This is a genomic window from Micromonospora sp. NPDC005298 (genome assembly GCF_040607375.1).
Lineage (GTDB): Bacteria > Actinomycetota > Actinomycetes > Mycobacteriales > Micromonosporaceae > Micromonospora.
This window is the reverse complement of record NZ_JBEXGP010000005.1, coordinates 1-115,343: the sequence shown is the minus strand read 5'-3', so window position 1 is coordinate 115,343 and position 115,343 is coordinate 1. Positions and strand designations below refer to the sequence as shown.

The window sequence follows — 115,343 nt, the reverse complement described above, 5'->3', positions numbered from 1 at the left end:
GAGAGCTGCACCACGTTCGGATCCTCGACCGGGGTCACTTCCGGCTCCGGCTCGGGCTCCGGTTCGGCCTCGATCTTGGCCCGCCGAATGGGTTTGTAGGTCGTCAGGTCGTCCCAGTCGTTGAAGCCCCGCCGGCCGACGTTGTTGTTGGCGTACGGGTTCTGCACCGTCTGGCCGTCGTCGTTGAACGAGTAGACGTACGCGCCCTTGCCGTGATCGCTCTTGTCCTTCCAGTACGCGAAGAGCTCGATGTGGCCGGAGCGCACCATCGCGTCGCCGGGCTGGAAGTCGTTGAGGCTGCCGAGGGTGCTCCACATGGCGTTGCTGCCCTGGAACTGGTCGGTCACGTAGCTCTGCGACAGGTGCCAGGCCATCGAGACGAGGCCGGAGCAGTCCCGCCGGTAGGTGTGGGCGCCGTCGACGTCACCGGCCCACGTGCCCGTCTGGGTGTACGTGATGTCGCGGTCCACCCAGTTCTGGGCTCGGTCGAGCATCTCGGTCCGGGTGATCGTCCCGTTCAACGCCGAGGCCTCGGCGGGTGAGATGGCGAGCAGGCTGCTCGCGCCGACGACCGCCAGGCTCAGCGCCGCGCCGGCGACCAGCCGGGTGGTGTACCGCAGGTTGCCACGTGCTGCGAAGACTCGCATAGCAGGTTTCCTCCAAAGGAATGATGGTTTTTCGGGCCAGTGAAGAGGCCCGATGGGCGGCCGGCATCGCCTCGGGGGCACTGATCGCCCCCGATCGCCGGTTAGAGTCGCTGCGAACGTGCAAGATCACGAGGGCTGCCGGCATCCGGCGGCTCTCTTGTCGACGTTCGATGAAGTTGTTGCTCGCGGCTCCTCTCGGAAGGGAAGTGGACTCGCCTGGCCGTACGGGCCACCGCCGGTCGTCGTGCACCGGATCGGTGATGGCAGAACTCTCGCCGCCGGACCCGGTAGCGAAGCTGAACGAATCCTTGACAGCCATGTCAGACCTGGTCGTGGCCGATGTGGACGACCCAACGGACGCGGGGGCGATGCCGTGGAACTTCGGATACTTGGCGAGCTACAGATCCAGGCGGCCGGCCGGCCGATCGAACTCGGCCCGCTGAAGCAGCGCCTGGTCCTGGCGGCACTGGCCGTGGACGTCGGTCGGTCCGTACCGGTCGAGACGCTCATCGACCGGGTGTGGGACGGTTCGCCCCCAGCGGAGGCCCGAGGGGTGCTCTACACCTACATCACCCGGATCCGCCGGTTGCTCGCGGCGGCCTCTCTCGACGAGGGCGTCACGGCCATCACACTGGTCCGACGGCCCGGTGGATACCAGTTGGAGGCCTCGGACGACCGCGTGGACCTGCGGCTGCTGCGCAGTCTCACCGACCAGGTCCACCATCTCGAACCCGACGACCCGCGACGGGCGCACCTGCTGCGTCAGGCGGTCGAGCTGTGGCGCGGCGACCCGCTCGACGGTCTGCCCGGCGACTGGGCGGCCCGGGTGCGGGAGCGGCTACGTCAACAGGCACTCGGCACCCTGCTGGAGTGGGCGGAGAGTGAACTGCGTCAGGGCCGCCCCGGGCCGGTGGCCGACAGACTCAGCCAGGCACTGGAACGCGACCCGCTCACCGAACCCCTCGTTCTGCACCTGATGCGCGCGCTGCACCTCGGTGGCCGACGCGCCGAGGCGCTGGACCAGTACGCCCGCACGCGCACGCTCCTCTCCGAGGAGCTGGGCGTCGACCCGGGCGCCGAACTGCAACAGCTGCACCAGCGCATCCTGCGTGACGAGATGGCGCGACGGCCGGTGGCAGCGTCCGCGCCACCCGCGCCGCCCGTCGTGGTGGCACCGGAGCACGTCGAACCGGTCGCGCCGGACGAGCCGACCGACGCACCGCCGGTCGGGCGTGCCGGTCCCGGTTGCCAGCTACCGCCCCCGCTTCCGGACCACACGGGATGCGAGGCGGAGATCGAGCGGGCGCTCAGCGTACTGGCGCAGCCGGAACGGGCGGTCGTCTCGCGGCCGCCGCTGATCCTGTCCGGGCCCGGTGGCGTCGGCAAGACCTCGCTGAGCGTGCGGCTGGCCCACCTGTTGCGGAACAGCTACCCGGACGGGCAGATCTTCGTGGGTCTCGACGGCCGGCGCAGCGACCCGGCCAGCGCCCTGAACCAGGTCCTGCGCGCCCTCGGCGTCCCGAACGTGCAGCAGCTGCGCAGCACCGAGGAGAAGCTGAGCCAGTACCGCTCGACCATCAGCGGGCGCCGCATCCTGATCGTGCTCGACGCGGCGACGAGCGCCGAGGAGATCCGCCCCCTCGTTCCCGGTGACTCCGGCAGCGCCCTGATCGCGACCAGCCGCGCCCGGCTGACCACGGTGCCCGGAGCACACCACGTCGAGCTCGCGATGTTCACCGCCGAGCAGTCACTGGCCCTGCTCGCGCAGATCCTCGCGGACGACCGGATCGTCCGCGAGCCGCAAGCGGCCGAGACGCTCGTCGGGCTGTGCGGCGGCCTGCCCCTCGCCCTGCGCATCATCGGCGCGCGCCTGACCGCGCGACCACACCAGCGGATCGCCCGGCTGGCCGACCGGCTGCGCAACGAGCGGAGCAGGCTCGACGAGATGACCGCCGACGGGCTGGCGGTCCGGCTCAGCGTGGCGGTCAGCTACGAGGGCCTGGATCCGGCCGCACGGCGGATCTTCCGTCTGCTCGGTTTCATGGGGTCGCCCAGCTTCGCGGAATGGCTGGGCGCGGCACTTCTGGACGAACCGGTGGACGTCACCGAGGAGCTGCTGGAGCTCCTGGTCGACGCCCGCCTGATCGAGGTCGTCACGGACCCGGTGCACCGCGTCCTGCGATACCAGATGCACGACCTGGTGCGGCTGTACGCGTACGAGCGCGCCGTCCAGGAGGACACCCCTGAGGAGCTGCACACCGCGGTGGCCCGGGTGTTGACCGCGGCGACCGAGCTCAGTGAACGCCTCGGCGAGCGACTTCCGCACGCGGTGCCACCGCTGTACCGGCAGCCGCCGATGCCGGTCAGCCTCCAGCCGTGTGTGCTGGCCGCCGACCACCTGCGTCCGGGGTGGCTCGACGCCGAGGGCGCCTGCCTGGTCGCGGCGGTGGAACGTGCGGCCGAGCTCGACATGGACGCGGCGGCCTGTGCGCTCGCCGACGCGCTGGTCTTCGCCTCGTTCGCGGTCCGCAACGACTTCCTGAGCTGGGACCGCACCCACGCGGCGGCGATCGGCGTCGCGCGTCGTACGGGCAACCGGGTGGCCCAGGCCGTCATCGAGTGCGGGATCGGGTTGCTCCGTTACAAGGAGGACCGGTTCGCCGACGCGGAGCGCTACTTCCCGGCCGCGGTGGCACTCTTCGACGAGGCCGGCCACCAGGCCGGGGCCGCCGCCGCGCGCAACGGGCTCGGCACGGTGCTGCGCGAGGTGGGACGGCACCACGAGGCGATCCCGCTGCTGGAGGCTGCCGCCGACACGCTGGCCCGGCTGGGCGACGAGAACGGTGCCGCGCACGCCCGGTACGGGCTGGGGCACTGCCACCGTGAGCTGGGTGACGACACGACGGCCAATGCGCGGCTCAGCGAGGCCGTCAGTGGGTACCGCACACTCGGGCACTGGCGTGGGGAGGCCATCGCCACCCGCGCGATCGGTCTGGTCCACCGGGCGCGCGGCGAACTGGACGAGGCCGAGATGTGGTGCTCGCGCGCGCACGCACAGATCATGGCCCATCAGGACGAGCACATGGCCTGCTACACGGCCCAGGCGCTGGCGAAGATCTGGCTCCGCCGGGGCGAGGTGGACCGGGCCCGCGAGCCGCTGAGCCGTTCCCTGGCCACCTGCCGGCGTCTGCACGACAGGCTGGGCACGGCGCTCGTCCAGCGCACCATCGGCGAACTGCATCTCGCCGCGGGCCAGCTCGACGACGCGGCTCGCGCGTTGGAGCTGGCGTACGACGGCTGGCAGGCACTCGGACACGACCTGGGCCGGGCGCGGACCCTGCGGGACCTCGGGCTGGTCCGCGCGGCGAGCGGCGATGTGCCGGCGGCCCACACCGCCTGGTCCGATGCCCTGGCGGTCTTCGACCGACTGGGCACCCGGGAGGCCGGTGAGGCGGCGGGCTGGCACGACGGTTGCGGCGCCGACTGTGGGTTCGACAGCGTCGGGGCCTCCCCGGGTGCCGCACGCGCCGTGTCGACGCTCTGAGGCGCGGCGACCTGCGGAATCAAGGTTTGGTTCAGCTTCGGCGGAGGAGCGGATCCTACCGTCGTCGGCAGGCCCGGGCAGCGGCTCGCGGCTCCACCGACGACGGAAGGACCCAGTCATGCGAACTCGAGGACATGGCGTGGCACTGGCGGTTGCGGTAGCCCTGACCTGCGCGGTGGCGGGGTGCTCCCACGCCGAGCGGCGGCCGGTCGCAGCGCCCACCGCCAGTTCGCCCGAGTCCATCGTGGACGCACCGCCGAGCGAGGCGACGTCGCCTCCGACCGACAGCCCGCAGGCCGGAAGTGCCACGCCGACGCCCCCGACGGGCGGCGGGTCCCGCACCACCGGCGGTGGGTCCCGCACCACCGGCGACGGCTCGTACCCGCCGGGCGCCGCGGCACCGGACCCGACGCCCAACACCGACCCCTCCTGTTCGCCCGGCACCCTGCTGGCCGCCAGCCGGACGGTGCTGGACGGCAGTACCGCCGGGCTGGACATCGCCCGGGTCGACGTGCTCACCTGCAAGAACTCCTACGCCCGGGTGATCGCCGTACCGGCCGGCTCGGGCGAGATCCTCCCAAAGCCTCAGATCTTCCTCCACCAGTCCGGCACGCGGTGGCAGCTCGCCGGCCGGGCCGGGGCGGGCACCGACTGCGGGGACAGCGACCTGGCGTCGGACATCAAGCAAGCCTGCGGTGCGCTGGGCCGTTGACGCCCGCGTGGTCCGGGCGCCCGCCGGCACGCTGGCCCGCGCCCGGACCACCCTGGGACTGGCACCCCCTACCCGTTCTGGTCAGGTGGCCTCGCGGTCGTCGGTCAGCCGGCGGCCGGCGGCGGCCGGCACCAGGTGCCGCACCTCCGGAGTGCCGTCGGCGCACTCCCGGGCCCGTTCCTCGGCCGCACGGTCCTCGCCGGTGAGCCGACCGCCGTGCTGGCGCAGATGCTCGTCCCAGGACGGCACCAGGTACACCTCGACGAACCGGTCGGTGGTCTCCGCCGGACGGAACAGGCCCCACCGCATCGCCCCGGTCCGCTGCCGGGCGGCGCGCACCGAATCCATGGCCGCCAGGAACGAGCGGGCGCGCTCCGGCCGGACGCTGTACCGCACCAGCACCAGCACGGGTCCGACCCCCGGATCAGGCTCGTACGCCAGGTGCAGTTGCGGCCAGTAGGCCGCCGGTTCCCGATTCACCGCGCGCAGGTCGGGCAGCGGCCAGATCCGGCTCGTCACGGTGCCGGTGAGCATCAACGCCGCCGCCGCGAGATAGGCGAGGACCAGGCCGCCCATGTCGGCCACCAGCCCCCACAGCAGCGCGCCGGCCGCCTGCCCGCCCGCGAAGCACACCTGGTAGACGGCCAGACCACGGGCGCGTACCCAGGCCGGCAGGAAGAGCTGCATCTCAGCGTTGACGTTGGCCAGCACCGTCACCCAGGCCATCCCGGCGGGCAGCAGGACGAGAAGCACGACCGGCACCACGCGTACGGTGGCGACCACGGCCAACGTCACGGTGAACACCGCCCCGGCGCCGAGCAGGAGCTGGTTGGCCGACAGTCGGGTGCGGATCACGGCCAGCAGCACGCCACCGGCGACAGCGCCCACCCCGAGGGCGGCCAGCAGCAGCCCGTACCCGCCGGAACCCAGCCCCAGCCGGCGGCTCGCCACCAACGGCAGCAACGCCCACAGCGCGCTGGCCGGGATCACGAAGACCAGCGCCCGACGCAGCAACCGGCGCACGATCGGCGAGTGCCGTACGTATCGGCTGCCGGCGCGCAGCGCGGCGGCGAACCGCTCGGGCACCTCGACCGCGCGGGCGTTGCCGGGCCGCCAGCGCCACAGCGCGTACGTGAAGACCGCGAACGCGACGGCGTTGAGCCCGAAGACCGGGGCGACACCGGTACGGGCGATCAGCACACCGGCGAGCGCCGGACCGAGCGCCCGGGCCACGTTCACGCTTATCGAACCGAGCGTGGACGCCGAGCGCAGCTGCTCCTGCGGCACCAGCTCCGGGATGACCGCCGCCCACGCCGGCAGGGTGAGCGCCTGCCCGACCCCGAACGCGAAGGTCAGCGTGAGCAGCAGAGCCGGCGGCATCCGATCGGTCAGGGTGAGCAGCGTCAGGGCGAGGGCCACCGCGACCAGGAACAGTTGCACGGCGATCAGCAGGTGCCGACGGTCGAAGCTGTCGGCCAGCACTCCGGCGGGCAGCGCCAGCAGCAGCACCGGCAGCAGGCTGGCGGTCTGCACCAGGGCGACGAGGGTGGAGGCGTTGGAGTGGTGGATCAGCAGCCACTGCGCGCCGACCGTCTGCATCCAGGTGCCGATGTTGGCGACGAGCAGCGCCAGCCACAGGTTGCGGTAGACCGCCGTCCGCAGCGGCGCCCACGCGGAGGCCGGACGGTCGGCGGGTCCGGCTCCGGCAGTCACCACCGTCCGTCCGCGCGCAGCACGCGCTCACCGGACACGTACAGGTCGTCGGGTTCGAGCAGCAGCAGCCGGACGACCTCGGGGGCGACCTGTTCCGGCAGGGCGTACACCTCGTCGAGGAAGTCGGCGCCGACGCGTTCCTGGAGCCGGGTCGGCATCGGCCCGGGATGCAGCTGCATCACCTTGACCCGGTTACTGTGCTGGGCCTCGGCCAGCGAGTCGACCAGGCTGCTGCCGTAGCTCTTGGTGGCCCGGTACACCGGGATGCCCGGCCGGGGCGCCGCCAGCGCCGTCGCCCCGACGTACACCACGTTCCCGTGGTCCTGCCGACGCAGGTGCTCCAGCGCCTCCCGGAGCAGGTACGTGACGCCCAGGACGTTGATCTCCACGGCCCGCCTGATGTGCTCCACCGGAAGGTCCGCGAGGCCGCCGCCCGCCCACATCGCCGCGCACACCGCCACCCCGTCGATCGCGCCGTAGCGTTCCACCACCCCGGCGAACCCGTCGCGGACCTGCTCGTACGACGACACGTCGCAGACCGCCCCGTCGCACCCGAGCTGGTCGGTCGTCGCGGCGACCTCGGCGGGCTCGTTGCCGAACACCACCACCCGGTGCTCGTCGACCAGCAGTCGGGCCACCGCGAGACCGAGTCCGCTGGTACCGCCGACCACCACGAAGGTTCTGGCACCCATGTCTCTCCCGCCGCCGCGAGCACAGCTCACGCGGGTCGCGTGATGGCGCGTCCTTCCCGTTTCCGGACGCCGCACACCCGTCCGGCGGGTAGTGCTGGGCATACCCCTGAAGTGGATCTGGACGGCTGGGACGCCCGTTCGCCCGCGATTAGCGTCTGTGGCATGACCCCGCAACGCCCTTCCCACCTGGCCCAGGCTCTGCGCCGCCGCGACTGGCTGGTCTCCGCCTGGCCCTGGCGGGCGCTGGCCTACCTGGTCAGCACCGTGCCGATCGCGGGCGTGCTCGCCGTCGGGCTGCTCGTCCTCGGCGCACCCCTGCTCGCCGCCGTCAACGCGCTGCGGCTGCACGGACGACCGCCGGAGATACCGCTGATGCTGTTCCTGGCGGTCGGCAGCCTCACCCTGCTGGCGCTCGCGCCGATCGTGAGTTTCCCGGTCGCCGCCGTGGAGCGGTGGCGGCTCGGACTCGTGGACGGCCGTCCACTGCCGGCGTCCCCGTGGCCGGGACTGGCCGCCCGGTACCGCACCGCCGCCGGCTGGCGGGAGGTGGCGTACCTGTTCTGGCTGGGCGGGGTGGCCCCGGTCGCGTACTGGGTGCTGTTGCTGCTGGTGCTGCTCGACCTCGGGATGGTCACCAGTCCCTGGCTGGTCAGCGACGCCGATCCGGTGGTGGTCTGGCAGCCGATCGAGACCACCGGGGAGGCCGTTCCGTACGCGGTCGTCGGTGTGCTGCTGCTCCCGGTGCTCTGCTACGCGGCCGGTCTGCTCGCCGCCGGCCAGGCCGCCGTGGCCCGGTGGGCGCTCGCCTGGCCCGTCGACGCGGCGGCGCTGCGCGAGGTCACCCGGTCCCGCACCCGGCTGGTCGGCGCGTACGAGGCCGAACGGCGCCGCATCGAGCGGGATCTGCACGACGGCGCGCAGCCCCGACTGACCAGCCTCACCCTGCAGCTGGGTCTGGCCCGGCTGGACGTACCGGAGGACTCCCCCGCCGCCCGGCCCCTCGCCGTGGCGCACGACCAGGCGCGGGGGCTGATGGTGATGCTGCGGCAGTTGGTGCACGGCATCCGACCGCAGAGCCTCACCGACCTCGGGCTGGCCGGGGCCGTGCGGGAGCTGGCCGACGCGGCCACCGTCACGGTCACCGTGCACGCCGACGTCGACGGCGAGCTGCCGGAGATCGTCGAGACCACCGCGTACTTCGTGGTGTCCGAGGCGCTGGGCAACGTGGCCCGGCACGCCGGGGCGACCCGCGCCGACGTCCGCCTCACCCGGGCCGGCGGCGACCTCGTGGTCGAGGTGTCCGACGACGGTCGCGGTGGCGCCGACCCGGCCCGGGGCACCGGCCTGACCGGCCTCGCCGACCGGGTCGCCGCGGTGGACGGGCGGCTGCTGCTGTCCAGCCCGCCCGGCGGGCCTACCCTGGTCCGGGTGGAGCTGCCATGTCGTCGGTGACCCGGGTGGTGCTCGCCGAGGACGAGGTGCTGCTGCGCGAGGGGCTGGTCGCGCTGCTGACCCGCTTCGACTTCGCGGTGTGCGCCGCCGTCGGCTCCGCGCCGGAACTGCTGGACGCCGCCCGGGACCACCGGCCGGACCTGGTGCTGACCGACATCCGGATGCCGCCCGGTCGTCGGGACGACGGGCTGCGCGCGGCCGTCGCGCTGCGCGCCGAACGGCCCGGACTCCCGGTCGTGGTGCTCAGCCAGTACGTGCAGACCGGGTACGCGGCCGCGTTGCTGGACAGCGGCGACGGCCAACGGGTGGGCTACCTGCTCAAGGACCGCGTCGCCGAGGTCGCCGAGTTCGTCGACACGCTGCGGCGGGTCAGCGCGGGCGGCACCGCCATCGACCCGGACGTGGTCCGACAACTCCTGCACCGCCCGCGTGATCCGCTCGCCGCCCTGTCCGCGCGGGAACGCGAGGTGCTGGCGCTGCTGGCCGAGGGCCGCTCGAACGCGTCGATCGCGGCCCGGCTGCACGTCACCGAGGCGGCGGTCGGCAAGCACGTCGGCAACATCCTGCTGAAGCTCGACCTGCCGCCCAGCGACGACACCAACCGGCGGGTGCTCGCGGTGCTCACCTACCTGCGCAGCGACCCGGCGGCCTGACCAGCGCCGGACCATCCGCGGAGCGTAGATTCGACAACCGGCACCGCAGCCACCTCGGGTGAGCGGGCCGGCGAGACGGGGGTGCGGCATGGCGGAGGCGTTGCGGGTTGGCCTGCTGGGGTACGGGCTGGCGGGCCGGGTGTTCCACGCACCGCTGATCGCCTCGACGCCCGGGCTGCGCCTCGACGCCATCGTGACCCGCGATCCGCAGCGGCGCGAGCAGGCCCGGCAGCACTTCCCGGACGCCCGCCTGGTCGACGACGCCGACGGGTTCTGGCGTACCCCGGACGCTCTGGACCTGGTCGTGGTCGCGACGCCGAACCGGCAGCACGTGCCGATGGCGCGGGCGGCGCTCGCCGCCGGCCTGCCGGTCGTCGTCGACAAGCCGCTGTCGCCGACGGCGGCCGAGGGTCGGGCGCTCGTCGACGAGGCGGCCGAGCGTGGCGTACCGCTGACGGTGTTCCAGAACCGGCGCTGGGACGGGGACTTCCTGACCGCCCGCCGGCTGGTCGAGCGGGGCGAGTTGGGGCGGGTGCTGCGCTTCGAGTCCCGGTTCGAACGTTTCCGGCCGGCGATCAAGCCGGGCTGGCGGGAGCTCGCCGGGCCCGAGGAGGCCGGTGGCGCCCTGTTCGACCTGGGCGCGCACCTCGTCGACCAGGCGGTGCAGCTGTTCGGCCGGGTGGACCGCGTGTACGCCGAGGTGGACCGACGCCGTGCCGGCGCCGAGGTCGACGACGACGCCTTCGTGGCGTTGACCCACGCCAGCGGGGTGCACTCGCACCTGTGGATGGGCGCGGTGACCGCGCAGCTCGGCCCCCGGCTGCGGGTGCTGGGCGACCGGGCCGGCTACACGACGTACGGCCTCGACGTCCAGGAGGCGGCGCTGCACGACGGCGGCCGACCGGACCAGCCGGGCTGGGGCGAGGTCCCACCGGAGCGGTACGGCATGTTCGGTGTGGACGGTGACCTGCGGCCGGTGCCGACCGAGGCGGGCGCGTACCAGAGCTTCTACGCGCAGGTGGCGGCGGCGCTGCGCGACGGCACCGCGATGCCGGTCGACCCACGCGACTCGGTCGCCACGGTCGAGCTGATCGAGCTGGCCCACCGGTCGGCGGCCGAGGGCATGGTGCTGCCGGTCCCGACCGCCTGAGCGGCGCCGGCCCGAAAAACCGGTGGAGTGGCGCCGCCGCGCGCCACTACCCTGCGGCCACCCACGTCGTCCAGGCAAAGGGCGGGCCGTTGTACACCCTGTGAGACATCCCGAGCGCTGATCTGTCGCGCGTCGCGCATCTGCGCCGCGCTCCTTCTTGCTGCGGACTTCTCACTGAAACCGGTGTACCTCTGTGCTCACAACCTGGGCCGTCGTGCCCACCTGCCTGCCGCTCGTACGCCGCCGTTGCCGCGCGTGTGCGTCCGAGCTCCTTCGGCCAAGCGGCAAATTCCGCGTCAACGCCAACCGCAAGCTCATCGACGTCTGGCTCCTCGCGCTCTGCACCGTCTGCGGGGAGACGGCGAAGCTCACGGTCCTGGAACGGGACACGGTGCGTTCCATCCGACCGGAGCTGCTCGACCGGCTGCACGACAACGATCCCGGGCTGACCGTTGAACTGCTTCAGGATCCGGATGTGCGGCGCCTCAACCGGTTCGACCTGGACTGGACCGACGCCTGGCGGCTCGACACGGACGGACCGGATCACCTGGACCACGACAGGATCGACGTCGAGGTCCACTTCGCCGCCCGGATCCCGGTGCGGCCGGTACGACTGATCGCCGACGGGTGTGGCCTGTCGCGCGGTGAGGTCGAGCGGCTGATCAACGAGGGGAAGATCGTGTCGATGGCCCGTCTGCTGGGGGGCACGCTCTCCGGCGACTTCACCTTCACGCTCAAACGCTGATCGGTTGTCACCCTGGGGCCTGTCCGGCACGATTCGCCGGGCAGGCCCCGTCCCGTCGCCGCCCGGACCTTGTCCCCGGCCCGTCGGTGCCGTCCGACCAGCCGTCGGAGGCGGGTCGCGCGATCCATCCCGGACAGGGCATAGTGGCCTGCGGCGTCATCGACCGGTGTTGCCTGTCCCTGGAGAGGGTGGTTGTTGGTGACGACACGCTCAGCTGTCCGATGGACCGTGGCCGCCGCCGTGATCGCGCTGACCGGGGGGCCGCTGGCGGTGTCGGCGACACCCGCGACGGCCGCCCCGGAGACCGTCCGCATCCTCAGCGTGTCGGCGGAGAACGTGAAACCCGACGAGAAGGTACGCGTGCGGTTCAGCGTCACCAACACGGGACGCCGGGCCGAAAAGGCGATCGTGGTGGTCGGCGGCGGCCTGCGATGCACCTCCGGATGCCGGGTGGAGCCGAAGCTGGGGCCTGGCGAGAGCCGGAGCTTCGACGCGACGGTCGTCGCGCCCGGGGCTCGCCCGGGTGAGACCACCGGTCTCAACATCTCGATCGGCCTCCGGCTCGCCGGTGAGAACAGCTATGCCTACAAGATGGTCTACGTCCACGGCCCGGGTACGTCGTCGTCCGGCGCGCCGGCGGCCGGGGTGAGCGGGGTGTCCGGCCGGGTCCGCGACGCCGGCGGAAAGGCGATCGGTGGGGTGGCCCTGACCATCCAGGACAGCGCCGGGCACGAGTACCGGACGACCAGCGGCCGCAGCGGCGAGTTCTCGATCGCGGCGAGCGCCGGCAGGACGATCGCCGCGGGCACCATCACGGTCCGCGCGGCCAAGGGCGGCTACCGCAGCGCCAGCACGACCGTACGGGGCACCTCCGGTGGCGTCGCGACCGTACGGCTGACCCTCTCCGCGGTGGTGGCACCCACCAGGGCGTCGTCGTCGCCCGTCGCGGAGGCGAACGCTCCCGCCGCGGCGGTCGACGTCACGTCCGAGGCCGCGCCGCCCACCCTCAAGGCGGTCAGCGACGAGGGGAACGGTTCGGTGCTGCCCTTCCTCGTGGGCGGCCTGCTGGTCGCGGCGGGTCTGGGCACGCTCGGGCTGGTGGTGATGCGGCGCAGGAACGCACCGGAGGTTGACGCCCCCGCGGCGACCCACCTGCTGGCGCCGGCCGGTGGGGGCATGACCGACGCTCCGACGGTGGTGCTGCGCACCGGGCCGGTGGGTGGCGGGTTCCCGGGCTCGTACGGCGACCACGACCGGCGGGACAGGCCCTAGTCGGTCTCCTGCCCGAAGGGGGCGTCGTCCGGCACCCGGGCGTCGTCGTCGGTCAGCGCGTCGTCCGGCGCGTGGGCGAGGTTCGCGAGTCGACGCTCGGCTTCCCGGATCTCCTCGGCGAGCCTCGGGTTCTCCTCGTCGGGACCCTGCGACATGGGGGACCTCCATCGGGCTGGCCACCCTCGTGTACCCGGCCTGACGGCGGGGACACGGAACGCATCGCGGGAGGTGTCTCGGCGACCTGTGGGCACCGGTGGGTGGGAGCCGTGCACCGGGCCGGTCGGCAAGCGCGTCGGGTTGGAGCCCAGGAGCGTTGCCGGCCCGGCCCGGTGCCGGATCAGCGCTGCTTCAGCTCACGCCAGGATGGGTGGGTGCCGCGCCAGGCGTCGGCGAGAATGGCCGCCGAGGCCCTGCTGGGGCACTGCTGCACCCGCTCACGGCCCGACGCCCCACCGATCTGGGCGCGAACCTCCCAACCCTGCCCATCAGTACGGATGTACACGTCCCGGCGCCCGCGCGGGGTCGTGTCTCCGTTCCACCAATGCTCCTCGACCTTCATTCGCCGACCGTATAGCAATTTCCGCGCCGAGGGTACGGCCCAGGAAGGCGCAGACTAGGGCAAGAGCCGCATTCCTGGCGTATTTCGGCCCAAGCGTTGACAGTTCGAAACCACAACGGCGGATCTCCCCCGCCTGAGTTGCAGATCAGGGGCTTGTCACCCTCGTGGTCGACGCGCCACGGACCGTCAGGGCCGGGTGGTCAGGAGGTAGTCGTCGGCTTCGGGGCTCCACCGCAGGTCGAGTACGCCGGCGGTGGCGGCGGCCTTGCAGAACTGCAGGAAGCTGCGGTAGCCGAGCTTCTTCTCGCTGAAGTCGGGGCGCGCCCGCCGCACCTGGTTCTTCAGACCGGACAGGGCCACCGGGTTGCCGCCGCTGCCCAGGTCCGCCACGACGCCCCGGAGCAGACCGAACGCCACCTCCCGGTCGCCGTGCTCGGGCAGCGATACCTCCGGGTCGCCCTTCGCGGGCCCCTCGGCCAACTCGATCACGTTGCGCTCGGCGAGGTGGCGCAGCAGCTCGCCGAAGGTGCGGAAGCCGTAGTCGGACTCGCTGAACGTCGGGTCCTTGCGTAGCAGCGTGCGCTTGAGCCGGGAGGCGGTGACCTCGCCGTTGGCGCTGCCCTGCAACCCGGCCACCGTCTGGGCGACCTGCACGGCGAGGGCGTCCACGTCGCGGCCGGGCTCCTCGCCCGCGGGACGGCGGTCCACCTCCGGCTCCGGCTCGTGCTGCCGCTCCGGCTCGGACGGGCGCTGGTCCGGGCCGGCCTGCCGGCCGGTGGGGCGGGCGCGCCGACCCCTGGGCGGCGGGATGTCCACGCCCTCCAGCCGGTCGTAGTAGAGGAACTCGTCGCACGCCGGAGGCAGCAGCGCCGACGTCGACCCCTCGACCCCGACGCCGATGACCCGCTTGTTCAGTTCGCGCAGCTTGTGCACCAGCGGGGTGAAGTCACTGTCACCGCTACAGATGACGAAGGTGGAGATGTAGTCACGCTCGAACGCCAACTCGATGGCGTCCACGGCCATCTTGATGTCCGCCGCGTTCTTGCGTGACGCGCCCATCCGCTGTGGAATCTCGATCAGCTCGACGTGTGACCGGGTGAGCATCCGGCGGTCCTCGTCGAAGTAGGACCAGTCGGCGTACGCCCGGCGCACCACGACCCGCCCCCGCTCGGCCAGCGCGTCGGCGATCGGCCGGAAGTCGAAGTCCGCGCCGCCACGGTTGTCGCGCGCCCCCAGCGCGAGGTTCTCGTAGTCGAGGAACAGGGCGATCCGGTCTTCTTGATCCACGCGGCCCAGCGTACGCCCGGCGCGGGTCGTCCGGGCGCAGGTGGAGCGCGACACCTCAACTCACTGATCGTCCACTTCTTGCGATCCTACGGTCGCCTCCTTTCGGTGTTCGATTGTTGTCTTGCAGTGCACTGTCCGGTGCTGCATCATGCAGATCAATGTCGGGCGTCGGGGGCGCCGGGCGGACCTCCACCACCATTCACCCAGGAGGGTCACCGATGTTTCGCAGCCTCATGCCGGCCCGGAGACGACCGGGCCGGCCGTCCGCTGCCGTGGTCGCGGTCGCGACCGGCCTCGCCACGCTGGTCGCCACGCCCGCCGTCGCCGTCGCCGGGCCGTCCGCGTCCACCGGCGCGCGGCCCGTGGTCACCCGCGCCGCCCTCGACCCGGCGCTGGTCGCCGGGCGCGGCGCCGACGTCCACTTCGTCGAACAGGAGGCGGAGAACGCCCACACCGACGGCGAGGTCATCGGTCCGGACCGGTCCGCCTACACCCTGCCCGCGGAAGCGTCCGGCCGGCGGGCCGTCCGGCTCACCCCCGGCGAGTACGTGGAGTTCGTCCTGCCCAGCGCGGCGAACGGGATCACCGTGCGGTACAGCATCCCGGACGCGCCGCGGGGAGGCGGCATCACCGCGCCGCTGACGGTCGCGGTCAACGGCAGGCACGTACGCACCATGACGCTCACCTCCCAGTACTCGTGGCTCTACAACCAGTACCCGTTCACCAACGACCCGCAGGCCGGGCTGCTGCACCCGGACTGGTGGATCACCGAGTGTCAGTGCGTGCCGTCGGCCACCACGCCGTACCCGAGCATCAGCACACCGTTCCGACCCACCCACTTCTACGACGAACAGCGCCTGCTGCTCGGGCGCACCTACCGGGCCGGTGACCGGATCCGGCTCACCGCGCCGGCCGGCAGCGCCGCCGCGTGGACGGTCATCGACCTGCTCGACTCGGAGCTGGTCGCGCCGCCGCGCGTCCGGCTGCTCGCGGCGAACGTGCTGGCCTTCGGCGCCGACCCCACCGGCCGGCGGAACTCCGCCGACGCCCTGGACCGGGCCATCTCGTTCGCCCGGCGCAACCACCTGAAGGTGTACATCCCGCCGGGCACCTACCAGGTCGACCGGCACATCATCGTCGACGACGTGACCATCGAGGGCGCCGGAAACTGGTACACCGTCATCAGGGGCCGCGAGGTCGCCCTGCCCACACCCGCCCCGGACGGCTCCGTGCACACCGGTGTCGGGTTCTACGGCCGCGACGCCGCCGACGGCGGCAGCCGCAACGTCCACCTGTCCGGCTTCGCCATCGAGGGCGACGTGCGGGAACGCGTCGACACCGACCAGGTCAACGCGATCGGCGGGGCGATGAGCGACTCCACGATCGACGGGCTGCACCTGCGCCACACCAAGGCGGGCCTGTGGTTCGACGGCCCGATGCGCAACGTCCGCGTCACCAACAACATCATCGTCGACCAGATCGCCGACGCGCTCAACTTCCACACCGGCGTCACCGACTCGCTCGTCGCGCACAACTTCGTCCGCAACACCGGCGACGACGGCCTCGCGATGTGGTCGGAGAAGACGGCCAACGCGCGCAACACGTTCGACCACAACACCGTGCAGTCGCCGACCCTGGCCAACGGCATCGCCATCTACGGCGGCACGGACACCACCGTCTCGCACAACCTCGTCGCCGACCCGGTACGCGAGGGCAGCGGCCTGCACGCCGGTTCCCGCTTCGGCGCCGAGCCGTTCACCGGGTACCTGCGCTTCACCGGCAACACCACGGCCCGCGCCGGCACGTACGAGCTGAACTGGAACATCGGACTGGGCGCGATCTGGGTCTTCGCCCTGGACCGCAGCATCGACGCGGCGATCGAGGTGACCGGCGACGCGTACCTCGACAACACCTACAACGCGATCATGCTGGTCAGCGACTGGCCGGTGAAGGACCTGTACTCGATCAACGACGTGCGCTTCCGTGACGTCCGGGTCGACGGCACCGGCACCTCGGTGCTCAGTGCCCGGTCGGCCGGGTCGGCCTCGTTCGCCAACGTGGACGCCCGCAACGTGGGAGCCGTCGGCGTCAACAACTGCGGGTCGTTCCACTTCACCCCGGCCGGCTCGGAGTTCACGCTGACCGACCTCGGCGGCAACGACGGCGGCTGGCTCGCGCCGTGGCTGCTGCCGAACACCATCACCTGCGACGACCGTCCCCCGGTGTCGCCGCCCCCGCCGCCGGCGCGGTGGTGACCACGGTGGGCGGCCCGCACAGCCGGGCCACCCACCGTGTGGTCAGCTCATCCGGACGTACGCCAGCGGAACGCTCGTCGGCTGGCCGTCCCAGCTGCCGAGCAGGGTCGGCCCGGTGGCGTCGGCGGCACCGGGGTGGCGGACGACGACCAGTTCGACGGAGTCGGTGACGATCACCGTGCTGTCGCCGTCGACCACCCGCCGTACGGCGCCGACCGGTGCCGCGTCGGCGGCCCCGGCCCCGCTCACCGCGACCGTCATCGTTGGTGAGCGCCCCTCACGCCGTCCGTCCACCTCGAAGAACTGCTCGGCCTGACCGGCACCGGTGAGGATGGCGTGGGCCAGCGCGGCCGCGTACACCGGGTCGGCGCAGCCGTCGTACACCCAGCGGGTGCCGAGCGCCGAGTGCTCGGTGGTGCCGACCAGCCACTCGTCGGCGCCGTCGAGCGGCGCGTCGCGGTACGTGAGCGGGACGTGGTGGACCGGACCGTCGGCTACGCCCACCAGCATCGTCTCGATGCCGACCGCGCCGGCCGGGTCGTCGAAGCGGTAGGCACCGGGGCTCACCACGTCCGCGCCGGCCGACCCCTGGTACCAGGGTCGGCCGGGCAGCCAGGTCGCCAGCAGGTCGAGCTTCGTGGGGCGCAGTGTCGCGCGATGCAGCAGTGCCATTCCGGCAGCCTAGGTCACAGGCCCGCGCAGGGTTTCCCGTCGATCGTGCAGCTCTCCGGTTCCCGCGCCTTGGGTCGGCTGTCGCGGACGTCGAAACGGAACGTCTGTGACCCACCGGCCGACACGGCGGGTCCGGTGAAGGTGACCGTCCGCCCGTCCTGCCGCCAGGTGGCGTCGTCGACGTCGTCCACCGTGGTGCCCTCGGCGAGGGTGACCACCACGGCCCAGTTCGTCGGCGCGCCGCCCGGGTTGTCCACCACGATCTCGCCCGTGTAGCCGAACAGCCGGCTGGAGTCGGTCGCGTAGCGGGCCGCCACGACGACCCGCGGCGGGGGTGACGGGGTCGCCGACGGCGTGCGCGACGGCTTCGCCGACGGGGTGCGGCTCGGACGCGCGGTCGCCGACGACGCGGTCCGCGACGGCCGCGACGAGGGCGTCGCCGAGGGCGCGGCGGTGGGCTCGGCGACCGTCACGCTCGCCGACGGTGTGCCCGTCGGCGCCGGCGCGGCGGCGGGATCCGACCCGGTCGGCAGCGCGATCCACGCCGCCGTACCGGCCACCAGGACGGCCCCGGCGGCCACGGCCACCAGCGTGCGACGCCGACGGCGGGTACGGGCCGCTCCGCCGTCCACGGCGATCAGTGGCAGCTCCGTGGTCATCCCGACCTCGCCCCGGCGCAGGTCGACCTGCTGGAAGGCGAGCCAGTCGAGAATGGCCGGCAGGCGTACGGTGAGCGCCTGCCGGAGTTGCTGCTCACGCGGCTCGTGCTGCTCGGCCGACCAGGCGCCGTGCGTGGTGACCTCCCGCACGGCGAGTCGCGAGCCCTCCCTGGTGGCGGTGACGGCACAGGTCAGCTCGGTGAGCCGGCCGGCCTCGTCGCAGCGCAACGCGAGCAGTTCCGGAGCGATCCGCTCGATCACCTCGACCTCGGTATCGGTGTCGAAGCCCGGCAGGCCGGCCGTGTGCAGCAGCAGCCGGTCCGGCACACCCTGCACCGTCTCGGCCTCGACGAACCACCGGCCGAGCAGCTCCAGATCCGTCAGGGCGAGCCAGACCCGGTCGGGCGGGTGGGACAGGTCGACCTGCGCGCCGATCTCGATCACGGCGAGACTCTAACGGGTTTGCCACCCGACGCCGTCCACCCGCCCGGCCCGACGGTCGATCCGCTGGTCAGCCCCAGTTCATCGACCGCTCGGCCGCCACCGCCAGGGCCGCCCGGGCGTCGTCGCTCAACTCGGCGAGCAGGTCCGCCGCCGGCACGTCCCGGGCCAGCGGGTGCGCCTGACCGGCCCACAGGTTGGCGACCGACGCGTCCCCGTCCCGCCGGGCGGCGGCGAGCAGCGGCCGGGTCAGGTGCAGCACCTGCGGGTAGCCGGCCGGCGCCGCCGCGTCGTGCCGCCGCAGGAAGTCGTTGACCACGCCCCGGGCGCGCTTGCCGGTGAACGCCCGGGTCAACGCGGTCGGCGCCGCGCCGGCCACCGCCGCCCGGTGCAGGGGCGAGCTGCCCGCCTCCGGGCAGCGCAGGAACGCCGTACCGAGCTGGGCGGCGGCGGCCCCGGCGGCCAGCACGGCGGCGATCCCGGGACCGTCGGCGATGCCACCGGCGGCCACCAGCGGCCGGGCAGAACGGGCGGCGGCCAGCCGCAGCAGCGGCAGCAGCGCGTAGTCGTCGTCGTCCGGTGCCCCACCGCGGTGCCCGCCCGCCTCGGTGCCCTGCACGACGACCGCGTCCACGCCCACCTCGACGGCGGCGGTGACCGCGTCCGGCCGGGTGACGGTGGCCCACACCTCGGTACCCCGCTCGCGCAGGGCGGCCACCGCCGCCCGGTCCGGCAGGCCGAACACGAAGGACACCACCGGCACCGGGTCCGCGAGCAGCGCCGCCAGCTTCTCGGGGTACGCGTCGTCGCCGCCCACCGGCTCGCCCAACCGCACGCCGCGCTCCTCGGCCTGCGGCGTGAGCCGCTCGGCGTACGCCTCGATGCCGGCCTCGTCGACCGGGCCGGAGCCGGGCAGGAAGACGTTGACCCCGAACGGACGGTCGGTGTGGGCGCGGACCTGCGCGACGTCGGCGACCAGCCGTCCGGGGTCGATCATCCCGGCGGCCAGGAAACCCAGGCCACCGGCGGCGGACACGGCCCCGACGAGCGCCGGGGTGGACGGCCCGCCGGCCATCGGGGCGGCGACGATCGGGTGACGCAACGTGGACAGGACGGACATCAGCCCATCCTGCCGCACGGGACCGGTACCCGTGGACGAGCCGTGGGTCAGCGCCTGTCGGTGTGCCGCCGCCACAGCACCCCGCCGATCGCGAGGAGGCCCAGGAGCGTTCCGGCCCCGGCCACGAGGGGCCAGATCCGGCCACCGCCACCGGTCTCTCCGGCGGCCCGGACGGCCCCCGTGGGCGCGGGCGGGCTGGCCGTGGTGGTGGACTCCGCCGGTGGCGGGGCGGCGGCGGTGGACGAGGACGGGACCGGGTACCGCAGGATCGTCGGGCGGGTGCCCGCCGGCTGGTCGGCGGACTCGGACACGGTGAGCAGCGAGCGGCCGTCCCGGCTGTAGGTGATCGACTCGCCCTGGGGCTCGTCCGGCAGCGGGACGGCCCTCGCGGTGCCGGTGGTCAGGGCGGCGACGACGTCACCGGCGGGCACGTCGTACTCGAAGGCGTCGGCGTAGGTGCGCAGCACCACGCGGCGCCCGTCCGGGGAGTTCGCCGCGCCGGTGACCACGCCCCGCCCGAGGAACGAGTACGGGTTGCTCGTGGAGCTGGACGGCAGGACCACCTGCCCGACCGAGGCCAGCGGCGTCGTCGCGCCCGGTCGGAGCGCGGTGGTCGGCGCGTACAGGACGGCGGTGCCGCTGCCGCCCTTGGTGATGATCAACGGACGTCCGGTGGCGTCGAGCAGCAGCGCCTCGGCGTCGTGCGGGCGGTCCGGGTAGCTCATCCGCAGCAGCACCGGCTCGTCCGCACCCGGCGCGAGCCGCCACAGGGCGACCGTCTCCCGCGTGCGGTCGTTGTCACCGGTGTCGGCCACCCAGATGGTGCCGTCCGCGCCGATCGCCAGGTCCTCGGTGTCGCGGGGGCGCGACGGGTAGCTGACCGTCCGCGTCACCGCGCAGCGGCGGTCCAGGTGGAAGATCCGGCGGCGGGCCTCGTCGTCGGCGCCGTCGTTGACCACCACGTACCCGTCGTCGGTGGCGACCATCCCGGAGATCTCGTTGAGCCGGTCGTCCCGCACCTGACACACGGTCGCCGGAGACGCCGCCCCGGCCACACCGGGCGTCAGCGCCACCGCCGGCACGACGCCGACGACCAGCGCGCCGAGCACCGCCCCCGCGCGGACACGCCACCCCCGGGTCACCCGCCCGCGTACGCGCATCGCCCGCCTCCTCGTCGCGGCCACGTCCCCGGCCGTCCCGCCCATCCTGGCGGATGCCGCCCACCGCCGGTGGGCATCTCGGGTACGCGTCGTCGACGCCGAGCCGCCCCGCGCCGGTCCCGGCCGGGTGTGGCGGGGACCGGCGCGGGGCGTTCGTCACCGGACGGACCAGCGTTGGGCGCCGGTGCCGTTGCAGGTCCAGAGCTGCACCGTCGTGCCGTTGGCGGTGCCGCCGGAGGTCACGTTGACGCACTTGCCTGCGGAGGTGAGCACGATGCTCCCGTCGGTGCGGAAGGTGAAGCGCTGCGCGGCGCCGCCGTTGCACGTCCAGATCTGCACGCGGGTGCCGTCGGCGCTCGCCCCGCCGTTCACATCGAGGCACCTGTCGCCGTAGACCCGCAGTTCGCCGGCGGCGGTGCGGGTCCACCGCTGGTTGGTGTTGCCGTGGCAGTCCCAGATGATGGTGGGAGCGCCGGCGGTGGTGCTGGCGCCGGACACGTCCAGGCAACGCCCGGAGGCGGTGTTGACCAGGCCGACCGGGGTGCCGACCGGTGGGCCGCCGGCCGGGGTCAGGCTGCCGGGCACCGTCCGCAGCGCGTCGTACCAGCGGGCGGCCATCTTGTCGTACCCGCCGGCGTTGGGGTGGACGCCGTCGGCGAGGTCGGCGGTGGTGAGCGCGGCGTGCATGTCGACCAGGTGGACCCGGCTGCCCTTCTGCGCCACGATGCCGGGTATCGCGGCGTTGTACGCCCGTACCCGCGCCTCCCGGGTCGCGTCGGACTCCGGGGTGATGGTGGCGACGAAGAGTTCGACCTCCGGGGCCGTCGACCTGATCTTGTCGATGAGACCGGAGAGCCGGGCCGGCGCGTTGGCCAGGTCGTAGTTCTGGTTCACGTCGTTGGTGCCGATGTGCAGCAGCACCGTACGCGGGTCGGTGGCCCGCAGCCAGGTGACGATGTTGGCGTCGAGCTGGTCGATGCGCCAGCCGGAGTGGCCCTCGTGGTCGTGGTCGCCGAGGCTGGCGGGGCCGTTGAACCCGGAGCCGACGAAGTCGACGGTGTAGCCGCCGCCGGCCAGCCGCTGCCACAGGTTGATCCGGTATCCGCCGGGCACGTTGTACCCGTCGGTGATCGAGTCACCCAGCGGCATCACGCGTACGCCGCCGTTCGACTCGGCCTGCGCGGGTGCGACCTGGGCCAGCGCCAGGACGGCGCCGAGGACGAGCCCGAAGCCGCCGGCGGCGGCCCGTCGTGCGTTCCATCGCATGGTGTTCCCTCTCGTCGCGGGTCGTCCGGGGTTCACCGCGGCGTGCCGCCCGCCGACAACGACCGCCACATCGGACAGTCCATCGATGCTTCCTGATAGGTCGGGCGACCCGACACCCGCAGCGGCGGGCGCGCGAGCCGAACGCCGCCCTGGCTGCGCCGAACGGTCGCGTGACCACCCGTCGGGACGCCGCGGGGTTACGTGTCGACCCGACCCCCGGTACGGTCCGAGGTGACCGCGGTCACGCGGATCGGGGACCGGCGCTCCCGCCGGCCCGGCTGTCCGACGCCGGCCGACCGCCGGCACGTCGGAAGGGGCGCGGGGTGCGGATCAGAGCGGGACTGTGTGTGGCGGCGCTCGTCGCGGCGGGGTCGGCGGTCGCCACACCGGCGGTCGCCGCGCCTACGGTCGCATCGCCTGCGGGAAGCGCCACAGTGGTGCCGATCCAGGTCACCGGCGACCCGGCGACGCGGTTCAACCTGGTGCTGCTGGGCGACGGCTACACCGAGGCCGACCTGCCCACCTTCCGGGCGCACGTGGACCGGCACCTCAGCACCCTGTGGACGATCGAGCCGTTCAAGTCCTACCGCAGCTACGTCAACGTCTACGCCGTCGAGATCGTCTCGCCGGAGTCCGGGGTGGACTGCGACCCCGGCCTGTCCGCGCCACGACGCGACACCGCGCTGAACATGGGCTTCTGGGGTGGATGCAACCCGGCGAGCGTGCAACGCCTGCTCACGGTCGACGGCACGGCCGCGAACACGTACGCCGACCTGGCCGTCGGCACCAACCCGGGCAACCGGCAGCTCATCGCCCTGGCCAACAGCGACACGTACGGCGGTGCGGGCGGCAGCAACGCGACCGCCTCCGGCGGAAACGCGCTCTCCGCGCTGATCAGCCCGCACGAGTTGGGGCATTCGCTCGGCGGGCTGCAGGACGAGTACGACTACTACGCCCGTGGGGTGCCCGGCGACGCGTACGACGGCCCGGAACCGGACTCGGCGCACCACACGGTGCTCACCGAGCGGCAGATGCGCGACACCCGGGCCAAGTGGTGGCGCTGGCTGGGCGAACCGAGCGAGTCGGGCGGCAGGATCGGCCGCTTCGAGGGCGGCCTGTACCTCCAGCGCGGCGTGTGGCGGCCGAGCCGGCACTCGATGATGAAGTCGCTGGGCTTCTACTTCGACCAGGTCGCCCGCGAGCAGATGACCGAGCGGATCGCGGACCGGGTCGACCTCGTGCAGGGCGGGACGCCCACCGACCAGCCGGTCGGCGCGGACCGTCTGCTCTGGGTGGACACCCTGCACCCGGTGAGCCACGCCCTGACGGTCAGCTGGTCGGTGGACGGTAGGGCGGTGCCGCGTACCGGCAACGCCCGTCACCTGGACCTGCGGACGCTGCGACTGCCTCCCGGCCGGCACGCGGTCACCGCCACGGTGACCGACCCGACGGAGTTCGTCCGCGACCCGGCGATCCGCCGCTCCCCCGCGCTGACCCGGATCCGCACCTGGACGGTGGACACCGGCGTGGACACCCCGCCGGTGGCACCGCCGTTGGCGATCACCGGGTCCACCGCGACGGACCGGCCGGTCGGCGCGCACGACGTGGTGTACGTGCGGACCAGCCAACCCACCGACCGGGCGCCGGGCGTGCGCTGGTCGCTCGACGGACGACCGGTGGCCGACACCGGCAGCGACCGCGATCTCGACCTGGGCACGCTGCGCCTGTCCCGGGGCACCCACCGGCTGACCGCCCGGGTCAGCGATCCGACGAGCCGGGAGGCGACGACCCGCACCTGGACGGTCGACGCGACCCGGCCCGACGTCGCGTACGCCCTCTCCGAGCCGCTGCTCACCGTGACCCGGCCGGGCCGGCCCACCGAGTACGTCTACAACGGCCCGTTCACCATGGGTCTGACCGGCACGGACGACCGCGCCGGGGTGGTGACCTCGGAGTTCCGTCTCGACGGCGACGGCTGGCACACCTACTACGGCTGGCCCACGGACGCCCGGTCGCCGTTCCTGTTCACCGCCACCGGCACCGACGTGGACGGCCTGGTCTACGGCAACCTCGGCTCGGGCGGGCTGTCGGTGTCGCCGTTCGCCGAGCGGTCCCCGGGGTACGGGCGGCACACCGTCGAGTACCGGGGCGTCGACGCGGTCGGCAACGTCGGGTCGCCCCGCGCGTTCGTGGCCACGCTGATCCCGCCACCACCGGCCTGCACCCGTGTGGTCGCCGGGCGGTACACCGGCCCGCTGGTGGCCGACGCCGGTGTCACCTGCCTGCGCGCGGCCACCGTGAGCGGCCCGGTCACTGTCGCACCGGGCGCCTCCCTGGTCGCCGAGGGGTCCACGATCAGCGGGGGCCTCGCGTCGTCGGGCGCGGCCGCCGTCGAACTGCTCGACACCGAGGTACGCGGCGCGGTGACGTTGACCGGCACGACCGGCCACGTCACGGTGGTGGGTACGCGGGTGGCCGGCCGGCTGGCGCTGACGGGTACCGCGTCCGCACCGATCGTCGCCGGCGGGCAGGTGGGCGCGCTCGCCTGCGCGGGCGGTCCCGCACCCGTCGATCTCGGCGCCCCCACGACGGTACGGGGTACGACCGCCCGGTCCTGCCGTGGCGGCGCGACCCGGGCGGGCTGACGTCCGGCCCGACCGGGAGCGTCGCGGATCCTGACCGGGAGGAGGTCTGAGCGCGGCGATGCCGGGTAGGCAGCGGCCCGGCGGCACGTCGACGACCGCCGCGAGGAGGCTCCGATGAGCACGTACCGTGACGACCAGGACGCTCCGATCCCTCCCCCGGAGGCGGACGCCGTCGAGCAGCGGCAGGACGCGTTCGACGTGGGGCCGCCGGACCGGGTGTCGGGCGACGTCGACCCGGAGGCGTCCGAGGCCGACCTCGCCGAGCAGGGCGCCCTGCCGGCGGGCACGCTCGAGCGGGAGACGTCGTTGCCGGCCGACGCGAACCCGGCGGACGCCCTCGAACAGCGCCAGGAGATCCCGGCCCGCGACGAGGGCCGCCGGACCTGACCCACGCCCGGGGCTGACCGGGGTCATCCGACACATCCGGCTCAGGGGGCGACGACCTGCCAGAGCAGGAAGGCGTTGAGCGCGACCACCAGCACGGCCACCAGTGACGCGGCGGCGGTGGTGAGGGGGTGGTTGACCAGGTTTCCCATCAGGTCGCGGCGGCGGGTGAAGGCGACCACCGGGATCAGCGCGAACGGGATGCCGAAGCTGAGGATGACCTGGGACAGCACCAGCGCCCGGGTCGGGTCGAGGCCGATGGCCAGGACGGCGAGCGCGGGCAGCAGGGTGATGAGGCGGCGCAGCAGCAGGGGAATCCGCCGCCGCAGGAAGCCCTCCATGATCACCTCGCCGGCGTACGTGCCGACGCTCGTGGACGCCAGGCCGGAGACCAGCAGGGCGATGGCGAAGCCGAGCGCCGCGGCGGTGCCGATGGTCTGGCCGAGGCCGGCGTGCACCCCCTCCAGGCTGTCCGCGCCGGCCGGCCCCCCGCCCCGGAAGCTGGCCGCGGCGATCAGCAGCATGGCGAGGTTGACCGCCCCGGCGGCCGTCAGCGCGAGAAGCACGTCGGTGCGCTGGCCCCGGAAGAGCGTGCGACGTTCGGTGTCGTCGGCGGCGGGGATGCGGTCGCGGGTCAGCGCGGAGTGCACGTAGATGACGTGCGGCATGACGGTGGCACCGAGGATGCCCGCGGCCAGCAGCACGCTGTCGGTGCCCTGGAGCCGGGGCACCAGTCCGGCGACGGCGGAGCCCGGGTCGGAGCCGGATGCGAGCAGGTTGGCGGCGAACGCCAGCACGATCACGCCGAGCAGCACGGCGATGCCGATCTCGAACGCGCGAAAGCCCCGTGAGCGCAGGGCCAGCACGGCGAAGGCGGCGACGCCGATGATGATCCCGCCGGGCAGCAGGGGGATGCCGAAGAGCAGGTAGAGCGCGACCGCACCGCCGATCACCTCGGCCAGGTCGGTGGCCATGGCGACCAGTTCGGCCTGCACCCACATCATCCGGTTCACCGGTCGTGGCAGGCGCTCGCGGCACAACTCGGGCAGGCTGCGCCCGGTGGCGAGGCCGAGCTTGGCGGTGAGCGTCTGCACCAGCATGGCCATCAGGTTGGCCACCACCACGACCCAGACCAGCAGGTAGCCGTAGCGGGCGCCGGCGGCCGAGTTGGTCGCGAAGTTGCCGGGGTCGACGTACGCGACGGCGGCGACGAACGCGGGGCCGAGCAGGATCAGTCGTCCGCGTATCCGGCCCCGGGCGCGGGCCGTCTGCAGCGGTGTCGCCGTCGATGCCGCGAGCTGCCTGGTGACCATCGCCCACCTTTCCGTCGCGCGGATCGCCTGCCGTCCCCTTCCCGGTCCGCTGGCCCGTGTGTGCCAACTCGTGGCCCGCCGGTGCCACGGCGGGATGCCGAAGTGCTTGACAGGCGCGGTGCGCCCGATGAAGCTGTCTATTAGTCCTACTGTCGTAGGACAACAGGAAGGATCATCACGAGTGATCGAGTTCGTGCTGGACAGCCGGTCGAAGGTGAACACCTACATGCAGCTCGTGCAGCAGGTGAAACAGGCGCTGCGGGTCGGCCTGCTCTCGCCGGGCGACCAGCTGCCGAAGGTCCGGGACGTCGCCCAGTCACTGGCGATCAACCCGAACACGGTGCTGAAGGCGTACCGGGAGTTGGAGATCGAGGGTCTGGTCGGCGGCCGACCCGGGGTGGGCACGTTCGTCCAACGCACCCTGGCCGGCGCCTCCCTGCCCAACCAGGCCGAGCTGCGCGACGACCTGGTCGCCTGGCTGCACCGCGCGCAGGCCGCCGGCCTCACGGCCGAGGACGTCATCGCCCTGGTGGAGACCACACTTCGCGCCACCCTCGCCGACGACACCCCGCAGAAGGAACCCGCATGAGCGGAACGAGAGGACAGAGGATGGACATGGTCTTGGAGGCCGACCGGCTCGGCAAGCGGTACGGCAGCACCTGGGCGCTGCGGGACTGCTCACTGCACCTGCCGGCCGGCCGGATCGCCGCGCTGGTCGGGCCGAACGGCGCGGGCAAGAGCACACTGCTGCACCTCGCCGTCGGGCTGCTCAAGCCCGACGCGGGCGCGGTGCGGGTCTTCGGCCGATCCCCGTACGGCGACACCGACGGCCTGGCCGACATCGGGTTCGTCGCCCAGGACACCCCGCTGTACCGGGACTTCACCGCCGCCGAGCTGGTCTTCGCCGGTGGCAGGCTGAACAGGCGGTGGGACGCCGCGTTGGCCCGCACCCGTCTGGCACAGCTCGGCATCCCACCGGACCGACCGGTCGGCAAGCTCTCCGGCGGGCAGCGGGCCCAGGTGGCGCTCGCCCTGGCGCTGGCCAAGCGGCCCCGGCTGCTGCTGCTCGACGAGCCGGTCGCCAGCCTCGACCCGCTCGCCCGGCGGGAGTTCCTCCAGTCGCTGATGGGCAGCGTGGCGGACTCCGGGACCACCGTCCTGCTCTCCTCGCACCTGCTGGCCGACCTGGAACGGGTCTGCGACTACCTGATCGTGCTCAACGCCGCCCAGGTGCAGCTCGCCGGCGCGGTCGACGAGCTGGTGGAGGCCCACCGGCAGCTCGTCGGTCCCCGGCACGACGGCGGCGTTGTCGGGGGCGTCGCCGCCGTGGTCCGGGCCAGCCACACCGACCGGCAGTCCACGCTGCTGGTCCGCACCGACGGTCCGGTCACCGATCCGGCCTGGACGGTCCGCGACGTCAGCCTCGAGGACGTCGTCCTTGCCTACCTGGCCGACGGCGCCACCCAGACCAGCCACAGCGAGTGGGGGGTGGCGGCATGATCTGGCTGACCTGGCGGCAACACCGCAAGCAGGTGTTCTACACCCTGCTGGCGTTCGCGGCGCTGGCCGCTCTGATGGTGCCGATCGGCCTGTCGATGCGGAACACCTTCGCCGACCTCGGGCTGGCGGACTGCGCACGCCAGCTCGCCGACACCAACGTGGCGGAGGCGACCCGCCAGACCTGCGACGCCGGCTTCCGCCGCTTCAGCAACCGGTACGGCAGCCTCAACCTGGTGGCCGTGCTGCTGCTCACCCTGCCGGTCCTGGTCGGCCTGTTCTGGGGTGCCCCGCTGGTCGCCCGCGAGGTGGAACACGGTACGCACCGGTTCGTCTGGACCCAGGGCGTGGGCCGCACCCGCTGGGCGCTCGTGAAGTTCGTGTTGGTGGGCGGAGCCGTCCTCGTCCTCGCGGCCGGCTACGGGTTGGGCATGTCGTGGTGGGTCGAGCCGCTCACACGGGCCGCGCACGAGGGCCGCCTCGGCGTGATCGTCTTCGACCTGCAGGGAGTCGTCCCGATCGGGTACACCCTCTTCGCCGTGGCGCTCGGCGTCTTCGCCGGCACGGTGTGGAAGCGGATGCTGCCCGCCATGGGCATCACCCTGGCCGGGTACATCGGCGTACGGGCGGCGGTGGAGACCCTGGTCCGGCCGCACTACAGGCCCGCCCGCACCCTGACCTTCCCGATCGAGGGGGCCACGGAGGCCGGCATGGCCCGTGGCGACTGGATCCTCAGCCAGGGCATCCGCAACCCCGACGGGAAGATGATGGCCGAGGACACCCGCATCATGTGCCCGCCGGGCGCCGGAGAGGCGAAGGGTCGGGCGTGCGGCGCCGAGCTGGGTCTCGAGCCGGGCGCGTACAACTGGCAGCTGTACCAGCCGGCGGACCGGTTCTGGCTGTTCCAGGGCATCGAGACGGGCATCTTCGTGGCCCTGGCCCTGCTGCTGCTCTACCTCGCGGTGCGCCGGGTCCGCCGGATCGCCTGATCGAGCGACGGGTGCTCGTCGGGGCGCGGGGGCCCCGGCGATCACCCGTCAGCGCGGCCCCTCGACGGTCAGCGAGAGCCAGGGCTCGGCGAAGTCGGATTCCGGCCCGTCGCCAACGCGACTCAAGGTGCTCATCCCATCACAGCTGGTGCTCCGATGTGGACATCGTGCCCGGGTCGGCCGGGCCGCGGCGATGGGAGCGTACGAGTGAAGTCCAGAATCCTCAGTCGGGTCGGCGCATCGGCCGTGGCGCTCGCCTGCGCCGTGCTGGGGGCGGTGGCCGTGCCGTCCGCCCCGGCGACGGCCAGCCCGATCCGCAACGCCACTGCCTGGTCGGTGCTGCTGTGCAAGTTCAGCGACAAACCGGCGGAGCCCCAACCGCCGTCGCACTTCGCCAACTTCCTCACCGCGGCCGGGGTCGGCACCGGCGGGGTGGCGGACTACCTGGCCGACCAGTCCGGCGGACGGGTGTCGCTGGCCGGGTCGGTGGTGCGCGGCTGGTACACGATGCCGTACACGCTTGCCCAGTTCGCGTCGATCGACAGGTGGACCCGGATCCAGCGCTGCGTGGACACGGCGGCGACCGCCGGCTACGCGGTGCCCGCCGGCAACCGGATCGCGGTCATGCTCAACGACTGGGTGGATTCAGGCGCGGCAGGCGGCCGGGTGCTGCTCGACCCGGGCGCCTGGAACGTCGGCTTCGCCGCGCACGAGATGCTGCACGGCTACAACCTGGGCCACTCGTTCTCGAACGACACCACGTACCAGAACGCGCCGTGGTCCCAACCGGGCGAGTACGACGACCCGTGGGACGAGATGAGCGCCATGCACATCCACGCCTTCGGCACCGCGAACTACGGCACCAGCGCCGTCGGCCTCAACGGGCCGCACCGCGACGAGCTGGGCTGGCTGCCCAAGAACCGGGTGTTCACCATGGCCGCCGACGGGGTCGGCTCCCGCACCCTCACCCTGGCCCCGCTTGAGGTGCCCGCCGCCAGCGGCCCGCAACTGGTCCGGATCCCGTTCGACCCGGCCGACCTGTTCCACTACTACACCGTCGAGTTCCGCCGTAAGACCGGCTGGAGCGCCGGCATCCCCGCCGACACGGTGCTGCTGCACGAGGTCCGCGACGGCACGCCCACCCTGTTGCGCACCGGTCCCGGCGGCGGGCCGGCGCAGTCGCTCAACGCCAACGGCGTGCAGATCGGCGTGAACTGGCTCTCCGGCAACGCCGCCTCGGTGACCGTGACGTCCGACGTGGTCAACCGCTGCCTCCAGGGCTACGTCTGGCGGGAGGCCCGCGCCGGCGACCTGGTCTGCGTCACCGGCGCCACCCGTAGCCAGGTGTGGGCGGACAACGCCGCCGCGCCGAGCCGCTGGGTGAACGGCCCGTACGGTCCGCACACCTGCGTCGCCGGGTACGTGTGGCGTGAGGCGTACGCCGGGGACGACGTCTGCGTCACCGGGGCGCAGCGCACCCAGGCCGCCGCCGACAACGCCGCGGCCGCGTCCCGGCGCAACCCGGCCCGGCTCGTCGCGGGCCCGAACACCTGCGTCAGCGGGTACGTCTGGCGCGACGCCGACCAGTCCGACTACGTCTGCGTCACCGGTGCGACCCGCTCTCAGGTGCTCGCGGACAACGCGGCCGCGGCCAGCCGCTGGGTCAGCGGACCGTACGGCCCGCACACCTGCGTCGCCGGGTACGTGTGGCGCGACGCGTTCATCGGCGACGACGTCTGCGTCACCGGGACCCAGCGCAGCCAGGCCGCCGCCGACAACGCAGCCGGCCCGGGGCGGGTGCTGCGTCCCGCCGGGTGACCGACCGCGCCCCCGGTGGCCCGGCCACCGGGGGCGCGTACGCCTGGACACTCAGCCGGCCAGCCGCCGGTACCTGGCGACCGAGAGCGGCAGGAACACGGCGACAAGCACGATCGGCCAGGCCACGGCCAACCACGGGTAGTGCTGCGCCGCCCACGAGTCGCCTCCCCAGCCGGGGTTGCCGAACAGTTCGCGGGTGGCGCCGACGGTCGCCGACAGCGGGTTCCACGCGGCCACCGCGCCGAGCCAGGCCGGCATCGTGGCCGGTGCGACGAACGCGTTGGAGAGGAAGCCGAGCGGGAACTCCAGGGTCTGCACGGCGACCACGGCCGTCTGACCCCTGGTGACCAGGCCGAGGAAGATGCCGACCCAGACCAGGGCGAACCGCAGCAGCAGGATCAGCCCCACCGCGCCCAGCGTGGCGCCGGCGCCGCCGTGCGCCCGCCAACCGACCGCGAGGCCGGCGGCCAGCAGCACCGCGAGGGTGACAAGGGCGAACAGCATGTCGGTCACCGCCCGGGCGACGAGCGGCGCGAGTGGTGAGACGGGCATCGAGCGGAGCCGGTCGGTGATCCCGCGCTCCAGGTCCTCGGCGACGGCGATGGTGGTAATGCTGATGCCGAACACCATTGTCATCACGAACATGCCGGGCATCAGGAACTCCCGGTAGCTGCCTCCCCCGGGCACCTGCAACGCCCCGCCGAACAGGTAGGCGAAGATCAGCACGATCAGGATGTTGAAGCCGAGCGAGGCGACAAGCGGGCCGGGCTCACGTCGCCATCGCGCGAGGCCGCGCCAGACGAGGGTGCCGCTGTCGGTCAGCGCGGCGGGCCGGCCGGGCGTCAGGTCCACGGTCGAGGGCGGGGCCGTGGTGCTCACGCGGCCACCTCCCGCGCGGTCCGGTGCCCGGTGAGGTGCAGGAACACGTCGTCCAGGGTGGGGCGACGAAGGGCCACGTCGGCCACGGTGACCTGCGCGGCGTCGAGCGCCCGCAGCACCTCGACGAGCGCGCCGGCGCGGTGTCCGACGCCGACGCTGAGCGCACGCCGGTCGGCGTCGACCGTCGGCTCGTCGTCGACGACCCGGCGTACCTGGGCGACGGCGGTGCCGAGATCGGCGGGGTCCGCGACGACGAGGTCGATCCGATCACCGCCCAGCCGGGTCTTGAGGTCGTCCGGTGTGCCTTCGGCGATCACGCGACCGGCCTCGACCACCGAGATCCGGTCGGCGAGCTGGTCCGCCTCGTCCAGGTGCTGGGTGGTGAGCAGCACTGTGGTGCCCGCGCGGACCAGCTCACGGATCGAGACCCACACCTCGTTGCGACCGCGCGGGTCCAGCCCGGTGGTGGGTTCGTCGAGGAAGAGCACGGCGGGGGCCAGGATCATGCCGGACGCCAGGTCCAGCCGCCGCCGCATCCCGCCGGAGTACGTGCGGACCGGCCGTTCGCCGACGTCGTCGAGGCCGAAGCGTTCCAGCAGCTCGACCGCCCGTTGCCGGGCCCGGCGCCGTCCCAGGTGGGACAGCAGGCCGAAGAGCACCAGGTTCTGCCGGCCACTGAGCGCCTCGTCGAGCGCGGGGTGCTGCCCCACCAGGCCGATCCGGTAGCGCACCTGCTCGGGTTGGCGAGTCACGTCGAACCCGGCCACCTCGGCGCGGCCCCCGTCCAGCCGCAGCAGGGTGGACAGGATCCGTACCGACGTGGTCTTGCCCGCACCGTTCGGGCCGAGCAGGCCGCACACCGTCCCCGCCCTCACCCGCAGGTCGAAGCCGTCCAGGGCGAACCGGTCCCGATACCGCTTCCGCAGCCCTTCCGCGACTATCGCCGTACCGCTCGCTGTCACGTCGAACTCCCTCCACCGTCGTCGTGGTCGCGCCTACCGTACAACATACGGTAGGCGATACGGGAGACGTGCCGGGCCGCTTGGGCAAGGTGACGACGTCGTGTGGACGGCCGGCGGAGGGGCGCACGGAACCAGGGCCCGGCAGGCCGGGCAGGCGGCATGAGCGTGGTGCGGAAACTCCGAGCCCTGACACGGGCCGGACCTCTAGGCCGGGTCGTCGGATCCCCACTGGCCGGCGACGCCGACGTTGAGCGGATCGGCCAGCAGCTTGTCGAAGGCCAGCTCGGCGGCGCCGATCAGAACGGCGTCGCGGCCGAGCGCGGCCGCGCGCAGGCGCAGGTGCTCCCGGGAACCCGGCAGCGGCATGGAGTCCAGCCGGCGGCGCACGGTGTCCACCCCGGCGGTGAAGATGTCGCGCAGCGAGCCACCGAACACCACCGCGTCCGGGTTGACCACGTTGACCAGGTTCGCCACGCCGAAGCCGAGCCAGTCGGCGACCTGCTCGACCGCCGCGAGCGCGGTCGGGTCGCCGTCCGCCGCCGCGCGCAGCACCTCGGCCACCGCCGCACGGTCACGGGGATCGCGGCCGGCGTGTCGCAGCAGCGCGGTCTCACCGATCTCGGTCTCCCAGCAGCCCCGTGAGCCGCAGCCGCACGGCAGGCCGTTCGGGTTGACGACCATGTGGCCGACCTTGCCGCTGTGCCCCCGGTGGCCGACCACGAGCCGGCCCCCGACGATGATGCCGGCGCTGATCCCGACGTCGCCGTGCAGGTAGATGAGGTCGTCGACACCGGCTGCCACGCCGCGTACGTGCTCGGCCAGGCCGGCGATGTCGGCCAGGTCTCCGGCCACGAAGCCGGCGCAGGTGGTCAGCTCGGCCTCGAGCGCCGCGCCGAGGGTCGCCTCGACGCTGGCGACCCGGAGTCCGCCGTCCGGGTTGCGGGTCGTGTCGGTCACCGCGACCGCGCCGCCCACCAGCAGCGCGTCGGGGGCCACCGCCCGTTCCATGTCGCGGACCAGGTCGGCGAGCGGCCCGACGGCGTCGACCGCCGACATGTCGTCGGGGCGGGCGACCTCCCGCAGGTCGAGGATGCGCCCGCCGAGACCGACCCGGGCGGCACGCAACCGGTCCGCGTCGATGCTCAGCGCGTGCGCGTACACCCGGTCGGAGCGGGGGCTGACCACCAGCGAGGGGCGGCCGGCGCGACGGGCGGTGGTGGTGGTCTCCTCGGTGACCAGGCCACTGGCGACCAGGTCGGCGGCGAGGGCGCCGATGGTACTGCGGTTGAGGCCGAGCCGGCTGGTCAGCTCGGCCCGGGACGTCGGGCCGTGCAGGTGCACGTAGCGCAGCACGGCGCCGAGGTTCTGCCGCCGGATCTCCTCCTGGCTGGCACCGGGAACCGAGGGCAGCGGGGATTCGGGGTTACGGCCGACGCCGGCTGGCCTGGACCGGATGGGTGCGCCCACGGTCAGACCTCCTTCCGCGTCGGAGCCGGGTGGTGCGGGGCGCCCGGACGACGATGGGTCCCGGAAGAGGAGATCCGGGACCCATCGTCGTTGCTGCCTACCGCGTGGTGACTACTTGGTGAGCGGCGCGAGCTTCGGGTCGTTCGCGTACGCCTCGGCCACGTTCGCCTTGGTGACGGCGACCGGCGGGAGCAGGAACGTGTCGACGACCTTGCTGCCGTTGTTGTAGGACTCGGTGTCGTTCACCTGCGGCTTGTCGCCGGCCTGGAGAGCCTTGACCATGTTGATGGTCTCCTTCACCAGGTTGCGGGTGTCCTTGTTGATCGTCATGTACTGCTCACCGGCGACGATCGACTTGACCGACTCGACCTCGGAGTCCTGGCCGGTGACGACCGGGATCGGCTTGCCGGCACCCTTGACCGAGGTCAGGATGGCGCGGGCCAGCGTGTCGTTCGGGGAGAGGACGCCGTCCAGCTCCTTGTTGCCGTAGGTCGAGGTCAGCAGCTGGTCCATGCGGGCCTGCGCACCCTCGGCCTTCCAGCCCTGGATGGCGGTCTGCTTGACCTCGGTCTGCTTGGAGGCGACGACCACGTTGCCCTTGTCGATCTCCGGCTTGAGCACGTCCATCGCGCCGTTGAAGAAGACACCGGCGTTGTTGTCGTCAGGCGAGCCGGAGAACAGCTCGATGTTGTACGGGCCGTTCGGCTTCTTGGCCTTCATGCCCTCAAGCAGGGCCTGGCCCTGGAGCTGGCCGACCTTGAAGTTGTCGAACGCGACGTAGTAGTCGAGGTCCGGCGTGTTGGTGATGAGCCGGTCGTAGGCGATGACCTTCACGCCGGCCGCGTGGGCCGCCGCGACCTGGGTCGACAGCTGCGCGGCGTCGGTCGCGCCGATGACGATGACCTTGGCACCCTTGGTGGTCATGGCGGTGATCTGGGCCTGCTGGTCCGCAACAGTGGTCGACGCACCGGCGTACTGCACGTCAGCCTGGAAACCGGCCTCCTTCAGACCGTTGCTGAAGAGGTCACCGGCGAGGACCCAGTTCTCCGAGGTCTTGGCCGGGAGGGCCACGCCGATCAGCGAGTTCGCCGCGAAGCCCTTGGCGGCCTCGCCGCCGGAGTCGCTGTCGCCGTCACGGCCGGAGCCGCAGCCGGCGAGGGCCAGCATGGCGGCGGCGCTGATGGCCACCACCGACGTGCCGAAAGATTTACGCATGTGAGGACTTGCCTTTCTGGATGGTGAGGCGGGTGGAGAAGTCGGTGGCCGTCAGCCGGACACCGCTGCCTTGGCGGGCTCGCGCTCCGCGTCCGGCGGTGAGGCGGGTGGGGCGGAGTCGTCGCGGCGGAACGGCCGCATCAGGCTCCCGATGATGGAGAAGCGCCCCTGGCTCTTGTTGTAGACGTCGATCGCGACGGCCAGCAGCAGGACCAGACCCTTGATGATCTGGACGCGGTCGGTGCCGACGCCCATCAGCTGGAGGCCGTTGTTGAGCACGGCCATGACGAGACCACCGACGATCGAGCCGCTGATGGTGCCGATACCACCGGAGACAGCTGCGCCACCAATGAAGACCGCCGCGATGGCGTCCAGCTCCCAGCCGTTGCCGTCCTGCGGTCCGGAGGCCGCCGAACGGGCCACGAAGATCATGCCGGCCAGCGCGGCCAGGACGGACATGTTCATCATGACGAAGAAGTTGACCCGCTTGAGCTTCACACCGGACAGCTCGGCCGCCCGGGAGTTGCCACCCACCGCGTAGATGTGCCGGCCACCGGCCGTGTTGCGGGTGTAGAACGAGTACGCGATCACCAGGACCAGCAGGATGATGCCGCTGATCGGGAAGCTGGTGCCGACGCGACCGCTGGCAAAGCGCAGCGAGGCGAAGGCGATAGCCCCGACCATGATGGCCATCCGCAGGATCGAGATCCACATGGGCGCCGGGTCGGCGTCCATCGCCCGCCGGGTCTTGCGGGCCTGGAGCTCGCGCCAGACCACCGCCACCGCCGCGGCCAGACCGAGCAGCAGGGTCGCGTTGTTGTAGCCGGTGTTCGGACCGAACTCGGGCAGGAACCCGGAGCCGATCTCCCGGAAGCCCTCGGGCACCGGGATCGTGTTGGCGTTACCGATGAACTGGTTGCCACCGCGGAACAGCAGCATGCCGGCCAGGGTGACGATGAACGCCGGAACCCCGATGTAGGCCACCCAGAAGCCCTGCCAGGCACCGATGATCGCACCGATGGCGAGGCCGAACAGGATGGCGACGGGCCAGGGCAGCGACCAGTCGGCCATCGACTTGGCGACCAGGATGCCCGCGAAGGCGGCGACCGAGCCGACCGAGAGGTCGATGTGCCCGGCCACGATCACCATGAGCATGCCGATGGCCAGAATCAGAATGTACGAGTTCTGCTGGAACAGCGCGATCAGGTTGTCCGACCGCAGGGTCAGGCCGTCGGTCAGGATCTGGAACAGGACGACGATCGCCACCAGGGTGAAGATCATTCCGAACTGTCGAGCGTTGGAGGTGGTGCCTCCGAACAGGTTCTTCTGAAGGTCCTTCAATCGGCTCATCGTGTGGCCATCTTCTTCGTCGAGGTCATCTGCTTCATGAGGTTTTCCGGCGTGGCGTCCGCCCGGGCGATCTCGCCCGTGATGGCACCTTCGAACACGGTGTAGATGCGGTCGCACAGCCCGATCAGCTCAGGCAGCTCCGAGGAGATGACGATGACGCCCTTCCCCTGGTCGGCGAGCCGCTGGATGATGCCGTAGATCTCGTACTTGGCACCGACGTCGATGCCGCGTGTGGGCTCGTCGAGGATCAGCAGGTCCGGGTCGGTGAACATCCACTTCGCCAGGACGACCTTCTGCTGGTTGCCGCCGGAGAGCTTGGAGACGCTCTCGTCGACCGTCGGGGCCTTGGTCCGCAACTCCTTGCGGTACGACTCGGCCGCCTGGTACTCCTCGACCTCGCTCAGGACACCGTGGTGCGAGATCTTGGACAGCTTGGCGGCCACCGTCGAGGCCTTGATGTCGTCGAGCAGGTTGAGGCCGATCGCCTTGCGGTCCTCGCTGACGTACGCGAGCCCGTTGTCGATGGCGTCCGCCACCGACTTCAGGACGATCTCCTTGCCGTCCTTGATGATCGTGCCCGACTCGTACACCCCGTAGGAGCGGCCGAAGACGCTCATCGCGAGCTCGGTACGGCCCGCGCCCATGAGACCGGCGAAGCCGACGATCTCGCCGCGGCGCACCACGAAGCTCTCGTTCTTGCAGACCTGTCGCTCGGCGGAGATCGGGTGCCTGACGTTCCAGTCGCGGACCTCGAAGAAGACCTCGCCGATCTTCGGGGTGTGGTCCGGGAACCGGCTGCTCAGCTCGCGGCCGACCATGCCCCGCACGATCCGGTCCTCGTCGACCCCGTCCGCCTCGACGTCGAGCGTCTCCACGGTCCGGCCGTCGCGCAGGATGGTGATCTGGTCGGCGATCGCCTCGATCTCGTTGAGCTTGTGCGAGATCATGATCGAGGTGATGCCGCGCGAGCGGAACCCACGCAGCAGGTCCAGCAGGTGCTTGGAGTCCGCCTCGTTCAGCGCAGCCGTCGGCTCGTCCAGGATGAGCAGCTTCACGTCCTTGGCGAACGCCTTGGCGATCTCCACGAGCTGCTGCTTGCCGACGCCGATGTCCTTGATCAGGGTGTCCGGGTCCTCCTGGAGGCCGACCCGGGCCATCAGGTCCAGCGCCATCCGGTTGGCGGCCTTCCAGTCGATCGCGCCGTGCTTGCGCGGCTCGTTGCCGAGGAAGATGTTCTCGGCGATCGACATGCCCGGGATGAGCGCGAGCTCCTGGTGGATGATCACGATTCCGGCTTTCTCACTGGCCCGGATGTCGGAGAATCTGCTCTCCGACCCCTGGTAGATGATCTGGCCGTCGTAGCTTCCGTACGGGTAGACCCCGCTGAGGACCTTCATCAGCGTGGACTTGCCCGCACCGTTCTCGCCGCAGATGGCATGGATCTCGCCGGCGCGAACCACCAGGTTGACGTCGGAGAGGGCCTTGACTCCGGGGAACTCCTTGGTGATGGAGCGCATCTCAAGGAGGATGGGCACGTCGCTCATCGCTCGTACCACCTCGCCAACGTCATCGGTTACCTCCGGAAGGTTGAACCTTCACTTGGTTTTGTTGTTGACGGCAACGTATTGCGGCCAGAGGGTCATCCGCAAGGCGAGGGCCTGTTGAAAATGTAACAATCCGGCAATATTGACGTAACGCTGTCTTCGCCCGTCACAGCCGCCCCCGCAGCCACTCCCGGCACCATCCCGTGCCGGTGGCAACGTTGTCAAATGGTAGCGGCGCGGCAGTCGACCCCACCCGACCTTGACAAGCCCCACCACCAGCGGTGATCAGCGCTGACCGGAGGAGCGGCGACGCACCCGCCCGCCGGGGACCATCGAAGGATCTTGATCGGGCCCCGACTCCGACGCCCCCCGGGGGACCCCACGGCGACGCTCGACCAACGGTGTGACCCACGCCTCTCCGGAGGAGTCGGATCGACGGCCGTCACCTCGACACGGCCACCACCAGGAGAGCGATCCGTACCCTAACGACCGTTAAGGCCGATTCGGGGCCGTCGGCCACGATCCGCTCGGTCACCTCGGGCGCAGCACCGCTTTGATCACGCCGTTCTCGCGACGGTCGAAGCTGCGATAGAAATCGGGAGCGTCGTCGAGGGTGCCGTGGTGCGTGACGATCATGCTGGGCCGCGCCCGGCCCGCGACGACCAGGTCCCGCAGCAGGACGGTGTAGCGGCGGTCGTGGGTGCGACCGAACCGGACCGCCACCCCCTTGCCGAACAGCGCTCCCCACGGCGCGACCAGGTTCTCGTGGCCGTCCGCGCCAGGGCCGGGGTGTGGGTCCCGGTCCGGGTACACACCCGCGACCGCGATCGCGCCGGCGGCATTGACCAGCCGGGCCGCGTCGGCGATGACCTGGTTCGGACGCTCCCGCTCCGGGTGCTCCCGGTCGCGGGCCTGGAACCCGACCGCGTCGATGACCTTGTCCACCCCGCCCAGCTTCTCCTCGCCGAGCGGAAGCCCCGCCCGGGCACGGTCGGCGCGGATCTGCTCGACCGGGTCGCCCCGGCGGAAGTCGATCGGCACCGCGCCCATCTCGCCGGCCTTGTCGAGCCGCGCGTCGACGCCGTCGACGCAGTAGACGACCCGGGCACCCCGCAGCAGCGCCGAGTACGCCCCCAGCAGGCCGATGGTGCCGGCGCCGAACACCGCCACCGTGTCGCCGGGCTCGACCACGGCGAGTGACGCGGCGGCGTGCCATCCGGTGACGAACGCGTCGGCGAGCAGGACGAAGTCGTCCTCGTACGCGTCCCCCGGCTCCCCGGGCACGGGCACGCAGTTGGCGTCGGCCCACGGCACGCGCAGCAGCTCGGCCTGCGCACCCCGGTACGGCCCCATGCCGGCGTAGCCGTACGCCGCGCCCGGCCCCTCGGCCCGCGCCCGCAGGCAGGCCGCCGAGAGCCCACGCGCGCACATCACGCACGTCCCGCAGAACAGGTGCGTGGGGATCACCACGCGGGTGCCCGGCCGGACGGTCTGCACCGCGTTGCCGACCTCCTGCACCACGCCCAACGGTTCGTGACCCAGGACCAACCCGGGTTCGGCTCCGGTACGCCCGTCGTACATGTGCAGGTCGGTGCCGCAGAGCGCGGTCGAGGTGATCCGCACGAGCGCGTCGGTCTGCTCCTCCAGGGTCGCGTCGGCCACCTCTCGCACGGCGACCGTCCGGACGTCCGCGTAGACGACGGCTCTCATCCGACCCCCCTGTTGGCACGGAACGGCGGGTCTTCCCCGGACCGAGCCGTTCATGCCCGCACGCAGGCCGGACCGTCGTGCCGACCGGTCGGTCAGCGGGTCAGGCGGTCCCGCAGGACCGGGACGCCGTCGCCGGACAACTCGGCGAGGACGACGCGCCGGCCGGTGAGCGCGAGCATCACCGCCTCGGCCTCGCCCCGCACCACCCTCCCCGCACCGGACGCCCAGCCGATGTCGGTCGCCTCGAACCGCAACCCGGTGGTGAGCCCCCGGGACACGAAGAAGCCCAGCGCGCGACGGTCCACCAGGAAGTCCAGAGAGGTCCGGAGCCGGTCCGGTCGTAACTCGTGCGGCAGACCGAGCGGGCGACGGATGTCCTGGCCGTGCACCTGGAGATCGGTGAGCTGACCGAAGTATCCGACGCGGGGCACCCGGTACGGCGTCTCGGCGTTCGCCCGCAGCAGCGCCGCGATCTGGTCGGCGGGGCGGCGGGCGACCATCTCGGCCAGCCGGGCGTTGGCCTCGTGCAGGTTGAGCCGGCTGCGCAGGAGGATCGGCAGGAACCAGCGGCGGCGAGCCGCGAACGGGGCGACCAGGTGAGCGGCCACCTGCCGGACGGTCCATGCTCCGCACAGGCTGGGCGTGTCCAGCTGCGCGGGGGTGAGCGTGTCGACCAGATCGGCGGCGCGCCGTCGTTCGTCGCTGATCATCGCCATCAGCTCGGTCGCTGTCGGAACCGGCACACCACCGGATGACGCGGTCATCGGCACCTCCCCGTGGGCCCACACCATGACAGGTGGACCCCGGCCAGTATGCCGCGAACGGCCGTCCCGGACCTCCCCCGCGAGAGTGACCGCGGCGCGCGGATCCCCGTCGGTCCACACCGGACGGGTGATCGTCGCCCGGCGATATCCGAGGGGACCACCGACGGACCGGCAGCCGTGACGTACGACGGGGCCGCACCGCGACCGCGCTCGCCAGGTACGGCGCCACCCGGGCGGCGTCCTTGGGGACGAGCGGCGCGGGTGCGGGTCGGCGATCAGCTGGCCTGGGCCACCGGCGCCGGGTGGTGCCCGGTCTTCTCCATGAACGGGAACCGGGCGGTGAGCTCGGGGATCGTCAGCCCCGCCTGCCACGCCGAGGCGACCTGGGCGACCTGCGCGAGGTCCATGACGTCCCCGCGCGCGACGATCTCCCCAGAGACCCGCAGGTCGATCATGAAGTATCGGGCCTGGGATCCCAGCTTCACGCAGACCACGCCCTGGTCGGAGTGCAGCTCCGCGCAGGTGAACCGGCTCCGCCCCTGCTCGGGAGCGGTGACCCGGCCGAGATCGAGGCCGTGTCGGGCGGCGGTGTCGACGAGCGCGGGGGCGAGACCACCCCGCTCGACCAGGTCCGGGTAGAGGCGCACACCCAGTGCCGCCGACGCGTCGCTCATGACTGACTCCCACTTCCTTGTGACAGAGACCAGCAGCGCGCAGGTTACGGGGAGGTTTCCTGCGAACCTCGTCATCCTGTCCCGGGTGGACGCTTCACGGCAATAGGAAGGGTCGATTCGACCGCTATCGAGGGGAGCGATCAGGCGGTAACGGACGGTCGTCGTATTGGAAACACTCTTGACAGAAAGACACCATATCGACATGCTTCGCTTCAGAGAGCGCTCTCCACCTCTCCGGCGCGCAGCCCCCGCCACCCCTCCTTCGCTGAGGAGCCCCCGTGTTCACAACCCGCCCCGCACCCCGTCTCCGACCCCTCCTCCTCGCGGCGGTCGCCCTCGTCACCACCGCCGCCGCCCTCGCCGTCCCGGCGCGGTCCGACCGCGCCGAGGCCGCCATCGGCGCGATCACCTGGCAGGACGAGTTCAACGCCGCCGCCGGCGCCCCCGTCGACCAGAACAAGTGGCGCTTCGACATCGGCGGCGGCGGCTGGGGGAACAACGAACGGCAGTACTACACCAACAGCACCAGCAACGCCGTCCACGACGGCCAGGGCAATCTCGTCATCACCGCCCGCCGGGAGAACCCCGGCAACTACCAGTGCCACTACGGGCGCTGCGAGTACACCTCGGCCCGCCTGCTGACGGCGGCGACCTTCACCCAGACGTACGGCCGCTTCGAGGCCCGCATCAAGATCCCGCGCGGCCAGGGCATCTGGCCGGCGTTCTGGATGCTCGGCACCGGCGGCGGATGGCCCGACGCGGGCGAGATCGACGTCATGGAGAACATCGGCCGGGAGCCGAACACCGTCTACGGCACCGTGCACGGGCCCGGCTACTCCGGCAGCGGAGGCATCACCGGCAGCCGCACGATCGGCGCCCCGCTCGCCGACGGCTTCCACGACTACCGGGTGGACTGGGAGCCGAACGCGATCACCTGGTACCTGGACGGGGTGCAGTACCACCGGGTCGACCCCGCCCGCCTCGGCGGCAACCGGTGGGTGTTCGACCACCCGTTCTTCATGATCCTCAATGTGGCGGTCGGCGGTAACTGGCCCGGCTACCCGGACGGCTCCACCCAGTTCCCGCAGCAGATGCTCGTCGACTACGTCCGGGTGTCCAGCTACACCTCCGGCGGAGGCGAGCCCACCCCCGGCACCAGCCGGATCAGGGGAGCGCAGAGCGGACGGTGCATCGACATCCCCGGCGCGAACCCGGTGGATGGCGCCAAGTTGCAGATCTGGGACTGCAACACCACGGCGGCCCAGGCGTGGACCTTCGCCTCCGACGGGACCGTCCGCGCGATGGGCAAGTGCATGGACCCGGCCTGGGCCGGCACCGCCAACGGCACCGAGGTCAACCTCGTCAGCTGCAACGGCAACCCGGCCCAGCGCTTCACCCTCAACGGGGCGGGCGACCTGGTCAACCTCAACGCCAACAAGTGCGTGGACGTGCGGGAGGCCAACCCGAACAACGGGGGCAAGCTGCACCTGTGGGACTGCCTCGGCGCGGCCAACCAGAAGTGGTCTCGCATCTGACGCTGCCAGTCACCAGCGGTGGGCCGTCCGAGTCGGACGGCCCACCGCCAGGTACCGCGCCGATCGGGATTCCGCCGACGCCCCGGGCCGTCATGCCGCGACCGCTATGTTCGGATCAACCAGATCCGTCCGTTTCGGGAGTGAGTCCATGTCGCACCATCTCGACACCCCCCTCGCCGCCCAGGGCGGCCAGCTCTACATCGACGACCTGTACGTCTTCAACGGCGACCGCGCCACGGTGTTCGTGATGGACGTCAACAGCTCGGTGACCAAGGCCGACATCAAGCGCGGCTTCCACGCCGAGGCGCGCTACGAGTTCAAGATCCATTTCAACGGCGCGGAGATGGAGGAACTGTCCTACCGGTTCGCCTTCGGGGAGCCGGACGGCGAGGGCAGGCAGACCCTCCAGTTGTACGAGCTCACCGGAGCCGACGCCCGCGACGACGCCGCGATGGGCACCCCCATCGCCGAGGGGCGGACCGGCGAGGTGTCGACCGGCGGAAACGTCCGGATCTGGGCCGGGCGGATCACCGACCCGTTCTTCGTCGACCTCGACGGACTCGCCACGGTCAACGGCGCGGTCAAGAACGGCTCGCGGGTGGACCACTCGGCCTGGCGGGCCGACCAGGCCACCAACAGCTTCGCCGGCACCACCGTCGAGTCCATCGTCCTGGAGGTGTCCCACGACGAGCCGCTGCTGCGCGACGGCACCGAGATCGGCGTGTGGTGCCGCACCCTGCTGGCCACCGACGCCGGCGGATGGCGCCAGATCAACCGTGCCGGACACCCGATGATGTGGCCGATCTTCTGGCCCGACGACACCGACTTCTCGCACCCCGCCAACGTCCGACACCCGGGCAGGGACCTCTCCGAGGGCGGCGAGGAGATCGCCACCGCGGTCGCGGGGGTCGTCGCGGCGAACGGCACCGCGCCGGATCCCCAGGCGTACGGCTGGAGCGTCGCCCGGCAGCTCTACCCGGACGTGTTGTCGTACAGGGTCGGCACGGCCGCGAACTTCGGCTTCGCGATCCGCAACGGCCGCACCATGGCCGACAACGCGCCCGAGGTGATGTTCTCCCTGGTGCTCAACACCGCCACCACGTCGGGCCTCACCTCGGACGCCACCAAGGGCGCCCGCGCCGCCGCGTTCCCGTACGTGGTCCCGGCCTGACCCGACAGGCCTCCGGGTCTCCCACGGCCCCCGGGTGACGTATGCGTGATTTGCCCCTTAATGCCGGTTTCGCGTAGTTAGGCTCATCACGCTTCCCCAAGGCTGATCCAGAACAAGGAGACTTGATGCGCAGGAAAATTCTGGCGGGTCTGGCCGGCGTCGCCGCGGTCGTCGCGCTCGCCGGTCCGGCCGCCGCGGACACGACGGGCGACACGATCGTGACCCTCACCGTCGACGCCGCCGGCGGGCTCTCGATCACCGTTCCGGCGACGGCGAACATCGGGCACGGCGTGGAGGGTTCGACAGTCACCGGCCAGCTCGGGCCGGTCACCGTGCTGGACCAGCGCGGGTCGCTGACACCGAACTGGACCGCCACGGTCATCTCCACCGACTTCGTCACCGGCGGCGGCACCTCCGGAGAGACGATCCCGAACATCAACGTCCTCTACTGGTCCGGACCGGCGACGGCCACCGCCGGTGGCGGCACCTTCACGCCGGGCCAGGCGTCAGCGGCCCAGCAGGTGATCATCAACGTGCCCCGCACCGCGATGACCCACACCGGCGGGACGGGCAACAACTTCGCCACCTGGAACCCCACGCTCGTGGTGAACGTGCCGGTCGGCACCGTCCAGGGCGTCTACACGGGGACGGTGACACATTCGGTGTTCTGAGCCGCTCGGCCGGCTGGTGCTGCTGGCCTCGGTCGCCCTCGTGGCGCTCGGGGTCCCGGCGGCGCCAGCCGTTGCCGTGCGGGAACACCGACAGGACCCGGCCGACGACGCCGCGATCAGCATCCGCATGCTCGACATCCCCGCCAGTCGGGTGCAGGACCCCCGGGCGCAGGTCTACATCGTGGACCACCTGAAGCCCGGGACGACGATCGACCGCCGGGTCGAGGTGCAGAACACCTCCGGCGAGTCGCAGCGGATCGAGTTGTACTCGGGGGCCGCGTCGGTCGAGAACAACGCCTTCACCGTTCCGGACGGACGCACGGGCAACGAACTCAGTGGTTGGATCCGGCTCAAGACCACCAGGATCGACCTGGCCCCGGGCGAGCGGCAGCCGGTCGGCGTCGAGATCGCCGTGCCGGAGAAGGCATCCAGGGGTGAGCGGTACGCGGCCATCTGGGCGCAGGTCACCAGCGCGAAGGAACGCACCGGCAACGTCACCCAGGTCCACCGGGTGGGCATCCGGGTCTACCTGGACGTCGGCCCCGGCGGCGAACCACCGACCGACTTCCGCATCGACGGGCTGGCCGCCGAGCCCGGAGTCGGTGCGTTTCCCGTGGTCACCGCGACGGTCACCAACACCGGCCAGCGCGCGCTGGACATGACCGGCACCGTGTCGCTGCGCAAGGCGGCGGTCCAGGCCGGACCGTTCAAGGTGACGAACGGCGTGACGATCCTGCCCGGCCGGACCGGCCAGGTCCGGATCGAGGTCAACCAGGCCCTGCCCGAGGGGACCTGGGACGTGCAGGCGAGGCTCGCCAGCGGCACCGTGGAGCGCACCGCCACCGGGCGGATCGCCCTGCCCGTCGCGGCGCCGATGGCGGTCTCGACGTCCACGGGACCGGGGTGGCTGGTGTACGCGGTCGGGGGTCTCGCCCTGCTGGTGCTGGTCGCCCTCGGTGGCTGGCAGCTCGTACGGCGACAGCGGACCCGGTTGGCCTGACCGTCTACCCTCGACGACTGCCCGGCCGTCCCCCACGCGGAGACGGCCGGGCAGCGTCGTGTGCGGGGCTAGATGACCGAGTGCGTCACGACCGCCTCGTACTCACCGACCACCAACCCGGCCGGGAGCGTCACCCACACCGTCGGGTTCCAGGTGGCGGAGTTCGGGTCACCGGTGCGGCCGGACCACCCGGCGGCGGTACGCGGGGTGTCCAGCACGGCGCCGGGCTGCGGGAGGAAGGTTCCGACGCCGGTGGTGGCGAGGGCCGCCCCGGAGGCGTAGGTGATGCTGCTGTTGGGAATGGTCTCGCCACCCGAACCGGAGCCCGTGGTGAGGTTCGTGGCCGAGACGACGCTGACCCACTGCCCGGAGAACGGCCCCCGGTCGTCGGTCACGGTCACCGGGCCGAGCCGGCCCGAGACGCCGGTCGTACCCGAGGTGACGGTGCCGAGTGGGGCGAGCGCCGGGACACTGATGGAGAGCCCGCCGAGCGGGCTGACGACCAGCTCGACTCCCCTGGTCGCGGCCTGGTCGAACGAGTCGGTCACCCGGACGGTGAACGGGAATGTGCCGGACACGGTGGGCGTGCCGGAGAGCAGGCCACTGACCGGGTCGAGGGTCAGTCCGGCGGGCAGGTTCCCGGCGCTGACCGACCAGGCGAACGGAGCCGTGCCACCGGTCACCGTGAGCTGGTACCGGTACGGGTCGTACGCCCGCCCGGGTGGGGGTGGCGCGAAGGTCAGCGTCGGTGGCGGGTTGACCGGCACCGATGCGGAGGGCGCCGACGGTGGGCCGGTTCCGCCGGCGTTGCTCGCGGCCACCCGGAAGGTGTACGTGGCGCCGCCGGTCAACCCGGTGACGATCCGGGTGGTGGCGGTCCCGGTGAAGACCTGGGGAGTCTGCGCCACGCCGTCGAGGTACGGCGTCACGGTGTAACCGGTGATCGCCGAGCCGCCGTTGGCCGGGGCCGTCCAGCTCAGCGTCGCGGCATTCGTCCCCGCGGTGGCCGAGGTGATCGTCGGCGCCCCGGGCAGGGAGTACGGGACCACGGCCGCCGAGGCCGGGCTGGCCGTGCCGGTGCCGTACGCGTTCACCGCCGCCACCCGGAAGGTGTACGTCGAGCCCACGGTCAGCCCGGTCACCGTGCGGCTGGTGGTGGAGGCGTCGACGGAGACGGTCGGTTGGCTGACCCCGTCCCGGATCGGGGTGATCACGTATCCGGTGATCGGACTGCCGTTGCTCGCCGGCGCGGTCCAGCTCACGGTGGCGCTTGCGACGCCCGCGACGGCGGTGGGCGCGGCCGGTGTGCCCGGCGTGGACGCGTAGACGTAGCTGGCCGAACCCGCGACGCCTCGGGTGACGACGCTGACCGTGACCGTCGCCGGGCTGGAGCGGGCGGGCAGCACGGAGATGCCGAGCGTGCCGTCGGAGTTCGTGGTGAAGCAGCCGGCTGCCGGGCCGGAGGGGCACGGCAGCAGCAGCACCGCGGTGCCGGCCTGCTGTTCGGCGACCGTACCGATGGTGATCGCGGTCGCTCCGGTGAGGTTGCTGCCGCCGACGGTGACCGCGATACCTCCGGCGATCGAGCTCTCCGCCGGGGTGACGGTGACGCCGGCGGGCGCGGCGGCGGGCGCGACGGGCGTGGTGACTGTGGAGTAGCCCGGGTTCGCGTCGATCGACGACGAGGTCGCGACGGTGGCCGTCTGGACGAGTGCCGGAGTCACACCGGTCCCGGTCACGGTGGCGACGACGGTGATCGGCGGCAGTGCGGTTCCGCCGGGGAACGGGCCGTTGGCGTTGGTGCAGGTGATGCTCTGGCCGACCGGCGCGGCGCAGACCCAGCCGGAGCCGAAGGCTCCCCGTGGCACGACACCGGCCGGCGCGGTCTGGGTGACCGAGATCGGCGCGGTCTCGGCGGCGCCGGGGTCGACGCCGGCGGTGACGGAGTAGGTGACGGGATCGCCGGGCTGGGGGTTGGCGCCGACCGCGCTGGTCTGTGCCACGTTCAGGTCGGGAACCTGGTTGAAGGTGACCGCCCGCACGTTGTCGATCTCGTGGAAGTCGGTGACCGAACCGGTGGAGCCGACCCAGCCGAAGGCGAGCTGTCGAGGAAAGCCGCTGGCGTTCAACCAGGACGGCGACGGGTACAGGCTCGGCGACACGACCGGCAGGGCGCCCTCCAGGGTCCGCGCCGACCCGCCGACCGGGGTGAACCTGAGCCGGTACTGGCCGGCGGGCGTGGTGATGCCGGTGTCGGTGGTGAACGGCGACGAGGTGGTGTTGACGACGACCTCGACCGGCACCACGGAGGCGGCCCGGGTGCCGGCGCGCAGCGCCAGGGCGGGGGCGGTGGTACTCGCGGCGGTGCTGTTGATCGCGCAGTAGCCGACCCCGTTGCGGCCCGGCCCCCGGATGACGACCTGGCCGGGGACCCGCCCGTTGGTGGTGGAGATGTACGGGGGGTTGGTGCACCCGGTGCCCTGGTAGAGGCTGTTGCTGAAGTTGCCGAAGACGTCGAGTCCGACGCCCAGGTAGCCGTTGGACAGACCCACCGAGCCGCCGTTGAACGCCGCCGAGTAGCCCAGCGATCCACCGGGCTGACCGATGACCGACGGGGACCGGGGGTTGGCCGGGTCGACGGCGGCCAGCGCGAAGGCCAGTCCGTCGGCGCCCGGGTTACCGCCGCCGTACTGGTAGGTGTTGAAGCTGACGTGCAGGCCCTGCGAGGTCGGCACGCTCACGGCGCCGAACACCCCGCCCTCGCGGGTGGCGGCGGCCGGGGTGAGGCGCAGTCTGCCCGAGCCCTGCGGGTCGGTGGAGGTGGGGCAGCTCAGCAACGGGCCGGTGGTCGAGTTGCCCGCCGCGCTGAGGCAGGCGGAGTTGCCGCTGATCGAGGGGGGCACGCCCGGCACCGCCACGGCGCCGACGCCGTTCGCGGTGTTGTCGTGGAACGGCTGGTCGAACAGGACGGACCCGGCCGCCGAGGCGGGTGACGACGCGAGTGCCAGCGTGGACGCGGTCACGGCGATCACCAGAGCCCCGGCGCTGGTCGGACGACGTCGGCCCCGAAACAACATGTCCACTCCCAGCTTTCACTCCAGCCCGACCAACACCATATCCCCCCAAAACGCCCATATTTCTCGTAAGGGGATAAAGCTCGTCGGCTGCCCGCACAGAAACGGACCGACCTCCCGGGTCACGCCGGAGAGGTCGGTCCGTGGGTGGCGGGAGCGATCAGCCCGCGATGTCCCGGGGGTCGCGGCTGCGCGGGTAGGTGTTCTTCTCCCCGATCGTGCCGTCCTGCTTCTTGATCACGTGCTCGACGCCCCGGTCGGCCGCCATCTCGCGGCCCTCGGCCTGCGCGTCGGCCTTCGCGTCGTGCGTGCTGCTGGCCCGCTCGTTGCCCTCCGGCTTGTTCTTCCACTGACCGTCCTCGTGGTACGTGTCGACGTCACCCTTGGCCATGGCCGGCTCCTCCCTACGTCCGAAACTGTCCCCCGGATCAGTGCCCCGAGGCGTGCCGGGCAAACCGCGGTCCTCAGGAGACGGCTGGGCAGTTGCTGCTCGTCCGCCTGACCGTGTACTCGCGATCGTCGGTGGTGATGCCCGACGCGGTTCCGTCGAAGTGCGTCTCGACCTTGTCCCAGCCGCGTCGCTGCTCGTAGTGCAGGTGCGGGGCGCCGGAGTTGCCGGTGCTGCCGAGCCGCCCGATCTGCTCACCCTGGGCGACCTTCTGGCCGACCTCGACCAGCGGCGGTTCGAGCATGTGCAGGTACTGCGTCTCCCACTTGCCACCGTGGTCGATCTTCACCCAGTAGCCGCCGCCGCGACCGCGCGGACCCTGCGGGTTCTCCGGCGTACGCCCGCCCAGCGATCCGTTGATGCCGGCCACGGTGACCGTGCCGGCGTGGGACGCGAGCACCGGGCGGCCCCACGCCTCGCCCTCGGTTGGGAACAGGTCGACGTCGTAGTCGTCGTGGCCGGGATAGGTGCCGAGCTGCCACGTCTCGCCGCAGGAGACCGGCATCTGAAAGAGCGGGCGCGGACCGGGCGGTCGCAGCATCGGCACGACGACCACCGCGACACCGATGACGGCCGCCACGGCGACGAGCGCCAGGAGGACGCGCACGGCCCGACGTCGGGGGCGGCGGTGGGTGCGGGTCCTGCTGGGGTGGCCGGTCGTCACCGGCCCGAGCATGGCAGACGCCCGCAACGCCCGGACCACGGGTCGGAGGCCCACCCCTCGGTGACATTGCAGTCGCATCGTGAAAGGGCTACGGTTCATGCAATGCAGTCGTATTGCATCGAGAGGGGCTCCCCATGCACGTGATCGCGCTGTCCGAGGCGACCGCCGAGCTGGTCGACCTGGTCGGCGGCAAGGCGGCCGGGCTGGGCGAGCTGATCCGGCGCGGTGAGCGCGTCCCCGACGGCTTCTGCGTCACCACCGGGGCCCACCGGCTCGGCGTCGTGCCCGAGGCGGAGGTCATCGCCGCGTACCAGGGGCTCGGCGCCGGCCCGGTGGCCGTACGCTCCAGCGCCACCGCCGAGGACCTGCCCGACGCCAGCTTCGCCGGACAGCAGGACACCGTCCTGAACGTCACCGGCGGCACGGAGGTGATCGACGCGATCCGCAGGTGCTGGGAGTCGCTGCACACCGACCGCGCCACCGCCTACCGCGACGCCCGCCGGACCGACGGTCAGGAGGCGTGGATGGCTGTCGTCGTGCAACGCATGGTGACGCCCACGGTGGCCGGGGTGCTGTTCACCGCCAACCCGCTGACCGGGCGCCGCGACGAGATGGCCGTCGACGCCGCGCCGGGCCTGGGCACCACAGTGGTGGACGGCGCGACGGCCGTGGACCACTACGTCCTGGACGGTGTCGACCGGGACGACACCGGTTGCCTGACGGCCGCGCACCTGGCCGACCTGCGCGCCACGGGCGAACGGCTCCAGGGCCACTTCGGCTGCCCCCAGGACGTGGAGTGGGCGATCGACGCGGACGACGTGCTGTGGCTGCTGCAGTCACGGCCGATCACCACCCTGTTCCCCCCGCCGCCGGCCACCGACAAGCCCCTCCCCCGCGTCTACCTGGAGTTCGGGCACGTCCAGGGCATGCTGCGACCGGTCACCCCGATGGGCATGGCGACCCTGCGGGCGCAGATCACCGCGATGCTCGCCGCGCTCGGCGTCCGGGTCGAGATCGTCGACATCGGCGGCCGCCTCTACGGCGACCTGACGGACCTGGCGCGGGACAGGTCGTCCCGCCAGCGACTGGTGAAGCTCCTGGCCGTCGACTTCGGCCCCCGGGCGCAGGCCGTGATGCGGCACGTGCTGGCGGATCCGCGATTCGCCCCGGTCGACGGCCGCACCGGCCGCGGCGCGGCGCAGGGCGCGGCGTCGCTGCGGACCGCCGGCCGCGCGGTGGTGGGGATCCTGCGGGCTCTGACCCGCCCCGAGACGGCACGGATCCGGATGTCCCAGGCGGTCGAGCAGATCCGGGTACGCTCGGCCGCCCCCGCCGACCTGCGGACCACCGCCGACCGGCTGCGCCACGTGCGGGAGGCGCAGGACGTCGACGACGGCGCCGACGCCATCATGTGGCCGATCGTCGCGGGAATGCTCGCCGCCGCGCTGCCGGCCGCCCTGCTCAAGGGGGTCGCCGGCCAGGACGAGATCCACGCCGTGCTGGGCGGCATGCCGCACAACGTGACGATCGAGATGGACCTGGCGCTGTGGCGGCTCGCCCAGGGCGCGGGTGACCACCGTCGACTCCTGCTCGACACCCCGCCGGACGAGCTGGCCGCACGTCACCTGAGCGGAACGTTGCCCGACATCGGCATGACCGCCTTCCTCGACCAGTACGGCCACCGGGGCGTCGCCGAGGTCGACCTCGGCGTGCCCCGCTGGGCCGAAGATCCCACACCGGTCTTCGCGGCACTCGCCAACTACCTGCGCGTCACCGATCCCCGGCAGGGCCCCGACCAGCGCTTCCACCGCGCCGCCGAGGCGGCGGAGACGGCGCTTGACGACCTGGTCGCCCGCGCCCGCCGTCGACGACCGGTGCGGGGCAGGCTCGCCGGGTTCCTGCTGCGCCGGGCCCGGTCACTTGCCGGCCTACGCGAGACCGGCAAGTTCGCCGGGCTGTACGCGCTGCGGGAGACCCGCCGGCAACTGCTGCTCATCGGGGCCGATCTGAGCGCCCTCGGGCTGCTGGAGCGCCCCGACGACATCATGTTCCTGACGCTCGACGAGGTGCACTCCGCCGTACACCAGGGTGTGGATCCGCGCGGTGTGGTCGCCGCGCGGCGGGCCGTGCACCGTCGGGAGCTGCGTCGCCGGTCGGTGCCGGTGGCGCTGCTGTCCGACGGCACCGACGTTGAGACGGTCCTGCCGGCGGCGCCCGGCGGCGACGGGACGCTCGTCGGCGTGGGCGCGTCCGCCGGCCGGGTGACCGGGCCCGCCCGGGTCGTCCACGACCCGGCCAGCGCCCACGTCGAACCCGGCGACGTCCTGGTCGCCGCGACCACGGACCCCGGCTGGACCCCGCTGTTCCTCACCGCCTCCGCGCTGGTCACCGACACCGGCGCGGTCATGGCGCAGGGCCCCACCGTGGCCCGGGAGTACGGCATCCCCGCCGTCATCTGCGTGCCCGACGCCACCCGGACGATCACCACCGGACAGCTCGTCACGGTCGACGGGGGCGCCGGCACCGTCACCGTCCACTGACCGCCACCGTGGGACGCCCGCTCCGCCGGGCGGCGAGGGCCGGACCGCCCACTGTGAAACGATCGAGGTCATGCCCAAGAAGGTCGATCACCAGGAGCGACGCACCCTCATCGCGGACGCGCTGATGCGGGTCGCCGCGGAGCAGGGCCTGGAGGCGGTGAGCCTGCGCCACGTGGCCACCGCGGCCGGCGTGTCGGCCGGGATGGTCCAGCACTACTTCCGGACCAAGGACGAGATGATGACGTTCGCGTTGAGTGTGGTCCGCGAACGCGGCCAGATCCGGGTCACCGAGGCGGTGGCGCAGCTGGGCGAGAACCCCGCCCCTCGGCTGCTGCTGCGCACGATGATCGCCGCGCTGCTGCCGCTCGACGACCGGACCCGTGACGACGGCCGGGTGGCGCTGGCGTTCCTCGCCTACACGGCGGTGCGACCGTCGGCCGCGCCCGGCCTGCGCGCGGACACCGCACAGCTGACCAACTTCATCGCCAGCGTCCTGCCCACGAGGGACGCCGCCGCGGCGTCCGGGCTGCTGGCGCTCATGGAGGGGCTGGGCGTCTACCTGCTGGGCGGGCAGTACACCGCCGAGCAGGCGCTGGACGCCCTCGACGCCCAACTGGACCTGCTGTTCGGCGCGCCGGCGACCGCCTGAACGACGGCCGCCGGGCGCCGATCCGCGCCGTCAGCAGCGCGGCACGTTCGGGATGTACCCGTCGTGGCCGGTGAGCAGGTACGCGTCCGAGACGTAGCGGTTGGTGCCGATCCGGTTCCAGACCGAGGTGGTGCCGTACGGGCCGGTGACCGTGCTGCCGACCGCCTGGCAGTAGATGGAGACGGTGGCGCCGTCGGCGACCGAGCCGACGACCGGATAGCTGGAGCCCGGACCGGAGCGGACGTTCAGGGTGCTCGCGCTGGTGTTCACCGTGCCCGAGCCGATGCCGGTGATCCCGTTCACCAGTTGCAGGTAGTAGGTCCAGTTCCAGTTCGGGCCCGGGTCGGTGTGGGTGGCGCCGGGCACCTCGAGGTGGCCGATGATGTGCGCCCGGTCCCGGGGTATGCCGTACTTCGCGGCGAGGTTGCGGGTCAGCGTCGCGGACGCCCGGTACATCGCGTCGGTGAACCAGGCCGGGTTGTCGACGTACCCCTCGTGTTCGATGCCGATCGACTGGGTGTTGTACGTCCAGTTGCCGGCGTGCCAGGCGATGTCCTTCTCCCGGACCGACTGGGTGACCGCGCCGTCCGAGGAGCGGACGGTGTAGTGCGCGCTGGCCTGGGCTGCCGGGTTCTGGAACCAGCTGACGGTCCCGGCGTACGAGCCCTGCGCGAAGTGGATGACGACACGGTTCACGGGGTGGCTGCCCGGCCGGCTGGCCACCGTGTAGTTGCTCGTGCTGGCCGGCGCCCACGCGGCCGGCCCGTAGTCGGTGCTGAGGGTGCCGACCCCGCCGGGCACGGCGGCCCGTTCCAGGGCGCCCCGACGCAGCGCGACCGGCCGACCGGCCACCGCCTCGCCGCGCGGCGCGACGAACCCGACGCGCAGCAGGTCGTAGACGGTGTCCGCGTAGAGCCGCGCGACCGACGGGTCACCGGCGCCGCCGTACCTGGCGACCGCCCCGTACCAGCCGTTCACGTCGTCGCGGGCCGCCGCGGTGAGGCTGGCCTGGTCAGCGTACGAGCGCAGCACCGCCGCCGCGCCGAGGACGTTCGCGGCGGCCTCGGTGCGCAGCACGGCCCGGCCAAGGCCGGTGAGCGTGGCCGCCTCGTCCAGGGTGCGGTCGGCGGTCAGGTTCATGGGCCCGTACCCGCCGGCCGCGCCCGCCGTGCCACCGTGCGTGTCCAGCCGCGACTCGGCGTATCCGAGGGCGGCGAGCAGGTCGCGGGGTACGTCGTAGCGCGCGGCGGCGGTGTCGAACGCGGCGGACAGCGGGGCGGCGTGCGCCGGCGTGCCACCGGGGTCGGCGACCGCCGGTGAGGCGACCGCGACGGTCAGGGCGGTGGTCAGGGTGAGCAGGAGCCGGCCTCGGTGGGGGGATCGAACGGACATCAGCACTCCTCGGGGTGACTGGGGTGGGCGGCCGGTGGGGCCGCCCACCTCGGCGGTCGAGCTCGTCAGCACCAGCCGTTGAGCGGTCCGTTCACACCTGTCGACAGGTAGGCGTCGGACACCCAACTGCCGTCGCTCAGCCGATTCCAGAGCGCGGTGGTGCCGTACCGCCCGGTGTGGGAGGTGCCGTTGGCGGAGCAGGAGATGGTGACGGTGGCGCCGTCGGCCACCGAGCCGAGCGAGCCGTAGCCGGTCCCCGGACCGGCCCGGCGGGTGAGCACACCGCCGCCGTTCGCGTCGACCACGCCCTGGTTGAAGCCGAGCGGGCCGTAGTTGTAGAGGCCGCCGCCGACACCGGCGAAGGCGGACCCGTGCCGGGCGCCGCCCTGGTACGCGGCGGCGCCGCTGGTCAACACCCACTTGCCGATGTCGTGGCCGGCGATCGGCACGTACGCGCTGTTCTGCCGCAGCCCGAAGTGGACGTGCCGCCCGTAGGCCGCTCCACCGCAGGTCACGTCGGTGCCGGTGTTGCCCAGCACGGCGCCCTGGCCGACGCCGGCGCCGTTGACGGAGATGCTGTTCCACAGGTGGTAGTAGTCGGTCGAGTAGCCCCGGTCGTGGATGACCCGGATCCAGCCCTGACACATCGTGTACGCCGTGCCGGCCCGGGCGGCGCGGACCACCTGGTCGCCGCCGGCCAGGTCGACCGAGCTGTACGGCGACTCCGTTCCGCCCCAGCCGTGCGGGCCGCTGGTGAGCGTCCAGGTCTGGCCGACGCCGAACGGCAGGGCCATTCCGGTCCGGTAGTCGCCGCCCGCGTACATCGGGGTCGGCGTGGTGGTGAGCACGCTCCTCTCCTGACCCGTCACGAGGGGCGACTCGGCGGCAAGTTCACCGAAGGCGGCCTCGCCGTCGAAGGCGATCCGCCAGCCGGCGGCCTCGGACCGGGCGATGAAGATCGAGCCGGTCGGGTGGGCGTCCGCCTGCCGGGGCGCGAGGGCGACGGCGGTGCCGAACGCCCACCGCCCGCTGGTGCGGCTGACGGTGACCCGGGTCTCCGGTCGCGCGGCGGTCGTGGACAGTTCGGCGCCGAGCAGTTTGGCGGTCACCGCGGCGGTGAGCGTGGAGGTGACGGGTGCCGCCGAGGCGGCACCGGGTGTCGCCCCGATCAGACTGGTGAGCATCAACAGGGCGGCGGCGGTGCCGCCGGCCAGTCGTCGGCTGTGTCTCATCGTGCCCTCACTTTCGGTGCGGCGGGTTCAGGCCGGGGCGACGGAGAGCCGACGGCCGCTGGCGGGCGGGGTGCCGGCCAGGCTGAGCAGGGTGTGACCGGTGACGTCGTCGACGACGGCGACCCGCACCAGGTCGGGTTCCCGGTCGGCAAGCGGCACGGCGAACACCGCCGTGACAGGTCGACCCTGGTAGCGCGCGGCGTGCCCGACGAAGCGCCAGTCGCCCTCGTCCCAGTGCTCGCGCACATCGGAGCACAGCAGCGGCGCCACCCGTCGATAGGCGTCGCTGAGTTGGAGTTGGTGCACGGACGCGAGCAGCGGTACGCCGGAGCCGCCGCGCAGCGGGTGGGTCAGGTCGGCACGCAGCCGTCGCAGCGGCAGCAGCCAGTGCCGGTCCAGCTCCGGTGAGAGCGCCACCACCGCCGCCAGTTCGACGAGCAGGACGGCGGCGCCGGGCGCCGGCCGGCCGGCCAGGGTGGGCAGCCAACCGTCGGTGGCCGCCACGGCCAGCGCACCTGCGGCGAGCAGCAACCCGGCGCGGGCCGTGCCACGGCCGGAGACCGGGGTCGCCCGTGCGCTCAGGCAGCCGCAGGAGGAGTCCGGGGCGGCCCGACGGGCCCAGCCGAGGTAGGCCAGGAAGCCGGCGGCCAGTACGGTGGCGGCCACCGCTTCCACCCGCAGGACGGGCGGCAGCAGGAGCAGCGCGCCGAGGGTGACCTCGACGCCGCCCAGCAGTCGGTACGCGGGCAGTGCCCGGCGCTGCCCGACGAGCCGTGCCAGCGCCGACCGGTTGGCGGCCTGGGCGGCGTGCGGGCTGAGGAGTTTGACGCGGGCCGACCAGATCAGCACCACGCCCACGACCAGCGGCTGTAGTGCCGCGATCAGGTTGATCATCGATTCCTCCCCTGGGTCTTCCACGGTGACCGGCGGTCGTCGGCGTGGCGCTCGGGGTGCCGGCCCGGACCCGGTGGACCGGCCGGACTCCCCCGCCCCCGGGCCGACTAGGCGGCGGCGTAGACGGTGGCGATGTCGATCTCGTTGGTGTCCGGGTGCCAGGCGCCGAGCACCTGGACGTGCCGGCCGACCCGCAGCAGCGACAGGTCGCTGACCGCCGGGGTGCCGTTGTAGACGGCGGCGGACCGGTCCGGCACCACGTGCGCGACGATCCGCCGGCCCTGGTGGTCGAGGTGCAGCACGTTGCGGCCGACAGCGGCGATGTGCCCGTGCAGGTTGACGATGTTGACCCAGACGGAGTCCGCGGCGAGCGTGCCGTCGGGCAGTCGGACGCCACGGGCGTAGAGCCCGTCGCCGACCGCCACCTTGTCGAACGTGGTGGGGTGCAGCTTCCAGATGCTCGTGCCGTCGGTGATCCGGAGCGAGTGCAGCACGGTGTCCGAGCCGGTGACAAGCAGCATGTTGCCGGAGATCTTGCTGATCCGGCCCTCGGCGAAGTTCGGGTCCGGCGCACCCGGTTCGATGGTCGCGGGCTCGGCGGCGAAGGCGGCCTCCGGGGCGAGCGAGCCGAGGCCGGTGGCGCCGACGACGCCGCCGAGCGCCGCGGTGGCGAGCAGTCTCCGGCGGTCCAGGGTCTGGTTCATGGTGGCGTCCTCCGTTCAGACGGTGTCGACCAGGCAGGGGCGCAGCCCGGCGGAGAGGCTGGCGATCGCGCTGTACGCGGCGGGGGTGAGGTCGATGATCCGGTTGCTGCCGCAGGCGGAGCCGCAGCAGGTGCGCTCGCCGCAGAACAGGTCGGTCTGGGGGCCGCAGTCGGCGATCGTGGTGCCGACCCGGGCGCCGTTGCACAGGTTCGTGGTGTAGTGCCGAAAGCCGCAGCCGCGCCGGGCCATGCCGCTGACGCCGCAGCGGTCCGGGCGGGTGATGGCCAGGCAGGCGTCGGAGGTGTTCGGCCAGGCGTGCTGGTAGTTGCCCGAGCTGCAGGTGCCGCAGGCACCGCCCCCCGCGGTGCCGCAGGGACCCCAGGCGCTGCCGCAGCAGAACCACGACACCTCGCCTTGCAGAGCCGCCATGGATGCCTCCTTCCGGTGACATTAGAAAGACGGGTGTAAATATTGACGGTGATTGTTGTGTAGTAAACCATCGAAGTCAATGCACGGATCGAAAGTTTTCTACTCTCCGTTATTGCGGTGCCGGGCCTCTCGGGGCGGGCGCCGGGCGGGCGAGGATGAGCCGCGTGGCCGAACCGGCGGGCCGGCCACCACACCGGAAGAACGCGACGGGCCGCGCCCCGAACGCGAGCCCCGGCCCGTACCCCGACCCCGGTCAGCCGTGGTCGACAGCCTCGGGAACGTCGATGGACGGCGATGGGTGCGGCGCGGAATCCGGCAGGACGGGATGCTGTCCGCACCAAGGCGGTCAGGTGTCCGGACCGTCAGGTGAGCGGCGACGGCGACTCCGCGCCCGGGATCAGAAGTGTGGGCGTGCCGGACCCGTCCGCCGGGACGCTCCACACGTCCGGCCGGCCGTCATCGCCGCGCAGCGTGTAGGCGAGCGTGGTGCCGTCCAGCCAGGCCGCCTGGTCGTCGACGCTCGTCGTCTCGGCCGTCGCGGTCACCCGCATGCTCGCCAGGTCGAGGACCGACAACCGCCAGCCCTTCGCCGGGTCGGCGTCGATCGCCTCCTTGAAGGCCAGCCGGGTGCCGTCGGGTGACAGCGACGGGCACTCGACGTTCTCCCGCACCGTCTCGACGGTCCGGGCGGCGAGGTCGCCCCGGACGAGGTACCGCCGGCCCCGCGTCGACAGGGTCGCGTAGAAGCGGTTGTCGTCGGGGGTGAACGTGACGCCCCAGTAGTTGACGTCCGCGCTGCGGTGCACCCTGCCGTCCCGCGTGATCGTGAACCCCTCGAGCGTCGGCACGACCGCACCGGTCACGGTGTCGAGGATGCCGGTACGGGTGGAGAAGCCGCTCGCGGTGTAGGAGTCGCCGCCGACGAACGTCGTCCAGGAGACCATCCGTCCAGACGCCGAGACGCGGGCACGGTTCGGCAGGCCCGGCACGCTGACCGCGCGCGTCTGACGCAGCGCGGCGTCGAGGACGACCACCTGGTACGACCAGGCGGTCTCGGGCCGTAGACAGACGCCGGTGCCGGCGGCGGCGTACACCCGCAGACACTCCAGTCCGGACACGGTGCGCGGCCCGTCCGGGTCCGCGGCGGCGACCGAGGAGACGTACCGGTCGGTGACGGCGAGCAGGCGCGGACCCGGCGTCAGGGTGACGGCCCGCTCGCCGGCGCCCGGCGGCGGGGTCCGGTCCGGTTCCGCGGCCGTGGCGGCGTAACCGGCCGCCACGGCGCCCAGCAGCACCGCCGAGGCGGTCACCACGGCGATCTTGGCGCGGGTCGACATCGTGGTCATCGGGACACCCTCCGGGCAACGGAACGGGACGGGGAGGCGAGCAGGAGCAGCGTGCCGACGAGGACGACGCCGACCGCGAGGGCCGCGACCCGCGTCGCGTCCCGCGGCCCCCACGCCTGCCAGGCCAGACCGAACAGGATCGAGGAGACGAGGTACGCCAGCGCCTGCCCGGTCTGCACGAGGGCGATCCCGGTGGTCCGCAGCCGGGCCGGCAGCACCGGTCCGGCGAGCGCGATGAGCACCCCGTCGGTGGCCGCGTAGAACGTGCCGTACAGCGCCAGCGTCAGCGCGACGACCGGCCAGCCGTGCACGGGCCCGGACAGCAGCAGGTACGTCCCGCCGAGGGCCAGGTATCCGCCCACCACCACCGGCAGCCGGCCGATCCGGTCGGCCAGCACGCCGAGCGGCGCGGCGAGCAGCAGGTACGCCAGGCTGGTGCCGACCGCGAGCAGCGGGAACCAGCGCAGGGAGAGGTCTTCGCGCCGTTGCAGCAGCAGGTAGACGAAGCCGTCACCGATGGTGGACAGGCCGAGCAGCGCCGCCGCCAGCACGAGCCGGCGGGCCGGCCGGCTGCGCAGCAGTCCGAACGCCTCGCCGACGGAGACCCGGGGGTCGTCCGGCCCGTCGGTCGGCCGCTCCCGGACGAACAGCACGAGCACCACGACGGCCAGGGCGGCGACGCAGAAGCTGGTGACGAAGACCGCGTCGTACGACTGCCCGACGGCCAGCAGGACCGCGAACGCGGCGAGCGGGCCGAGGAACGCGCCGACGCTGTCCATGGCCCGGTGCACCCCGAACGCCCGCCCGAGCGCCTCGGGCGGGGTGGACAGCGTGATCAGCGCGTCCCGGGGGGCGCTGCGGATCCCCTTGCCGAGCCGGTCGACGGCGATGACGGCACCGATCGCCGGCACCGACCGGCCGGCGAGCAGCAGGCCGAGCTTGGCGACCGCGGAGAGCGCGTAGCCGGCGCCGGCGACCAGCTTGCGCCGCCGGAACCGGTCGGCGACGAACCCACCGACGACCCGCAGCAGTGCCGTGGCGCCGGTGTGGACGCCGTCGAGCACACCGAACGCGACAGGGCTCAGGTGCAGTCCCAGCACCAGGTAGAGCGGCAGGACGGCGGCGACCATCTCGGCGGAGACGTCGGTGATCAGGCTGACCGTGCCCAGCGCCACGACGGTGCCGCTGACCGGAGCGAACCGTCTGCGTCGTGGCCCGGGCGGGTCGGTGACAGGTCGGGAGACGGTCGAGAGGTACACGCGCATCTCCTCGGATCGGCGGGCTGACGGTCAGCCATCGTGCGGAACCGGTCCGACCCGCCACAAGGGACGGTGCGTGACGGCCCGGCGTGGGGTGGGTGAACGGACCGCGAACATCGAGGTGTTCGCCTGGCCGGATGCGCTGTTCACCCGCCCGTGACCCGCCGGCCCATCGACCTTCCTACATTCCTTGCGCTTCACACCCGTAGCGAAGGAGTCCTGGATGGACATGCGATTTCCCCGCCCGTCGGTGACCGTGGGGGTGGTCGCGGTGCTGCTCGCCTCGACGGCCGCCGCCGTGGCGACCGGAGCGGGCGCGGCCTCGGCGGCGAGCGCGACATTCGCGCCGGTCGCCGACACCTACGTGCAGAGCGACACGGCGGCCACCAACTACGGCACCTCCCCGCAGATCGTGGCGGACAACTCGCCGGTGCGGCGCTCGTTCCTGCGCTTCACCGTCAGCGGGGTCAGCGGCACGGTGACAAGCGCGAAGCTGCGGCTGCGCACGATCAGCGGCAACGACGGCAGCGACGCCGGTGGCACGTTCCGGCGGATGTCCAACACGACCTGGTCGGAGACCGGCACCACCTGGAGCAACCAGCCGGCCATCGACGGCGCGACACTCGGCTCGCTCGGTGCGGTCAGCGGCGACACCTGGTACGAGGTCGACGTCACCGCCGCGGTCACCGGCAACGGCACGTACAGCTTCGGTGCGACCTCGACCAGCGGCGACGGCGCCTACTACGACACCCGGGAAAGCGGAGCGGACGCGCCGCAACTCGTGGTCACCACCGGGACCACCACACCGCCGTCCGGCGACCCGGTCTTCGTGGGCGCCGGCGACATCGCCAACTCCGGCTCCGGTGACACCGCGACCGCCGCGCTGCTCGACACCATCCCCGGCACCGTCTTCACCACCGGCGACAACGTGTACGACAACGGCACCGCGTCGCAGTTCGCCAGCTACTACGAGCCCACCTGGGGCCGGCACAGGGCCCGCACCCGACCGTCGCCGGGCAACCACGACTACAACACCTCGGGCGCGACCGGCTACTACACCTACTTCGGTACGGCCGCCGGCCCGAGCGGTCGCGGCTACTACTCCTTCGACCTCGGCAACTGGCACATCGTGTCGTTGAACTCCAACATCAGCATGTCCGCCGGGTCGGCGCAGGAGCAGTGGCTGCGCGCCGACCTGGCCGCCAGCGGTAAGCCGTGCACGCTCGCGTACTGGCACCACCCGCTGTTCACGTCCAGCTCCAACCACGCGCCGTCGACGTCGACACGCCCGCTGTACCAGGCGCTCTACGACTACAACGCCGACGTCGTGGTGTGGGGCCACAACCACGTGTACGAGCGGTTCGCCCCGATGAACCCGGCCGGTGCCGCCGACGCCAGCCGGGGCATGCGCAGCTTCGTCGCCGGGATGGGCGGTGCGAGCCACTACGCCTTCGGCACCATCCAGCCCAACAGCGAGGCACGCAACAGCTCGGCGTACGGGGTCCTGAAGTTCACCCTGCACTCCGGCAGCTACGACTGGCAGTTCGTGCCGGTCGCCGGCCAGACGTACAACGACAGCGGCACCGCCGCCTGCCACTGACCGTCTGATGCGACGCGTGCCCCCTGCCCGTACGGCGGGCAGGGGGCACGGACGTCCGGTCGTGATGTCAGCGGGCCGAGCCGGCGCGGCGCTTGTTGTAGACGTCGAAGGCCACGGCGACGAGCAGCACGAGCCCCTTGACCACCGACTGGGTCGACTGGTCGATGCCCATCAACTGCATGCCGTTGCTCATTACCGCCATGATCAGACCACCGACCATCGCGCCGACCACGGTGCCCACGCCGCCGGTGACCGCCGCGCCGCCGATGAACGCCGCGGCGATCGCGTCCAGCTCGAACATGTTGCCGGCCGCCGGCTGTGCGCCGTTCGACCGCGACGAGTAGATGACACCGGCCACCGCCGCCAGGAAGCCCATGTTGACGAACATCCAGAAGTTGACGGTGCGCACCTTCACGCCCGACAGCGCCGCCGCGGAGAGGTTGCCGCCGATCGCGTAGACCTGACGGCCGAAGACGGTGCGCCGGGTGAGCAGGCCGTAGACCAGGACCAGCACCGCCAGGATGATCAGCACGATCGGCAGGCCACGGGCGTGCGCCAACTGCCAGGCGAAGTACATGATGACCGCGCCGACCGCGACGACCCGGGCGACGAACAGCGGGAACGACTCGACGGGCTGCTGGTAGCGGATGCGGGCGACCCGGGTGCGGAACCCGCTCACCGCGTAGCCGGCCACCGCGACGGCGCCGATCAGCAACGTGAAGGCGTCGAAGCCGTTGCCGCCGAGCAGCCCGTTGAGGAAGCCCGCCGCGACGCGCTGGTACTCGGCCGGGAACGGCGACAGCGAGATGTTGTCGAGCACCCGCAGGGTGAGACCCCGGAACAGCAGCATTCCGGCGAGGGTCACGATGAACGCCGGGATACCGGCGTACGCCACCCAGAAACCGTGCCACGCGCCGACCGCCACGCCGACGGCCAGGGCGGCCAGCACGCCGATCCACCACGGGTGCCCCTGCTGGATCACCAGGACGGCGGAGATCGCTCCGGTCAGCGCGACCACCGACCCCACCGACAGGTCGATGTGCCCACCGATGATCAGGATGACCATCCCGATCGCCAGCACCAGGATGTACGAGTACTGAAGGACGATGTTCGTGATGTTGCCGGGGCTCAGTGACACCCCGTCGGTCAGGATCGCGAAGAGCCCCACGATGACGACCAGGGCGACGTAGATCCCGCTCTGCCGCAGGTTGTTCAACACCAGCGCCCGCAGGTCGCTGGTCCCCGTGTGCAGGGCGGCGGCGGGCGTGCTGTCCGAGGGCGTCGGGCGCTCCGCCGGAGGGGTCTTGATGCTGGTCATCCGACGAGCTCCTTGTCCTTGGTCATCAGCTCCATGAGGCTCTCCTGGGTCGCCTCGCCCACCGGCACCTCACCGGTGATCCGGCCGCCGGCGAGGGTGTAGATCCGGTCGCACATCCCGAGCAGCTCCGGCAGCTCCGAGGAGATGACGATCACCGCCTTACCGGCGGCCACCAGCCGATTGATGATCGTGTAGATCTCGTACTTCGCGCCGACGTCGATCCCACGGGTGGGTTCGTCCAGGATCAGCACGTCCGGGTCGGTGAACAGCCACTTCGACAGCACGACCTTCTGCTGGTTGCCGCCGGAGAGCTTGCCGACCACCGCCATCACGCTCGTGGTCCTGATGTTCATCTCCCGCCGGCTCGTCTCGGCGACCTTGATCTCCTCGTTGCCGTTCACCCAGCCCAGCCGGGAGAGCCGGTCCAGAGCGGCGGCCGAGACGTTGCGGCGGACGTCGTCGATCAGGTTGAGGCCGTACCGCTTGCGGTCCTCGGTGACGTACGCGATGCCGTTGTCGATCGCCTCGGCGACGGTACGGGCCTGCACCTCGCGCCCGCGTACGAACAGCCGGCCGCTGATGTCCCGCCCGTACGACCGGCCGAACACGCTCATCGCCAACTCGGTGCGCCCGGCCCCCATGAGACCGGCGATGCCGACGACCTCGCCGGCGCGGACGGACAGGCCGACGCCCTCGACGACCTTGCGGTCCTGCACCGGGTGACGCACCGTCCAGTCCTCGATGCGCAGGATCTCCTCACCGGGGGACGACTCCCGGTCGGGGTAGAAGCTGTCCAGGTCGCGTCCGACCATGCCGCGGATGATCCGCTGCTGGGTCACCTCGCCGGCCTTCATGTCGAGGGTCTCCACCGTGCGCCCGTCCCGGATGACCGTGGTCGAGTCGGCGATGGCGGTGATCTCGTTGAGCTTGTGCGAGATCATGATGCAGGTGATGCCCCGGTCGCGCAGTTGCCGCAGCAGGTCGAGCAGGTGGGCGGAGTCGATGTCGTTGAGGGCGGCGGTCGGCTCGTCGAGGATGAGCAGGCGCACCTTCTTCGACAGCGCCTTGGCGATCTCCACGAGTTGCTGCTTGCCCACACCGAGCTGGATGACCGGGGTCACCGGATTCTCGTGCAGCCCGACGGACTCCAGCAGCTGTGCCGCCTCGGCGTTGGCCCGGTTCCAGTCGATGAGCCCACCGCGACCGCGCCGCTCGTTGCCGAGGAAGATGTTCTCCGCGATCGACAGGTACGGCACCAGGGCCAGCTCCTGGTGGATGATGACGATGCCGTCGGCCTCGCTGTCGCGGATGCCGCGGAACTGCACCGGCTTGCCGTCGAACAGGATCTCGCCGTCGTAGGAGCCGGTCGGGTGGACGCCGGAGAGCACCTTCATCAGGGTGGACTTGCCGGCGCCGTTCTCACCGCAGATGGCGTGGATCTCCCCCCGGCGTACCGAGAGGGTGACGTCCTCGAGCGCGGTCACGCCGGGGAAGGTCTTCGTGATGCGGCGCATCTCGAGGATGGTGTCGTCCATGGTCACTGTCCTCTGTCAGGTCGGACGTGGTACGCCACGGCGTCGGGCCCGGCGTGACCGCCGAGCCCGACGGGTGGCTTACTTCTTGGCCTGACCGGCGGCGACCTCTTCCGCCGTCCAGTAGCCGGAGTCGATCAGCGTAGCCTTGATGTCGTCCTTGTAGACGGTCGCGATCGGCAGCAGGTACGACGGGACGACCTTGACGCCGTTGTCGTACGTCTTCGTGTCGTTGGCCTGCGGCTGCTTCTTCTGCAGGAACGCCTCGGCGGCGTTCACGGCCTGCTCGGCGAGCAGACGGGTGTCCTTGAAGACCGTGGAGTTCTGCACGCCGTCGTTGATCAGCTTGATCGAGGCGATCTCCGCGTCCTGGCCGGTGACCACCGGGATCTTCTTGCTGGCGCTGCCGTAGCCGGCGTTCTGCAGGGCGGTGATGATGCCCCGGGAGATGCCGTCGTACGGCGACAGCACACCGTCGACCTTGGCGCCGTCGTTGTAGCTGGAGGTGAGCAGGTCCTCCATGCGCTTCTGCGCGGCCTCCTGCTGCCACCGCAGGATGGCGACCTGCTCGATCTTGGTCTGACCCGACTTGACCTTCAGCGTGCCGGCGTCGATGAACGGCTTCAGCGTGTCCATCGCGCCGCCGAAGAAGTACTGCGTGTTGTTGTCGTCGAGCGAACCGGCGAACAGCTCGACGTTGAACGGACCCTTGGCCGTGCCCTTCGAGCCGTCCTTGTTCTGCAGGCCGAGACCGACGAGCAGGGAGGTGGCCTGGGCGACGCCGACCTTGTAGTTGTCGAAGCTGACGTAGAAGTCGACGTTCTTGCTGCCGCGGATCAGCCGGTCGTAGGAGATGACCGGAATCTTCGCGTCGGCGGCGGCCTGCAGCTGGCTGTTGAGCGCCGTGCCGTCGATCGCGGCGATGACCAGGACGTCGGCGCCCTGGGTGATCATCTGGTCGACCTGCTGCGACTGGGTGGGGATGTCGTCTCCGGCGTACTGGAGTTCGACCTTGTAGCCCTTGGCCTCAAGCTTCTGCTTCACGGCGTTGCCGTCGGCGATCCACCGCTCGGAGGTCTGGGTCGGCATCGAGACGCCGATGGTCAGGTCTCCGGGCTTGTCCGCGCTCTTGTCGTCACCACTGCCGGCGCCCTCGCCACTGCATGCCGCCAGGCTCAGCGCCAGCACCGCGCCGCCGAGAGCAACCAGGAATCTCCTGCCCACGGACCTCTCCTCTCAGGACTCCCCCGCCGAGTGCCGGGGCCAACTGTCACCTTTCGGGTAGTGTTAGCGCTCACATAGGGGACGTCAACACCTGATCCGAAATACCGGTGTCACGGTCTCGTAACGGAGGCGTCCGCGCAAGTGCGATCGCGGCGCCGACCGGCGGGAAACGCGGCCGGCGCCGGTGCGGGACCCCGGACGGACCGGTGCCCGCGGACGACGTGTCGTCCGCGGGCACCCCGCACCGTCGGCGGTCAGGTGGGTCGTGGCGGCCCGGTCGGCCGGCGGACCCGACCGGCTACCGCCGCGTCCACCGCTGGTTCGCCGCCGCGGTGCAGGTCCAGAGGATCACCGTGGTGCCGTTGGCGGTGCCGTTGTTGTTGACGTCCAGGCAGAGCCCCGACTGCGCGCCGCTGATCGTCCCGTTGGTGTTGATGGTCCACCGCTGGTTGGCCCCACCGTTGCAGTCCCAGATCTGCACCCGGGCGCCCGCCGTGGCGTTCAGCGGCGCGTCCAGGCACTTGCCGAGGGACTGCAGCGTCTGCCCGTTGACTGTCCAACTCTGGTTCGCGGCGCCGTTGCAGTCCCAGATCACCGGCTGGGTGCCGTTCGCCGTGTTGCTGTTCGGTACGTCCAGGCAGCGACCGGAGGCGGCGCTGGCGAGGGCGCTCGACGTGGTCGGCGGCGGGGTCGTGGTGCCGCCACCGCTGACCCGGTACACCACAGTCCCGTGCGCGGGGACGCTGGCGCTGATGGTCCCGCCGCTGGAACTGGTGCCGCCCGTCCACGCGTCGACGAGGGTGAACGACGTGCCGGACTTGCCGACGGCGGCGGCCGTGGTCGAGATCGTCGTCGTCGAGGCGCCCTGGTTGAACAGGGCGACGGCGACGTCACCGTTGGCGAGCCGCTTGGCCAGCACCCGACGCGTGCCGTCGAACGACACCTGCGTCCCCTGCAACCCGAGCGAGTCCTGGTTGATCGCGATCAGGTTGGCGTTCTTGAGGATGGCCTGCGTCGCGGAGTCCATGTTCCGCACGTCGTTGCCGGCGATCAACGGCGACGCCATGATCGCCCACATCGCGAAGTGGCTGCGCATCTCCGTGTCGTTCATGCCGCCACGGCCGATCTCCATCATGTCCGGGTCGTTGAACCCGCCCGGGCGCGCGTAAGACGCCAGCGGAACGGTCACGTCGATGATGTTCTGGATGCCCATCGGGTAGCCGTTGGTCTGCCCGGTGTTCCACGCGTTGGTGATGTCCTCGGTGGTCCGCCACATGTTGGCCACGTCGCCCCAGTTGCGCTGCGGGCCGGTCTTGGCGTGGATGCTGTTGGAGTTGATGCTGTAGACGATCGGCCGGCCGGTGGCGGCCAGCGCGTCACGCATCTTGGCGAAGGTGGTCACCTGGTCGTTGATGCTGCCCTCCGGCGAGCACCAGTCGTACTTGAGGAAGTCCACGCCCCAGGCGGCGAACTGGCGGGCGTCCTGCGCCTCGTGGCCGCGGCTTCCGGTGGCGCCGGGATAGGAGTTGAAGTACTGGGCGCAGGTCTTGTCGACAGGCACCTGGTAGAGGCCGAACTTCAGGCCCCGGGCGTGCAGGTAGTCGCCGAGCGCCTTCATCCCGCTGGGGAACCGGCCCGGGTCGCCCTGGAGGTTGCCGGCGGAGTCCCGGTTGGGGTTGAACCAGCAGTCGTCGACGACGACGTACTGGTAGCCCGCGTCCCGCATTCCGCTGTTGACGATCGCGTCCGCCGACTGGCGGATGAGCGCCTCGTTGATGTTGCAGCCGAACGAGTTCCAGGAGTTCCAACCCATCGGAGGTGTGCGGGCCACCCCGTTGTCCAACGCCTGCGCCGCCGGGGCGCCCAGGCCGACGAGGGCGCCGGCCAGCAGCACTCCCGCCGCCGCTACGCTTGCCCACCGACGACCTCGGGTGATGCGGTTCATCGAGCCTCCTTGCCGGTGGCGCCCGCCTCGCGACCGCGATCACTGACCCGTGGACTGATAGCCGGACACCAATGTTGTTAACGCTAACAGTGACGGCCATCATGTTACGGCGCGATTTCAGGACGTTCAATACCTGCCGCACACCGAATCGTCATACGTCGATCGGCTTGACCGGGCCCCCATCGACCGACGCCATAGCGGCACGACGGCGGGCAACAGGTGCGCGCACCGCCCGCGAACGGTCAGCGACGGGGCGGCGCGACACTGTCGCGGGCGACCAGGGTCGGTGCGATGGTCTGGCGCAACGCCCCGCCGGTGCCCGACTCGATCTGGGTCAGCAGCAGGTGCAGACTCGCCCGCGCCACCGCGTCGAAGTCCGGTCGGACGGTGGTCAGCGGAGGAATGAAGTACGCGGCCTCCGGCACGTCGTCGAAGCCGACGACGCTGATGTCGTCCGGCACCCGCCTGCCGAACTCGTGCAACGCCCGCAGCACGCCCAGTGCGAGATGGTCGTTGGCGGTGAAGACCGCGGTGACCTCCGGCATCCGCGCGAGCATCTGCCCGCAGCGGTAACCTGACGCCGCGGACCAGTCCCCCGGCATCAGCGGCGGCGGGTCCGTACCGGCGGCCAGCAGCGCCTGCCGCCATCCGTCGATGCGCCCGACGCTGTCGAACCAGTCCGACGGCCCGGAGACGTGCCAGACGGTGCGGTGCCCCGCGTCGAGCAGATGTTGCGTCGCCGCCCGGGCGCCCGCCACCTGGTCGACGGTCACCAGCGGCACCGGCCGGCTCGGATCGCCGTCGACGGTCACCAGCGGGACGTCCTTGGGCAGGCGCTCCAGCGCCTCACCGGCCGACTCGACGGGCGCGATGACGACGATGCCGGCGACCCGGTGCGACAGGTGCCGCTCGACGGCCGCCGAGATGGACCTGTGGTCCAGGTTGCGGACACTTCCCACGCTGACCGCGAAGCCCTCCGCCGCGGCGGTCTGCTCCAACGCGGCAAGCAGTGACGCCGGACCATAGAGCGTCGTGTTCTGGGCGACCACACCGATGACCTGCGACCGGCCGGTCACCAGCGCGCGTGCCGCGCCGTTCGGGCGGTAACCGAGCTCGGCGATCGCCGCGCGCACCCGCAGCCGGGTCTGCTCGCGGACGTTGGGGTGCCCGTTGAGCACCCGCGACACCGTCTGATGGGAGACACCGGCGAGACGAGCAACGTCCGTCATCGCGGGACCGTGGACGGCCATTTAACTCCCCCCGCTACATCTCCGGTCCGCAGCCCGTCGACGTCGACTGGAGCAGCCCGGCCCGATCCCCTCGCTCAGCCACCACGCCGGTGCTGAATCCCAGGTGACCAGCGCTGGATCGCCGACAGTCTACGCCAGCGAAGGCCTCCGACACGGTTCGGCCTTGCGGTGCGGATCGAAGGTCCGAGCTGGCCGAGCGCCGCACTTCCCCGTCTCCCACACGGCCTCCGTCGTCGCGCGCCGGACGGAGAACCGTCGCCGGCCCGCTCCACACCCCCGCAGAGGGCGTGGAGCAGGCCGGCGACGGTCTGACGCGGTGCCGTGGACCGCACCCGGTGGACGGACGCAGGGCCGACCGTCCACCGGCCGTCCGATCAGCGTGTGACTGGTGTCACGGTGTCGTCAGGTCGAATCGGCGCACCGTGACCGCCCCACCGAGCGACTGGGTGGCGTGGTTGAAGATGGCGAACCGGTAGCCCATGAAGAACTGCCAGTTGTTCGCCAGGGTCAATGCGTTGCCGAACGACGTGAAGTTGACCCCGTCGGTGCTGTACGAGAAACGGGCCTGCCGGCCGGAGCCGGGTCTGATGTCGGCGTTGGCCCGCAACCAGATCCGGCCACCGGAGACGGCGGTGCTCGCCACCTCGCTACCGGTGCTCGTGGTGTTCCAACTGCCGTCCATCGTCAGGCCGTTCTGCATGACCAGCCGGGTGGACCCGTTGTCCCGCCGGACCCCGATCCAGGCCGACGAGTTGCGCAGCACCGCCAGGCCGGTGCGGTCACCGTCGCGCATGGTGGAGTAGTCCAACTCGATGGTGGCGGTCGAGGTGGGGCCCTGGATGCGGTGGGTCAACGTGTTGCGCGCCTTGTACAGGTCGCCGGTGACGGTGGCGGTCTGCAGGTTGAGCCCGTTGTTGACCGACCACTTGCTGTTGTCGGGGTTGTGGTTCCACTCCCACTGCGGGCCGAGCGTGGTGCCGGCGAACGTGTCGCTGCCGGTGAGTGGCTTCACCGCGCGCGGTGGCGCGGGCAGGTTCGGCTTCGGGTACGAGGTGCCCCACGTGCCGTTGACCGTCTGGAGGACGGGCCAACCGTCGCCGGTCCAGGTGATCGGTGCCATGGCCGGCATCCGACCACCGGGGTACGCGTCGACGAAGGACATGTAGTACCAGTCGCCGTTCTGCGTCTGCACCAGCCCGCCCTGGTGCGGCACACCGCCGCCGGAGATCGGGCCGGGCAGGTTGAGCAGCACCTGACGCTGCTCGTACGGGCCGAAGGGACCGTTCGTCGACTTCAGCACGTACTGGCCGTTGGCCGGGCGGGTGAGCCAGATGTAGTAGGCGCCGTTGCGCTTGTAGAACCGGGCACCCTCCAGCGTCCCGATGCTCGACGGCGTCTGGTACACCTGCTGGGCGCGGACCTGCGACTTCCCGTCGGCGGACAGCTGCGCCACGCTGATGGTGCTGTTGCCGTACGCCACGTACATGGTGTCGTTGTCGTCGATCAGCATCCCGGCGTCGTAGTAGCAGTTGGGGATGGTGGTGTGCTTGCTCCACGTGCCGTCGACGGCGGACGCGGTGTAGATGTGGGTCTGCGCGAAGTCGATGCACCCGGCCCAGTAGTACGTCTTGTTGCTCGGCCGGTAGTTCAGCGTCGACGCCCAGATCCCGTCGACGTACGCGTTGCCATCGCTCATGTCGTACTTCGACCCGAAGTCCAGTCGGGGTACGGAGTGCCCGGCGAACTCCCAGTTCACCAGGTCGTACGAGCGCAGCACCGGGGCGCCCGGCGAGTAGTGCATGGTCGACGCCGACATGTAGTAGGCGTTGTCCACCCGGATGATGTCGACGTCGGCGAAGTCCTGCCAGATGACCGGGTTCGTGTAGGTGCCGCCCGTGGGCGGCGGGTTGCCGCCGCCGACCGGGACGAGCTGCCACTGCTGGTTGCTGCCGCCCCAGTCGTCGTACTGCACGATGTTGCCGCCGTCGGCGGTCGAGGCGCCCTGCACCTCCATCGCCTTGTTGCTGTTCCGGTTGATCAACCGGATGTAGCCGCTGTCCGAGTCGGCCAGCCGGAACTGCTGGTTGGTCCCGTTGCCGTCCGCCCACTGCACGATCGAGGCGCCGTTCGCGGTGGAGAAGTTGTAGACGTCGAGCACCTTGCCCGAGTGCCGCGACTTGAGCCGGTAGTAGCCACCACCGGAGTCGACGAACTGCCACTGCTGCCAGGCGCCGTCGTTGCGCGCCCACTGGGTGATCCGCGCGCCGTCGTTGGTTGCCTGGTTGTACACGTCCAGGGCCTTGCCGCTGTTGCGGTTGACCAGCACGTACCACGCGTTGGTGTCCACCGTCGCCGCCGACGCGGCGGTCGGCGCGACGGCCGCGACCGCGCCACCGACCAGCACCGCCACCGCGGCGGCCACGAGCCGCGACATCCACCCGCGCCGGTGTGGCGCACCCCGGGGAACCCGACCGATGGAAAGCATGATCCTCCTCTGCTGACGCGAACCGAGCGGTCTGGGTCGGCGTCCGCGGCACCGGGCGGGGCACCGAGCTGACCGCGACCCGATCATGTGATCGCTAACACGGCTCGCCCGACGGCTGCGGCATCCTCCTGCCGGAACCGGGAGGCGAGGACCCATGCCGGCCCGGCCAACCGAAAGACATCGACCATCTTGGCTATAGACTGTGAGCGATAACATGCTTGTAGTCAAGGCGTAACACCCGCGACCCGCCGGCCTGCCAGGTGTGCGAACGGGTGTGGCCCGCCCCGGCCCGCAGGCAGGGACGGGCCACCCGTCAGAGAAGGCGCTCGGAGCGCGTCGGTCAGAAGCCGCGTGCCAGCCGGTAGTAGGCCTGGTTCCAGCGGATCTCGTCGGCGAAGCGGCGGGGCTGCGTGTCGGCGTCGATGACCACCAGCTCGGTACGGCTCATCTCGGCCAGGTCGTGCAGCTCCTCCACCCCCACCGCCTGCGACAGCACGGTGTGGTGCGGCGCGCCAGCGGTGATCCACGACTCCGCCGACACCGGCAGGTCCGGTCGCGGACGCCAGACGGCGCGGGCCACCGGCAGCCGGCGCAGGGGCTGCGGCGGAGTGACCACGTCGATCTCGTTGGCGACGAGCCGGAAGCGCTCCCCCATGTCGGCCAGGCCGAGCACCACGGCCGGACCGGGCGCGGCGTCGAAGACCAACCGGACCGGGTCCTCCCGCCCGCCGATGCTCAGCGGGTGGATCTCCACGTTCGGCACGCCGGACGCGATGGTCGGGCAGACCTCCAGCATGTGGGCGCCGAGCACCAGCTCCTCGCCGGGGGTCAGGTCGTAGGTGTAGTCCTCCATGAACGACGTACCGCCGTCCACCCCCACCGACATCGCCTTGATGGTGTGCACCAGCACCGAGGTCTTCCAGTCGCCCTCACCACCGAAGCCGTAGCCGTCGGCCATCAACCGCTGCACCGCGATCCCGGGCAGCTGACGCAGACCACCCAGGTCCTCGAAGTTCGTCGTGAACGCCCGGAACCCGCCCTCGTCCAGGAAGGCGCGCATGCCCAGCTCCAGGCGGGCCGCGTAGCGCAGGGAGTCGTGCTGCGCGCCCCCGGCGACCAGACTAGCCACCACGCGGTAGGTGTCCTCGTACTCCTTGACGAGGTCGTCGACCTGCGCGTCGGTGACCTCACCGACGACCTTGACCAGGTCGTTGACGCCGTACGTGTTGACCGACACCCCGAAGCGCAGCTCCGCCTCGACCTTGTCGCCCTCGGTCACCGCGACGTCGCGCATGTTGTCGCCGAACCGGGCCAGCCGCAGCGACCGCATCGCCGACCAGCCGAGCGCCGCGCGGGCCCACGCCCCGACCCGGGCGCTCACCCGCGGGTCGCTGACGTGCCCGGCCACCGTCTTGCGGGCCACACCGAGCCGGGTCTGGATGTACCCGAACTCGCGGTCGCCGTGCGCCGCCTGGTTCAGGTTCATGAAGTCCATGTCGATGTCGTTCCACGGCAGCAGGACGTTGGCCTGGGTGTGCAGGTGCAGCAGCGGCGTCTGCAACGCGTCCAGACCGGCGATCCACATCTTCGCCGGAGAGAAGGTGTGCATCCACGCGATGACCCCGATGGCGCCCTGCGCGGCGGCGTCCCGGCAGACCTGGAGGATCTCACCGCTGTTGGTCAGGACGGGCTTCCAGACCACCCGGGCGGGAATCTGCGGCGAGTCGTCGAGCGCGGCCGCGATCTGCCGGGACTGCTCGGCGACCTGCCGGAGCGTCTCCTCGCCGTACATGCCTTGGCTGCCGGTGAGGAACCAGATCTCGGGTGCGGTGTGTGGTGCCATGGAGTTGCCTTCCGCGAGAGGGGCGGTCACTTGTAACGGATTCCGATGAGGCGCTGGAGGAGGATGAACGCGAAGAGCAGACCGCCGATCACGATCTTGGTCCACCAGGAGTTGAGACTCCCGTCGAAGGTGATGAGGGTCTGGATCACGCCCAGGACCAGGACGCCGAGCACCGTGCCGAAGACGTAACCCGCGCCGCCGGTGAGGACCGTGCCACCGATGACGACGGCGGCGATGACGTCCAGCTCCATGCCGACGGCGATCAGTGGCGCGCCGGAGAGGGTGTAGAACGACAGCAGGATCCCGCCGATCGCCGAGCACAGACCGCTGATGGTGTAGACCGCGATCCGGGTCCGCCCCACCGGCAGACCCATCAGCAGGGCCGACTGGGGGTTGCCGCCGATGGCGTACACGTTGCGACCCAGCCGGGTGTAGGCGAGCGTGTACGCGGCCACGGCGACCACCACGAAGGCGATCAGCACGCTGATCGAGACGAAGTTCCCCCGCGGGTCGCCGATCCGCTCCTGCGACATCCTGGTCCAGAACCCGTCGGTGATCGGGATGGACGAACCGGAGATGAACGTGCACATGCCCCGGGCGAAGAACATCCCGGCGAGCGTGACGATGAACGGCTGGATCTCGAAGAAGTGGATGGCGCAGCCCATCAGCAGACCGAGCGTCGGGCCGATGAGCAGGGCGATGACGAGCACCAGCGCCGCCGGCAGTCCCTCCTGGAGCAGCCACGCCGAGACCATCGCCGTCATGGCGACGACGGACCCGACCGACAGGTCGATGCCGCCGGTGAGGATCACGAAGGTCATCCCGATCGCGACGACGAGCAGGAAGCCGTTGTCGATGAAGACGTTGAAGATGACCTGGACGTTCGAGAACGCCGTGTACTGGGACACGCCGATGCCGTACATGACCAGCAGGAGGGCGAGCGTGGCCAGGACCGGAATCTGCCGCCTGGGCAGCCGGAACCGGGCACGGCCGGCGGTGAGCGATCCAGTGGTCATGCCGGCACCTGCTCCTTCGGCTTGTCGGCGATGGTGGGCGGCGGCGCAGCGGTGCGCCGACGCCTGGCGAACCGGGCCCGGAATGCCGGCGCCTGGATGAGGCAGACCGCGATGACGACGACCGCCTTGAACAGCAGCGAGGTCTGCGGCGAGATGTCCATGGCGTACACCGTGGTGGTCAGGGTCTGGATGATCAGCGCGCCGAGGATCGTGCCGCTGAGGAAGAACCGGCCACCGGCCAGGGACGTACCGCCGATGACGACCGCGAGGATGGCGTCCAGCTCCACCCAGAGGCCGGCCGCGTTGCCGTCGGCGCTGGAGACGTTGGCCGTCATCATGAAACCCGCGATCGCGGCGCACGCCGCGCTGATCACGTACGCGAGGAAGATGACCCGGCCGGACTTGATGCCGGCGAGCCGGCTGGCCACGGCGTTGCCACCCACCGACTCGATGATCATGCCGAGCGCGGTACGACGCGTGAACGCGGCGACGAGCAGGGCCGCGGCGAGCGCGATGAAGATGGCCAGCGGCAGGGTCAGCGCGTGGCCCAGGCCGATCGCCCGGTACGGCTCGGAGTTGATGGTGATGATCTGACCCTCGGTGATCAGCTGGGCGAGGCCCCGGCCGGCCACCATCAGGATCAACGTCGCGATGATCGGCTGGATACCGATCACGGCCACCAGCACCCCGTTCCAGGCGCCGAGCACCAGCGAGACGCCGAACGCCAACGCCAGGGCGGTCAGCACCACGGCGAAGCTGTTCTGGTCGGGCTGCTTGCTGATGTACATGCAGGCGATCGCGCCGCTGATCGCGCAGAGCGAGCCGACCGACAGGTCGATGCCGCCGGTCGAGATGACCAGGGTCATGCCCAGCGCGACCAGGATCAGGGGTGCGCTCAGCCGCAGGATGTCGATCGGAGTGCCGTACAGGTGCCCGTCCTTGAGCTCGATGGACAGGAACCCGGGCCGGTAGATCGTGTTCGCGGCGAGCATCACGACCAGCACGGCGGCGGGCCAGAACAGCCGGTGACCGATCATCGCCCGGTAACGGCTCGTGGTGTCGTTCATCGGTCTGCCTCCTCCCGGTGGGAACCACTGGCGATGGTCTGCATGATGCGGTCGGCGTCCAGGTCCTCGTCGTTGGCGAGCTGCGCGACCATCTGCCGGTCGCGCATGACCGCCACCTTGTGGCTGAGGCGCAGCACCTCCTCCAGCTCGGCGGAGATGAACAGCACCGCCATCCCGCCGTCGGACAACTGCGTCACGAGCCGCTGGATCTCGGTCTTCGCGCCGATGTCGATGCCCCGGGTCGGCTCGTCCAGGATCAGCAGCCGCGGCTCGGTGATCAGCCACCGGGCCAGGAGCACCTTCTGCTGGTTGCCGCCGGAGAGGTTGCGGACCGGCACCTCCGGGTCCGCCGGACGGATGTTGAGGGCCTTGACGTACTTGTCGACAAGCTCGTCCTGGCGGCGACGCGGGACGGGCCGTACCCAGCCACGGGCCGCCTGCATGGCGAGGATCATGTTCTCGCGGACCGACAGGTCGGCCACGATGCCCTCCGCGCGGCGGTTCTCGGAACAGAAACCGACGCCGTGGTCGATGGCCTGGGCGGGCGTACGCAGGCTACTGGACGTGCCGTCCACGGTGACCTGACCGCCGTCGGCCCGGTCGGCGCCGAACAACAACCGTGCGACCTCGGTACGCCCCGAGCCCAGCAGGCCGGCCAGGCCCACCACCTCGCCGGCGTGGATGGTCAGGCTGAACGGCTCCACCGCGCCAGCCCGGCCGAAGTCCGACACCGCCACCAGGGGGGTGCCCTCCTCCAGCGCGGCCAGGTCCCGCCGGGAGTGCTCCTCGATGCCCTCCAGGACGTCGAGTTCCTTGCCGATCATCTTCTCGACCAGGGAGAGCTGCGGCAGCTCGGCGGTCGGGAACTCGCCGACCAGCCCGCCGTTGCGCAGCACGGTGATGCGGTCCGCGATCTCGTAGACCTGGTCCAGGAAGTGCGTCACGAACAGGATGGCGATGCCCTCGTCCCGCAGCTGCCGCATGATGCGGAACAGCTGGGCCACCTCACCGGCGTCCAGGCTGGAGGTCGGCTCGTCCAGGATCAGCACCCGGGCCTGGATGTCGATGGCGCGGGCGATGGCGACCATCTGCTGGATCGCGAGGGAGTACGAGCCGAGCGGCGCGCTGACGTCCAGGTCGAGGTCGAGGCGGGCCAGGAGGGCTCGGGCGCGGCGTCGGACCTCCCCCCAGCGCACGGCGCCGAGGAACCGGGGTTCGCGGCCGATGAAGATGTTCTCCGCCACCGAGAGGTTGGTGCAGAGGTTGACCTCCTGGAAGACCGTGCTCACCCCGGCGGCGGTGGCCTGCATCGGCCCGCTGAACGACACCGGCTCGCCGTCGAGGGTGACCGTGCCCGCGTCGGTGTCGTAGACGCCGGTCAGCACCTTGATGAGGGTCGACTTGCCGGCGCCGTTCTCGCCCATCAGGGCGTGCACCTCGCCGGGGAAGAGCCGGAAGTTGACGTCGTGGAGTGCGCGCACCCCGGGGAAGGACTTGCTGATCCCGGTCATCGTCAGGACCGGACGGCTATCCGTCATCCCATCAGACCTCTTCTGGGTTGTCGACGCGGAAGGCCGCTGCGCTCCCGTGCGCCCGCCCGGTCGTCCCTGCGGATCGTCCGGGCGGGCGGGGTACGGGATGGTCGCGGGCCATGCCCGGTCCGTTGCGAAAGGGGGGACACGGCGGGGCCGCCACGCGAGCGCGGCGACCCCGACGTCGATCAGTACTTGCGGTTGGGCAGTGCTTCCTTCGCCTGCTCCTGGGTGAAGGTGGTCTCCTCGGTCTCGATCCGAGGCGGCACCTCCTCGCCGGCGTGGACCTTCTTGGCCAGGTCCATCAGCTGTGGGCCGAGCAGCGGGCTGCACTCCGCGATGAAGTTGAACTTCCCGTCGGCGAGCGCCTGCATGCCGTCCTTGACAGCGTCGACAGTGATGATGGTGATGTCCTTGCCGGGCACCTTGCCGGCGGCGGTGATCGCCTCGAGAGCACCCAGGCCCATGTCGTCGTTGTGCGCGAACAGCACGTCGATCTTCGGGTTGGCCTTGAGGAACTGCTCCATGACCTGCTTGCCACCCGCCCGGGTGAAGTCACCCGGCTGGGAAGCGATGATCTTCAGGTTCGGGTTGGCGGCGATCGCCTCGCCGAAGCCCTTCTTGCGGTCGTTCGCCGGCGCGGCGCCGGTGTTGCCCTGGAGCTCCACGATGTTCACCGGGCCGGAGGCGGTCTTCTTCTGCTCGACCAGCCACTCACCGGCGAGCCGGCCCTCCTTGACGAAGTCCGAGCCGAGGAACGTCTTGTACAGGCTCTTGTCGGCCGAGTCGACCGAGCGGTCGGTCAGGATGACCGGGATGCCGGCGTCCTTGGCCTCCTTGAGTACGGTGTCCCAGCCGGACTCGACCACCGGCGAGAAGGCGATCACGTCCACCTTCTGCTGGATGTAGTTGCGGATCGCCTTGATCTGGTTTTCCTGCTTCTGCTGCGCGTCGTCGAACTTCAGTTCGACGCCGGCGGCGGCCGCGGACTCCTTGATCGAGGTGGTGTTCGCCGTCCGCCACCCGCTCTCAGCACCGACCTGGGAGAAGCCCATCGTGATCTTGCCGTCGTCCTTGGACCCGCCGCCGCCGGTGTCGCTGTTGCCGCAGGCCGCCACGCCGCCGACGAGCAGCACGCTGGCGAGGACCGCGATGGCGCGCTGCGTTCGCAACTTTCTCATCAGTTCTCCTTGGCTGGGTGTGGTGGGTGACCGCGCCCACCGCCGAGGTGCGCGAGCGGCGTACGCGGGTGGTGCGTGCTGGTGCGTCGTGGTGCAGACCGACGGGGTCCCGGATGACCGATGGACGGTCAGGAACCCGCCGGTGCGACTGGTTGTTGGCCGTAGACGTTCTGGTAGCGGTCGTAGAGGGCGTCGATGTCGGCCTGCGCCATCGGCACCGGTCGACCGAGCGTGCGGGCGAGGTGCGCGGTACGGGCCACGTCCTCGCACATGACCGCCGCCTTGACCGCCGCGCGGGCGTCCCGGCCGATGGTGAAGACACCGTGGTTGCGCATCAGCACCGCGGGTGAGCGGTGCCCGGCGAGCGTGGCGACGATGCCCTTGCCGATGTCGTCGCCGCCGATCAACGCGAACGGGCCGATCGGGATCTCCCCGCCGAACTCGTCGGCCTGCGCGGTGAGGTGGCACGGGATCGACTCGCCGCACGCCGCCCAGGCGGTGGCGTACGAGCTGTGCGTGTGCACGACCCCGCCGACCTCCGGCATGGCGCGGTAGACGTAGGCGTGTGCGGCGGTGTCGCTGGACGGGGCGAAGTCCCCCTCGACGAGGACACCGTCGAGGTCGCACACCACCATCGTGTCCGCGGTGAGGTCGTCGTAGCTCACCCCGCTCGGCTTGATCACCATGAGGTCGTGGCCGGGGACCCGCGCGGACACGTTCCCGGACGTCCAGGCGACCAGGTCGTACCGGGTCAACTCGGCGTGCAGGCGGGCGACGGTCTCGCGCAGCGCGACGATCTGTCGGTTCGCCTCGGCGTTCATGCGACCACCTCCAGCGTGGTCTCGTGCGCGGCGGCGGTCTCGACCGCCGCGTTCCGGATCGCCCGCAGGCGGAGCATAACGTCGTCGCCACCGCGTCCAAAGTGGTCGTGCAGCGCCCGGTACTCGGCGTAGAGGGCGTCGTAGGCGCGGGCCCGGTCCGGGTCCGGCCGGTAGACGGCCTCGTGCACCCGGCCCATCGCCTGCGAGGCCTCGTGGATCGAGGGGTACTCGCCGGCGGCGACGGCGGCGTGGATCGCCGACCCGAGAGCCGGCCCCTGCGCGGAGGCGATGATGTTCAGCGGCCGCCTGGTCACGTCGGCGTAGATCTGCATCAGCAGCGCGTTGTTGGTCAGACCTCCGGCGATCACCAGGTCGTTCACGGCGACCCCGGCCTCGACGAACGCCTCGATGATCATCCGGGTGCCGAAGGCGGTGGACTCCAGCAGTGCCCGGTAGACGTCCTGCGGCCTGGTGGCCAGGGTCATGCCGACGATCATCCCGCTGAGGTCGTGGTTGACCAGGAGGGACCGGTTCCCGTTCCACCAGTCCAGTGCGATCAGACCGTGCGCGCCGACCTGCTGACTCGCGGCCAGCTCGGTGAGGCGTTCGTGCGAGTCGACGCCGGCCGGGGCCGCGTGCTCGACGAACCAGCCGAAGATGTCACCGACGCCGCTCTGGCCGGCCTCGTAACCCCAGGCGCCGGGGCTGATGCCGCCGTCGACGACGCCGCACATCCCAGCCACCTCCGCGACCTGGGCGCCATTGACCACGTGACAGGTGGACGTACCCATGATGGCGACGAGCCGGCCGGGCTCCACTGCCTGCGCGGAGGCCGCCGTGACGTGCGCGTCGACGTTGCCGACGGCCACCGCGATCCCCTGCGGCAGGCCGGTCCACGCGGCGGCCTCGTCGGTGAGCGCGCCGGCGCGCTCACCGAGGGGCAGCAGCGGACCGTCCAACTTGGTCACGAAGTCGCCGAAGTCCGGGTTGAGCGCGGTCAGGAAAGCCTCGGAGGGGTAGCTTCCGTCCTGGCGGATGCCCTTGTAACCGGCCGTGCAGACGTTGCGGGTCTCGACGCCGCAGAGCTGCCAGACGATCCAGTCGGCCGCCTCGACGAAGCGCTCGGCGCGGCGGTAGACCTCCGGGTCCTCCTCCAGCATCTGGAGACCCTTGGCGAACTGCCACTCGGCGGAGATCTTGCCGCCGTACCGGCCGATCCACGGCTCCGCCCGCTCGTGGGCGAGCGCGTTGATGCGGTCGGCGTGCGGCTGTGCGGCGTGGTGCTTCCACAGCTTCACCCAGGCGTGTGGCCGGTCGCGCAGCTCGGCGGTCTCGCACAGTGGAGTGCCGTCCGCGAGGGTCGGCAGCACCGTGCAGGCGGTGAAGTCGATGCCGATGCCGACCACGGCCGCGGGGTCCACCCCCGCCGCGGACACCGCCGCCGGAACGGCGTACCGCAGCACGTCGCGGTAGTCCTCGGGGTTCTGCAGGGCCCAGTCCGGGGGGAGTTGCCGACCTCCCGGAAGCGCCGCGCTGATGACTCCGTCGCCGTACTCGTGCACCGCGGTCCCCAGTTCGGCACCATCACCGACGCGAACCACCAGAGCTCGTCCGGACAGGGTGCCGAAGTCGACACCGACGACGTAGCGGTCGTCAGCTCCGTCCACACGGATCATGTTCACCTCCACCGTTAACGGGGATAGTGTTAACGCTCACATCCAGACTCGTCAAGACATCTGACCGCAACAGCTACGTAACGGAACGCCGACGCCGGTCCGACTCGGGCGGGTCGATATCGAACGGCGCAAACCGCGCTATCCGGCCTCCGGGCGTGGCACGCCGTGACGGCGGCGGGTGACGGACGATCGGCGACGGCCCCGGCCCCGTCGACGTGCCGGTCGACCGGCCCGGGGGCCACGCGACGACCGTCCCGCCGCGACCGCCGACCCTCGATCGTCATGTCAGCGATAACATCATCGGACCACTCCGCTCGCCGGGCCGGATCGACGGAACATCGCCCGGCGGCCACCGGGCTCGGGAGCGAGCGCCGCAGACCGCCGGATCCGCGCGGCACCGTCGGATGCTCGAGTGGTGTTATCGATAACATTCGACGTTTCGCGCGACGCCACGCCGGGGACCCCGCGCGACAGGGACACTGACAAGCGACGGCCCGGCCTCCCCGGCCGGGCCGTCGACGGTTCGCGGTCGCCGCGCGTCGGTCGCCTGTCGGATCAGGCGGCCCGACTGCGGTTGTACAGGGCCTTGGCCCAGAGGAAGCAGAGCACGGTGATGACGGCGCACCAGGCGACCGCCAGGATCGCGTCGGCGCCGATCCCGGTGCCGAAGAGCAGGCCCCGGAGGGTCTCCATGACGGGCGTGAACGGCTGGTAGTCGGCGAACCACCGCACCGCCGTCGGCATCGAGTCGGTGGGTACGAACCCGCTGCCGAGGAACGGCAGGAGCACCAGCGGCATCGGCAGGTTGCTCGCCGTCTCGACGCTCTCGCTCACCAGGCCGAGGGCGACCGACAGCCAGGTGACCGCCACGGTGATCATGGTGAGGACGCCGAACACGGCGAGCCACTCGAGCGCGGTGGCGGTGGGTCGGAACCCGACGAGCAGCGCCACGGCGGTGACGGCCGCGATGCTGAGCATCGTCTGGATCACGCTGCCCAGCACGTGACCGGTGAGGACCGACGGCCGGAAGATCGCCATCGTACGGAAGCGGGCGATGATCCCCTCGGTCATGTCCATGGCCACCGAGATCGCGGTGCCCTGCGCCGCGCTGGCCACGGTGATGAGCAGGATGCCGGGCGTGACGTAGTTGGCGTAGTCACCGCGGTCACCGGCGGGTCCGAGGCCGGCGCCGAGCGTGCCGCCGAAGACGTAGACGAAGAGCAGCAGGATGATCACCGGTACGCCGATGAGCAGGAGTGTCAACGAGGGGTAGCGCCGCATGTGCAGGAGGTTGCGTCGCAGCATCGTGCCCGAGTCGCGGACAGCGAGGGTGAGGGTGCTCATCGCGCCATGGCCCTTTCGTGGTCGGGTTGGCCGGTCAGGGTGAGGAAGACGTCGTCGAGGTCGGGGGTGTGCACCGCGAGACCGGCCACGCTGATCGAGGCACGGTCGAGCTGGTCGAGCAGGGAGCGCAGCGACCCGACCCCGCCGTCGCTGGGCACCTGGAGGGTGAGCGCCGCCTCGTCACGGGTGGACGCGGCGAGGGTGCGCGCCGCCGCGTCGAGCCCCGCCTGGTCGGCGAACTGGAGCACGACGTGGCCGCCGGGGATGAGCCGCTTGAGCTCGCGTGGCGTGCCCTCGGCGATCAGCCGGCCGTGGTCGAGGAAGGCGACCCGGTCGGCGAGCTGGTCGGCCTCCTCCAGGTACTGCGTGGTGAGCAGGATGGTGACGCCGCCGGCGACGAGATCGCGGATGATCTGCCACATGGCGCGGCGGCTGCGCGGGTCGAGGCCTGTCGTCGGCTCGTCGAGGAAGATGACGCGGGGCTGGCCGACCAGCGTCATCGCCAGGTCGAGCCGCCGGCGCAGACCCCCGGAGTACGTCGACGCCGGCTTGCCCGCCACGTCGACGAGGTCGAACCGGACGAGCAGGTCGTCGACGCGTCGGTGGCCGGCCGACCGGTCCAGGTGGCACAGGTCGGCCATGAGGCGCAGGTTCTCCCGCCCGGTGAGCAGGTTGTCCACGGCCGAGAACTGGCCGGTCACGCCGATCACGGCGCGTACGGCGTCGGCCTGCCGGCCCAGGTCGTGACCGGCGATGCGGGCCTCGCCACCGTCGGCGTCGATCAGGGTGGACAGGATCCGCACGGTGGTGGTCTTGCCGGCGCCGTTGGGGCCGAGCAGCGCGAAGATCGTCCCCGCCGCGATCTCCAGGTCGATGCCGTCGAGCACCACCTTGTCCCCGTAGGACTTTCGTAGACCGGTCGCGCTGATCGCGGATGGTTGGGAGCTGGTCATGGGTTGCCTCGATTCGTGGAGGTGGATCAGGCGCGGCGGATCGTGATGTCGCCGTAGGGAGTGTTCGCCCGGACCTCGACCGTCTCGTCGGTCTGCGCCGGGCTGTCGGTCGTCTCGAGCGCGTTGTGCACGCGGCCGTGTCGGGAGCTGACGTCGAGCCAGGCCGCGGTGCCGCGCCGGACGCCGACCTCGATCGCGCCGTAGGAGGTCTGCAACTCGATCGATCCGCGTACGACCCGGCCCAGCCGCACGTTGCCGTAGGCGGTACGGGCGTTCACCGAGGCCATCGACGCGTCGACGGTGATGTCGCCGTAGGCGGTGTTGATCCGCGTGTCACCGCCGCTCTGGCCGATCCAGCAGTCGCCCGAGGAGTTCTTGATCTCGGCGGTGCCGTCGACCGCACCGATGCGGACCTTTCCGGAGGACGCCTTCACCCGGGCGGAGCCGGCGACGCGTTCGACGACGATCTCGCCGTGGCTGCTGTCGATGTCGAGCGGCCCGGTCTCGTCGAGCCGGATGCCGCTGCTGGTCTTGATGCGGCAGTCGCCGAGCCGACCCTCGCAGCGGAACGCCGCCCAGGACGCCTCGGCGTGCAGCCGGGACCCGCTGGGCACCTCGATCAGGACGTCGACCGACGGGCCGGCGCCGAAGCCGTAGCGGCGCCAACTCTTGGGCACCCTGATCAGCAGTTTCCCGGCGGCGAACTCGACGGTTGTCTGCTCGGCCGCGCTCACGTCGGCCTTGCTCGACGGGTCCCGGGGTCGCACCTGGACCACCGTGTCGGTGCGGTCGGTGGCGGCGATCCAGGCGTCCCCGACCGGCATCTCGATCTGGACGGAAATGGGCTCTGGCGTCTCGAAAACAGGCATGGTCGTCTCCCGGACGGTGGTCGGTGGAGGTCACCGCCCGTGGGCGGCGATGAGGATGAAGGGGGTACGGGGTCAGCGCGCCCAACCGGTGAAGTGCTGGCCGGAGCGGGGCGGCTCCATTCGGCGGGGTGGCTGCCGATCCGTGCCGCCGGCCCCGATCGCGCCGGCGACCGCTCGCACCAACCAGGCGTTCACCGACAGTCCGGCCCGGCTGGCCGCCTCGTCGACGCTGGCCTTCAGATGGTCGGGGAGGCGGAGGTTGATCCGTGACGTACCGCCGTCGTCGCCCTCGGGCGGGAGCAGCGGCGTCGGCATCGGGGGTGGTTGGCTCACCTCGCCCGCCGGGTCGGCCGGCGGGTTGGCGGGTGTCACCACGAAGTCGGGTTCGCGTCCGCGCAGTCGGACGTGCACCGACCCCGGGGCGAGCTCCCGGGTGATCTCGTCGGCGGCGTCGGACAGCGCCTCGAGCAGCGTGAGACGGGTCGCCGCCTCCAACTGGGTGAAGAGCCTCTCGGCCAACACCCGCGCCTCCGGATCGACACCCTCCGCCGCAACGGCGAATTCGCTTCGCAGGTTCTCGACGTACGACCTCAGCTCCATGGCACCATCATGGCACCACTTTGGCTCAGAGTGCAACACATATGGCGCAGTCTGCCGCCATCGGTGACGCCACACGTCAACGGCCCCGGGTGGGGGCGGGTGGCCGGAGATCACCGAAGGCGCGCCGGACCAGGGAGTTCGCGGCCTCCTGGGTCAGCCCGGTGCCGACCAGGAGATCGCTGACGGTCGTCCGGACCTGGGCAACCACGACGGCACCGGAGAAACCGACACCCGTGCGGTACGCCTCACCCGCCGCACCGACAGCCCGCACCGCCTGCTCCCGCGCCCGGGTCGGCTCCTTGCCGGCGGCGAACTGCCGCTTGAGCACCCGGACCGTCTCGGCCAGGTCGGCGACCGCCCGTGGCATCGGCTCCGGGACCGGCTCGCCGTCCTCGATCAGCGTCACCGCCCGGCGGATCAACGTCCCGCTGTTGCGCATCGCCCGGTCGATGGGCTCCGCGACCTGCGCGTACCGGCCCACCGGCCCGTGCCGGTGATGCCAGTGCACCGGCGACAACGTGCTGGCCTCCCGCGCGCCCTTGGTCGCCTCGATCAGGGCGTTCACCTCCTTGGTGTTCCTGCGCAGCGCGGTCAACGCGGCACGCGCACGGTCGACGTCGCCCTCGCGCAGGGCCGAGGCGGTCTCGTCGAGCTGAGCGGCGAGCAGGTCCATCGCCGGCCGCGCCGCCCGGTTGAGCACCCGCAACGGGTTCAGCGGCAGCAGTACGGCCGTCACCAGCAGCGCCACCGCTCCCCCGATGAGGGCGTCCACGAACCGGGGGATCTCCAGGTCGCGTACCGACGGACTGAGCGTGGCGATGAGCACCGCGGTGGCGCCGGCCTGGAGCACCACCGCCGCGCTGCCGACCAGGAACAGCGCCACCAGGATGGCCAGCACGACGATCAGGGCGAGTTGCCACCAGCCGGTGCCGATCACCAGGAGCAGCAGATCGCCGATCAGCACCCCGACGGTGACACCGATGATCAGCTCGATGGTGCGACGCAACCGTTGACCGACGGACGCGGCCAGCGTCGACACCGCCGAGATCGGCGCGAACACCGGCTGCGAGATGGCCAGCAGCTCGTGCGCCACCAGCCAGGACAGCGCCGCCGCCAGTCCGGCCTGCACGGCGAGCCCGCCGATGGCGCGTACCCGACGGCCCCGGTCGCGCAGCGCCGCCACCGCACGGTCCCGCAACCGGACGAGGGTCGCCGGCACTCCCCCACGCGCGCCGGTGTCGTCCCGGGTCGGCGTCCCCCCACCCGCTCCGTGCCGACCGGCAGCGACCATGGCGGCACCTACCCGGCCGCGCGCGGATCAATCCCGTCCCGCCGCGCCCACGGTCCGGCCGCCGGTGGTCGACCCGACCGAGGGGGCGGTTGGGGCCGTCCGGGCCGGGTAGAACGCGGGGTGGCGGCACCGGCCCTGGCTGGCCAGACGCCCGGGACTGGCCGAGACGCGTCGGGGGGCGATGGCGGATGGATCAGCGCGGTTGAGCGGGCCCGACGTCCCCGGCGACGTCGTGGAGTTGCGGGTGCACGGTGTCTCCGGCGCGAGCCCCGACCAGGTACTGGACCTGCGGCAGACGACGCAGGTCGCGGGCGACCGCAGCGGAGGCTTCTACCGGCGACGACCCCGGCGTGCCGACACCGGCACCGTGCGGGGCGTGACGCTCGAGGCGTACCGCTGGGGTGACCTGCCCTCCGGAACGGTGGCACGCACCCTGGCGCTGGTCCTGCTGCTGCCGTTCATGCTGGTCAACGTGGCGATCTGGATGCGGCCGGCGCACCACGGCTCGGAGGCCGTGGTCAAGTCCCTGTGCCGGGTGCTGGCACTCACCCTCACCGCGCTGTACGTGCTCGCCATCGCCGGCGTCGCCCTGGACCTGATCGGCTGGAAGTGCACCGCCTCGCCGCGTTGCCTGGCCGGCCGCAGCTGGTTGTCCTGGCTGGGCGGGCACCCGCCCGGACTGCGGCTGGCGGTGCTCGCGCTGGTCCCGGCCACCGCCATCGGCCTGATCTGGCGGTTCAGCAACCGGCCGGGGCGAGCGTTCGACGCGTTCCGGGCACCCGACCAGGACGTCTCGGAACTCCCCCTCGGCGGGGTCGGTCAGTGGGACACCGAACCGCTGGTCGGGCGGCTGCGCTCCGTCCACGTCGCCGGCGCGTTCGCGACGCTCGACCTCACGCTGCTGCTCGCCCGGGCCGAGACCGGCGCCACGGTCGCCACGGTCGCGCTGACCGTGGTGACCGCCGTGCTGCTGGCCAGCTGTGTGGGCCTGCTCTGCACGCCCCCGCTCGTCGACCGGGGCGCCACCGACCGCCGGCTCGACCGGGTCACCTCCACGCTGCGGACCGTCGCGGTCGTCCTGACCCTCGTCGTCGTGGCCCACGTGCTGACCAGCAAGGGAGCCTGGAGCGCGGGGCACGGGCTGCCCGGCTACGGCACCATGCTGACCGGCGTGTTCGTGGCCCAGACGGCGCTGCTGGCCGCGCTCGGCGTGGTGCTGCTGTGGCGCCGCGACCCACGGCGGGGCGTCCCACCGCTGTTCGGGCTGGGAGCGCTCGTGATCGCGGCCGCGGGGGTCAGTCTGGCGGCGGCGTACGCCGCCGAACTCGTCTACCGGGCGGCTGACTTCCTCGACCGCCACGTGTCGACCGGGGAGGGGATCGTGGCCGGTCCACCCCGCGCGTACACCTGGGCGATCTTCGGTTTCCTGCGCGCGGTGCTGCTCACGCTGATCGTCGCCGGCCTGTTCGTCGTGGTGTCCCGACGGCGTCGACGTCGCGCCGCGGCGGCGATCGTCGCGCACGACTACCCCGACGCGCCGGCCGGGGCGGAGCCCCGACTCCGGCAGGTCCGGGCAGCGATCGCCCGTGCCCGGTTCACCGAGAGGCTGGTGCCACTGGCGGTCGCCTACGGTTGCTTCGCCGGGCTGGGCACGGCCACCACCACAGTCGGCCTGCTCGGGTACTTCCCGAGTGAGATCGTCGAGCGGTTCGCCGGGCTGCCGGCCGACGCGGTCACCTTCGGCATCGCGTTCGGCAGCTGGGTGATCGCGGCGATCATCCTCGGACTGATCGTGGGCGGCGTCTTCGCGTACCGGACGGTCCCGTTCCGGCGCCACGTGGGCGTCCTGTGGGACCTCGGCACCTTCTGGCCCCGGGCCGCCCACCCGTTCGCGCCGCCCTGCTACTCCGAACGGGCCGTGCCGGAGCTGACCCGGCGCATCACGTACCTCGTCGGACGCGGGGACGCGGTGCTGCTCACCGGGCACAGCCACGGTTCGGTCCTGCTCGCCGCGACGGTGCTCCAGTTGCCACCGCACGTCGGCAACCGGGTCGCCCTGCTCACCCACGGGTCGCCGCTGCGGCGGCTGTACGCGCGGCTCTTCCCCGCCTACGTCAACGACGCCGCGCTGCGCGAGATCGGTCGGCGGGTCGGCTGGCGCTGGGTGAACCTGTGGCGCGACACCGACCCCATCGGCGGCTGGGTCTTCTCCGGCCAGCGGTCGCCCGCACCGTCCGCCACCGCCGACCCGGCGGACGCGGTGGACCGCCGCCAACGCGACCCCAGCGGCGTGGTGACACCGCCGAGCGACAGCGTGCCACCACCGATCGAGGGGCACTGGACGGGCGAGTCCGACGAGCCGTTCACCGAGACGGTACGGGAACTGGTGCGACGCCTGCGCGAACGGCCCGACCCGCCGCCCACCGGTTCGACGTAGCGGGCCGGGTCACCTCCCGCCGGACGCGCGGGCCCGCCAGTCGTCCAGACGGGCCTCCCCCCTGACCGGTAAGCACGGAGTCCGTGCGCCCGTGCGTGACAATCGCCGGAGAACGTGCGCGGAGTTTCACCACCACTGGAGGTCGGCATGGCCACGGTTTCCCACCCCGTGTTCGCCCGGGTCTACGAGCGGCTCAGCGTCGCCATGGACCGCGCCGGAACGGCCGAGCACCGGCGGGCGTTGGTGGCCGGCCTGTCCGGAAGGGTGATCGAGGTCGGCGCGGGCAACGGCCGGATGTTCCCCCACTACCCGGCCACGGTGACCGGGGTCCTCGCGGTCGAACCGGAGCCACGCCTGCGCGCCGCCGCCCTGCGCGCGGCGTCGGCGGCGCCCGTACCGGTGAGGGTCGTCGACGGTCTGGCCGAGGCGCTGCCCGCCGGGGACGGCGAGTTCGACGCCGCCGTCGTCGCGTTGGTGCTGTGCACGGTGCCCGACCAGGCGGTCGCGCTCGCCGAGGTCGCCCGGGTGCTGCGCCCCGGCGGTCAGCTGCGGTTCCTCGAGCACGTCGCCGCCGAGGAGCCGGGTCGCCTGCGGCGGGTGCAGCGGCTGGTCGACGCGACACTGTGGCCGACGTTGTTCGCCGGCTGCCACACCGGCCGCGACACCGTCGCCGCCATCGGGGCACAGGGCTTCGTCATCGACGATCTGCTGCGGTTCCGTTTCCCGGCGACCAGCAACGGCCCGTCCTCGCCCTGCGTGCGGGGACGCGCGGTTCGACCGGCGACGGCCGACCCCGGCTGAGGACCCGCCCGTACGCTCACCCGCGGGGCAGGCCGGCCAGCCAGTCGTCGAGGGCCGCCGGCGAGTCGAACAGCAGCACCGGGGGCATCGACGGGTCGGCCCGCCAGGCGCGCATCCGTCGCCTCACCCCGCCGAACGCGGCGAGGTGCCAGACGAGGATCGAGTCGTGCGACAGCACGCTGCCCAACGACTCACGGTTGCCGTTGCAGATCTCCTCGCGGGTCAGCAGACGTCGCGCGGTACGGCGCAGCAACCGCCAGAACGAGCGCCACCGCGGGTAGTCCAGCCCGACCACCAGGTCGGCGCGGCCCAACGGCACGTCCCGCCAGCCGTGGTACGCCCCGTCGAGAATCCACCGGTCCCGTCGGCAGACCTCCTCGATCCGGACGCGCTGCTGCGCCACCGGCACCTCGACCCAGCCCGGCTGCCACACCAGGTCGTCCACTGGGTACCAGGGCACGCCGAGGTGGTCGGCCAGGCGCGCGGCGAGGGTGGACTTGCCGGCGCCGTACACCCCGTAGACCAGGATGCGTCGCGGTGTGCTCATCGCGGCAGCGTAAGCCGCGAGGAAAACTCGCTTGCCGTGCGTGGGCGGACTCCGCGAGAGTGACAGCCATGACGTACTGACGGACACACCCCGCCCGCGCCCCCGGTGACGACCCCCGGGCCGCGCCGCCGTCCGTCCGCTTCTTCAGAACAGTGAGCACCCCTTGTCCCAGGTGTACTCCCGCACGCCCGCCACCGTCACCGTGTTCGCCTCGCCCAACAGCTGGATCGAGTCCGACGCGCTCGCGCAGTGTCAACAGGTCGCCGCCCTCGACGGCATGCTCCACGTCGCCGCGATGCCCGACCTGCACCCCGGAAAGGGTGCCCCGATCGGCGCGGCCATGGCGTCGACCGTGCTTTACCCCCACCTGGTGGGCTCCGACATCGGATGCGGCATCGCCGTGTTCCCCATCCGGCTCAGGCGTGCCGTACCCGAACGCCTCGCCACCCGCTTCCCCGACCTCGACCGCGCTCTGGACCCGCAGCGGGACGCCGACGACCCGGCCTGGGCCGTCGTACCGGCGGCGATCCCCGCCGGCCACCTCGACGGGCTGGGTACGGTCGGGCGGGGAAACCACTTCGTCGAACTGGCGCGCGTCGACACCGTCCTCGACGCCGGGCACGCGAGCCGTCTCGGGCTCGACACCGGCGCGCTCGTACTGATCGTCCACAGCGGCTCGCGAGGGCTGGGCGAGCGGATCCTGCGGGCGCACACCGAGGTCCACGGCGCCGGCCGGGCCGTCGACCCCGAGGCCTACCTGGCGCTGCACGACGCGGCCGTACGGTGGGGCTCGCTCAACCGCCGGGTGCTCGCGGCGCGGGTCGCGTACGCGTTGGGCGCCGAGCCGACCGAGCCGATCGTCGACCAGTGCCACAACCTGGTCGAGGTCCGCGACGGGGTCTACCTGCACCGCAAGGGCGCGGCGCCGGGCGACGGGCGGGACGTGCTCGTCGCCGGTACGCGGGGCACCGCCTCCTGTCTCGTGGCCGCCCACGCCGGGGCGGACGCCAACCACTCGGTGGCGCACGGCGCGGGTCGCAAGATGTCACGCGCCGACGCCCTGCGCCGGGGCCGGGCCAAGCACACGGTCGAGGAGCTGCGTCGAACGCCGGTGGGCTCGGTGGTGGTCTGCGGCGACCGGCAACTGCTGTTCGAGGAGGCGCCGACCGCGTACAAGCGCATCGAGCAGGTGATCGCGGACCTCGTCGCGCACGATCTGGCCACGCCTGTGGTCGACACGACGCCCCTGGTGACGTACAAGACGCCGGACCTCGGTTCCGTGTCCCGCACCGGGCGGCGGGACCGGCGGCACGGGCGGGGCCGGTCGTGAGCACGCACCTGCTGCTGTCCGCCGGTCGCGGCCCGCAGGAGTGCGCCTGGGCGGTGGGCCGGCTGCTGCACCGCCTCATCGGCGACGCCGACCGTCAGGGGTTGACGGTCCAGCGGGTCGGGGCCGTGCCGGGTGAGCGGCCCGGCACCTACCGATCGGTGCTGATCCGGATCGCCGGCCCGGAGGCGGAGACGTTCGCCGCCTCGTGGACGGGCACCCTGTGCTGGCAGGCGCCCAGCCCGTACCGGTCGGGCGCCGGCCGGAAGAACTGGTACGTCACCGCGCGACCTCCCCACGACGACGCCCCGCCGACGCCGTTCGTGGAGTCGGACGTCGACGTCGTCGGCTGCCGTACCGGTGGGCCGGGCGGTCAGCACCGGAACAAGGCCAGCACCGCGGTGCGGGCGACCCACCGGCCGTCGGGGCTCGTCGTGGTGGTGGACGCGGAGCGACAGTTCAGCCTCAACCGTCGCATCGCGCTGCGTCTGCTGCGTCAGCGCGTCGAGGAGGGTGACGACGCGGCCCGACGCGCGGTACGCACCGCCCGCTGGCGCGTCCACGACGAGCTGGTCCGCGGCGACCCGATCCGCGTGGAACGCCCGGGGGCTCAGCGTTGAGCGCACACGTCGAGCACGGCCTCGGCGAACGCCCGGGGCGCCTCCTGGGGCAGGTTGTGCCCGACGCCACCACCGACGGTCCGGTGCTCGTACCGCCCGGTGAACTGCTTGGCGTACACGCCGGGGTCCAGGTGGGGCGCCCCGTTGGCGTCGCCCTCCAGCGAGATGCTGGGCACGGTGATCGCCGGTTTCGCCGCCAGGCGCTTCTCCCACTCGGCGTACCGCGGCTCGCCGTCGGCGAGGGCCAGCCGCCACCGGTAGTTGTGGATCACGATGTCGACGTGGTCGGGGTTGTCCAGGGCCGCCGCGCTGCGCGCGAACGTCGCGTCGTCGAACGTCCACTTCGGTGACGCGGTGTGCCAGATCAGCCGGGCGAACTCGCGCCGGTTCCGGTCGTAGCCCGTGCGGCCGCGTTCGGTGGCGAAGTAGTACTGGTACCACCAGGAGAGTTCGGCCTTCGGCGGCAGCGGCACCGCGCCGGACGCCTGGCCGTCGATCAGGTAGCCGCTGACCGAGACCAGGCCCCGGCAGCGCTCGGGCCACAGCGCGGCCACCACGTCGGCCGTGCGCGCACCCCAGTCGAAGCCGGCGAGTGTCGCCGTGTCGATGTCGAGGGCGTCCATGAGGGCGATGAGGTCGAGCCCCATGGCCGCCGGTTCGCCGTTGCGCACGGTGTCGTCGGAGCGGAATTGGGTGGTGCCGTAGCCGCGCAGGTACGGCACCACGACCCGCTGGCCGGCGTCGACGAGCAGCGGCACGACGTCGACGAAACTGTGGATGTCGTACGGCCAGCCGTGCAGGAGGATCACGGTGTCGCCGTCGGCCGGCCCGGCCTGCACGTACCCGACGTTCAGGACCCCGGCGTCGACCTGCCGCACGTCGTCGAACGGTGTCATCAGCGTGGCCCCTTCAGCGACTCGTCCCGGTGCCCGCCTGCGCTGTCGCGGCCTCCGACAGGTCAGATCGTAGGACGTCCGGACGACCGTTTCGGCGTTTTCCGACCAGGATCGGGCGGTCGGCGACGGGCACCGGTCCTCCTCACGCCGCGCGGTGGTCCGCGTCACCCACCGATCCCCGCCGGTCCTCGTAGGCTGACGGCATGGCTGAAAGATCCCTGACCCTGATGGCGGTGCACGCCCACCCCGACGACGAGGCGACCAGCACCGGTGGCGTCCTGGCCCGGTACGCGGCCGAGGGCGTCACGACCGTGCTCGTGACCTGCACCGACGGGCGGTGCGGCGATGGTCCGGGTGGGGTCAAGCCCGGCGACCCGGGGCACGACCCGGCGGCCGTCGTGGCGATGCGCCAGGCCGAGCTGGAGGCGAGCTGCGCGGCGCTGAAGGTCACCCACCTGGAGACCCTCGGGTACGCCGACTCCGGGATGATGGGGTGGCCGACGAACGACCTCCCCGGCGCGTTCTGGACCACTCCGGTGGACGAGGCGGCGGACCGGTTGGCGGAGCTGATCCAGCGGTACCGTCCGGACGTCGTGGTCACCTACGACGAGAACGGCTTCTACGGCCACCCGGACCACATCCAGGCCCACCGGATCACGATGGCGGCCGTGGCGAAGACGGACATCCCCGCGAAGGTGTACTGGACCACCGTGCCGCTTACGGCGTTCGCGGAGTTCGGCAAGATCATGCAGGAGATGGGCGTCGAGTGGGCCGAGCCGGACGAGCCACAGCTGGGCCTGCCCGACGAGGAGATCTCCACCTGGGTGGACACCCGGGCGTACGGCGGGCAGAAGTTCGACGCCCTGGCCACGCACGCCAGCCAGACCGAGAACATCTTCTTCCTCCAGCTCGGCCGTGACCGGTTCACCGAGCTGATGGGCATGGAGACGTTCGTCCGGGTCCGGGACACCACCGACGCGCCGCTGCCCGAGGACGACCTGTTCGCCGGTCTCCGCTGACCTCGTCCGGGCGACCCTGTCGAAGCGCCCGGCCGGCTGGCAGGATCCACCCGTGCGCTTCAACCGCCGTTCGATTCTCGGTCTCGGCCTGTCCGCCGCCGCCGCGACACTCACCAGCCGCCCGACGACGTCCCCGGGGCTACAGACGGGTTCGGGGCAGCCCGCGTCCGTGGACGGGGTCGGGCGGGGCGCCGCCGTCCCCTCTGGCCCCACGACGACGACGCTCACCAAACGGCTGACCCGACTGCTCACCGCCCACCTGGAACCCACGGCCGCGAATCCCGCGCACCCGTCGTACGCGGGCGCGGTGGCGTTGATCAGCACCGACGGGCAGACGAGCGCGCGGGTCACGGTGGGTGAGGCCCTGCGTTTCGACGCGGGACCGGTGCTCCTGCCGGAGGCGCAGCGTGTCCGGATGCGCCCCGACTCCATCTTCGACCTGGCGTCGATCACGAAGGTCTACACCGCGATCCTCGTGTTGCAGCAGGTGGAGAGGGGTCGCCTCGACCTGGACGCGCCGGTGGTGCGCTATCTGCCGGACTTCACCGGCGCCGGCAAGTCGGCCGTGACCGTGGCGATGCTGCTGGCGCACACGAGCGGTCTGCCGGTGGGCGCCAGCGGCACCGGTTCGGGCACCCTGGACGCGAGGTGGAGGGCGGTGCTCGCCACTCCGCTGGTCTCGGGTGCCGTGCCGGGGCGGGTGTTCCGCTACTCCAGTGTCGGTCTGATGGTCGCCGGCAAGCTCGTGGAGAAGGTCACATGCCAGAGCCTCGACCAGGCACTGAGGACCAACGTGACGGACCCGCTCGGTCTGCGGTGGACCGGCTTCACCCCGAACACCTGGATCAGCGGTGCCGAACGGGCGGTCCGGATGGTCGCCACCGACGCCCGTTCCTCCCGGGGGCTGCTGCGCGGGGTCGTCCACGACGATGTCGCCAACCACCTCGGCGGCGTCGCCGGGCACGCTGGCGTCTTCGGCACCGCGCAGGAGGTCGCCGTCATCGGTCAGCTCCTGCTCGACGGCGGTGTGCACGGCGGGCAGCGGATCCTGGCCGAGAGCACCGTACGGCTGATGCTGACCAACGCCAACGCCGGTCTGCCCGCGGTCGACGCCGAGCGTCCGGGTCGCACCAGTGACCACGGCCTCGGCGTGGTGCTCGACCAGCCCTGGTTCATGGGCCGGATCAGTCGTCCGACCACCTTCGGGCACACCGGTTTCACCGGTACCGCGCTGCTTGTCGACCCCGACCGCAGGCTCGTGCTCGTTCTGCTCACCAACCGTGCCCACCCCAACTGGAGCTGGGCGGACCCGGATCCGGTCCGGGTCGCCGTGGCGAACGAGTGGGCGCGCTGGTACGACCTGACCTGACCCGGCACGCGGGCGCCGGTCGGGTCGGCCCGGCTGGCGGCAAATCGCGACATGAGCACGCAACCTGCCGGACACATTGACGAGAATCTCGGCGTTCGATTACCGTGCCCGGTGAGAGAGCGCTCTCTCAGCAGACCTTCTCCTCAATTAAGACGAAGGCGTCGAGCCGGCCCCCGCCGGCACCGGCGCGCGATGGAGGCACCATGAAACCTCCCGTCCCCCACCGCCGATGGGCCCTGGCCGTCACGACCGCCCTGGCGCTCGTCGTCGGCGGCCTGGCCATCCCCGTCACCGGCCCCGCATCGGCGGCCCCCGTCGGCGCCGGCAGCTACACCACCACGCCCGTCGGTCCGCTCCCCACCGGCTGCGGGTCGATGTCCACGAACCCCCGACAGTTCGTCACCGCGAACGCCCCCGCCGGGGCGGTACCCACCAACGACTGGTGGTCGTCGCTGCTGTTCAAGCGCACCGACTGCTCCTTCAGCGAGCCGCTGCACGCCCACCCGGTCTCGTACGACACCTACACCGACGGCCTCGGCTTCTCCGCCAACTCCACGCCCGCCATCAGCGGCACCGCCACCGGCGTCGGCGAATTCCACTACCCCTACGTCCAGGACATCCGGGTCGGGGTCGCCGGACTCGGCGCGCCCCTGGTCAAGGTCGACGGCTGGACCGACTGGACGGTGAGTCCCTATTGGAGTGACGGCACGCGCACCATGCGCGCCACCATCGGCCACGGGCTGCCCTTCGCGTACTTCCAGACCACCGGCGGGAACGCGCAGATCAGCACCGCCGGCACCCCCGAGGTCTGGTCCAACAACGGCGCGAGCATCGGCTTCCGGGTCAACGGCCACGACTACGTCGGGTACGCCCCGAGTGGCGCCAGCTGGACCGTGGCGTCCGGCCGGATCACGTCCACCCTGGCCGGACGCGGCTACTTCTCGGTCGCCCTGCTGCCGCCCACGTCGAGCGCGACGGAGCGCGCCGACCTGGCCGCCACCTACGGCCGGTACGCGCACGCCCACGTCACCGGCACCCAGGTCTCCTACGCCTACAACCCGGCGACCAGCGGGCTGACCACCACGTACGCGTTCACCACGACCGCCCGGGAGGGCACCGCCACGCAGACGGTGGTCAGCCTCTACCCGCACCAGTGGAAGTCGCTGAGCGGATCCACCGCGATCACACCGACCTACCCGTCGGCGCGCGGCCGGATGAAGGTGCTCACCGGCGTCAACCAGTTCCGTACCGCGATGAAGTACCAGGGTGTCCTGCCGGAGCTGCCCGCCGTCGGCGACGGCAGCGGAAGCGACCTGGCGACCCTCACCGGCCAACTCGCCGCCGTGCGCGCGAACCCGATGGACCAGCGCGGTGGCGACACGTACTGGACCGGCAAGGGACTCGGCCGGGCCGCGCGGATCGCCGAGATCGCCGACCTGGTCAACGACACCACGACCCGCGACAGCGCGCTGAACGCCATCCGCGGCACGCTCACCGACTGGTTCACCGCCTCCAGCGGCAAGAGCAGCCGGGTCTTCTACTACGACAACAACTGGGGCACCCTGATCGGCTACCCGGCGTCGTACGGCTCCGACCAGGAACTCAACGACCACCACTTCCACTACGGCTACTACATCGCCGCCGCCGCGACGCTCGCCAAGTTCGACCCGTCCTGGGCCACCAGCAGCCGCTACGGCGGCATGGTGGACCTGCTGATCCGCGACGCCAACAACTACCGGCGCGACGACACCCGCTTCCCCTACCTGCGGGACTTCGACATCTACGCCGGGCACGACTGGGCGTCCGGGCACGGCTCGTTCGGCTCGGGCAACAACCAGGAGTCCTCGTCGGAGGGGATGAACTTCGCGAACGCCCTGATCCAGTGGGGGCAGGTCACCGGCAACACCGCCGTCCGTGACGCCGGCGTCTTCCTCTACACCACCCAGGCAGCCGCCATCCAGGAGTACTGGTTCGACGTCAGCGACCAGAACTTCCCCGCCGCCTTCGGGCACTCCACGGTCGGCATGGTCTGGGGCGACGGCGGCGCGTACGCCACCTGGTTCAGCGCCGACCCGGAGATGATCCAGGGCATCAACCTGCTGCCCGTCACCGGCGGACACCTCTACCTCGGCAACAACCCCGCGTACGTCCGCACCAACTACGCCGAACTGGTCCGCAACAACGGCGGACAACCCACGGTGTGGCAGGACATCCTCTGGCAGTTCCAGGCGCTCGGCGACCCGGACGCGGCGCTTGCGAACCTGCGGGCCAACCCCGGCTACACACCCGAGGAGGGCGAGAGCAGGGCGCACACCTTCCACTGGATCCGCAACCTCGCGGCGTTGGGCACCGTCGACACCACGGTCACCGGCAACCACCCCCTGTCGGCGGTCTTCTCGCGCAACGGAGCGCGTACCTACGTGGCGTCGAACCCGACCGCGTCACCGGTCACCGTGACGTTCTCCAACGGCACCACGCTCACCGTGGGCGCCGGCCGGACGGCCACCACCGGGGCGTACACGTGGAGTGGCGGCAACGCGGCCGGCGGCGTGTCCCCGACGCCCACCGATCCCCCGCCGACGACGCCGCCGCCAACCACGCCGCCGCCGACGACGCCGCCGCCGACCACGCCGCCGCCGACGGGCAGCCCGACGCGGTACCTGCTGCACGGTGGCGGCCTGGGCGCCGCCGGTGGCGCGGCCACGACCACGGTCGCGGCCGCCAACGGAAACCACGACGGTACGCCGACGAACGCGCAGGTGTTCACGGCGACCGGGCTCAACCTCGCCTACTCCGGCGCGCAGACCGCGTTCGACCTGTTCGTCGACGCGGGCACGGCGGTCGGCAACGGTGTGCAGGTGCGGGTCTCCTACGACCTGACCGGCAACGGCAGTTGGGACCGGACCGAGACGTGGCGGTACTTCGCCACCGACCCGGTGTCCGGCTACGAGCACTACACCCAGGCCGCCGGCCTCGCCTCGGCCACCGGGTCGTTGGGCGCGCTGAGCAACGGCACGGTCCGGGTGGAGGTCTGGTCGGCGATCGGCAACAACCCCAGCACCGTGGGCATCGGCAACCAGTCGGTGCTGAAGCTTCCGTACTCCTGATCGGTCCGTCCGCGCCGCCGCCGACCGTGCCACGGCCGGCGGCGGCGCCCGTTCGCGAGGCCACGGACACCACCGGGGTGGTGCCTCGCACCGGACGCGTACAACCCCGGTGGTACGGCCATCGGCAACTCCGGCATGACGACCGGTGACCCCGCGGCTCCATACGCTGCAACGGCATCCGCCCGTGAGCGAAGGGAACCGCCCATGTACGACACTCACCTGCTCGCCGCCAGCGTCACCACGATGAGCGCCGGGAGGCTCGGCGCCTCCGTGGCCGCCGTGCTGGGGCTGATCGGCGTGGTCATCGGTGGCCTCGCGTTGGCCCGCCCCGCCACGGGCGCCGGTACCGCGCGGCTGCGGCCCGTCGCGGCCGTGGCGGCCGGGCTGGTCGGCCTCGCCCTCGGCGGCGTCGTCGTGGCCACCTCGGACAGCGGCATCGGCACCGGCAACGGACGGGGCGGCGCCTACGTGGCTCTGGTGGTCGGCCTGGTCAGCATCGTTCTCGGCGGGTTGGCGCTGGCCCGTTCCCGGCGTGCCGGCTGATCCCGACCGGCGGCCCGGTCACGGGCGGTCGCGGGCGAGCCAACCCGGAACTGCCAGACCGGACTCGTAGGCGAGGATCACCAGCTGGGCCCGGTCCCGGACCCCCGCCTTGGTCATGATCCGGCTGACGTGCGTCTTCGCGGTGGCCGGGCTCAACACCAGCCGCGCCGCGATCTCGTCGTTCGACAGGCCGGCCGCGACCAGCGCCATGACCTCGCGTTCCCGGTCGGTGAGCGCGTTCAGCCGTGGGCCCGGGTCCGGGTGCCGGGCCCGGGCGGCGAACTCGGAGATCAGCCGGCGAGTGATCGACGGCGCGATCAGCGCGTCGCCACGGGCCACCACCCGCACCGCGTGGATCAGCTCCGCCGGCTCGGTGTCCTTGACCAGGAAGCCGCTCGCGCCGGCCCGCAGCGCGCCGTACACGTAGTCGTCCAGGTCGAACGTGGTCAAGATGATCACCCGGATGTCGGAGTGCGCGGTGATCTCGCGGGTAGCCGCCAGGCCGTCCAGGCCGGGCATCCGGATGTCCATCAAAACGACGTCCGGCCGCGACCAGCGGGCCAGGCGCACCGCCTCGGCGCCGTCGGCGGCCGCACCGACCACCTCGAGCCCGTCCTCGCCCTCCAGGATGGACCGGAAGCCGGCCCGGACCAGGGTCTGGTCGTCGGCGAGCAGCACCCGGATCACGCCGACACCCCCGCCGGCACGCCGCCGGGCCGCAGCGGAAGCCGGGCTCGCACGCAAAAGCCGCCGTTCGGCCCGGGGCACGCGGTCAGCGAACCGCCCAACGACCGCGCACGCTCACCCATGCCGAGGATCCCGTTGCCGGGCGGCCCGGGCGACCCGGTGCCGTCGTCGTCGACCTCGACCAGCACGGCGTCCCCCTCGGGTCGGACCCGCACCACGGCGGCCGTCGCGCCCGCGTGCCGGGCCACGTTCGTCAACGCCTCCTGAACGATCCGGTACGCCGCCAGGTCGACCTCCGGCGGCAACGGCCGGGTCTCGGTCACCTCGACACGGATCGCCAACCCGGACCGCCCGGCCACCGCTACCAGCTCGTCGAGAAGGCCCAGGCCGGGCACCGAGACGCCCGGCGCATCGCTCTCCTGCCGCAGGACGTCCAGGGTCGCGCGCAACTCGCGCAGCGTCTCCCCGCTCGCCTGCTTGATCGCGGCGAGGGCCTGGAGGGAACGGGTGGGATCCGGCCGGTGCAGTGCGGCGCTGGCCTGCACATTGATCAACGACAGGTGGTGTCCGAGGGCGTCGTGCAGGTCACGGGCGATGCGCAAACGCTCCTCGGTGGCCCGCCGACGGGTCTGCGCCCGCATGTTCCGCTCCGCTTCGCGCACCCGGGCCTGCGCCTCCGCGACGTACGCCCGGCGGTTGCGGGTCACGCCGACGATGACCGCGACGAGCCAACCGGCGTGCAGCAGCGTCGCACCGTTGGAGTCGGGCCCGACACGGTTGCCGCCGTCCGCGACGGCGAAGGCGACCACCGAGGCCAGCCCCAGCCCGATCGCCACCGCGAGGTGACCCTCGTCGACGACCGTGTAGAGCGCCACGACGAAGACCAGCATGATCGGCCCCGGGCGGTGCAGCAACGCCCCGTACGCGCCGACCGCCGCCAGCGCCACCACACCCACCCACACCGGATGACGGCGACGCACGTACAGCGCACCGGAGGAGACCAGCACCACCAGCAGGGCCACCCGGTCGGCGGTGGTGTCGACACCCTCGGACTGCACCACCAGGCCGACGAGCGCGACCAGGCCGACCACGAACACCACTGACACGTTCGCCGCCCGGCCCCGCCATGGCCAGCTGGACATAGGCCGAAGCCTACGTCCAGCAGGGACGGTCCGTCGCCCCGACGCCCCCCACGCGCGGATCACAACGGCTACGCTCTCTCCCGTTCATCAACGGGGGGAGGAACATCAATGGATCGTTCACGTCTACGGCGGGCCGCCGCGTGGTTCGGCGTCTGCGCCATCGGGGTGCTCGGCGCCAACGCCGTCGCGCCGTCGTCCGCGGTCGCGTTGCCCAAGGGCACGCAGCTCCGCCTCGACCACACCGCTCTGGTGCCAGGCTCGATCGGCAAGACCCAGTCCGTCTACCTCTACAACTACGACACCGACTTCGCACTCAACGACGTGACCGTCACCATCGACACCGCGAAGCTCGCCGGTGTCGCCACGGCCGCGCTCACGTTCGAGGGCCTCGACCCGTGCAAGCAGTCGGGCACCACGATCACCTGCACGTTCGACACGCTCGCCTCGGAGAACCTGTTCGCGGGCATCACCACGCTCACCTTCCGGCCGCTGGCGGCGGCGAAGGTCGGCGACGAGGGTGAGGTGAGCGTCAAGGTGGCCAGCCGCGACCAGACGTACACCCGGACGTCGACGGTGACCGTCAGCGAGAAGGTCGCTCTGGAGGTCGGGCCGATCATCAGCAAGAAGGCCAAGCCGGGCGACGTCTTCACCAACCCGCTCACGGTGCGCAACGCCGGGGACAACGCGGTCACCGGTGTCGACCTGTTCTTCTACTACGAGGCCATGTTCACCGTGCCGAAGCGCTACGACAACTGCGAGTACGGCAGCTTCGCCGCGTACTGCCACTTCGACGCGACTCTGGACCCCGGTCAGGAGTACCGGCTGTCCGAGGATCTGCCGTTGCAGCTCCGGCCGCAGGTGCCGGCGCCGGGCGTCGCCGGGGCCGGGTTCACCTGGTCGACTCCAGTCGACGGGCGGGACAACCTCGACATGGTCCGCGCCACCAAGCCGACCCGTGGCACGCAGGGCACCCTCGGCCTGGTCCGCAGGACCGACGGTCTGCGCGCACAGGGCGCCCAGACCGAGGATTCGGTCTTCCTGGACTCGCAGCACGTGATCCTCACCGTCGAGGGCACGAACCGTTCCGACGTGAGCGCCGTCGGCGGGCAGGTCCGCGCCAGTGTCGGTGCCACGGTCACCGCGAAGCTGGGTGTCAAGAACCTCGGCCCCGCGTACGCCTCCGGGATCAGCGAGCCGGCCGCGACCGTGACCGTCGTACCGCCGAAGGGCACCACCGTCACGGCGGTGCCGGACGGCTGCGCGAAGGCCGCCGCCGGCTACGTCTGCCGGACGGCCGTGCACCCGCTCGACGTGGGCGAGGCGGTCACCTGGGACTTCGGTCTGCGGGTGGACACCGCCGGGGAGCTGACCGGCACCGTCACGGCGAAGTCCTCGACCCCTGACGTGACGGCCGACAACGACGTCGCCGCACTCGTCGTCAACCCCGCTGGCGGCGGCGTCGGTGGCGGAGATGCCGGCGACGGCACGTCCCTTCCGATCACCGGCCCGTCCGGTCTGGTGCTGAGCGGCGGGATCGTCCTGCTGGCCGCGGGTGCCGTCCTGTTCCTGATGGGCCGCCGCCGCCGTACCCACTTCGTCTCCTGACCCGGCGACGCCGCCGGTAGGACAACCCGCGCAAGCCCTGGTCGGACGGGTTCCGACCAGGGCTTGTGCGTGTCCGGCGGACGCTGGAGCGCGGGTGCGCCGGCCAGTCGGGTACCGACGGCCCGCTCGGGCGCGAGGTCACGGCACGTCGGTGACCGATCAGGAATCAAGAAGCGTCCGATTGTCGCCGGGCCTAGCCTTTCCCCAGGTAGACGGCATCACGCCGAGCCGCACACGAGAGGGAGCCCGAGAATGTCAGCGAAGACGTCCACGACCGGATCTGACGGCTTCACCGCTGAGGAACGTGCCGCGATGAAGGAGCGCGCAGCCGAGCTGCGCGCCGAGGGCCGCAAGGGTGCGAAGCGGGCCGACGGTCTCCAGGCGGTTCTCGACCGGATCGCGCAGATGGAGCCGGAGGACCGTGCGCTCGCCGAGCGGGTGCACGTGACGGTGACCGCCACCGCCCCGGACCTGGCGCCGAAGACCTGGTACGGGATGCCGGCCTACGCGAACGCGGACGGCAAGATCGTCGTCTTCTTCCAGGACTCGGCCAAGTTCAACTACCGGTACTCGACCCTGGGTTTCCAGGACTCGGCCAATCTCGACGACGGTGACCTGTGGCCGGTGGCGTACGCGCTGCGCGCGTGGAGCCCCGAGGTGGAGAAGCGGGTTGTCGAGCTGGTCAAGGCGGCGGTCTCCTGACCGGCCGCGCGGGTGCGCCGGCCACCATGGGTTGGTGACCGGCGCACCGGTACGCGTGGGCGCCGCCCCGGGGTCAGCGGTAGCCGGCGCCGACCACGTTGGCCTGCACCGCGTTCTCGGTGGCGTCGGTGGGGTAGCCGGCGACCATGGCCCCCTCGTAGAAGGTGCCGGCGCTGAGGTTCGCGCCGCCGTCGGGCTTGCAGCAGTCCCCGCCGCTGCCCAGGATGATCGCGCCCTGCTTCTTCATCGGGCTGTATCCGGGCGGGAGCGAGCCGTCCCACAGGGTGTAGAGGCTGCCCGCCTGCGCGTCGCTGCCCTTGATGGCGAAGCGGCTGGTGCCGTTGTTCTTCAGCGTCGCGGTGACGAACTTGCTGGTGAACGCGCGCTGGTTCGGGTTCCAGGAGCTGCTGCCGCCCGGGAACAGGCCCCACTCCAGGTCGGCCTGCACCCAGGGTCCGCTGCCGGAGCAGCCGCCGAACCAGCACTGCTTGCCGAAGTTGATGGCGTCCATCGCCCCGGCGGCGTCGGCCTTGCGCGTCGTCTCGCTGTTGCCGTAGTCGAAGCAGCAGCCGCTGTTGACGTGGGTCCCGCTGGTCACCATGTACATGCCCTCGGGAGCTGCACCGGTCGGCACTCCGGTCAGGTGTCCGTCGCGCCAGTAGCTGTTGCCGGGGTTGATGTAGAGCGAGTACGCCTTCGCGCCGCCCACCGTGAGGGATTCCGAGGTGGCGGTCGCCGGCCTGCTCTGCGGTGAGCCGGGAACCACGCTCGACCCCTGGTACCAGAGGTCGTTGCCGCGCCCGGACTGGTCGAAGACGACGGTGATCACACAGGTCGTGCCGGCGCAGAACGAGTCCTGCGTGGCCGCGTTGGCGGTGCCGCCCGTACCCGTGAGCCCGATGTTGCGGGTCGTGTTGTCCGACGAACGCCGGACCTGGTACAGGTTGCCGGCGTACGCCTCGTAGAGGGCCCGGGTCGTGCTGTGCGCCGCGACGCACGGGGTGCCACCTGAGGCGTAGATGTCGCACGGGCGGGCGCCGGTCGGCGGGTTGGTCGGCGGCGGGGTGGTGGTCGGCGAGGCCCACTGCTGGTTGGCGCCTCCGTTGCAGGCCCAGAGGATGATCCTGGTGCCGTTCGCGGTGGCGGCGCCGTTGGCGTCGAGGCAGAGCCCGGACTGCACGCCGGTGATGGTGCCGTTGCTGTTGACGTTCCACTGCTGGTTGTTCTGGCCGTTGCAGTCCCAGATGATCACCTGGGTGCCGTTGGCGGTGCCGCGGCCGGAGGCGTCCAGGCACTTGGTGCCGTACACCTGGAGTTGCCTGGTGGACGTCCACGTCCAGGTCTGCCCGGCGCTGCCGTTGCAGTCCCAGAGTTGCGTCTGGGTGCCGTTGGTGGTGCTGGAGTTGGGCACCTCGAGGCAGCGGCCGGACGGCGTGCCGACGATCGGGGTGCTCCGCCCCGGCTCGATGGCGGCCGCCACCGGTGCGGCGGGGGTGACGCCGATGCCGACGAGGATGCCGAGCAGCGCACCCGCCAGGGTGGTCAGACGTCGGGCGCTACGGCGCCTCGGGTTGGGGTGGCGGGCTCTGCCTGGCCCACTCGGGGACGGTGTTCGCACGAGGTGGCTCCTCGGAGTCGTGGAGGCGCGGGGATTGGCGACTCGCCACGGGCGGCGGTGGTGGTGGCGGAGGCGAATCGATTCGCACCGAATCGTATGATGTTTGTTCGATTCATGTCAATGAATGTGGTCGGCCCGCTGGTGCGCCGGCCGGTGGTGCGCCGGCCAGCGCACCACCGCCCCCGAGACGCCTAGCGCCCCCAGATCCGCCACGTCTGGTTCAGCGGGCTGCCCTGGTTGACCGGGTTGCAGGTCCACTGGTGCACCGCCGCGCCCGGCGCCGTGGAGATCGTGCTGACGTCGACGCACTTGCCGCTGTGCCGGGCGACCAGTTGGTAGTCGTGCGGGTCGCTGCCCGCGTAGGTCACCTTGCGGAGGCTGAACTGCTGGTTGAGGCCGTTCAGGCAGGTCCACTGGTGCACCGCCGCGCCGTCCGCGGTGGACACGCCGCTGACGTCCAGGCACTTGCCGCTCTGCTGGTTGACCAGGGTGTACGTGTTCGCCACACCGGTGACCGGCCGGAAGTTCCAGAGCTGCTGGTCACCACCGTCGCAGTGGTTCTGCTGCTGGACGGTGCCGTCGGCGGTGCTCGAACCGGCGTTGTTCAGGCACTGCTGCGAGTGCTGGGCCACCGCCACCGACGGGAAGCCGCCGTCGGAGGGCGGCAGCAGGGTCACGGTGTACGTGTCGTTCTGGTTGCCGTACGGCAGGGTCACCGTGGCGTTGCCGGCGGACAGGGCGACCACGGTGTTCGAGACCGTGACCGGGCCCTGCACGGCGCCGCCGCCGTTGTGCGGGATCCGCTGCGTGAGCACCCGCACCTGGTTGTTCTGCACGATGCCGCTTGTCGTGTCGAGGCGTCGCAGGGCGACCGTCAGGTTCCCGGTGGTACGCCCACCGCCGACGAGCACCTTCGCCACGCCGGTCGCCTTCGTGGCGAACGCGTCGTACGACTGGCTGGGTGTCACCGCGACGATCTGGCCGGCCTGGGAGGCGTAGTAGCGGTAGGCCCACCACTCCCCCTTGGGCTGGTGCTGGCCGGCCGAGTTGCGGACCAGCAGGTTGCCCAGGTCGTTGTGCAGGCTGCCGCCGCTGGCCCAGTTCGCCCGCAGGCCGTCGGCGCGGGCGCGCTCCAGGCGCGCGATGTACCAGGCGCCGTCGGCGGGATTCTGTTCGTCGGGGGCGCCGTACTCGTTGATCTGGTACGGCCGGGGGTGGGCGATGCCACGCGGGTCGAGGGTGGCGTTGGCAGCGGCGACGTTGGCGACCGGGTCACCGGGCAGCGAGTGCCAGCTGACGATGTCCGGCACGGTGTTGGTCGAGCGGACGAAGTCCAGGTACTGGTTCCAGAAGGCGTGCGTGGTCGACGGTACGCAGGCGCAGCTCGGCCCGACGATGAGCTGGTTGGGGAACTCGGCCCGGATGCGCTGGTAGGTGCGGCGCCACAGTTCGAGGTACTGGGAGATCGGGCGGTTCCAGAAGATGGTGATGTTGGGTTCGTTCCAGATGTCCCACTGCACCGACAGCCCGGACGCCCGGACGTCGTTGACGAGGCGGGTCAGGAAGGCGTCGTAGTCGGTCCAGTTGCCGTTGTCGCCGGGGAAGCGGGAGATCCCGGCGCCGTCGGCGCCCCACAGGTCGTGCGGCAGGATGATGAACTGGCCACCCAGGGCGACGGTGCGGCGCGCCTGGGCGAGTGTGGAGTTCCACCGGCGGTCGTAGGTGCCACCGACCCAGCCGCTGCCCGGCAGCTGCGCGCCACCGGCGCGCATGTACTGGAACTTGACGTCCCGGTAGAAGTGGTCCGCGGGGCCGCTGGCGTTCTCGGTCATTCCGTAGATCCAGCCGGACGCGCGGTAGGTCGGTGTGCCGCTGGTCGTGGCGAAGTCGACGCTTATCGACTCGTCGGCGGCGCGCGCGCCGGGCGCGGCGACGGTCACGGCGGTGGCGGCGGCGAGCAGGCCGGTCGCGAGTCGGGCGACGAGCGCGCGGGCTCGTCCTGGCCTGCCGTGGGACGGGGTTTTCACGGGCGGCTCCTTGGTGGGGCGTGGGGGACGCACTCCGGAGGCGACGCTTGCGAATCGATTCGCAGAGATCGTAGGACCGGACACTCAACGATGTCAATGCAATGACGGCGCGGTGGCGAGCGCGTTTCCCGCCGTCACAACCCTCGCCGCTGATCTCCCCTTGACCGGCGAGCGGAGCCCGTCCTATCTTCGGGCGAACCGGTTCGCCGAATCGATTCGCCTCAGATCGGACCACGTCCGACGCGCGACGGTCAGCACCCCGCACACCCATCTGACGATCGACTTGAAGTGAGGCAGCAGATGACCGGACTCAGTCGGCGACGGCGCCTGGCCGCCGTCGCCGTGACAGCAATCTGCGTGGTGGCGGGAGCCGGCTGCTCGTCGTCCGCCGGCGGCCCCTCCGACGGCGGCGCCCACCTCGTCTGGGACCCGTATCCGCAGTTCGCCGACGACTCCGAGTGGGTGGCGCTGCTCAAGAAGTGCGGCACCTCGGCGGGCGTGACTGTCGAGCGGACCGGCTACGACACCACCGACCTGACAAACAAGGCCCTCCTCGCCGCCCAGCAGGGAAACTCCCCGGACGTGCTGATCGTCGACAACCCGGTGATCTCGACGCTTGCCGAGGCCGGCGCACTCACCACCACCGACGAGAACGAGCTCGACGTGTCCAGCATGGAGGCGAACCTGCTCGGCGCCGGCCAGCGCGACGGCAAGACGTACGGGGTACCGATCGGCGCCAACACCCTCGCCCTCTACTACAACAAGGACCTGCTGACCCGAGCCGGCGTCGATCCGGCCTCGATCCGGGACTGGACATCGCTGAACGCGGCGCTGACCAGGGTGAAGGCCAGCGGCAAGAAGGGCATCACCTTCTCGGCGATCGGCACCGAGGAGGGCAGCTTCCAGTTCCTGCCCTGGTTCTGGGGGTCCGGGGCGCAGCTGACCGCCCTGGACTCGCCGCAGGCCGTGTCCGCGTTGACGCTCTGGACCGACTGGCTCCGGCAGGGGCACGCCCCGAACTCGGTCATCAACAACACCCAGACCACGAGTTGGCAGGAGTTCGCCACCGGCGACTACGCGTTCGCCGAGAACGGCACCTGGCAACTGGCCAACGCGGAGAAGCTCGGCTTCCCGTACGGCACCATCGCGATTCCGGCGAGCGCGGGCGGCCCGGCACCGGCACCGACAGGCGGTGAGTTCGTCTCCATCCCCGTGCAGGACAAGACCGGCCGGTACGCGGCGTCGCAGAAGCTCGTCGCCTGCCTGACCAACGCCGACAACCTGCTCACCACGGACACCACACTCTCCTACGTGGCACCCGTCGCCGCCGTGCAGGAGCGCCAGGCGGCCAGCGACCCCAAGCTGAAGGTCTGGGTGGAGGCGGTCCGGGCGGCCAAGGGCCGGACCGGTGACAACCTCGGCACGAAGTACCCGAAGATCTCCGAACCCCTGTGGACCGCCGTGCAGGCGTCCCTCAGTGGGTCGAAGTCGCCACGGGAGGCGCTGACCGCCGCGCAGGCCGCGGCCACGGCCAGGTAAGCGCGGCCGAACCGACACGATGACCTCCACGACACCGAAGTCCACCACCGGACGAAGCCGTGGTGGGGCGGCGAACGTCGCCCCACCCGCGCCTCCTCCCCGTTCCCGATCCCGCCGGCCGCGCCGCTTGTGGACCTGGGGCTTCCTCGCGCCGGTGACCATCTACCTGCTGGCCTTCTACGCCTACCCGCTCTACCGCAACGTCGAGCTGAGCCTGCGCGAGTACACCGTCCGCTCGTTCGTGCAGGGCGGCGCGCCCTTCGCCGGCCTGGACAACTACCGCACGGTCCTGACCGATCCGGCGTTCTGGCCGACGTTGACGCACACGGTGGTCTTCACCGTCGCCTCGCTCGCCGTCCAGTTCAGCGTCGGCATGGCACTGGCGCTCTTCTTCCGCCAGCACTTCCCGCTGTCGGGCACCCTGCGGGCGCTGATCCTCGTCCCGTGGCTGCTGCCGCTGATCGTCTCGGCGTCGACCTGGTCCTGGCTGCTCAACAGCGAATCGGGGCTGGTCAACGCCGCGCTGGGCGTCGTCGGCGTCGACCAGGTCAACTGGCTCACCTCGCCGGGCTGGTCGCTCACCTCGGTGATCATCGCGAACATCTGGATCGGCATCCCGTTCAACCTGGTGGTGCTGTACAGCGGCCTCCAGGCGATACCGACCGAGGTGTACGAGGCATCCGCGCTCGACGGAGCGACGGGGTGGCAACGGTTCTGGTCCATCACCTTCCCGTTGCTGCGCCCCGTCTCCGCGATCACGCTGCTGCTGGGATTGATCTACACGCTGAAGGTCTTCGACATCATCTGGATCATGACCCGGGGCGGCCCCACCGACTCCTCCGCCACGCTCGCCACCTGGTCGTACCGGCTCGGCTTCGGCAACCTGCTGCCCGAGTTCGGTCCGGGCGCGGCCGTCGGCAACCTGCTCATCGTGATGGCCCTGATCGCCGGGCTCGTCCACATCCGGCTCCAACGGAGGCAGAACCCGCGATGACCACCTCCACACCCCGGGCCTGGTGGAAGACCGCCGTCGGCCTGGCGCTGACCGGGCTGATGCTCTTCCCCGTCTACTGGATGGTCAACGTCTCGTTCACCCGGGACCAGGACATGCGGGCCACTCCCCCACACCTGTTTCCGGCGGACGGCACACTCGACGGCTACCGGGCCGTGCTCGACCAGCAGATGCCGTACCTCGGCACCAGCTTCCTGGTCGGTCTCGGCACCGTGGCGCTGACCGTGGCCGTGGCCGCCCCCGCCGGGTACGCGCTGGCGAAGCTGCGGCCACCCGGCGGCCCGGCGCTGAGCTTCGTCCTGCTGATCGCGCAGATGATCCCGGGAATCATCATGGCGATGGGCTTCTACGCCATCTACCTCACCCTCGGCGTCCTCAACACGCTCCCCGGCCTGATCCTGGCCGACTCGACACTGGCCGTGCCGTTCGCGGTGCTGATCTTCACGGCCTTCATGTCCGGCATCCCCGACGAACTGCTCCAGGCCGCCGTGGTCGACGGCGCCGGCCGGCTGCGCACCTTCTGGTCGGTCGTGCTGCCGGTCAGCCGCAACGCGACAGTCACGGTGTCCCTGTTCGCGTTCCTGTGGTCCTGGTCGGACTTCGTCTTCGCCTCGACCCTGGCCGGCGGCGGCGACCACCAACCGATCACCCTCGGCATCTACCACTACATCGGCAACAACAACCAGCAGTGGAACGCCATCATGGCCACCGCGGTGGTCGCCTCCGTCCCGGCCACCGTGCTGCTGGTCCTGGCCCAGCGGTACGTCTCGGCGGGAGTCACCGCCGGCGCCGTCAAGGACTGACCACCCGCACCAGAAAGGCATCCGCCACCCATGACCGTCGCCCCGTCCGGTCCGGAGTTCTCCATCCAGGACATCCCGTTCAGCTACCGCGGCTCCTGGTTCAACATCTCCCCGGTGGTAGCCGAGAAGACGTACGCCGACGACCTGCACCTGGTCTCCCACCAGACCGGGCTGCACCCCGTGCTGCGTCTCGCCCCGGACGTCGCCGGCGCCACGGTCGTCGCCACGCCCGCGCTGCTGACCTGGCGGGCCGGGCCCGGCCGAATCGACGCCGTCTACGCGGGACCGGACACCCTGCGGATCCGGGGCCGGCGGCTCGGCCTGCGGGTGGCGGCGGCTGAGAGCACCCTCACCCCGTTCAGCGGCACCTACCTCTACCGCGACCCGGTCGACGGCGCGCACGTGTTCACCTCGTACGAGACCGGGCGCCGCTACCGGATCACGGTGCTGTCCGGTGCCCTGCGGTCCGGCGCGGGCGTGGAGGCGCTCGGCACCGCGGACCGGTTCCTGGACCTGACCGGCGACCAGCCCTGGGAGATCGCCATCGAGGAGTACGCGACGGCCCGCCGGGCGTACGCCCCGTCCGCCAGCTTCGAGCGGCTGTGCCACGACCGGGGCGCGGAGTTCGGCGCGTTCGTCGACGCGGTCGCGCCGTGGCGCGGTCCGGACACCCCGTCCGCCGAGCTGGCCGCGTACGTGCTGTGGTCGGCGACCGTGGACCCGGCGGGTTTCGTGACGCGGCCGGCGGTCCTCATGTCGAAGCACTGGATGGACAAGGTGTGGAGCTGGGACCACTGCTTCAACGCGATCGCCCTGGCCGCCGGCGATCCGGAGCTGGCCTGGCACCAGTTCCACCTGCCCTTCGACCACCAGGACGAGGCCGGCGCCCTGCCCGACTCGGTCACCCACTCGGAGGTCCTGCACAACTACGTCAAACCACCCATCCACGGTTGGGCGTTTCGCCACCTGCGCCGACGCCTCTCCCAGGCACCGGGCCGGGCGGCGCTGGCGCAGACGTACGACCGGCTGTCCCGCTGGACCGCGTTCTGGCTCGACGCGCGCCGCGCTCCCGGTCACGACCTGCCGCACTACCAGCACGGCAACGACAGCGGCTGGGACAACGCCACCACCTTCGACGGCGACCGGGTGCTGGAGACGGCCGACCTCGCCGCGTTCCTGGTCTCGCAACTGAGGTGCCTGGCCGACCTCGCCGCCGAGGTGGGTGAGCCCGCCGCGCGGTGGTCCCGGGAGGCCGACCGGATCCGTACGGCCATGCTGCGGGACCTGTGGGACGGGGAACGCTTCACTGCCCGCGGCCCGCACACCGGACGGCGCGGGGCGAGCCGCAGCCTGCTCGACCTGATGCCCGTGACCCTCGGCGCCGACCTGCCCGTCCCGGTCTCCGACGCCCTGGCCCGGGGCGTCGAGGCGCACCTGACCACGCACGGGCTGGCCACCGAACCGACCGACTCGCCGCGCTACGTCGCCGACGGCTACTGGCGGGGACCGATCTGGGCGCCCTCGACGGTGCTGGTCGAGGACGGCCTGCGGCGGGCCGGGCACACCGGGATTGCCGACGACATCAGTCGCCGGTTCCTCGCGCTGTGCGAGAAGTCCGGCTTCGCGGAGAACTTCGACGCCGAGACCGGGGCCGGTCTGCGGGACCGCGCGTACACCTGGACCGCCAGCAGCTACCTGATCCTCGCCGCCGCGCAGGAGGAGCGGCGGGTCAGGAGGTAGTCGAGCCGGCCCGGCGGGCCCGGACCGGGCCGGTGCTGGACCGCAACGAGACCGGGGGGCTGTACAGGCGGTGCCGCGGCACCGCCTGGGGCGCGCCGATGATCTCCAACAGCAGCGCGACCGCCTCCGCGCCCATCTCGCGCATCGGCACGTCGGCGGCCGTCAACGGCGGCCGGAAGTCCTCCGCCCAGTGCTGCGCGGCCACCCCCGTGACGGAGAAGTCCGCCGGCACCGACAGCCCGGCACCGGTCAGAGCGCGCTGCATGCCGGGCAGCGCCGCCTCGTTGATGGTGGCCACCGCCGTGACCTCCGGATGCGTGGCGAGCAGGTGCTCGACGCACCTCTCACCGGCGGTCGCGTCGTCGCCGCAGCAGACGTCGACGCCGGTCAGGCCACGCTCGGACACCGCCGCCCGGAAACCGGCGAGCGCCCGGTGGCTGGGGCCGTAGCCGGCCGCCACCAACTCGGCGGAACGGTTGACCAGGGCCACGTGCCGGTGCCCGAGATCGGCCAGGTGGTGCACGCACCGGGCGATGAGGCCCGCGTAGTCGATGTCGATCCAGCTCATCCCGTGCGGGTCGGCGGTCCGGCCGATCGTGACGAACGGCAGACCCGTGCGGGCCAGCCGCGTCACCCGGTCGTCCTCCAGGCGGATCTCCATGAGGACCACACCGTCCACGCGTCGCCCGGTGACGATCCGCTCGAACGACCGGTCGTGGTCACCGCCGGACGGGGACAGCAGGACGTCGAGGTCGTGGCGGGCGGCGGCCTCGACGACGCTGGCGACGAAGCCCAACTGCATGTCGGTCAACCGTTGGCTCGCCGGCGGGATCACCAGCCCGAGGGTCCGGGTGCGCCCCTCCTTCAGCGCGCGGGCGCTGGCGTTCGGCCGGTAGTCCAGCTCGTCGATGACCGCCTGGATCCGCTGCCGGGTCGCCTCCGACACCGCCCGCTTGCCGCTCAACACGTAGGAGACGGTGCTGCGGGACACTCCCGCCCGGCGGGCGATCTCCCCGATGTTCATCCGTCGCCCTCGAATCGCCTCTTGCCCCGGCGCGGGGGATGCGCCACGTTCGTCACGAGCATAACCGTGGTGATCCCTCTGCTTCGCCGTGGAACTGCCGGGGCGCGGGGAACGGGCCCGGCGCCGACGACCACGCCCGGGCACCACCCCTTCAGCGGCGAGCGGGTTCCGACGCACTAGCATTGCCGCGGTCCGGGACGGCTCTGCTGAAACGAGGCGAGATGGGTTGGCTCCAGCGGTTGCTGGGTGGCGGTCGGGTCCAGCTCGATCCACAGCGGCAGCAGGCGCTGCTGCGGGACGTCCGGCAGGGGTACGGCGCCCACGCGCGGATCCCGTTCTCCCAGCAGGTCGAGGCGGTCACCGGAGTCCTGAAGGGCGATGACGGCCTGGTGGTGGCTGCCGGGATCGTGAGCCAGGTCGCCGACGAGGCACACGCCGACCTCCAGGCTCAGGCGCAGGACTTCCACCGGCGTACGGGCCGACGCCTGCTGGTGAACCGCCGCAACTACCGGCCACTGTGGAAGGAGGTCGGCCCGGCGCTGCGGTGGCCCCTGTTCGCGCTGCCGTGCGGCTACCACCCGTACGCCCAGCTGGCCGGCGCCGTCGCGGTGGTCGGCGGTCAGGCGCGCCGTCTCGACCGGGTGACCGACCCGGCCCCGCTGGTGACCCGGGTGTTCGAGGTGCTGGACCTGACCACCGCCGGCTGGGAGTACGGCCGGGTGCGGGTGGACACCGACGCCGCCGCGCTTGTCGATCGACTGATCTCAAGTGCCGCGCAGGTGCTCGCCGCCATGGACGACCCGCCCCGGCTGCCTCCCGCGGTCCGTGAGCTGATGCGCCGCAACAACACCGTCGGCGTGCACGATCCGGCCGGTCCCCGGGCGGTGGGTGCGATCAACCTGGGTGCCCGGTTGCGGGAACAACTGCTGGTCTGACGACACCCGGGGCGGCGGTCAGGCCGTCTCCCCGGGGCTCGTCGAGTCGTCGGATCCGTCGGCTCCCAGGCCGCTGATCAGGATCTCGACGAGGAAGCGGTAGCTGCGGTCGACGTCGCGGGGCAGTCCGAAGCCGCCGGCGCTCTCCAGGCTGGCGAAGCCGTGCAGCGCCGACCGCAGCGCACGGGCGGCGTCGACGGCGTCGGCGCCGGGTGGTCCGGAGCCGGCGAGGACGTCGAGCAGGATCCGTAGGGCCTCGTCGCTGGCCTCGCGGTCCTCCTGGTCGTCCAGGTCGGGCGCGCGGACGGTGGCGGCGTAGCGGCCCGGATGGTCGAGGACCCAGCGGCGGTAGGCCTGGGCGAACGCGCGGACCGCGTCCGGGCCGGACCTGCCGACGGTGGCCCGGGCCAGCGTGTCGGCGAGTTCGCGTCGGGCCTGGATCGAGATGCCCCGGCGCAGCGCCTCCAGCGAGTCGACGTGCTTGTAGAGCGACGGTGTGCGTACGCCGACCCGTTCGGCCACCAACCCCATCGACAGGTTGGTGAAGCCGACCTCGTCGGCGAGCGCGGCCCCGGCCGCCACGACCGCCGCGGGGGCGAGCCCGGCCCTAGGCATGGGCGGTCGTGCGCAGGAAGGTGAGTACCAGCGAGGTCACCTCGTCCGGGTACTGCACGTGCGGGTAGTGGCCCGCGCCCTCGATGATGTCGAGCCGGCCCAGGCCGGGCGGGAGCGCGGCCACGATCGCCTCGCCCTCGGCGCGCGGGTCGACCCAGTCCGGGTCGAGCGTGCCCTCGACGACGAGGACCGGACAGCGGACGTTCGGCAGTTGCGCCCCGGCGTCGACCGGTGCCGACTGGCCCATCTTGCGCATGGCCCTCATCCGGCCGGGCTCGCGCATCATGGCGTCGATGCGGGCCGTCCGGGCGGTCCAGTCGGCCGGCTTGCGGCCCGGGTAGGCGACCTCGAGGTAGCCGCGCCAGAGCCGCACGCTGCCCAGCAGGCCGGTCCCGAGCAGGCGGGCCATACCCCTGCGGTACCGGGCGACCCGTAGGTCTCCGAGCCTGATCGACTGCTTGCGGGTGAACGGCGCCAACTCGACGAGGCCGGTCACCAGGTCGGGTGCCTCGGCGGCCGCGATGGTGGCGGCCCCGCCGGAGATCGAGTGGCCGACCAGCACGGCCGGGCCGCCGAGGTGCCGGATCACCGCGAGCAGGTCGTGGGCGATGTCGGTGCGGCTGTAGGACGGCCATCGGGCGCTCGACTCGCCGCAACCCCGCAGGTCGACCGCGGCGACCCGGTAGCCGGCGGCCACCAGGGGCGGAGCGACGAAACGGTACGCCTCGCGGCTGTCGCCCATGCCGTGGGCGAGGACGACGAGCGGCCCGTCGCCGGTCACCTCGTACGCGATGGTGCCGCCGTCGACGGTCAGGTGTTCGGTCATCAGCTCTCCCCGGTTAGCTATCTGCGTTAGCTTTAAGCTAATCAAATTAGCCGACGCCGTCAAGGTGACGCCCGACGCACCCGACGGTCAGACGTCGGCCTCGAGGGCGAAGGTGTTGCCGTCCGGGTCCTGGAGCCAGGCGATACGGCCGCCTCCGGCCCGGGCGGTGATCCCCTTGGCGTCGTGCTCGAACTGCTCGTAGCGGACGAACTCCACACCGGCCGAGGTGAGCTCGTCGACGATCCCGTCGAGGTCGTCGACGTACCACGTCGCCAGCGTGGCGTCGGTCTTGCCGGCGGTGACCGACTGGTACACGTTCAGGGCCGGCCCGCCACCCGAGGCGTAGATCCGGCTGCCGTCGGCGATGGACGCACTGGGAGCGGACCGCAGCGCCCGCAGGCCCAGCTTTCCTTCGTAGAAGGCGGCCGCCATCCGGATGTCGGACACGGCGACCGAGGCTCTGAGGTGGAACTCGTCCAGGGGCATGTCCCACTCTGGCACACCCCGACGTCCGGCCGATGTCGTTCCCGACGTGACACGGGGGCGGGCACGACCCGAAGGTCGTGCCCGCCGTTTGTGGTGTGGTCAGCGTTGCAGGGTGAGCAGGCCGGGTCGGTAGGGCAGGAGGCCGTAGTCT

At 71.7% G+C, this 115,343-nt stretch carries 95 protein-coding genes (1 of these 95 running past the window's edge); 36 read left to right on the top strand and 59 right to left on the bottom strand.

All coding sequences use genetic code 11. From position 1 onward, the window contains the following. Positions 1 to 647, bottom strand: partial view of a VCBS repeat-containing protein gene (locus tag ABZS77_RS12620; RefSeq protein WP_354821602.1) — the beginning only. Its footprint begins 1,054 nt before the window's first position; the window shows 647 of its 1,701 coding nt (coding positions 1-647); the start codon lies at positions 645 to 647; its stop codon lies off the left edge, out of view. 373 nt (positions 648 to 1,020) lie between these two features. Here ABZS77_RS12620 and ABZS77_RS12615 point away from each other — a divergent pair, with 373 nt between their 5' ends. Both ABZS77_RS12615 and ABZS77_RS12610 read left to right on the top strand, forming a co-directional pair. Continuing rightward, the gene (locus ABZS77_RS12615; protein ID WP_354821599.1) at positions 1,021 to 4,191 is read left to right on the top strand and encodes a BTAD domain-containing putative transcriptional regulator; all 3,171 of its coding nucleotides are present in this window, start codon (positions 1,021 to 1,023) and stop codon (positions 4,189 to 4,191) included. A gap of 139 nt (positions 4,192 to 4,330) precedes the next feature. Then, complete coding sequence (locus ABZS77_RS12610; RefSeq protein WP_354821596.1) at positions 4,331 to 4,903, top strand: hypothetical protein; 573 nt, start codon at positions 4,331 to 4,333, stop codon at positions 4,901 to 4,903. Between the two features lie 81 nt (positions 4,904 to 4,984). Here the strand turns inward: ABZS77_RS12610 and ABZS77_RS12605 are convergent, their stop codons facing one another. Continuing rightward, positions 4,985 to 6,619 (bottom strand): MFS transporter, encoded by a 1,635-nt coding sequence (locus tag ABZS77_RS12605; protein WP_354821593.1) that lies wholly within the window; start codon positions 6,617 to 6,619, stop codon positions 4,985 to 4,987. Continuing rightward, positions 6,613 to 7,308, bottom strand: coding sequence for an SDR family oxidoreductase (locus ABZS77_RS12600; protein ID WP_354821590.1), 696 nt, complete (start codon positions 7,306 to 7,308; stop codon positions 6,613 to 6,615). The genes ABZS77_RS12605 and ABZS77_RS12600 overlap by 7 nt, the downstream gene beginning before the upstream one ends. A gap of 162 nt (positions 7,309 to 7,470) precedes the next feature. On the opposite strand from ABZS77_RS12600, the gene ABZS77_RS12595 reads away from it, so the two are divergent. The 5 genes from ABZS77_RS12595 (at position 7,471) to ABZS77_RS12575 (ending at position 12,580) form a co-directional block, all read left to right on the top strand. Then, positions 7,471 to 8,760 (top strand): sensor domain-containing protein, encoded by a 1,290-nt coding sequence (locus tag ABZS77_RS12595; protein WP_354821587.1) that lies wholly within the window; start codon positions 7,471 to 7,473, stop codon positions 8,758 to 8,760. Then, a complete protein-coding gene (locus tag ABZS77_RS12590; RefSeq protein ID WP_354821584.1) occupies positions 8,748 to 9,413 on the top strand; it encodes a response regulator transcription factor in 666 nt (221 codons plus the stop codon). The genes ABZS77_RS12595 and ABZS77_RS12590 overlap by 13 nt, the downstream gene beginning before the upstream one ends. 88 nt (positions 9,414 to 9,501) lie before the next feature. Then, positions 9,502 to 10,563 carry a Gfo/Idh/MocA family oxidoreductase gene (locus ABZS77_RS12585; RefSeq protein WP_354821581.1) on the top strand — a complete coding sequence of 354 codons (1,062 nt, stop codon included), beginning with the start codon at positions 9,502 to 9,504 and terminating at the stop codon, positions 10,561 to 10,563. A gap of 193 nt (positions 10,564 to 10,756) precedes the next feature. After that, positions 10,757 to 11,308, top strand: a complete 552-nt coding sequence (locus tag ABZS77_RS12580) for a DUF1062 domain-containing protein (RefSeq protein WP_354821578.1) — start codon at positions 10,757 to 10,759, stop codon at positions 11,306 to 11,308. 198 nt (positions 11,309 to 11,506) lie between these two features. Continuing rightward, complete coding sequence (locus ABZS77_RS12575; protein WP_354821575.1) at positions 11,507 to 12,580, top strand: carboxypeptidase-like regulatory domain-containing protein; 1,074 nt, start codon at positions 11,507 to 11,509, stop codon at positions 12,578 to 12,580. Here ABZS77_RS12575 and ABZS77_RS12570 read toward each other — a convergent pair. The 3 genes from ABZS77_RS12570 to ABZS77_RS12560 all read right to left on the bottom strand — a co-directional run bounded on the left by ABZS77_RS12570 (position 12,577) and on the right by ABZS77_RS12560 (position 14,426). Next, the gene (locus ABZS77_RS12570; RefSeq protein WP_354821572.1) at positions 12,577 to 12,735 is read right to left on the bottom strand and encodes a hypothetical protein; all 159 of its coding nucleotides are present in this window, start codon (positions 12,733 to 12,735) and stop codon (positions 12,577 to 12,579) included. The genes ABZS77_RS12575 and ABZS77_RS12570 overlap by 4 nt on opposite strands. A gap of 182 nt (positions 12,736 to 12,917) precedes the next feature. Then, complete coding sequence (locus ABZS77_RS12565; RefSeq protein ID WP_030335934.1) at positions 12,918 to 13,139, bottom strand: hypothetical protein; 222 nt, start codon at positions 13,137 to 13,139, stop codon at positions 12,918 to 12,920. Between the two features lie 186 nt (positions 13,140 to 13,325). Next, on the bottom strand, positions 13,326 to 14,426 hold the full coding sequence (locus ABZS77_RS12560; protein ID WP_354821569.1) for a PIN domain-containing protein: 1,101 nt from the start codon (positions 14,424 to 14,426) through the stop codon (positions 13,326 to 13,328). Between the two features lie 218 nt (positions 14,427 to 14,644). Between ABZS77_RS12560 and ABZS77_RS12555 the strand changes: the two genes are divergently transcribed. After that, a complete protein-coding gene (locus ABZS77_RS12555) occupies positions 14,645 to 16,681 on the top strand; it encodes a glycosyl hydrolase family 28-related protein (RefSeq protein ID WP_354821566.1) in 2,037 nt (678 codons plus the stop codon). Positions 16,682 to 16,723: 42 nt separating this feature from the next. Here ABZS77_RS12555 and ABZS77_RS12550 read toward each other — a convergent pair whose 3' ends face one another. From ABZS77_RS12550 to ABZS77_RS12530, 5 genes are all read right to left on the bottom strand, one after another. After that, on the bottom strand, positions 16,724 to 17,353 hold the full coding sequence (locus ABZS77_RS12550) for a hypothetical protein (RefSeq protein WP_354821563.1): 630 nt from the start codon (positions 17,351 to 17,353) through the stop codon (positions 16,724 to 16,726). Between the two features lie 14 nt (positions 17,354 to 17,367). Further along, a complete protein-coding gene (locus tag ABZS77_RS12545; protein WP_354821560.1) occupies positions 17,368 to 18,456 on the bottom strand; it encodes a cellulose binding domain-containing protein in 1,089 nt (362 codons plus the stop codon). Positions 18,457 to 18,523: 67 nt separating this feature from the next. Further along, on the bottom strand, positions 18,524 to 19,573 hold the full coding sequence (locus tag ABZS77_RS12540; RefSeq protein ID WP_354821557.1) for a nitronate monooxygenase: 1,050 nt from the start codon (positions 19,571 to 19,573) through the stop codon (positions 18,524 to 18,526). Positions 19,574 to 19,620: 47 nt separating this feature from the next. Then, positions 19,621 to 20,733, bottom strand: coding sequence for a hypothetical protein (locus ABZS77_RS12535; protein WP_354821554.1), 1,113 nt, complete (start codon positions 20,731 to 20,733; stop codon positions 19,621 to 19,623). A gap of 156 nt (positions 20,734 to 20,889) precedes the next feature. Next, complete coding sequence (locus ABZS77_RS12530; protein WP_354821551.1) at positions 20,890 to 21,999, bottom strand: lectin; 1,110 nt, start codon at positions 21,997 to 21,999, stop codon at positions 20,890 to 20,892. A gap of 323 nt (positions 22,000 to 22,322) precedes the next feature. Here ABZS77_RS12530 and ABZS77_RS12525 point away from each other — a divergent pair, with 323 nt between their 5' ends. Both ABZS77_RS12525 and ABZS77_RS12520 read left to right on the top strand, forming a co-directional pair. Continuing rightward, positions 22,323 to 24,644 (top strand): M64 family metallopeptidase, encoded by a 2,322-nt coding sequence (locus tag ABZS77_RS12525; RefSeq protein WP_354821548.1) that lies wholly within the window; start codon positions 22,323 to 22,325, stop codon positions 24,642 to 24,644. Between the two features lie 114 nt (positions 24,645 to 24,758). Continuing rightward, the gene (locus tag ABZS77_RS12520; RefSeq protein ID WP_354821545.1) at positions 24,759 to 25,031 is read left to right on the top strand and encodes a hypothetical protein; all 273 of its coding nucleotides are present in this window, start codon (positions 24,759 to 24,761) and stop codon (positions 25,029 to 25,031) included. Positions 25,032 to 25,072: 41 nt separating this feature from the next. On the opposite strand, the gene ABZS77_RS12515 is transcribed toward ABZS77_RS12520, so the two are convergent. After that, positions 25,073 to 26,341 (bottom strand): Nramp family divalent metal transporter, encoded by a 1,269-nt coding sequence (locus ABZS77_RS12515; protein ID WP_354821542.1) that lies wholly within the window; start codon positions 26,339 to 26,341, stop codon positions 25,073 to 25,075. 181 nt (positions 26,342 to 26,522) lie between these two features. Between ABZS77_RS12515 and ABZS77_RS12510 the strand changes: the two genes are divergently transcribed. The 4 genes from ABZS77_RS12510 (at position 26,523) to ABZS77_RS12495 (ending at position 30,645) form a co-directional block, all read left to right on the top strand. After that, on the top strand, positions 26,523 to 26,930 hold the full coding sequence (locus ABZS77_RS12510; protein WP_139586771.1) for a GntR family transcriptional regulator: 408 nt from the start codon (positions 26,523 to 26,525) through the stop codon (positions 26,928 to 26,930). Between the two features lie 20 nt (positions 26,931 to 26,950). Next, positions 26,951 to 27,841, top strand: a complete 891-nt coding sequence (locus ABZS77_RS12505; protein ID WP_354821539.1) for an ABC transporter ATP-binding protein — start codon at positions 26,951 to 26,953, stop codon at positions 27,839 to 27,841. After that, positions 27,838 to 28,827, top strand: a complete 990-nt coding sequence (locus ABZS77_RS12500; RefSeq protein ID WP_354821537.1) for a transporter — start codon at positions 27,838 to 27,840, stop codon at positions 28,825 to 28,827. The genes ABZS77_RS12505 and ABZS77_RS12500 overlap by 4 nt, the downstream gene beginning before the upstream one ends. A 207-nt stretch (positions 28,828 to 29,034) precedes the next feature. Further along, positions 29,035 to 30,645, top strand: coding sequence for a hypothetical protein (locus ABZS77_RS12495; RefSeq protein WP_354821534.1), 1,611 nt, complete (start codon positions 29,035 to 29,037; stop codon positions 30,643 to 30,645). Between the two features lie 51 nt (positions 30,646 to 30,696). Here ABZS77_RS12495 and ABZS77_RS12490 read toward each other — a convergent pair whose 3' ends face one another. From ABZS77_RS12490 to ABZS77_RS12450, 9 genes are all read right to left on the bottom strand, one after another. Next, a complete protein-coding gene (locus ABZS77_RS12490) occupies positions 30,697 to 31,524 on the bottom strand; it encodes an ABC transporter permease (protein ID WP_354821531.1) in 828 nt (275 codons plus the stop codon). Next, positions 31,521 to 32,486: an ATP-binding cassette domain-containing protein gene (locus ABZS77_RS12485; RefSeq protein WP_354821528.1), complete on the bottom strand. Its 966-nt coding sequence runs from the start codon at positions 32,484 to 32,486 to the stop codon at positions 31,521 to 31,523. The genes ABZS77_RS12490 and ABZS77_RS12485 overlap by 4 nt, the downstream gene beginning before the upstream one ends. A gap of 204 nt (positions 32,487 to 32,690) precedes the next feature. After that, a complete protein-coding gene (locus tag ABZS77_RS12480; protein WP_354821939.1) occupies positions 32,691 to 33,896 on the bottom strand; it encodes an ROK family transcriptional regulator in 1,206 nt (401 codons plus the stop codon). A 168-nt stretch (positions 33,897 to 34,064) separates the two neighbouring features. Continuing rightward, entirely contained in the window at positions 34,065 to 35,168 is a 1,104-nt protein-coding gene (locus tag ABZS77_RS12475) for a sugar-binding protein (RefSeq protein ID WP_354821525.1), read from the bottom strand. A 51-nt stretch (positions 35,169 to 35,219) separates the two neighbouring features. Further along, positions 35,220 to 36,518: a multiple monosaccharide ABC transporter permease gene (gene mmsB, locus ABZS77_RS12470; RefSeq protein ID WP_354821522.1), complete on the bottom strand. Its 1,299-nt coding sequence runs from the start codon at positions 36,516 to 36,518 to the stop codon at positions 35,220 to 35,222. Next, entirely contained in the window at positions 36,515 to 38,062 is a 1,548-nt protein-coding gene (gene mmsA, locus ABZS77_RS12465) for a multiple monosaccharide ABC transporter ATP-binding protein (protein ID WP_354821519.1), read from the bottom strand. The genes mmsB (ABZS77_RS12470) and mmsA (ABZS77_RS12465) overlap by 4 nt, the downstream gene beginning before the upstream one ends. A 531-nt stretch (positions 38,063 to 38,593) precedes the next feature. Further along, entirely contained in the window at positions 38,594 to 39,772 is a 1,179-nt protein-coding gene (locus ABZS77_RS12460) for an alcohol dehydrogenase catalytic domain-containing protein (RefSeq protein WP_354821516.1), read from the bottom strand. A gap of 92 nt (positions 39,773 to 39,864) precedes the next feature. Continuing rightward, a complete protein-coding gene (locus ABZS77_RS12455) occupies positions 39,865 to 40,536 on the bottom strand; it encodes a maleylpyruvate isomerase family mycothiol-dependent enzyme (RefSeq protein WP_354821513.1) in 672 nt (223 codons plus the stop codon). 275 nt (positions 40,537 to 40,811) lie between these two features. Beyond that, the gene (locus tag ABZS77_RS12450) at positions 40,812 to 41,210 is read right to left on the bottom strand and encodes a hypothetical protein (protein WP_354821510.1); all 399 of its coding nucleotides are present in this window, start codon (positions 41,208 to 41,210) and stop codon (positions 40,812 to 40,814) included. 278 nt (positions 41,211 to 41,488) lie between these two features. Here ABZS77_RS12450 and ABZS77_RS12445 point away from each other — a divergent pair, with 278 nt between their 5' ends. The 4 genes from ABZS77_RS12445 to ABZS77_RS12430 all read left to right on the top strand — a co-directional run bounded on the left by ABZS77_RS12445 (position 41,489) and on the right by ABZS77_RS12430 (position 45,587). Further along, entirely contained in the window at positions 41,489 to 42,745 is a 1,257-nt protein-coding gene (locus ABZS77_RS12445; protein WP_354821507.1) for a family 16 glycosylhydrolase, read from the top strand. A gap of 148 nt (positions 42,746 to 42,893) precedes the next feature. After that, complete coding sequence (locus ABZS77_RS12440) at positions 42,894 to 43,916, top strand: DUF4331 family protein (protein ID WP_354821504.1); 1,023 nt, start codon at positions 42,894 to 42,896, stop codon at positions 43,914 to 43,916. A gap of 125 nt (positions 43,917 to 44,041) precedes the next feature. Continuing rightward, a complete protein-coding gene (locus ABZS77_RS12435; protein ID WP_354821501.1) occupies positions 44,042 to 44,587 on the top strand; it encodes a hypothetical protein in 546 nt (181 codons plus the stop codon). A 76-nt stretch (positions 44,588 to 44,663) separates the two neighbouring features. Further along, positions 44,664 to 45,587, top strand: a complete 924-nt coding sequence (locus tag ABZS77_RS12430) for a hypothetical protein (protein WP_354821498.1) — start codon at positions 44,664 to 44,666, stop codon at positions 45,585 to 45,587. Positions 45,588 to 45,655: 68 nt separating this feature from the next. On the opposite strand, the gene ABZS77_RS12425 is transcribed toward ABZS77_RS12430, so the two are convergent. The 3 genes from ABZS77_RS12425 to ABZS77_RS12415 all read right to left on the bottom strand — a co-directional run bounded on the left by ABZS77_RS12425 (position 45,656) and on the right by ABZS77_RS12415 (position 49,785). Further along, positions 45,656 to 48,664, bottom strand: coding sequence for a fibronectin type III domain-containing protein (locus ABZS77_RS12425; RefSeq protein ID WP_354821495.1), 3,009 nt, complete (start codon positions 48,662 to 48,664; stop codon positions 45,656 to 45,658). A gap of 157 nt (positions 48,665 to 48,821) precedes the next feature. After that, positions 48,822 to 49,052: a DUF2188 domain-containing protein gene (locus ABZS77_RS12420; RefSeq protein ID WP_354821492.1), complete on the bottom strand. Its 231-nt coding sequence runs from the start codon at positions 49,050 to 49,052 to the stop codon at positions 48,822 to 48,824. Positions 49,053 to 49,125: 73 nt separating this feature from the next. Further along, the gene (locus tag ABZS77_RS12415) at positions 49,126 to 49,785 is read right to left on the bottom strand and encodes a M23 family metallopeptidase (protein WP_354821936.1); all 660 of its coding nucleotides are present in this window, start codon (positions 49,783 to 49,785) and stop codon (positions 49,126 to 49,128) included. 122 nt (positions 49,786 to 49,907) lie between these two features. On the opposite strand from ABZS77_RS12415, the gene ABZS77_RS12410 reads away from it, so the two are divergent. Both ABZS77_RS12410 and ABZS77_RS12405 read left to right on the top strand, forming a co-directional pair. After that, positions 49,908 to 52,313: a PEP/pyruvate-binding domain-containing protein gene (locus ABZS77_RS12410; RefSeq protein WP_354821489.1), complete on the top strand. Its 2,406-nt coding sequence runs from the start codon at positions 49,908 to 49,910 to the stop codon at positions 52,311 to 52,313. A 70-nt stretch (positions 52,314 to 52,383) separates the two neighbouring features. After that, positions 52,384 to 52,962 (top strand): TetR family transcriptional regulator, encoded by a 579-nt coding sequence (locus ABZS77_RS12405; protein WP_354821486.1) that lies wholly within the window; start codon positions 52,384 to 52,386, stop codon positions 52,960 to 52,962. A 30-nt stretch (positions 52,963 to 52,992) separates the two neighbouring features. Here ABZS77_RS12405 and ABZS77_RS12400 read toward each other — a convergent pair whose 3' ends face one another. From ABZS77_RS12400 to ABZS77_RS12370, 7 genes are all read right to left on the bottom strand, one after another. Continuing rightward, on the bottom strand, positions 52,993 to 54,354 hold the full coding sequence (locus tag ABZS77_RS12400) for an N-acetylmuramoyl-L-alanine amidase (protein ID WP_354821483.1): 1,362 nt from the start codon (positions 54,352 to 54,354) through the stop codon (positions 52,993 to 52,995). 65 nt (positions 54,355 to 54,419) lie between these two features. Next, positions 54,420 to 55,586, bottom strand: coding sequence for a peptidoglycan DD-metalloendopeptidase family protein (locus ABZS77_RS12395; RefSeq protein ID WP_354821481.1), 1,167 nt, complete (start codon positions 55,584 to 55,586; stop codon positions 54,420 to 54,422). Positions 55,587 to 55,613: 27 nt separating this feature from the next. Next, entirely contained in the window at positions 55,614 to 56,480 is an 867-nt protein-coding gene (locus ABZS77_RS12390; protein ID WP_354821479.1) for a MauE/DoxX family redox-associated membrane protein, read from the bottom strand. 107 nt (positions 56,481 to 56,587) lie between these two features. Then, a complete protein-coding gene (locus ABZS77_RS12385) occupies positions 56,588 to 57,184 on the bottom strand; it encodes a cell wall protein (RefSeq protein WP_354821477.1) in 597 nt (198 codons plus the stop codon). A gap of 15 nt (positions 57,185 to 57,199) precedes the next feature. Then, positions 57,200 to 57,613: a hypothetical protein gene (locus ABZS77_RS12380; RefSeq protein WP_354821474.1), complete on the bottom strand. Its 414-nt coding sequence runs from the start codon at positions 57,611 to 57,613 to the stop codon at positions 57,200 to 57,202. Positions 57,614 to 57,975: 362 nt separating this feature from the next. Next, positions 57,976 to 58,959, bottom strand: coding sequence for a hypothetical protein (locus ABZS77_RS12375; protein ID WP_354821471.1), 984 nt, complete (start codon positions 58,957 to 58,959; stop codon positions 57,976 to 57,978). After that, positions 58,956 to 60,218 carry an MFS transporter gene (locus ABZS77_RS12370; protein WP_354821468.1) on the bottom strand — a complete coding sequence of 421 codons (1,263 nt, stop codon included), beginning with the start codon at positions 60,216 to 60,218 and terminating at the stop codon, positions 58,956 to 58,958. Before ABZS77_RS12370 ends, ABZS77_RS12375 begins: the two co-directional genes overlap by 4 nt. Positions 60,219 to 60,441: 223 nt before the next feature. Here ABZS77_RS12370 and ABZS77_RS12365 point away from each other — a divergent pair, with 223 nt between their 5' ends. Beyond that, positions 60,442 to 61,818 (top strand): DNRLRE domain-containing protein, encoded by a 1,377-nt coding sequence (locus tag ABZS77_RS12365; RefSeq protein ID WP_354821465.1) that lies wholly within the window; start codon positions 60,442 to 60,444, stop codon positions 61,816 to 61,818. A 67-nt stretch (positions 61,819 to 61,885) separates the two neighbouring features. On the opposite strand, the gene mmsB (ABZS77_RS12360) is transcribed toward ABZS77_RS12365, so the two are convergent. From mmsB (ABZS77_RS12360) to ABZS77_RS12275, 18 genes are all read right to left on the bottom strand, one after another. Further along, on the bottom strand, positions 61,886 to 63,136 hold the full coding sequence (gene mmsB / locus ABZS77_RS12360) for a multiple monosaccharide ABC transporter permease (protein ID WP_354821462.1): 1,251 nt from the start codon (positions 63,134 to 63,136) through the stop codon (positions 61,886 to 61,888). Further along, positions 63,133 to 64,671: a multiple monosaccharide ABC transporter ATP-binding protein gene (gene mmsA / locus ABZS77_RS12355; protein WP_354821459.1), complete on the bottom strand. Its 1,539-nt coding sequence runs from the start codon at positions 64,669 to 64,671 to the stop codon at positions 63,133 to 63,135. Before mmsA (ABZS77_RS12355) ends, mmsB (ABZS77_RS12360) begins: the two co-directional genes overlap by 4 nt. 78 nt (positions 64,672 to 64,749) lie before the next feature. Further along, complete coding sequence (gene chvE, locus ABZS77_RS12350) at positions 64,750 to 65,892, bottom strand: multiple monosaccharide ABC transporter substrate-binding protein (protein ID WP_354821456.1); 1,143 nt, start codon at positions 65,890 to 65,892, stop codon at positions 64,750 to 64,752. A 298-nt stretch (positions 65,893 to 66,190) separates the two neighbouring features. Beyond that, positions 66,191 to 67,837, bottom strand: coding sequence for an alpha-galactosidase (locus ABZS77_RS12345; protein WP_354821453.1), 1,647 nt, complete (start codon positions 67,835 to 67,837; stop codon positions 66,191 to 66,193). Between the two features lie 242 nt (positions 67,838 to 68,079). Beyond that, positions 68,080 to 69,066: a LacI family DNA-binding transcriptional regulator gene (locus tag ABZS77_RS12340; protein WP_354821450.1), complete on the bottom strand. Its 987-nt coding sequence runs from the start codon at positions 69,064 to 69,066 to the stop codon at positions 68,080 to 68,082. Positions 69,067 to 69,478: 412 nt separating this feature from the next. Further along, positions 69,479 to 71,572: an RICIN domain-containing protein gene (locus ABZS77_RS12335; protein ID WP_354821447.1), complete on the bottom strand. Its 2,094-nt coding sequence runs from the start codon at positions 71,570 to 71,572 to the stop codon at positions 69,479 to 69,481. 340 nt (positions 71,573 to 71,912) lie between these two features. Next, positions 71,913 to 73,415 (bottom strand): L-arabinose isomerase, encoded by a 1,503-nt coding sequence (gene araA, locus ABZS77_RS12330; protein ID WP_354821444.1) that lies wholly within the window; start codon positions 73,413 to 73,415, stop codon positions 71,913 to 71,915. A 26-nt stretch (positions 73,416 to 73,441) separates the two neighbouring features. Further along, positions 73,442 to 74,431, bottom strand: a complete 990-nt coding sequence (gene yjfF / locus ABZS77_RS12325) for a galactofuranose ABC transporter, permease protein YjfF (protein WP_354821441.1) — start codon at positions 74,429 to 74,431, stop codon at positions 73,442 to 73,444. Further along, positions 74,428 to 75,498: an ABC transporter permease gene (locus ABZS77_RS12320; protein WP_354821438.1), complete on the bottom strand. Its 1,071-nt coding sequence runs from the start codon at positions 75,496 to 75,498 to the stop codon at positions 74,428 to 74,430. Before ABZS77_RS12320 ends, yjfF begins: the two co-directional genes overlap by 4 nt. After that, positions 75,495 to 77,036, bottom strand: a complete 1,542-nt coding sequence (locus ABZS77_RS12315) for a sugar ABC transporter ATP-binding protein (RefSeq protein ID WP_354821435.1) — start codon at positions 77,034 to 77,036, stop codon at positions 75,495 to 75,497. The genes ABZS77_RS12320 and ABZS77_RS12315 overlap by 4 nt, the downstream gene beginning before the upstream one ends. A 182-nt stretch (positions 77,037 to 77,218) precedes the next feature. Then, entirely contained in the window at positions 77,219 to 78,211 is a 993-nt protein-coding gene (locus tag ABZS77_RS12310; protein ID WP_354821432.1) for an ABC transporter substrate-binding protein, read from the bottom strand. 128 nt (positions 78,212 to 78,339) lie between these two features. Further along, positions 78,340 to 79,032, bottom strand: a complete 693-nt coding sequence (locus ABZS77_RS12305) for an L-ribulose-5-phosphate 4-epimerase (protein ID WP_354821429.1) — start codon at positions 79,030 to 79,032, stop codon at positions 78,340 to 78,342. After that, positions 79,029 to 80,708, bottom strand: coding sequence for a ribulokinase (araB, locus tag ABZS77_RS12300; RefSeq protein ID WP_354821426.1), 1,680 nt, complete (start codon positions 80,706 to 80,708; stop codon positions 79,029 to 79,031). Before araB ends, ABZS77_RS12305 begins: the two co-directional genes overlap by 4 nt. A 555-nt stretch (positions 80,709 to 81,263) precedes the next feature. After that, positions 81,264 to 82,052, bottom strand: a complete 789-nt coding sequence (locus ABZS77_RS12295; RefSeq protein WP_354821423.1) for an ABC transporter permease — start codon at positions 82,050 to 82,052, stop codon at positions 81,264 to 81,266. Further along, the gene (locus ABZS77_RS12290; RefSeq protein ID WP_354821420.1) at positions 82,049 to 83,005 is read right to left on the bottom strand and encodes an ATP-binding cassette domain-containing protein; all 957 of its coding nucleotides are present in this window, start codon (positions 83,003 to 83,005) and stop codon (positions 82,049 to 82,051) included. The genes ABZS77_RS12295 and ABZS77_RS12290 overlap by 4 nt, the downstream gene beginning before the upstream one ends. 26 nt (positions 83,006 to 83,031) lie before the next feature. Continuing rightward, positions 83,032 to 83,874, bottom strand: coding sequence for a DUF4097 family beta strand repeat-containing protein (locus ABZS77_RS12285; RefSeq protein ID WP_354821417.1), 843 nt, complete (start codon positions 83,872 to 83,874; stop codon positions 83,032 to 83,034). Between the two features lie 72 nt (positions 83,875 to 83,946). After that, positions 83,947 to 84,474, bottom strand: coding sequence for a hypothetical protein (locus ABZS77_RS12280; protein WP_354821414.1), 528 nt, complete (start codon positions 84,472 to 84,474; stop codon positions 83,947 to 83,949). A gap of 76 nt (positions 84,475 to 84,550) precedes the next feature. Further along, complete coding sequence (locus tag ABZS77_RS12275; protein WP_354821411.1) at positions 84,551 to 85,765, bottom strand: FUSC family protein; 1,215 nt, start codon at positions 85,763 to 85,765, stop codon at positions 84,551 to 84,553. Positions 85,766 to 85,967: 202 nt separating this feature from the next. Between ABZS77_RS12275 and ABZS77_RS12270 the strand changes: the two genes are divergently transcribed. Next, positions 85,968 to 88,202: a hypothetical protein gene (locus ABZS77_RS12270; RefSeq protein WP_354821408.1), complete on the top strand. Its 2,235-nt coding sequence runs from the start codon at positions 85,968 to 85,970 to the stop codon at positions 88,200 to 88,202. Positions 88,203 to 88,349: 147 nt separating this feature from the next. Next, positions 88,350 to 89,003, top strand: coding sequence for a methyltransferase domain-containing protein (locus tag ABZS77_RS12265; RefSeq protein WP_354821405.1), 654 nt, complete (start codon positions 88,350 to 88,352; stop codon positions 89,001 to 89,003). A 16-nt stretch (positions 89,004 to 89,019) separates the two neighbouring features. On the opposite strand, the gene ABZS77_RS12260 is transcribed toward ABZS77_RS12265, so the two are convergent. Beyond that, the gene (locus ABZS77_RS12260) at positions 89,020 to 89,550 is read right to left on the bottom strand and encodes an adenylate kinase (protein ID WP_354821402.1); all 531 of its coding nucleotides are present in this window, start codon (positions 89,548 to 89,550) and stop codon (positions 89,020 to 89,022) included. 163 nt (positions 89,551 to 89,713) lie between these two features. On the opposite strand from ABZS77_RS12260, the gene ABZS77_RS12255 reads away from it, so the two are divergent. Both ABZS77_RS12255 and prfH read left to right on the top strand, forming a co-directional pair. Continuing rightward, positions 89,714 to 90,880: an RNA ligase RtcB family protein gene (locus ABZS77_RS12255; protein ID WP_354821399.1), complete on the top strand. Its 1,167-nt coding sequence runs from the start codon at positions 89,714 to 89,716 to the stop codon at positions 90,878 to 90,880. After that, on the top strand, positions 90,877 to 91,497 hold the full coding sequence (gene prfH, locus ABZS77_RS12250) for a peptide chain release factor H (RefSeq protein ID WP_354821396.1): 621 nt from the start codon (positions 90,877 to 90,879) through the stop codon (positions 91,495 to 91,497). The genes ABZS77_RS12255 and prfH overlap by 4 nt, the downstream gene beginning before the upstream one ends. Here the strand turns inward: prfH and ABZS77_RS12245 are convergent. Next, positions 91,488 to 92,393 carry an alpha/beta hydrolase gene (locus tag ABZS77_RS12245; RefSeq protein WP_354821393.1) on the bottom strand — a complete coding sequence of 302 codons (906 nt, stop codon included), beginning with the start codon at positions 92,391 to 92,393 and terminating at the stop codon, positions 91,488 to 91,490. The genes prfH and ABZS77_RS12245 overlap by 10 nt on opposite strands. Before the next feature lie 203 nt (positions 92,394 to 92,596). Between ABZS77_RS12245 and ABZS77_RS12240 the strand changes: the two genes are divergently transcribed. From ABZS77_RS12240 to ABZS77_RS12225, 4 genes are all read left to right on the top strand, one after another. Continuing rightward, positions 92,597 to 93,412 (top strand): PIG-L family deacetylase, encoded by an 816-nt coding sequence (locus ABZS77_RS12240; protein WP_354821390.1) that lies wholly within the window; start codon positions 92,597 to 92,599, stop codon positions 93,410 to 93,412. 52 nt (positions 93,413 to 93,464) lie between these two features. After that, entirely contained in the window at positions 93,465 to 94,781 is a 1,317-nt protein-coding gene (locus tag ABZS77_RS12235) for a serine hydrolase domain-containing protein (protein ID WP_354821387.1), read from the top strand. Positions 94,782 to 94,984: 203 nt separating this feature from the next. Then, positions 94,985 to 97,888 (top strand): glycosyl hydrolase, encoded by a 2,904-nt coding sequence (locus ABZS77_RS12230; protein ID WP_354821384.1) that lies wholly within the window; start codon positions 94,985 to 94,987, stop codon positions 97,886 to 97,888. Between the two features lie 204 nt (positions 97,889 to 98,092). Beyond that, positions 98,093 to 98,431: a DUF6223 family protein gene (locus tag ABZS77_RS12225; protein ID WP_354821381.1), complete on the top strand. Its 339-nt coding sequence runs from the start codon at positions 98,093 to 98,095 to the stop codon at positions 98,429 to 98,431. An 18-nt stretch (positions 98,432 to 98,449) separates the two neighbouring features. Here ABZS77_RS12225 and ABZS77_RS12220 read toward each other — a convergent pair whose 3' ends face one another. Together ABZS77_RS12220 and ABZS77_RS12215 are read right to left on the bottom strand one after the other, a co-directional pair. Then, a complete protein-coding gene (locus ABZS77_RS12220) occupies positions 98,450 to 99,118 on the bottom strand; it encodes a response regulator transcription factor (protein ID WP_354821378.1) in 669 nt (222 codons plus the stop codon). Then, on the bottom strand, positions 99,115 to 100,260 hold the full coding sequence (locus tag ABZS77_RS12215; protein ID WP_354821375.1) for a sensor histidine kinase: 1,146 nt from the start codon (positions 100,258 to 100,260) through the stop codon (positions 99,115 to 99,117). Before ABZS77_RS12215 ends, ABZS77_RS12220 begins: the two co-directional genes overlap by 4 nt. 108 nt (positions 100,261 to 100,368) lie before the next feature. Here ABZS77_RS12215 and ABZS77_RS12210 point away from each other — a divergent pair, with 108 nt between their 5' ends. Together ABZS77_RS12210 and ABZS77_RS12205 are read left to right on the top strand one after the other, a co-directional pair. Beyond that, complete coding sequence (locus ABZS77_RS12210; RefSeq protein WP_354821372.1) at positions 100,369 to 101,865, top strand: hypothetical protein; 1,497 nt, start codon at positions 100,369 to 100,371, stop codon at positions 101,863 to 101,865. 252 nt (positions 101,866 to 102,117) lie between these two features. Continuing rightward, on the top strand, positions 102,118 to 102,567 hold the full coding sequence (locus ABZS77_RS12205) for a hypothetical protein (RefSeq protein WP_354821370.1): 450 nt from the start codon (positions 102,118 to 102,120) through the stop codon (positions 102,565 to 102,567). A 73-nt stretch (positions 102,568 to 102,640) separates the two neighbouring features. On the opposite strand, the gene ABZS77_RS12200 is transcribed toward ABZS77_RS12205, so the two are convergent. Both ABZS77_RS12200 and ABZS77_RS12195 read right to left on the bottom strand, forming a co-directional pair. Then, positions 102,641 to 104,185, bottom strand: coding sequence for an arabinofuranosidase catalytic domain-containing protein (locus ABZS77_RS12200; RefSeq protein WP_354821367.1), 1,545 nt, complete (start codon positions 104,183 to 104,185; stop codon positions 102,641 to 102,643). Between the two features lie 191 nt (positions 104,186 to 104,376). Continuing rightward, positions 104,377 to 106,212 carry an RICIN domain-containing protein gene (locus ABZS77_RS12195; RefSeq protein ID WP_354821364.1) on the bottom strand — a complete coding sequence of 612 codons (1,836 nt, stop codon included), beginning with the start codon at positions 106,210 to 106,212 and terminating at the stop codon, positions 104,377 to 104,379. A 300-nt stretch (positions 106,213 to 106,512) separates the two neighbouring features. Between ABZS77_RS12195 and ABZS77_RS12190 the strand changes: the two genes are divergently transcribed. The 4 genes from ABZS77_RS12190 (at position 106,513) to ABZS77_RS12175 (ending at position 111,306) form a co-directional block, all read left to right on the top strand. Further along, positions 106,513 to 107,751, top strand: a complete 1,239-nt coding sequence (locus ABZS77_RS12190) for an extracellular solute-binding protein (RefSeq protein WP_354821361.1) — start codon at positions 106,513 to 106,515, stop codon at positions 107,749 to 107,751. Positions 107,752 to 107,905: 154 nt separating this feature from the next. Further along, positions 107,906 to 108,745 carry a sugar ABC transporter permease gene (locus tag ABZS77_RS12185; RefSeq protein ID WP_354821358.1) on the top strand — a complete coding sequence of 280 codons (840 nt, stop codon included), beginning with the start codon at positions 107,906 to 107,908 and terminating at the stop codon, positions 108,743 to 108,745. After that, a complete protein-coding gene (locus ABZS77_RS12180) occupies positions 108,742 to 109,566 on the top strand; it encodes a carbohydrate ABC transporter permease (RefSeq protein ID WP_354821355.1) in 825 nt (274 codons plus the stop codon). The genes ABZS77_RS12185 and ABZS77_RS12180 overlap by 4 nt, the downstream gene beginning before the upstream one ends. A 30-nt stretch (positions 109,567 to 109,596) precedes the next feature. Continuing rightward, complete coding sequence (locus tag ABZS77_RS12175; RefSeq protein WP_354821352.1) at positions 109,597 to 111,306, top strand: trehalase family glycosidase; 1,710 nt, start codon at positions 109,597 to 109,599, stop codon at positions 111,304 to 111,306. Here the strand turns inward: ABZS77_RS12175 and ABZS77_RS12170 are convergent. Next, positions 111,296 to 112,330, bottom strand: a complete 1,035-nt coding sequence (locus ABZS77_RS12170) for a LacI family DNA-binding transcriptional regulator (protein ID WP_354821349.1) — start codon at positions 112,328 to 112,330, stop codon at positions 111,296 to 111,298. The genes ABZS77_RS12175 and ABZS77_RS12170 overlap by 11 nt on opposite strands. A 221-nt stretch (positions 112,331 to 112,551) precedes the next feature. Between ABZS77_RS12170 and ABZS77_RS12165 the strand changes: the two genes are divergently transcribed. Continuing rightward, complete coding sequence (locus ABZS77_RS12165; protein ID WP_354821346.1) at positions 112,552 to 113,265, top strand: hypothetical protein; 714 nt, start codon at positions 112,552 to 112,554, stop codon at positions 113,263 to 113,265. Between the two features lie 18 nt (positions 113,266 to 113,283). Here ABZS77_RS12165 and ABZS77_RS12160 read toward each other — a convergent pair whose 3' ends face one another. The 3 genes from ABZS77_RS12160 to ABZS77_RS12150 form a co-directional block, all read right to left on the bottom strand. Continuing rightward, complete coding sequence (locus ABZS77_RS12160) at positions 113,284 to 113,880, bottom strand: WHG domain-containing protein (protein ID WP_354821343.1); 597 nt, start codon at positions 113,878 to 113,880, stop codon at positions 113,284 to 113,286. After that, complete coding sequence (locus tag ABZS77_RS12155) at positions 113,873 to 114,706, bottom strand: alpha/beta hydrolase (protein WP_354821340.1); 834 nt, start codon at positions 114,704 to 114,706, stop codon at positions 113,873 to 113,875. Before ABZS77_RS12155 ends, ABZS77_RS12160 begins: the two co-directional genes overlap by 8 nt. Positions 114,707 to 114,793: 87 nt before the next feature. Beyond that, positions 114,794 to 115,192, bottom strand: a complete 399-nt coding sequence (locus ABZS77_RS12150; RefSeq protein ID WP_354821337.1) for a VOC family protein — start codon at positions 115,190 to 115,192, stop codon at positions 114,794 to 114,796. Positions 115,193 to 115,343 lie beyond the last annotated feature (151 nt).

Excerpts from the sequence above, each read along its gene's own strand:
- ABZS77_RS12165 (WP_354821346.1), top strand. The coding sequence starts at position 112,552 with ATGGGTTGGCTCCAGCGGTTGCTGGGTGGCGGTCGGGTCCAGCTCGAT.
- ABZS77_RS12440 (WP_354821504.1), top strand. The coding sequence starts at position 42,894 with ATGTCGCACCATCTCGACACCCCCCTCGCCGCCCAGGGCGGCCAGCTC.
- ABZS77_RS12565 (WP_030335934.1), bottom strand. The coding sequence starts at position 13,139 with ATGAAGGTCGAGGAGCATTGGTGGAACGGAGACACGACCCCGCGCGGG.
- ABZS77_RS12390 (WP_354821479.1), bottom strand. The coding sequence starts at position 56,480 with ATGATCAACCTGATCGCGGCACTACAGCCGCTGGTCGTGGGCGTGGTG.
- ABZS77_RS12530 (WP_354821551.1), bottom strand. The coding sequence starts at position 21,999 with ATGCGATGGAACGCACGACGGGCCGCCGCCGGCGGCTTCGGGCTCGTC.
- ABZS77_RS12305 (WP_354821429.1), bottom strand. The coding sequence starts at position 79,032 with ATGAACGCCGAGGCGAACCGACAGATCGTCGCGCTGCGCGAGACCGTC.
- ABZS77_RS12585 (WP_354821581.1), top strand. The coding sequence starts at position 9,502 with ATGGCGGAGGCGTTGCGGGTTGGCCTGCTGGGGTACGGGCTGGCGGGC.
- ABZS77_RS12475 (WP_354821525.1), bottom strand. The coding sequence starts at position 35,168 with ATGCGTAAATCTTTCGGCACGTCGGTGGTGGCCATCAGCGCCGCCGCC.
- ABZS77_RS12285 (WP_354821417.1), bottom strand. The coding sequence starts at position 83,874 with ATGCCTGTTTTCGAGACGCCAGAGCCCATTTCCGTCCAGATCGAGATG.
- ABZS77_RS12280 (WP_354821414.1), bottom strand. The coding sequence starts at position 84,474 with ATGGAGCTGAGGTCGTACGTCGAGAACCTGCGAAGCGAATTCGCCGTT.
- ABZS77_RS12455 (WP_354821513.1), bottom strand. The coding sequence starts at position 40,536 with ATGACCGCGTCATCCGGTGGTGTGCCGGTTCCGACAGCGACCGAGCTG.
- ABZS77_RS12515 (WP_354821542.1), bottom strand. The coding sequence starts at position 26,341 with ATGGTCACCAGGCAGCTCGCGGCATCGACGGCGACACCGCTGCAGACG.
- ABZS77_RS12240 (WP_354821390.1), top strand. The coding sequence starts at position 92,597 with ATGGCTGAAAGATCCCTGACCCTGATGGCGGTGCACGCCCACCCCGAC.
- ABZS77_RS12425 (WP_354821495.1), bottom strand. The coding sequence starts at position 48,664 with ATGTTGTTTCGGGGCCGACGTCGTCCGACCAGCGCCGGGGCTCTGGTG.
- ABZS77_RS12180 (WP_354821355.1), top strand. The coding sequence starts at position 108,742 with ATGACCACCTCCACACCCCGGGCCTGGTGGAAGACCGCCGTCGGCCTG.
- ABZS77_RS12170 (WP_354821349.1), bottom strand. The coding sequence starts at position 112,330 with ATGAACATCGGGGAGATCGCCCGCCGGGCGGGAGTGTCCCGCAGCACC.
- ABZS77_RS12230 (WP_354821384.1), top strand. The coding sequence starts at position 94,985 with ATGAAACCTCCCGTCCCCCACCGCCGATGGGCCCTGGCCGTCACGACC.
- ABZS77_RS12290 (WP_354821420.1), bottom strand. The coding sequence starts at position 83,005 with ATGACCAGCTCCCAACCATCCGCGATCAGCGCGACCGGTCTACGAAAG.
- ABZS77_RS12415 (WP_354821936.1), bottom strand. The coding sequence starts at position 49,785 with ATGCTCGGGCCGGTGACGACCGGCCACCCCAGCAGGACCCGCACCCAC.
- ABZS77_RS12540 (WP_354821557.1), bottom strand. The coding sequence starts at position 19,573 with ATGTCCGTCCTGTCCACGTTGCGTCACCCGATCGTCGCCGCCCCGATG.
- ABZS77_RS12260 (WP_354821402.1), bottom strand. The coding sequence starts at position 89,550 with ATGAGCACACCGCGACGCATCCTGGTCTACGGGGTGTACGGCGCCGGC.
- ABZS77_RS12400 (WP_354821483.1), bottom strand. The coding sequence starts at position 54,354 with ATGTCCGTTCGATCCCCCCACCGAGGCCGGCTCCTGCTCACCCTGACC.
- ABZS77_RS12435 (WP_354821501.1), top strand. The coding sequence starts at position 44,042 with ATGCGCAGGAAAATTCTGGCGGGTCTGGCCGGCGTCGCCGCGGTCGTC.
- ABZS77_RS12190 (WP_354821361.1), top strand. The coding sequence starts at position 106,513 with ATGACCGGACTCAGTCGGCGACGGCGCCTGGCCGCCGTCGCCGTGACA.
- ABZS77_RS12275 (WP_354821411.1), bottom strand. The coding sequence starts at position 85,765 with ATGGTCGCTGCCGGTCGGCACGGAGCGGGTGGGGGGACGCCGACCCGG.
- ABZS77_RS12595 (WP_354821587.1), top strand. The coding sequence starts at position 7,471 with ATGACCCCGCAACGCCCTTCCCACCTGGCCCAGGCTCTGCGCCGCCGC.
- ABZS77_RS12420 (WP_354821492.1), bottom strand. The coding sequence starts at position 49,052 with ATGGCCAAGGGTGACGTCGACACGTACCACGAGGACGGTCAGTGGAAG.
- ABZS77_RS12365 (WP_354821465.1), top strand. The coding sequence starts at position 60,442 with ATGGACATGCGATTTCCCCGCCCGTCGGTGACCGTGGGGGTGGTCGCG.
- ABZS77_RS12395 (WP_354821481.1), bottom strand. The coding sequence starts at position 55,586 with ATGAGACACAGCCGACGACTGGCCGGCGGCACCGCCGCCGCCCTGTTG.
- ABZS77_RS12310 (WP_354821432.1), bottom strand. The coding sequence starts at position 78,211 with ATGAGAAAGTTGCGAACGCAGCGCGCCATCGCGGTCCTCGCCAGCGTG.
- ABZS77_RS12225 (WP_354821381.1), top strand. The coding sequence starts at position 98,093 with ATGTACGACACTCACCTGCTCGCCGCCAGCGTCACCACGATGAGCGCC.
- ABZS77_RS12320 (WP_354821438.1), bottom strand. The coding sequence starts at position 75,498 with ATGAACGACACCACGAGCCGTTACCGGGCGATGATCGGTCACCGGCTG.
- ABZS77_RS12550 (WP_354821563.1), bottom strand. The coding sequence starts at position 17,353 with ATGGCACTGCTGCATCGCGCGACACTGCGCCCCACGAAGCTCGACCTG.
- ABZS77_RS12335 (WP_354821447.1), bottom strand. The coding sequence starts at position 71,572 with ATGCTTTCCATCGGTCGGGTTCCCCGGGGTGCGCCACACCGGCGCGGG.
- ABZS77_RS12150 (WP_354821337.1), bottom strand. The coding sequence starts at position 115,192 with ATGCCCCTGGACGAGTTCCACCTCAGAGCCTCGGTCGCCGTGTCCGAC.
- ABZS77_RS12245 (WP_354821393.1), bottom strand. The coding sequence starts at position 92,393 with ATGACACCGTTCGACGACGTGCGGCAGGTCGACGCCGGGGTCCTGAAC.
- ABZS77_RS12315 (WP_354821435.1), bottom strand. The coding sequence starts at position 77,036 with ATGACGGATAGCCGTCCGGTCCTGACGATGACCGGGATCAGCAAGTCC.
- ABZS77_RS12405 (WP_354821486.1), top strand. The coding sequence starts at position 52,384 with ATGCCCAAGAAGGTCGATCACCAGGAGCGACGCACCCTCATCGCGGAC.
- ABZS77_RS12340 (WP_354821450.1), bottom strand. The coding sequence starts at position 69,066 with ATGACGGACGTTGCTCGTCTCGCCGGTGTCTCCCATCAGACGGTGTCG.
- mmsB (WP_354821522.1), bottom strand. The coding sequence starts at position 36,518 with ATGAGCCGATTGAAGGACCTTCAGAAGAACCTGTTCGGAGGCACCACC.
- mmsB (WP_354821462.1), bottom strand. The coding sequence starts at position 63,136 with ATGACCAGCATCAAGACCCCTCCGGCGGAGCGCCCGACGCCCTCGGAC.
- araB (WP_354821426.1), bottom strand. The coding sequence starts at position 80,708 with ATGATCCGTGTGGACGGAGCTGACGACCGCTACGTCGTCGGTGTCGAC.
- ABZS77_RS12500 (WP_354821537.1), top strand. The coding sequence starts at position 27,838 with ATGATCTGGCTGACCTGGCGGCAACACCGCAAGCAGGTGTTCTACACC.
- ABZS77_RS12265 (WP_354821405.1), top strand. The coding sequence starts at position 88,350 with ATGGCCACGGTTTCCCACCCCGTGTTCGCCCGGGTCTACGAGCGGCTC.
- ABZS77_RS12155 (WP_354821340.1), bottom strand. The coding sequence starts at position 114,706 with ATGACCGAACACCTGACCGTCGACGGCGGCACCATCGCGTACGAGGTG.
- ABZS77_RS12215 (WP_354821375.1), bottom strand. The coding sequence starts at position 100,260 with ATGTCCAGCTGGCCATGGCGGGGCCGGGCGGCGAACGTGTCAGTGGTG.
- ABZS77_RS12410 (WP_354821489.1), top strand. The coding sequence starts at position 49,908 with ATGCACGTGATCGCGCTGTCCGAGGCGACCGCCGAGCTGGTCGACCTG.
- ABZS77_RS12555 (WP_354821566.1), top strand. The coding sequence starts at position 14,645 with ATGTTTCGCAGCCTCATGCCGGCCCGGAGACGACCGGGCCGGCCGTCC.
- ABZS77_RS12450 (WP_354821510.1), bottom strand. The coding sequence starts at position 41,210 with ATGAGCGACGCGTCGGCGGCACTGGGTGTGCGCCTCTACCCGGACCTG.
- ABZS77_RS12380 (WP_354821474.1), bottom strand. The coding sequence starts at position 57,613 with ATGGCGGCTCTGCAAGGCGAGGTGTCGTGGTTCTGCTGCGGCAGCGCC.
- ABZS77_RS12210 (WP_354821372.1), top strand. The coding sequence starts at position 100,369 with ATGGATCGTTCACGTCTACGGCGGGCCGCCGCGTGGTTCGGCGTCTGC.
- ABZS77_RS12460 (WP_354821516.1), bottom strand. The coding sequence starts at position 39,772 with ATGAGAGCCGTCGTCTACGCGGACGTCCGGACGGTCGCCGTGCGAGAG.
- ABZS77_RS12345 (WP_354821453.1), bottom strand. The coding sequence starts at position 67,837 with ATGAACCGCATCACCCGAGGTCGTCGGTGGGCAAGCGTAGCGGCGGCG.
- ABZS77_RS12600 (WP_354821590.1), bottom strand. The coding sequence starts at position 7,308 with ATGGGTGCCAGAACCTTCGTGGTGGTCGGCGGTACCAGCGGACTCGGT.
- ABZS77_RS12175 (WP_354821352.1), top strand. The coding sequence starts at position 109,597 with ATGACCGTCGCCCCGTCCGGTCCGGAGTTCTCCATCCAGGACATCCCG.
- ABZS77_RS12535 (WP_354821554.1), bottom strand. The coding sequence starts at position 20,733 with ATGCGCGTACGCGGGCGGGTGACCCGGGGGTGGCGTGTCCGCGCGGGG.
- ABZS77_RS12205 (WP_354821370.1), top strand. The coding sequence starts at position 102,118 with ATGTCAGCGAAGACGTCCACGACCGGATCTGACGGCTTCACCGCTGAG.
- ABZS77_RS12570 (WP_354821572.1), bottom strand. The coding sequence starts at position 12,735 with ATGTCGCAGGGTCCCGACGAGGAGAACCCGAGGCTCGCCGAGGAGATC.
- ABZS77_RS12375 (WP_354821471.1), bottom strand. The coding sequence starts at position 58,959 with ATGACCACGATGTCGACCCGCGCCAAGATCGCCGTGGTGACCGCCTCG.
- mmsA (WP_354821519.1), bottom strand. The coding sequence starts at position 38,062 with ATGAGCGACGTGCCCATCCTCCTTGAGATGCGCTCCATCACCAAGGAG.
- mmsA (WP_354821459.1), bottom strand. The coding sequence starts at position 64,671 with ATGGACGACACCATCCTCGAGATGCGCCGCATCACGAAGACCTTCCCC.
- ABZS77_RS12520 (WP_354821545.1), top strand. The coding sequence starts at position 24,759 with ATGAGCACGTACCGTGACGACCAGGACGCTCCGATCCCTCCCCCGGAG.
- ABZS77_RS12385 (WP_354821477.1), bottom strand. The coding sequence starts at position 57,184 with ATGAACCAGACCCTGGACCGCCGGAGACTGCTCGCCACCGCGGCGCTC.
- ABZS77_RS12590 (WP_354821584.1), top strand. The coding sequence starts at position 8,748 with ATGTCGTCGGTGACCCGGGTGGTGCTCGCCGAGGACGAGGTGCTGCTG.
- ABZS77_RS12505 (WP_354821539.1), top strand. The coding sequence starts at position 26,951 with ATGGACATGGTCTTGGAGGCCGACCGGCTCGGCAAGCGGTACGGCAGC.
- ABZS77_RS12295 (WP_354821423.1), bottom strand. The coding sequence starts at position 82,052 with ATGAGCACCCTCACCCTCGCTGTCCGCGACTCGGGCACGATGCTGCGA.
- yjfF (WP_354821441.1), bottom strand. The coding sequence starts at position 74,431 with ATGACCACTGGATCGCTCACCGCCGGCCGTGCCCGGTTCCGGCTGCCC.
- araA (WP_354821444.1), bottom strand. The coding sequence starts at position 73,415 with ATGGCACCACACACCGCACCCGAGATCTGGTTCCTCACCGGCAGCCAA.
- ABZS77_RS12160 (WP_354821343.1), bottom strand. The coding sequence starts at position 113,880 with ATGCCTAGGGCCGGGCTCGCCCCCGCGGCGGTCGTGGCGGCCGGGGCC.